The organism is Telluria sp. LT1R51-2 (assembly GCF_059685775.1).
In genome coordinates, this window is sequence record NZ_JCASIM010000001.1 from 113,184 (window position 1) to 225,122 (window position 111,939).

At 63.9% G+C, this 111,939-nt stretch carries 114 protein-coding genes (2 of these 114 running past the window's edge); 70 read left to right on the forward strand and 44 right to left on the reverse strand.

Annotated elements, in window-relative coordinates:
- The 7 genes in view from thiC to AC56LH_RS00560 are tightly spaced (at most 59 nt apart) and all read left to right on the forward strand, a layout consistent with a single transcriptional unit that may run on beyond the window.
- Positions 1–942 carry the 3' portion of a phosphomethylpyrimidine synthase ThiC gene (gene thiC / locus AC56LH_RS00530; protein WP_499643108.1) on the forward strand. It extends 984 nt beyond the left edge of the window, so only the last 942 of its 1,926 coding nucleotides appear in the window; its start codon lies beyond the left edge, outside the window; its stop codon occupies positions 940–942.
- Complete coding sequence (thiS, locus tag AC56LH_RS00535; RefSeq protein WP_183556875.1) at positions 943–1,146, forward strand: sulfur carrier protein ThiS; 204 nt, start codon at positions 943–945, stop codon at positions 1,144–1,146.
- Between the two features lie 20 nt (positions 1,147–1,166).
- Entirely contained in the window at positions 1,167–2,036 is an 870-nt protein-coding gene (locus AC56LH_RS00540; RefSeq protein ID WP_499643110.1) for a thiazole synthase, read from the forward strand.
- Complete coding sequence (locus AC56LH_RS00545) at positions 2,033–2,776, forward strand: bifunctional hydroxymethylpyrimidine kinase/phosphomethylpyrimidine kinase (protein ID WP_499643112.1); 744 nt, start codon at positions 2,033–2,035, stop codon at positions 2,774–2,776. Before AC56LH_RS00540 ends, AC56LH_RS00545 begins: the two co-directional genes overlap by 4 nt.
- Before the next feature lie 10 nt (positions 2,777–2,786).
- Positions 2,787–3,401 (forward strand): thiamine phosphate synthase, encoded by a 615-nt coding sequence (thiE, locus tag AC56LH_RS00550; protein WP_499643114.1) that lies wholly within the window; start codon positions 2,787–2,789, stop codon positions 3,399–3,401.
- A gap of 38 nt (positions 3,402–3,439) precedes the next feature.
- Positions 3,440–4,153 carry an ion channel gene (locus AC56LH_RS00555; protein WP_183556881.1) on the forward strand — a complete coding sequence of 238 codons (714 nt, stop codon included), beginning with the start codon at positions 3,440–3,442 and terminating at the stop codon, positions 4,151–4,153.
- Positions 4,154–4,212: 59 nt separating this feature from the next.
- Positions 4,213–4,737, forward strand: coding sequence for a GNAT family N-acetyltransferase (locus tag AC56LH_RS00560; protein WP_499643116.1), 525 nt, complete (start codon positions 4,213–4,215; stop codon positions 4,735–4,737).
- On the opposite strand, the gene AC56LH_RS00565 is transcribed toward AC56LH_RS00560, so the two are convergent.
- From AC56LH_RS00565 to AC56LH_RS00580, 4 genes are all read right to left on the reverse strand, one after another.
- Positions 4,732–5,859, reverse strand: a complete 1,128-nt coding sequence (locus AC56LH_RS00565) for a metallophosphoesterase (RefSeq protein ID WP_499643118.1) — start codon at positions 5,857–5,859, stop codon at positions 4,732–4,734. The genes AC56LH_RS00560 and AC56LH_RS00565 overlap by 6 nt on opposite strands.
- Positions 5,860–6,043: 184 nt before the next feature.
- Entirely contained in the window at positions 6,044–7,642 is a 1,599-nt protein-coding gene (locus AC56LH_RS00570; RefSeq protein WP_499643120.1) for a TonB C-terminal domain-containing protein, read from the reverse strand.
- A gap of 6 nt (positions 7,643–7,648) precedes the next feature.
- Positions 7,649–9,355 (reverse strand): Hsp70 family protein, encoded by a 1,707-nt coding sequence (locus tag AC56LH_RS00575; protein WP_499643122.1) that lies wholly within the window; start codon positions 9,353–9,355, stop codon positions 7,649–7,651.
- 106 nt (positions 9,356–9,461) lie between these two features.
- A complete protein-coding gene (locus AC56LH_RS00580) occupies positions 9,462–10,064 on the reverse strand; it encodes a hypothetical protein (protein ID WP_499643124.1) in 603 nt (200 codons plus the stop codon).
- A 151-nt stretch (positions 10,065–10,215) separates the two neighbouring features.
- Here AC56LH_RS00580 and AC56LH_RS00585 point away from each other — a divergent pair, with 151 nt between their 5' ends.
- The 6 genes from AC56LH_RS00585 to hpaR all read left to right on the forward strand — a co-directional run bounded on the left by AC56LH_RS00585 (position 10,216) and on the right by hpaR (position 17,071).
- Positions 10,216–10,614, forward strand: coding sequence for a hypothetical protein (locus AC56LH_RS00585; protein WP_499643126.1), 399 nt, complete (start codon positions 10,216–10,218; stop codon positions 10,612–10,614).
- Between the two features lie 405 nt (positions 10,615–11,019).
- Positions 11,020–12,795 (forward strand): ice-binding family protein, encoded by a 1,776-nt coding sequence (locus AC56LH_RS00590; protein WP_499643128.1) that lies wholly within the window; start codon positions 11,020–11,022, stop codon positions 12,793–12,795.
- A gap of 17 nt (positions 12,796–12,812) precedes the next feature.
- Positions 12,813–13,961, forward strand: coding sequence for an OmpA family protein (locus AC56LH_RS00595; RefSeq protein WP_499643129.1), 1,149 nt, complete (start codon positions 12,813–12,815; stop codon positions 13,959–13,961).
- Between the two features lie 212 nt (positions 13,962–14,173).
- Positions 14,174–15,280, forward strand: a complete 1,107-nt coding sequence (locus tag AC56LH_RS00600) for an S-(hydroxymethyl)glutathione dehydrogenase/class III alcohol dehydrogenase (RefSeq protein WP_499643130.1) — start codon at positions 14,174–14,176, stop codon at positions 15,278–15,280.
- 209 nt (positions 15,281–15,489) lie between these two features.
- The gene (locus AC56LH_RS00605; RefSeq protein WP_499643131.1) at positions 15,490–16,335 is read left to right on the forward strand and encodes a hypothetical protein; all 846 of its coding nucleotides are present in this window, start codon (positions 15,490–15,492) and stop codon (positions 16,333–16,335) included.
- A 247-nt stretch (positions 16,336–16,582) separates the two neighbouring features.
- Positions 16,583–17,071 (forward strand): homoprotocatechuate degradation operon regulator HpaR, encoded by a 489-nt coding sequence (gene hpaR / locus AC56LH_RS00610; protein ID WP_499575626.1) that lies wholly within the window; start codon positions 16,583–16,585, stop codon positions 17,069–17,071.
- Positions 17,072–17,107: 36 nt separating this feature from the next.
- On the opposite strand, the gene AC56LH_RS00615 is transcribed toward hpaR, so the two are convergent.
- On the reverse strand, positions 17,108–17,653 hold the full coding sequence (locus AC56LH_RS00615) for an SRPBCC family protein (protein ID WP_499643132.1): 546 nt from the start codon (positions 17,651–17,653) through the stop codon (positions 17,108–17,110).
- 167 nt (positions 17,654–17,820) lie between these two features.
- On the opposite strand from AC56LH_RS00615, the gene AC56LH_RS00620 reads away from it, so the two are divergent.
- Both AC56LH_RS00620 and AC56LH_RS00625 read left to right on the forward strand, forming a co-directional pair.
- Positions 17,821–18,222, forward strand: coding sequence for a GFA family protein (locus AC56LH_RS00620; protein WP_499643133.1), 402 nt, complete (start codon positions 17,821–17,823; stop codon positions 18,220–18,222).
- Between the two features lie 79 nt (positions 18,223–18,301).
- Complete coding sequence (locus AC56LH_RS00625; protein WP_499643135.1) at positions 18,302–20,614, forward strand: UvrD-helicase domain-containing protein; 2,313 nt, start codon at positions 18,302–18,304, stop codon at positions 20,612–20,614.
- 63 nt (positions 20,615–20,677) lie between these two features.
- Here AC56LH_RS00625 and AC56LH_RS00630 read toward each other — a convergent pair whose 3' ends face one another.
- Genes AC56LH_RS00630 through AC56LH_RS00640 form a run of 3 tightly spaced genes read right to left on the reverse strand, consistent with a single transcriptional unit; the run spans position 20,678 to position 23,074 of the window.
- The gene (locus tag AC56LH_RS00630; protein ID WP_499643137.1) at positions 20,678–21,463 is read right to left on the reverse strand and encodes a BPSS1780 family membrane protein; all 786 of its coding nucleotides are present in this window, start codon (positions 21,461–21,463) and stop codon (positions 20,678–20,680) included.
- Positions 21,460–22,479: a homoserine kinase gene (locus tag AC56LH_RS00635; RefSeq protein WP_499643139.1), complete on the reverse strand. Its 1,020-nt coding sequence runs from the start codon at positions 22,477–22,479 to the stop codon at positions 21,460–21,462. Before AC56LH_RS00635 ends, AC56LH_RS00630 begins: the two co-directional genes overlap by 4 nt.
- A 52-nt stretch (positions 22,480–22,531) precedes the next feature.
- Complete coding sequence (locus AC56LH_RS00640) at positions 22,532–23,074, reverse strand: hypothetical protein (RefSeq protein ID WP_499643141.1); 543 nt, start codon at positions 23,072–23,074, stop codon at positions 22,532–22,534.
- A gap of 194 nt (positions 23,075–23,268) precedes the next feature.
- On the opposite strand from AC56LH_RS00640, the gene polA reads away from it, so the two are divergent.
- The 4 genes from polA to AC56LH_RS00660 all read left to right on the forward strand — a co-directional run bounded on the left by polA (position 23,269) and on the right by AC56LH_RS00660 (position 31,105).
- Positions 23,269–26,043: a DNA polymerase I gene (gene polA / locus AC56LH_RS00645; RefSeq protein WP_499643143.1), complete on the forward strand. Its 2,775-nt coding sequence runs from the start codon at positions 23,269–23,271 to the stop codon at positions 26,041–26,043.
- 120 nt (positions 26,044–26,163) lie between these two features.
- Complete coding sequence (locus AC56LH_RS00650; protein ID WP_499643145.1) at positions 26,164–29,100, forward strand: hybrid sensor histidine kinase/response regulator; 2,937 nt, start codon at positions 26,164–26,166, stop codon at positions 29,098–29,100.
- 69 nt (positions 29,101–29,169) lie between these two features.
- Positions 29,170–30,054: a dienelactone hydrolase family protein gene (locus tag AC56LH_RS00655; protein WP_499643147.1), complete on the forward strand. Its 885-nt coding sequence runs from the start codon at positions 29,170–29,172 to the stop codon at positions 30,052–30,054.
- Positions 30,055–30,406: 352 nt separating this feature from the next.
- Positions 30,407–31,105 (forward strand): ZIP family metal transporter, encoded by a 699-nt coding sequence (locus AC56LH_RS00660; protein WP_370660872.1) that lies wholly within the window; start codon positions 30,407–30,409, stop codon positions 31,103–31,105.
- Between the two features lie 80 nt (positions 31,106–31,185).
- Here the strand turns inward: AC56LH_RS00660 and AC56LH_RS00665 are convergent, their stop codons facing one another.
- The 3 genes from AC56LH_RS00665 to AC56LH_RS00675 all read right to left on the reverse strand — a co-directional run bounded on the left by AC56LH_RS00665 (position 31,186) and on the right by AC56LH_RS00675 (position 34,144).
- The gene (locus tag AC56LH_RS00665; RefSeq protein ID WP_499643149.1) at positions 31,186–32,040 is read right to left on the reverse strand and encodes a sulfurtransferase; all 855 of its coding nucleotides are present in this window, start codon (positions 32,038–32,040) and stop codon (positions 31,186–31,188) included.
- Between the two features lie 10 nt (positions 32,041–32,050).
- Positions 32,051–32,971 (reverse strand): DMT family transporter, encoded by a 921-nt coding sequence (locus AC56LH_RS00670; RefSeq protein ID WP_499643151.1) that lies wholly within the window; start codon positions 32,969–32,971, stop codon positions 32,051–32,053.
- A gap of 72 nt (positions 32,972–33,043) precedes the next feature.
- Complete coding sequence (locus AC56LH_RS00675; RefSeq protein ID WP_499643153.1) at positions 33,044–34,144, reverse strand: aromatic ring-hydroxylating oxygenase subunit alpha; 1,101 nt, start codon at positions 34,142–34,144, stop codon at positions 33,044–33,046.
- A 331-nt stretch (positions 34,145–34,475) separates the two neighbouring features.
- On the opposite strand from AC56LH_RS00675, the gene AC56LH_RS00680 reads away from it, so the two are divergent.
- From AC56LH_RS00680 to dxs, 3 genes are read left to right on the forward strand one after another with little or no spacing between them, the layout of a single operon-like run.
- Positions 34,476–34,742 carry an exodeoxyribonuclease VII small subunit gene (locus tag AC56LH_RS00680; RefSeq protein ID WP_499453287.1) on the forward strand — a complete coding sequence of 89 codons (267 nt, stop codon included), beginning with the start codon at positions 34,476–34,478 and terminating at the stop codon, positions 34,740–34,742.
- Entirely contained in the window at positions 34,739–35,632 is an 894-nt protein-coding gene (locus tag AC56LH_RS00685) for a polyprenyl synthetase family protein (RefSeq protein WP_499643155.1), read from the forward strand. The genes AC56LH_RS00680 and AC56LH_RS00685 overlap by 4 nt, the downstream gene beginning before the upstream one ends.
- Positions 35,633–37,507 (forward strand): 1-deoxy-D-xylulose-5-phosphate synthase, encoded by a 1,875-nt coding sequence (gene dxs / locus AC56LH_RS00690; RefSeq protein WP_499643157.1) that lies wholly within the window; start codon positions 35,633–35,635, stop codon positions 37,505–37,507.
- 89 nt (positions 37,508–37,596) lie between these two features.
- On the opposite strand, the gene AC56LH_RS00695 is transcribed toward dxs, so the two are convergent.
- The 6 genes from AC56LH_RS00695 to AC56LH_RS00720 form a co-directional block, all read right to left on the reverse strand.
- Positions 37,597–38,520, reverse strand: a complete 924-nt coding sequence (locus tag AC56LH_RS00695) for a hypothetical protein (protein ID WP_499643159.1) — start codon at positions 38,518–38,520, stop codon at positions 37,597–37,599.
- A gap of 129 nt (positions 38,521–38,649) precedes the next feature.
- Complete coding sequence (locus AC56LH_RS00700) at positions 38,650–39,327, reverse strand: TorF family putative porin (RefSeq protein ID WP_499643161.1); 678 nt, start codon at positions 39,325–39,327, stop codon at positions 38,650–38,652.
- Positions 39,279–40,547 carry a S8 family peptidase gene (locus AC56LH_RS00705; protein ID WP_499643163.1) on the reverse strand — a complete coding sequence of 423 codons (1,269 nt, stop codon included), beginning with the start codon at positions 40,545–40,547 and terminating at the stop codon, positions 39,279–39,281. Before AC56LH_RS00705 ends, AC56LH_RS00700 begins: the two co-directional genes overlap by 49 nt.
- Entirely contained in the window at positions 40,544–41,203 is a 660-nt protein-coding gene (locus AC56LH_RS00710) for a zf-HC2 domain-containing protein (RefSeq protein ID WP_499643165.1), read from the reverse strand. The genes AC56LH_RS00705 and AC56LH_RS00710 overlap by 4 nt, the downstream gene beginning before the upstream one ends.
- Entirely contained in the window at positions 41,200–41,787 is a 588-nt protein-coding gene (locus AC56LH_RS00715) for an RNA polymerase sigma factor (RefSeq protein WP_499643167.1), read from the reverse strand. Before AC56LH_RS00715 ends, AC56LH_RS00710 begins: the two co-directional genes overlap by 4 nt.
- A gap of 126 nt (positions 41,788–41,913) precedes the next feature.
- Positions 41,914–42,816, reverse strand: coding sequence for a DMT family transporter (locus AC56LH_RS00720; RefSeq protein ID WP_499643169.1), 903 nt, complete (start codon positions 42,814–42,816; stop codon positions 41,914–41,916).
- Between the two features lie 94 nt (positions 42,817–42,910).
- Between AC56LH_RS00720 and AC56LH_RS00725 the strand changes: the two genes are divergently transcribed.
- Positions 42,911–43,864: a LysR family transcriptional regulator gene (locus AC56LH_RS00725; RefSeq protein WP_499643171.1), complete on the forward strand. Its 954-nt coding sequence runs from the start codon at positions 42,911–42,913 to the stop codon at positions 43,862–43,864.
- Here AC56LH_RS00725 and AC56LH_RS00730 read toward each other — a convergent pair.
- The 3 genes from AC56LH_RS00730 to AC56LH_RS00740 are packed head-to-tail and all read right to left on the reverse strand — an operon-like array spanning position 43,861 to position 45,885.
- Positions 43,861–44,607 (reverse strand): SDR family oxidoreductase, encoded by a 747-nt coding sequence (locus AC56LH_RS00730; protein ID WP_499643173.1) that lies wholly within the window; start codon positions 44,605–44,607, stop codon positions 43,861–43,863. The genes AC56LH_RS00725 and AC56LH_RS00730 overlap by 4 nt on opposite strands.
- Positions 44,608–44,634: 27 nt before the next feature.
- Positions 44,635–45,327, reverse strand: a complete 693-nt coding sequence (locus tag AC56LH_RS00735; protein ID WP_499643175.1) for a 2OG-Fe(II) oxygenase — start codon at positions 45,325–45,327, stop codon at positions 44,635–44,637.
- Positions 45,328–45,330: 3 nt separating this feature from the next.
- Positions 45,331–45,885: a cob(I)yrinic acid a,c-diamide adenosyltransferase gene (locus AC56LH_RS00740; RefSeq protein ID WP_499643177.1), complete on the reverse strand. Its 555-nt coding sequence runs from the start codon at positions 45,883–45,885 to the stop codon at positions 45,331–45,333.
- An 80-nt stretch (positions 45,886–45,965) separates the two neighbouring features.
- On the opposite strand from AC56LH_RS00740, the gene AC56LH_RS00745 reads away from it, so the two are divergent.
- From AC56LH_RS00745 to AC56LH_RS00780, 8 genes are all read left to right on the forward strand, one after another.
- Positions 45,966–47,447, forward strand: coding sequence for an FAD-linked oxidase C-terminal domain-containing protein (locus AC56LH_RS00745; protein WP_499643179.1), 1,482 nt, complete (start codon positions 45,966–45,968; stop codon positions 47,445–47,447).
- A complete protein-coding gene (glcE, locus tag AC56LH_RS00750; RefSeq protein WP_499643181.1) occupies positions 47,447–48,505 on the forward strand; it encodes a glycolate oxidase subunit GlcE in 1,059 nt (352 codons plus the stop codon). Before AC56LH_RS00745 ends, glcE begins: the two co-directional genes overlap by 1 nt.
- Before the next feature lie 12 nt (positions 48,506–48,517).
- Entirely contained in the window at positions 48,518–49,765 is a 1,248-nt protein-coding gene (glcF, locus tag AC56LH_RS00755; RefSeq protein ID WP_499643183.1) for a glycolate oxidase subunit GlcF, read from the forward strand.
- Positions 49,766–49,866: 101 nt separating this feature from the next.
- On the forward strand, positions 49,867–50,166 hold the full coding sequence (locus AC56LH_RS00760) for a type II toxin-antitoxin system Phd/YefM family antitoxin (RefSeq protein WP_258836609.1): 300 nt from the start codon (positions 49,867–49,869) through the stop codon (positions 50,164–50,166).
- The gene (locus AC56LH_RS00765; RefSeq protein WP_258836608.1) at positions 50,141–50,398 is read left to right on the forward strand and encodes a Txe/YoeB family addiction module toxin; all 258 of its coding nucleotides are present in this window, start codon (positions 50,141–50,143) and stop codon (positions 50,396–50,398) included. Before AC56LH_RS00760 ends, AC56LH_RS00765 begins: the two co-directional genes overlap by 26 nt.
- A 96-nt stretch (positions 50,399–50,494) precedes the next feature.
- The gene (locus AC56LH_RS00770) at positions 50,495–50,809 is read left to right on the forward strand and encodes a hypothetical protein (protein ID WP_332532633.1); all 315 of its coding nucleotides are present in this window, start codon (positions 50,495–50,497) and stop codon (positions 50,807–50,809) included.
- 72 nt (positions 50,810–50,881) lie between these two features.
- On the forward strand, positions 50,882–51,346 hold the full coding sequence (locus AC56LH_RS00775; protein WP_499643185.1) for a hypothetical protein: 465 nt from the start codon (positions 50,882–50,884) through the stop codon (positions 51,344–51,346).
- The gene (locus tag AC56LH_RS00780) at positions 51,346–52,245 is read left to right on the forward strand and encodes a DUF2145 domain-containing protein (protein WP_499643187.1); all 900 of its coding nucleotides are present in this window, start codon (positions 51,346–51,348) and stop codon (positions 52,243–52,245) included. The genes AC56LH_RS00775 and AC56LH_RS00780 overlap by 1 nt, the downstream gene beginning before the upstream one ends.
- Before the next feature lie 12 nt (positions 52,246–52,257).
- On the opposite strand, the gene AC56LH_RS00785 is transcribed toward AC56LH_RS00780, so the two are convergent.
- Positions 52,258–52,746, reverse strand: coding sequence for a glutathione peroxidase (locus AC56LH_RS00785; protein WP_499643189.1), 489 nt, complete (start codon positions 52,744–52,746; stop codon positions 52,258–52,260).
- 192 nt (positions 52,747–52,938) lie between these two features.
- Between AC56LH_RS00785 and AC56LH_RS00790 the strand changes: the two genes are divergently transcribed.
- Entirely contained in the window at positions 52,939–55,212 is a 2,274-nt protein-coding gene (locus AC56LH_RS00790) for a TonB-dependent receptor domain-containing protein (RefSeq protein WP_499643191.1), read from the forward strand.
- 106 nt (positions 55,213–55,318) lie between these two features.
- Positions 55,319–57,490 (forward strand): TonB-dependent receptor plug domain-containing protein, encoded by a 2,172-nt coding sequence (locus AC56LH_RS00795; protein WP_499643193.1) that lies wholly within the window; start codon positions 55,319–55,321, stop codon positions 57,488–57,490.
- A gap of 40 nt (positions 57,491–57,530) precedes the next feature.
- Here AC56LH_RS00795 and AC56LH_RS00800 read toward each other — a convergent pair whose 3' ends face one another.
- On the reverse strand, positions 57,531–58,667 hold the full coding sequence (locus tag AC56LH_RS00800) for a PilT/PilU family type 4a pilus ATPase (RefSeq protein WP_183556964.1): 1,137 nt from the start codon (positions 58,665–58,667) through the stop codon (positions 57,531–57,533).
- Between the two features lie 9 nt (positions 58,668–58,676).
- A complete protein-coding gene (locus tag AC56LH_RS00805) occupies positions 58,677–59,720 on the reverse strand; it encodes a type IV pilus twitching motility protein PilT (protein WP_183556967.1) in 1,044 nt (347 codons plus the stop codon).
- Positions 59,721–59,774: 54 nt separating this feature from the next.
- Between AC56LH_RS00805 and AC56LH_RS00810 the strand changes: the two genes are divergently transcribed.
- On the forward strand, positions 59,775–60,476 hold the full coding sequence (locus AC56LH_RS00810; RefSeq protein ID WP_499643195.1) for a YggS family pyridoxal phosphate-dependent enzyme: 702 nt from the start codon (positions 59,775–59,777) through the stop codon (positions 60,474–60,476).
- A 10-nt stretch (positions 60,477–60,486) separates the two neighbouring features.
- Positions 60,487–61,299, forward strand: coding sequence for a pyrroline-5-carboxylate reductase (gene proC / locus AC56LH_RS00815; protein ID WP_499643197.1), 813 nt, complete (start codon positions 60,487–60,489; stop codon positions 61,297–61,299).
- A gap of 63 nt (positions 61,300–61,362) precedes the next feature.
- On the opposite strand, the gene AC56LH_RS00820 is transcribed toward proC, so the two are convergent.
- From AC56LH_RS00820 to ubiA, 4 genes are all read right to left on the reverse strand, one after another.
- A complete protein-coding gene (locus AC56LH_RS00820) occupies positions 61,363–61,665 on the reverse strand; it encodes a hypothetical protein (RefSeq protein WP_183556973.1) in 303 nt (100 codons plus the stop codon).
- Positions 61,649–62,032 (reverse strand): phage holin family protein, encoded by a 384-nt coding sequence (locus AC56LH_RS00825; protein ID WP_482897411.1) that lies wholly within the window; start codon positions 62,030–62,032, stop codon positions 61,649–61,651. The genes AC56LH_RS00820 and AC56LH_RS00825 overlap by 17 nt, the downstream gene beginning before the upstream one ends.
- A 1-nt stretch (position 62,033) precedes the next feature.
- Positions 62,034–62,354, reverse strand: coding sequence for an ElaB/YgaM/YqjD family protein (locus tag AC56LH_RS00830; protein WP_332532988.1), 321 nt, complete (start codon positions 62,352–62,354; stop codon positions 62,034–62,036).
- A gap of 66 nt (positions 62,355–62,420) precedes the next feature.
- Entirely contained in the window at positions 62,421–63,275 is an 855-nt protein-coding gene (gene ubiA / locus AC56LH_RS00835; RefSeq protein ID WP_499643200.1) for a 4-hydroxybenzoate octaprenyltransferase, read from the reverse strand.
- 304 nt (positions 63,276–63,579) lie between these two features.
- Here ubiA and AC56LH_RS00840 point away from each other — a divergent pair, with 304 nt between their 5' ends.
- Together AC56LH_RS00840 and AC56LH_RS00845 are read left to right on the forward strand one after the other, a co-directional pair.
- Positions 63,580–65,082: a PhoX family protein gene (locus tag AC56LH_RS00840; RefSeq protein ID WP_499643202.1), complete on the forward strand. Its 1,503-nt coding sequence runs from the start codon at positions 63,580–63,582 to the stop codon at positions 65,080–65,082.
- A 31-nt stretch (positions 65,083–65,113) separates the two neighbouring features.
- Positions 65,114–65,686: a PEP-CTERM sorting domain-containing protein gene (locus AC56LH_RS00845; protein WP_499643204.1), complete on the forward strand. Its 573-nt coding sequence runs from the start codon at positions 65,114–65,116 to the stop codon at positions 65,684–65,686.
- Between the two features lie 54 nt (positions 65,687–65,740).
- Here the strand turns inward: AC56LH_RS00845 and AC56LH_RS00850 are convergent, their stop codons facing one another.
- Positions 65,741–66,583: a rhomboid family intramembrane serine protease gene (locus AC56LH_RS00850; RefSeq protein ID WP_499643206.1), complete on the reverse strand. Its 843-nt coding sequence runs from the start codon at positions 66,581–66,583 to the stop codon at positions 65,741–65,743.
- A gap of 86 nt (positions 66,584–66,669) precedes the next feature.
- Positions 66,670–67,413, reverse strand: a complete 744-nt coding sequence (locus AC56LH_RS00855) for an SDR family NAD(P)-dependent oxidoreductase (RefSeq protein ID WP_499643208.1) — start codon at positions 67,411–67,413, stop codon at positions 66,670–66,672.
- A gap of 86 nt (positions 67,414–67,499) precedes the next feature.
- Between AC56LH_RS00855 and AC56LH_RS00860 the strand changes: the two genes are divergently transcribed.
- Positions 67,500–68,063 carry a TetR/AcrR family transcriptional regulator gene (locus AC56LH_RS00860; RefSeq protein WP_499643210.1) on the forward strand — a complete coding sequence of 188 codons (564 nt, stop codon included), beginning with the start codon at positions 67,500–67,502 and terminating at the stop codon, positions 68,061–68,063.
- A 325-nt stretch (positions 68,064–68,388) separates the two neighbouring features.
- On the forward strand, positions 68,389–70,092 hold the full coding sequence (locus AC56LH_RS00865; protein ID WP_499643212.1) for a mechanosensitive ion channel family protein: 1,704 nt from the start codon (positions 68,389–68,391) through the stop codon (positions 70,090–70,092).
- Here AC56LH_RS00865 and AC56LH_RS00870 read toward each other — a convergent pair.
- Positions 70,070–71,017, reverse strand: coding sequence for a LysR substrate-binding domain-containing protein (locus AC56LH_RS00870; RefSeq protein WP_499581901.1), 948 nt, complete (start codon positions 71,015–71,017; stop codon positions 70,070–70,072). The genes AC56LH_RS00865 and AC56LH_RS00870 overlap by 23 nt on opposite strands.
- Before the next feature lie 138 nt (positions 71,018–71,155).
- Between AC56LH_RS00870 and AC56LH_RS00875 the strand changes: the two genes are divergently transcribed.
- The 4 genes from AC56LH_RS00875 to AC56LH_RS00890 are packed head-to-tail and all read left to right on the forward strand — an operon-like array spanning position 71,156 to position 75,194.
- A complete protein-coding gene (locus AC56LH_RS00875; RefSeq protein ID WP_499643214.1) occupies positions 71,156–72,346 on the forward strand; it encodes a PilT/PilU family type 4a pilus ATPase in 1,191 nt (396 codons plus the stop codon).
- A gap of 18 nt (positions 72,347–72,364) precedes the next feature.
- On the forward strand, positions 72,365–72,838 hold the full coding sequence (gene rfaE2 / locus AC56LH_RS00880; RefSeq protein ID WP_499643216.1) for a D-glycero-beta-D-manno-heptose 1-phosphate adenylyltransferase: 474 nt from the start codon (positions 72,365–72,367) through the stop codon (positions 72,836–72,838).
- Between the two features lie 5 nt (positions 72,839–72,843).
- Positions 72,844–74,013, forward strand: a complete 1,170-nt coding sequence (locus AC56LH_RS00885) for an aminotransferase class V-fold PLP-dependent enzyme (RefSeq protein WP_499643218.1) — start codon at positions 72,844–72,846, stop codon at positions 74,011–74,013.
- Positions 74,013–75,194, forward strand: a complete 1,182-nt coding sequence (locus tag AC56LH_RS00890; RefSeq protein ID WP_499643220.1) for an SGNH/GDSL hydrolase family protein — start codon at positions 74,013–74,015, stop codon at positions 75,192–75,194. The genes AC56LH_RS00885 and AC56LH_RS00890 overlap by 1 nt, the downstream gene beginning before the upstream one ends.
- 4 nt (positions 75,195–75,198) lie before the next feature.
- On the opposite strand, the gene AC56LH_RS00895 is transcribed toward AC56LH_RS00890, so the two are convergent.
- Together AC56LH_RS00895 and AC56LH_RS00900 are read right to left on the reverse strand one after the other, a co-directional pair.
- On the reverse strand, positions 75,199–76,353 hold the full coding sequence (locus AC56LH_RS00895; protein ID WP_499643222.1) for an epoxide hydrolase family protein: 1,155 nt from the start codon (positions 76,351–76,353) through the stop codon (positions 75,199–75,201).
- A gap of 60 nt (positions 76,354–76,413) precedes the next feature.
- Positions 76,414–76,845 carry a pyridoxamine 5'-phosphate oxidase family protein gene (locus AC56LH_RS00900; RefSeq protein ID WP_499643224.1) on the reverse strand — a complete coding sequence of 144 codons (432 nt, stop codon included), beginning with the start codon at positions 76,843–76,845 and terminating at the stop codon, positions 76,414–76,416.
- A 75-nt stretch (positions 76,846–76,920) separates the two neighbouring features.
- On the opposite strand from AC56LH_RS00900, the gene AC56LH_RS00905 reads away from it, so the two are divergent.
- Positions 76,921–77,628 carry a TetR/AcrR family transcriptional regulator gene (locus AC56LH_RS00905; protein ID WP_499643226.1) on the forward strand — a complete coding sequence of 236 codons (708 nt, stop codon included), beginning with the start codon at positions 76,921–76,923 and terminating at the stop codon, positions 77,626–77,628.
- A gap of 223 nt (positions 77,629–77,851) precedes the next feature.
- Here the strand turns inward: AC56LH_RS00905 and trmL are convergent, their stop codons facing one another.
- Both trmL and AC56LH_RS00915 read right to left on the reverse strand, forming a co-directional pair.
- On the reverse strand, positions 77,852–78,322 hold the full coding sequence (trmL, locus tag AC56LH_RS00910; RefSeq protein ID WP_499643228.1) for a tRNA (uridine(34)/cytosine(34)/5-carboxymethylaminomethyluridine(34)-2'-O)-methyltransferase TrmL: 471 nt from the start codon (positions 78,320–78,322) through the stop codon (positions 77,852–77,854).
- 24 nt (positions 78,323–78,346) lie between these two features.
- Positions 78,347–79,087: a ComF family protein gene (locus AC56LH_RS00915; RefSeq protein ID WP_499643230.1), complete on the reverse strand. Its 741-nt coding sequence runs from the start codon at positions 79,085–79,087 to the stop codon at positions 78,347–78,349.
- A gap of 60 nt (positions 79,088–79,147) precedes the next feature.
- Here AC56LH_RS00915 and AC56LH_RS00920 point away from each other — a divergent pair, with 60 nt between their 5' ends.
- The 7 genes from AC56LH_RS00920 (at position 79,148) to AC56LH_RS00950 (ending at position 85,040) form a co-directional block, all read left to right on the forward strand.
- Complete coding sequence (locus tag AC56LH_RS00920) at positions 79,148–80,062, forward strand: methyltransferase domain-containing protein (protein WP_499643232.1); 915 nt, start codon at positions 79,148–79,150, stop codon at positions 80,060–80,062.
- A 298-nt stretch (positions 80,063–80,360) separates the two neighbouring features.
- Positions 80,361–81,554 (forward strand): cytochrome c oxidase subunit II, encoded by a 1,194-nt coding sequence (gene coxB / locus AC56LH_RS00925; RefSeq protein ID WP_499643234.1) that lies wholly within the window; start codon positions 80,361–80,363, stop codon positions 81,552–81,554.
- Positions 81,555–81,593: 39 nt separating this feature from the next.
- Positions 81,594–83,219, forward strand: coding sequence for a cytochrome c oxidase subunit I (gene ctaD, locus AC56LH_RS00930; protein WP_183557012.1), 1,626 nt, complete (start codon positions 81,594–81,596; stop codon positions 83,217–83,219).
- Positions 83,220–83,229: 10 nt separating this feature from the next.
- Positions 83,230–83,337: a cytochrome oxidase small assembly protein gene (locus tag AC56LH_RS00935; RefSeq protein WP_221290780.1), complete on the forward strand. Its 108-nt coding sequence runs from the start codon at positions 83,230–83,232 to the stop codon at positions 83,335–83,337.
- A 1-nt stretch (position 83,338) separates the two neighbouring features.
- The gene (locus AC56LH_RS00940) at positions 83,339–83,920 is read left to right on the forward strand and encodes a cytochrome c oxidase assembly protein (protein ID WP_499643237.1); all 582 of its coding nucleotides are present in this window, start codon (positions 83,339–83,341) and stop codon (positions 83,918–83,920) included.
- Entirely contained in the window at positions 83,907–84,116 is a 210-nt protein-coding gene (locus AC56LH_RS00945; RefSeq protein WP_332533007.1) for a DUF2970 domain-containing protein, read from the forward strand. Before AC56LH_RS00940 ends, AC56LH_RS00945 begins: the two co-directional genes overlap by 14 nt.
- A gap of 48 nt (positions 84,117–84,164) precedes the next feature.
- A complete protein-coding gene (locus AC56LH_RS00950; RefSeq protein WP_499643239.1) occupies positions 84,165–85,040 on the forward strand; it encodes a cytochrome c oxidase subunit 3 in 876 nt (291 codons plus the stop codon).
- 11 nt (positions 85,041–85,051) lie between these two features.
- On the opposite strand, the gene AC56LH_RS00955 is transcribed toward AC56LH_RS00950, so the two are convergent.
- Positions 85,052–85,252 (reverse strand): twin transmembrane helix small protein, encoded by a 201-nt coding sequence (locus AC56LH_RS00955; RefSeq protein ID WP_499643241.1) that lies wholly within the window; start codon positions 85,250–85,252, stop codon positions 85,052–85,054.
- 33 nt (positions 85,253–85,285) lie between these two features.
- Here AC56LH_RS00955 and AC56LH_RS00960 point away from each other — a divergent pair, with 33 nt between their 5' ends.
- The 7 genes from AC56LH_RS00960 to budC all read left to right on the forward strand — a co-directional run bounded on the left by AC56LH_RS00960 (position 85,286) and on the right by budC (position 91,314).
- Positions 85,286–86,011, forward strand: a complete 726-nt coding sequence (locus tag AC56LH_RS00960; RefSeq protein ID WP_499643243.1) for an SURF1 family protein — start codon at positions 85,286–85,288, stop codon at positions 86,009–86,011.
- Entirely contained in the window at positions 85,989–86,597 is a 609-nt protein-coding gene (locus AC56LH_RS00965) for an SCO family protein (protein ID WP_370660865.1), read from the forward strand. The genes AC56LH_RS00960 and AC56LH_RS00965 overlap by 23 nt, the downstream gene beginning before the upstream one ends.
- A 24-nt stretch (positions 86,598–86,621) precedes the next feature.
- Positions 86,622–87,779: a COX15/CtaA family protein gene (locus AC56LH_RS00970; RefSeq protein WP_499643246.1), complete on the forward strand. Its 1,158-nt coding sequence runs from the start codon at positions 86,622–86,624 to the stop codon at positions 87,777–87,779.
- On the forward strand, positions 87,779–88,672 hold the full coding sequence (gene cyoE, locus AC56LH_RS00975; RefSeq protein WP_258836573.1) for a heme o synthase: 894 nt from the start codon (positions 87,779–87,781) through the stop codon (positions 88,670–88,672). Before AC56LH_RS00970 ends, cyoE begins: the two co-directional genes overlap by 1 nt.
- Positions 88,673–88,699: 27 nt before the next feature.
- Positions 88,700–89,290, forward strand: a complete 591-nt coding sequence (locus tag AC56LH_RS00980) for an SCO family protein (RefSeq protein ID WP_499643248.1) — start codon at positions 88,700–88,702, stop codon at positions 89,288–89,290.
- A gap of 29 nt (positions 89,291–89,319) precedes the next feature.
- Entirely contained in the window at positions 89,320–90,399 is a 1,080-nt protein-coding gene (locus AC56LH_RS00985) for an AI-2E family transporter (protein ID WP_499643250.1), read from the forward strand.
- Positions 90,400–90,552: 153 nt separating this feature from the next.
- Positions 90,553–91,314 carry a meso-2,3-butanediol dehydrogenase gene (budC, locus tag AC56LH_RS00990; RefSeq protein ID WP_499643252.1) on the forward strand — a complete coding sequence of 254 codons (762 nt, stop codon included), beginning with the start codon at positions 90,553–90,555 and terminating at the stop codon, positions 91,312–91,314.
- A gap of 67 nt (positions 91,315–91,381) precedes the next feature.
- Here the strand turns inward: budC and AC56LH_RS00995 are convergent, their stop codons facing one another.
- On the reverse strand, positions 91,382–91,558 hold the full coding sequence (locus tag AC56LH_RS00995; protein WP_183557033.1) for a hypothetical protein: 177 nt from the start codon (positions 91,556–91,558) through the stop codon (positions 91,382–91,384).
- 153 nt (positions 91,559–91,711) lie between these two features.
- Positions 91,712–92,812, reverse strand: a complete 1,101-nt coding sequence (locus tag AC56LH_RS01000) for an NADH:flavin oxidoreductase/NADH oxidase (RefSeq protein ID WP_499643254.1) — start codon at positions 92,810–92,812, stop codon at positions 91,712–91,714.
- Between the two features lie 245 nt (positions 92,813–93,057).
- Between AC56LH_RS01000 and AC56LH_RS01005 the strand changes: the two genes are divergently transcribed.
- Complete coding sequence (locus tag AC56LH_RS01005; RefSeq protein WP_499643256.1) at positions 93,058–93,357, forward strand: putative quinol monooxygenase; 300 nt, start codon at positions 93,058–93,060, stop codon at positions 93,355–93,357.
- Between the two features lie 290 nt (positions 93,358–93,647).
- The gene (locus AC56LH_RS01010; protein WP_499643258.1) at positions 93,648–94,091 is read left to right on the forward strand and encodes a hypothetical protein; all 444 of its coding nucleotides are present in this window, start codon (positions 93,648–93,650) and stop codon (positions 94,089–94,091) included.
- A gap of 209 nt (positions 94,092–94,300) precedes the next feature.
- Here AC56LH_RS01010 and pepA read toward each other — a convergent pair whose 3' ends face one another.
- A complete protein-coding gene (gene pepA, locus AC56LH_RS01015) occupies positions 94,301–95,089 on the reverse strand; it encodes a flocculation-associated PEP-CTERM protein PepA (RefSeq protein ID WP_499643260.1) in 789 nt (262 codons plus the stop codon).
- Between the two features lie 266 nt (positions 95,090–95,355).
- Between pepA and AC56LH_RS01020 the strand changes: the two genes are divergently transcribed.
- Together AC56LH_RS01020 and AC56LH_RS01025 are read left to right on the forward strand one after the other, a co-directional pair.
- Positions 95,356–95,574 carry a hypothetical protein gene (locus AC56LH_RS01020; protein ID WP_499643262.1) on the forward strand — a complete coding sequence of 73 codons (219 nt, stop codon included), beginning with the start codon at positions 95,356–95,358 and terminating at the stop codon, positions 95,572–95,574.
- Positions 95,575–95,729: 155 nt separating this feature from the next.
- The gene (locus AC56LH_RS01025) at positions 95,730–96,296 is read left to right on the forward strand and encodes a DUF3617 domain-containing protein (RefSeq protein ID WP_499643264.1); all 567 of its coding nucleotides are present in this window, start codon (positions 95,730–95,732) and stop codon (positions 96,294–96,296) included.
- Positions 96,297–96,376: 80 nt separating this feature from the next.
- On the opposite strand, the gene AC56LH_RS01030 is transcribed toward AC56LH_RS01025, so the two are convergent.
- Positions 96,377–97,657, reverse strand: a complete 1,281-nt coding sequence (locus AC56LH_RS01030) for an Nramp family divalent metal transporter (RefSeq protein WP_499643266.1) — start codon at positions 97,655–97,657, stop codon at positions 96,377–96,379.
- Positions 97,658–98,164: 507 nt separating this feature from the next.
- Between AC56LH_RS01030 and AC56LH_RS01035 the strand changes: the two genes are divergently transcribed.
- Positions 98,165–99,193 (forward strand): glycerophosphodiester phosphodiesterase family protein, encoded by a 1,029-nt coding sequence (locus AC56LH_RS01035; RefSeq protein WP_499643268.1) that lies wholly within the window; start codon positions 98,165–98,167, stop codon positions 99,191–99,193.
- A gap of 152 nt (positions 99,194–99,345) precedes the next feature.
- Positions 99,346–101,028: an alkaline phosphatase D family protein gene (locus AC56LH_RS01040; RefSeq protein ID WP_499643270.1), complete on the forward strand. Its 1,683-nt coding sequence runs from the start codon at positions 99,346–99,348 to the stop codon at positions 101,026–101,028.
- Positions 101,029–101,071: 43 nt separating this feature from the next.
- On the opposite strand, the gene AC56LH_RS01045 is transcribed toward AC56LH_RS01040, so the two are convergent.
- The 5 genes from AC56LH_RS01045 to nhaR form a co-directional block, all read right to left on the reverse strand.
- Positions 101,072–101,428: a hypothetical protein gene (locus AC56LH_RS01045; RefSeq protein ID WP_499643272.1), complete on the reverse strand. Its 357-nt coding sequence runs from the start codon at positions 101,426–101,428 to the stop codon at positions 101,072–101,074.
- 28 nt (positions 101,429–101,456) lie between these two features.
- Positions 101,457–103,007 (reverse strand): hybrid sensor histidine kinase/response regulator, encoded by a 1,551-nt coding sequence (locus tag AC56LH_RS01050; protein ID WP_499643274.1) that lies wholly within the window; start codon positions 103,005–103,007, stop codon positions 101,457–101,459.
- 6 nt (positions 103,008–103,013) lie between these two features.
- Positions 103,014–103,817, reverse strand: a complete 804-nt coding sequence (locus AC56LH_RS01055) for an alpha/beta fold hydrolase (protein WP_499643276.1) — start codon at positions 103,815–103,817, stop codon at positions 103,014–103,016.
- An 86-nt stretch (positions 103,818–103,903) separates the two neighbouring features.
- A complete protein-coding gene (locus AC56LH_RS01060; RefSeq protein WP_499643278.1) occupies positions 103,904–105,244 on the reverse strand; it encodes a hemolysin family protein in 1,341 nt (446 codons plus the stop codon).
- A gap of 59 nt (positions 105,245–105,303) precedes the next feature.
- Positions 105,304–106,212: a transcriptional activator NhaR gene (nhaR, locus tag AC56LH_RS01065; RefSeq protein WP_499643280.1), complete on the reverse strand. Its 909-nt coding sequence runs from the start codon at positions 106,210–106,212 to the stop codon at positions 105,304–105,306.
- 116 nt (positions 106,213–106,328) lie between these two features.
- Between nhaR and AC56LH_RS01070 the strand changes: the two genes are divergently transcribed.
- From AC56LH_RS01070 to AC56LH_RS01095, 6 genes are all read left to right on the forward strand, one after another.
- The gene (locus tag AC56LH_RS01070; protein WP_499643282.1) at positions 106,329–107,375 is read left to right on the forward strand and encodes a DUF475 domain-containing protein; all 1,047 of its coding nucleotides are present in this window, start codon (positions 106,329–106,331) and stop codon (positions 107,373–107,375) included.
- Between the two features lie 118 nt (positions 107,376–107,493).
- A complete protein-coding gene (locus tag AC56LH_RS01075) occupies positions 107,494–108,069 on the forward strand; it encodes a TerD family protein (RefSeq protein ID WP_183557061.1) in 576 nt (191 codons plus the stop codon).
- Between the two features lie 62 nt (positions 108,070–108,131).
- A complete protein-coding gene (locus AC56LH_RS01080; protein ID WP_183557064.1) occupies positions 108,132–108,827 on the forward strand; it encodes a TIGR00266 family protein in 696 nt (231 codons plus the stop codon).
- Between the two features lie 12 nt (positions 108,828–108,839).
- Positions 108,840–109,424, forward strand: coding sequence for a TerD family protein (locus AC56LH_RS01085; protein WP_183557066.1), 585 nt, complete (start codon positions 108,840–108,842; stop codon positions 109,422–109,424).
- A gap of 308 nt (positions 109,425–109,732) precedes the next feature.
- A complete protein-coding gene (locus AC56LH_RS01090) occupies positions 109,733–111,349 on the forward strand; it encodes a methyl-accepting chemotaxis protein (protein WP_499643284.1) in 1,617 nt (538 codons plus the stop codon).
- Between the two features lie 94 nt (positions 111,350–111,443).
- Positions 111,444–111,939, forward strand: partial view of a PAS domain-containing protein gene (locus tag AC56LH_RS01095; protein WP_499643286.1) — the beginning only. Its footprint extends 2,351 nt past the window's final position; the window shows 496 of its 2,847 coding nt (coding positions 1–496); the start codon lies at positions 111,444–111,446; its stop codon lies beyond the right edge, outside the window.

Here is a 111,939-nt window from a genome sequence, read left to right on the forward strand (position 1 = left end):
CAGGCCGAGCAGGGCGTCGACTACTTCACGATCCACGCCGGCGTGCTGCTGCGCTATGTGCCGATGACGGCCAATCGCCTGACGGGCATCGTCTCGCGTGGCGGCTCGATCATGGCCAAGTGGTGCCTGGCGCACCACCGCGAATCGTTCCTGTACACCCACTTCGAAGACATCTGCGCCATCATGAAGGCGTACGACGTGACGTTCAGCCTGGGCGATGGCCTGCGTCCCGGTTCGATCTACGACGCCAATGACGAAGCGCAGCTGGCCGAACTGAAAACGCTGGGCGAACTCACGCAGATCGCGTGGAAGCACGACGTGCAGACGATCATCGAAGGCCCCGGCCACGTGCCGCTGCACCTGATCAAAGAGAACATGGACCTGCAGCTCGAGCAGTGCCATGAAGCGCCGTTCTACACGCTCGGGCCGCTCACGACCGACATCGCACCCGGGTACGACCACATCACGTCCGGCATCGGCGCGGCCACCATTGGCTGGTACGGCACGGCAATGCTGTGCTACGTGACGCCCAAGGAGCACCTGGGCCTGCCCGACAAGCAGGATGTCAAGGACGGCATCATCACGTACAAGATCGCCGCCCATGCGGCCGACCTGGCCAAGGGCCATCCGGGCGCGCAGCTGCGCGACAACGCGCTGTCGAAGGCGCGCTTCGAATTCCGCTGGGACGACCAGTTCAACCTGGGCCTGGATCCCGACAAGGCGCGCGAATTCCACGACGAGACGCTGCCCAAGGATTCGGCCAAGGTGGCCCATTTCTGCTCGATGTGCGGCCCGCATTTCTGCTCGATGAAGATCACCCAGGAAGTGCGCGCCTATGCCGCCGCCAATGGCGTGCAGGGCGAAACAGCCCTGCAGCAGGGGATGCAGGAAAAAGCGATCGAGTTCGTGCGCGACGGCGCCCGGCTGTACCGGGAGGTCTGAATGACGTCCATCGAAGTCAATGGCGCGCCGTGCGGCGTGCCGCCGGGCCAGACACTCGCCGGCCTGCTCGAACAGCTGGACCTGAGCGGGCAGGGCATGGCGCTGGCCGTCAACCGCGAGGTGGTGCCGCGCCAGCAGTGGCCGACGCGCCGCCTGCAGGCGCAGGACCGGGTCGATATCGTGCGCGCCATCGGTGGCGGCTAAAGGAGAACAGGATGAATGTCATGAACCAACTCGTGCAGCAAAACATGCAACAAAACACGCAATCAGACGTACAGCAAGCGCTACAACCAGAAGCACAACCAGACGCACAACGCGACCTGCTCACCATCGCCGGGCGTGCCTACCACTCGCGCCTGCTGGTGGGCAGCGGCAAATACCGCGATCTGGCGCAAACGCGCGAGGCCACGCTGGCGGCCGGCGCCGAGATCATCACGGTGGCGATCCGCCGCGTCAACATCGGCCAGGATCCGAACGCGCCCAGCCTGCTCGACGTGCTGCCGCCGTCGGAGTTCACCATCCTGCCCAACACGGCCGGCTGCTTCAATGCGAAGGACGCGGTCTACACGCTGCAGATGGCGCGCGAGCTGCTGGGCGGGCGCAACCTCGTCAAGCTCGAAGTGCTGGGCGACGCCACCACGCTGTTCCCGCACATGCCCGAAACCCTCAAGGCGGCCGAAACGCTGGTGCGCGACGGCTTCGACGTGATGGTCTATTGCAGCGACGATCCGATCCAGGCCCGGATCCTGCAGGAGATCGGCTGCGTGGCCGTGATGCCGCTGGCGTCACTGATCGGCTCGGGGATGGGCATCCTCAATCCGTGGAACCTGTCGCTGATCATCGAGCAGGCCACGGTGCCGGTGCTGGTCGACGCTGGCGTGGGCACGGCGTCGGATGCGGCGATTGCGATGGAACTCGGCTGCGACGGCGTGCTGATGAACACCGCGATTGCCGGCGCGCGCGACCCGGTGCGCATGGCGCGCGCGATGAAGCATGCGGTGCTGGCCGGGCGCGATGCCTATCTGGCGGGGCGCATGCCCAAGCGTTTCGCGGCCTCGCCATCGTCGCCGGTCGAGGGCAAAGTCACCCCATGACACCCTGCGTGCTGGTCTTCGCCGGGCTGGACCCCTGCGGCGGCGCGGGCCTGGCGGCCGACATCCTGGCCATTGCCGCGCAGGGCGCCCACGCGCTCCCGGTGGCCACGGCGCTGACCTGCCAGGACAACAACCGCGTGTTCGACGCGCACCCGGTCGACGCCGGCCTGGTCACGCGCCAGGCCGCGCCGCTGGTTGCGGCTTTCGACATTCGCGCCGTCAAGCTGGGCATCCCCGGCAACGCGGCCAATGCGGCGGCAATCGCGGCCATCATCCGTGACCTGCGCATGCGGCAACCCGATCTGCCGGTGGTGCTCGATCCGGTGCTGGCCAGCGGCCATGGCGATGCGCTGGGGCGGGACAGTGCCAGCGCCGCCTTGGTCGATTTGCTGACGCTGGCGACGATCGTGCTCCCCAACCTGCCAGAGTGCGCTGCGCTGGACATGCCAGGCACGGTGCAGATGCTCGTCACGGGCGGCCATGCGCCGGGCGACACGGTGATCAACCGCTGGCTGCAGGACGGTCAAGTGTTGCGCGAGTGGCACTGGCCGCGCCTGCCAGACACCTACCACGGCAGCGGCTGCACGCTGGCCGCCGCACTGGCGGCGCGCGTGGCGCTGGGCGAGTCGATGGCCATCGCCCTCGAGCGCGCCCAGGCCTACACACACGCCACGCTGGCACAATCGTTCGCGATCGCGCCGGGCCAGCGCATCCCGCGCCGCCTGCCTCAACCACATTGAAGGAGCCACCATGCAAGGCCTGTATCTCGTCACACCGAACTGGAACGACACCGAGCGGCTGCTGGCCGCCACCGATGCCGCACTGAGCGCCGGCGCCGCGCTGGTGCAATACCGGCACAAGGAGGCAGACGCGCGCCTGCGCCTCGAACAGGCCACGGCGCTGCTGGCGTTGTGCCGCCGCCACGGCTGCCCGCTCGTCATCAATGACCATCTCGACCTGTGCCAGGCGATCGATGCCGATGGCGTGCACCTGGGCCATACCGATCAGGCGCTTGCCGCTGCCCGCGCGCTGCTGGGCCCGGACAAGATCGTCGGGGCCTCGTGCTATGGCGACCTGGCGCTGGCGCGCGCCGCGCGCAACGCCGGTGCCAGCTACCTTGCCTTTGGCGGCTTCTATCCGTCCCCGGTGAAAAAATACACGTTCGTGACGCCGCCGGCACTGCTCGACCAGGCGCGCGCCGAGTTCACGCTGCCGCTTGTCGTCATCGGCGGCATGACACCGGCCAATGCGGCGCCACTGGTCGCGCGGGGTGCCGACATGGTCGCGGCGATCACCAGCGTGTACGGCGCGGCTGACCCGCACACGGCCGCGCACGCATTCGGGAGCCTGTTTTCGGCCGGCTGAACCTACAATGGCAGTACTTACGACTTTGTCCTGCCGCCATGATCGCTCCACGCCTGTTCATCCACACCCGCCGCCATCCGTCCGCCATCCTGCTGCTGGTGCAGCTGCTCGGCATGCTGTCGTACCCGTTCATCGAAGGCACGCGCGCCGGCCAGGTGGCGTTCAACTGCTTCGGTATCGTGGTGCTGGCGTTTGCCATCCGCATGGTGCGGCGTACGCCCGGCGAGGTGCGCGTGAGCTGGGCGCTGGCGGTGCCGATCATCGCGCTGCTGCTGGCGCAGATTCTGCTCGGCTACAACCATCTGCTGGCCTGGTCGTCCGGGCTGGAGGCCCTGTTCTACTTTTACGCGGCCGGCAGTCTGATTGCCTACATGATGGAAGACGAACGGGCCACGACCGACGAGCTGTTCGCAGCCGGCGCCACGTTCACGCTGCTGGCCTGGGCCTTCACCCACATGTACATCCTGCTGCAGGAGGTCCAGCCCGGCACCTTTGCCGCCGCTGTCAACGCGGGCGCGCCGCGTACCTGGACCGAACTCAATTACCTGAGCTTTGCGCTGCTCTCGAGCACGGGCATTGGCGACGTGATTCCGCTGACCCCACCGGCGCGGGCGCTGGCCAGTGTCGAGATGCTGGTCGGTCTGATGTACCTGGCCGTGGTCGTGGCACGGCTGATCGCCTTCACGACACGCAACCGGATCGAAGTGGGCCGCGCACGCAAGCGCAAGCTGGAAGAGTGGGAGCAGGATTGAGCGACACGACAGAGATTGCTTGCTAGAATCGTTCTCCAACGACCAACAGGAGCACGTGCATGGCGCACCAACTGGCTGCTTTCACGATTCGCCATTGTTCACCCAACGAATGGCCGGCCTACCGCGCGCTCCGTCTGCGCGCGCTGGAAGACGCCCCCGACGCTTTTGGCAGCACCCTGGCCGACGAATCCCCGCGGCCGCCCGAAGAATGGGCGGCGCGCCTGACCCGTGCGGCCACGTCCGGCATCGACCATCCACTCGTGGCCCACGTCGCTGGCCAACCCGCCGGGCTAGCCTGGGCGAAGGTTGACGCGGACGACCCGGCCCTCGTGAACCTGTTTCAGATGTGGGTGGCGCCCGAGGCACGCGGGCAGGGTGTGGCCGCGGGCTTGCTGGCCGAAGCGGTGCACTGGGCGCAGGCGCGCGGTGCCACTGCGATGCAGCTTGGTGTCAATTGCGCCAACGATGGGGCAGTGCGCCTGTACACGCGCGCCGGGTTCGTCGCCACGGGATGGCAAGAGCCGATGCGGCCCGGGTCGGATCAGGTCGAGCAGCGCATGCGGCTGGTCATTGCAGGATCATGAACGGGCAGTCTGACGCCGCAGCGTGATCCGCGTCAGTTCGGACGGCACGCCCAGGCGCAGCGCGAACCCCGGCCACAATGCGGTGCCGTTGTTCAGGTACAGCGTCATTCCATCGACATCGTAGCGGCCCGACACGAAGCCGTTGTTGGCGCGCGCCACTACCCGATCGAGCCCGACGATCATCCCGCCGTGGGTGTGGCCGGATAGTTGCAGCGCCACGCCGCGGCTGGCGGCGTGGCGGGCATTGCGCGGCTGGTGGTCGAGCAGGATCACCGGTGCGCCGGCCGGCGCGCCGCGCAAGGCCGCGTCGACGTCGGGCGGCGCCGCGCCGGTCTGCGGTGCGGTCACGTCGTTGACACCGGCCAGCACCAGCTGACCGGCGCCGCGCTTGAGGACGGTATGGCTGTTGTCCAGCGGCCTCATGTTCAGGCCCGCGAAATACGCCATCCACGCCTTGTGGCCGAAAAAGTACTCGTGGTTGCCGGGAATGACCCAGACGCCATCGGGTGCGCGCAGGTCGCGCAGCGGCGCCACGTCGCGTTCGCGGTGCGCGATGTTGCCGTCGATGAGGTCGCCGGTAATGACGATCAGGTCGGCGTCCAGCGCATTGGCGTCGGCGACGACCTTGCGCGTCCACGGCGCGTCGAACAGGCGGCTGATGTGCAGGTCGGTCAGGTGCACGACCTGGTAGCCGTCGAATTCGTGCGGCAGGTTTTTTACTTCGATCAGCACGTCTTCGAGCGACGGCGACTTGATCGCCTGGTTCACGCCCAAAGCGGCCAGCAGCGCGGCGGCAACGGCAATCCCGTAGCGCACGCGCGGCGCAATCGCCACGCGCCGGCGCCGGATCGCCATCGCAATCAGCGCGCCGGCGTCGACCAGCAACTGGAACACGGCCAGCAGCAGGATCGCGCCGAAGCCCCAGTTGAACAGGATCACCAGCCCTTTCGGGAACTCGGGCGAAAACACGCTGCCTGACGACAGGCGCGACCACAGGTGGTACTGCGAGACCAGCACCAGCACGACGGCGCTGGCTACTTTGGATTTCGTGGACAACGGCAGCGGCCAGAGCCAGCGCACCAGGACCAGCAGGCAGGGAAGGCTGAACATCAGATGAAACATCAGCTACGCTCCGTTCGTGCCGGGAAGCGGCCTGCAGTTGCTGGAGTGCTACGCGGGCGCGTCATGACGCCCACGGAATGGGGAGAGTAAATATGCATCGTGCGGTCTGCCTGAACAATCGAACCGGCAAGCATAGCCTAGATTGGCGGCGCGCACAGGCGGCCGCTTACGCTTCGCGTGGAGGCTACTGCGTGCGATCGGCCTCGGTGCGCCGCGTTTGCGTGATCGTGGTGGACCATTCCACGTCAAAACTGCGCGCCGTGCTGGCCGGGAACGGCTTGGCTGTGCGCAGGGCATGTTCGAATGCGTGGTCCAGCCGCGGCTCGCCCGATCCCTTGATCTGCTTGAACCGCACGATCATCCCGTCAGCGTCGAGGTAGACGCGATAGTGCAGCGCCAGTTTGCCCGGTTGTGCGAAGCGGGTCGGCTGGTAGTCGACGGGGGGAATGTGCTGGCCCAGCAGTTTGGCACCCGGGGTTGTTCCGGCGCTGGCTTGCTGCGGTGCCGGCGCATTCGCGTTCGCCGCTTGCTGCGCCGTGATGGTCGCCGTATAGCTGACCTCGAACTCGGCCGGTGTTTTTGGCGGGAACGGCGTGGCGTTGCGCAGCGCCTCGGCCACTGCTTCGTCGAAGCCCGGCTCACCCGAGGTCGAGACATTGCGTGTCTGACTGACCCGCCTGTCCGCATCCAGGAAGACCCGCACCCGCGTATCGAGCACGCCGGGCTTCGTGCCGGGCGACGGCTGGTAGCGCAGTGGCGGGACGTGCGCGTCCAGTACCTGCTGGCTGATCGCCGGCGTCGCCGGTGTGGGGTCGGTTGCCTTGAACACTGCATACAGCAGCAGCGCCGTCACGACGGTCAGCGCCACATTGCGCGCGATGACCCACAGCCGGGTGGCCAGCGATCGGGGTTGCACCGGCACGGCAATCCCGTCGTCGATGTCGAATGCGGCCCCTGGTTGTGCGCCAAAGTGCGCCTGGTAAGCGCTGCGCCACTGCTCGACGTCATCGAAGCTGACCAGGATGCGCATCATGTGAGGGAACCGCGCCACCATCGTTTCGACAATGCGCATGTCGTTGCGCAGGCGCTGTACGGTGGGCGCGCCGGTGTCGCGCAGTGCGCGTGCGGCGCGGCGCATGGCGGCCTGCCGGGCCGGTGGCTGCGTGGCGAACAGGCGGCGCTCGGCCAGCGCCCGGTCGAGCACCAGGCCGGCATGGCCGAATACCAGCAGTCGCTGCGGGTCCGCATCCCAGCCGAATACCGTCAGCGCCGCCTCGAACAGGTTCTCGTGGCCGGGCCGCCAGCCATGCGCCAGCACGGTGGCGATGATCGCCTCGAACACGATCCGTGCGTCGATGTTGATCAGGTCATCGTCGTCCAGCCTGCGCCGCAGCAGCGCCTCGTACGGGTCGGGATTGTTCTGCGCCGGCTGCGCGAGCAAGTCTTGCATCTCCGTCGCCAGGCGTCCGAAGGCGGCTTCGCCCAGTGCGCGTGGATCGACCGCATCGACTGGCTCGGGCGCGGCAGGCGTCTCTGGCACAGTATCGGCAGCCGGTGGCGGCGTCATGGCCGTGGCTGCCTCCGGCGGGGCCCCGGCTTCACGTTTTTTCCACGCGGCCCAGGCCAGCGCCTCTTCGTACACCGCGCGCAGGTCCTGAAAGCCCTGTGCGTCGTGTTCCTGGTCGATGGTTTTCAGGCGCCGGGCGTAGGCGCTGCGGATGTCGCGCTCGCGCGCTTCCTGATCCAGTCCGAGCGCGTCGAGAAATGCAAACGTGGCGGCCATCGGCGGCTATGCCTCGGGCAGCAGGAAGCTCTGGTGGTCGAAATAATCGAGCACCTGGCGAAACACGTCGACGGCCGGTACGATCATGCGCCGCTCCTGCGTGCCCAGCGCCTGCTCGAAGCGCGCGATTTCGCGCCCCAGGCGTTCGCGCTCGTCGCCCCGCAGTTGCTGATACAGGCGTTCGCCGCGCGCGAGCAGCGTGCGGTTTTCCATGTGATCGCGCGGGTGGATCTTGAGTTCGGACAGCGCCTGCAAGCGTTGCGCGATTTCCGGCGCGCTGAGCAGCCCCGGATTGCCTTCGATGACAAGGGTGTGCACGTCGCGCGTACGCACCAGTGTCGCCTCCACCTGCAGCAGGCCGTTCACGTCGTAGGTAAAGCGCACGTCGACACCCTCGTCGCTGCCGGCGGCGAGCGGAATGGTCAGCGCGCCGAGCTTGATATTGTCGCTCGCCATGCGCGCTTCGCCCTGGTAGACCACCAGCTCGATGACGCGCTGCGTGTCCTGGAGCGGGAAGTAACGCTTGACGCGGCTGGCCGGGATGACCGTATTGCGTTCGATGACCGGATCGAAATGGCCGTGCGAGAAATGGTCGGCATCGACCTGCATTGTAGTGGCCACGCCCAGCGAATACGGGGCAACGTCGGTCATCACCACTTCGTCCAGCGCCGCATCCTTCATCTTGAGCCCGGCCTGTACGGCCGCGCCCAGCGCGACCACCTGGTCGGGATCGATGTCGCAGGCCGGGAAGCGGCCGAACATGCGCGCGGCCATCTTGCGCACCAGCGGCATGCGGGTGGCGCCGCCGGCCAGCACGATATTGTCCAGTTCGGCGATCGGCAGGCGCGCGTCGCGCAGCGCCCGTTCGACCGGCGCGCGCAGGCGTGCCAGCAGCAGTGCGCACAGCTTTTCAAAGCCCGCCTCGTCGAGCTCCAGTGCGTACTGCGCGTCGCCGTTGGCCACGCGGATGGTGGCGCGTGGCCCCTCGCTCAGGGCGCGCTTGGCCAGTTCGGCCTGCGCAGCCAGGCGCTGCATGAAATGCGCGTCCGCACGCAGCGTGGCCGGCACGCCGGCCGCAGCGAAGAAATGCCCGACCAGCGCGGTGACGAAATCCTCGCCGCCCAGGTAGTTGTCGCCAGCCGACGCGCGCACTTCCATCACGCTGTCGAACAGGTCGAGGACCGACACGTCGAAGGTGCCGCCGCCCAGGTCGAACACGAGGAATTTCGATTCGCCGTCGCGCAGGTGGATCCCGTAGGCGAGGGCGGCGGCGGTCGGTTCATTGAGCAGGCGCTCGACCTTCAGACCGGCCAGTTCGCCGGCGGTGCGGGTGGCCTTGCGCTGCGCGTCCGAAAAATACGCGGGCACCGTGATCACCGCTTCGGTGATTGGATGGCCAAGGGCGGCTTCGGCGTCTTCCTTCAGCGAGCGCAATACCAGCGCGGAGAGTTCTTCGGGACGAAACGCGCGCTTGCCAAGATAGAGGGTCTTGTCGCTGCCCATCAGGCGCTTGAAATTGGCAGCACTTGCCTGCGGATGGGTTTGCAGACGTTCGCGCGCAGCCTGGCCAATCAGGATCGCACCGTCGTCATCGACGCTCACGCAGGAAGGGGTCAGCATCTGCCCGAGACTGTTCGGGATCAGACGCGCCGCGCCGTTGTCCCATACCGCGATCAGACTGTTGGTGGTGCCAAGATCGATGCCGACAATCATTCCGTTTTGCTTTCCAAAAAAACCATTCTGGGGTGCAAATCATAGCGTAGCAGCACGGTCCCGGGATGACGCACGCAGCGTTTATCCACACAGCATGATGCAGGCATCACGCCGCATCGCGCTCCGCGCGCACCAGCTGACGCAGCCGCGCCACGGCGCGCGCGCCCGGATAATCGCGCGCGCGACCGGAGCGTCGGTCGTAGTCAGCGGGGCGGTAGCTGATCGTGCGCCGTTCGATCGTATCGATGTAGCGCGGATTGTCCCTGACAAAGCATGCAAATGCAGTCTGCATGCGCGGATCGAGCGTGGTCAGTGCCGCATCGATCAGCTCGATGATCTCGTGGACATATTCGCCGATCAATTGCACGACAAACGGCGCCATCCAGTCTTGCGGGTTGGCCAGCAGGTGGCGCAGGCATTCTTCACGGACATGGCCGTCATGGTGGCGCGTGCCCAGGCACCACAGCATGGCGTGTTGGCGTGCATTGAGATCGCCAGTCGCTGCGAGCAGGGAGGCGTCAAAATACAAGCGTGTCGGGAGGGCCAGCTTCTCACCGGCCAATGCCACGATGAAGTGCAGGTGAGCGGGATGTGGATGCCAGACGTCCGTGGCGCAAAGCGCCTGGGCGTCGACGCGCAAGGCGCGTGGAAATGCATCGGGAAGCTCAAGCGGGCATGGTGCAGTGTGCACCGGCAAAGGATCGGACATGGTGTTCTCCAGGTGACCCTGCGGATGGCGCAGGGAACGATGGTATCGCATCCTGTGCAAGAATGCCATGCACCGGGTACGGACCCGCATCTGGTAACGTGTCCGATCAGAGTGATGTGGGAATACGGCGCTTCGCCAGAATTGGATTGACATGCACTACATCGATTTCACCACACTGCGCCAGCTGGCGTTGGCGTCTTCAGCGATAACAAAGCCGTGCAGCTGCGCGGCCCTGCCATTGCAAGCCTGGACTGCGCAGCCACTGACCCTGGAGCTGGACTGCTTCGAAGAAGTCGGCTCGCTGTTCGCCGATCCGTACGACGAGCCGACCTTCGCCGAATACCACCCGGCGGGCACCCGTTACGAGAGCGCGGATGCGCCCATCGCGCCGCGGTTTTATCCGGCCAACCGCTGCAGCGTGGCACGCTGCACCAGGTGTAGCCGTCACTACCTGCGCTATAACGAGGCTGGCGGTTATTTCACCGAGTTGCGCATTCGCGCACTGCAGCCCGACCTGCTGGTGGATGCGCCAGCCCCGGATCGTCTGTAACACCCGCCAGTCACCTCGTCCACGCAACGGATGCTTCTGTGAGTGTAACCGCTTGTCGATCAAAAAATCGGCAGGCTCTGGTTGTTCCCTCCCCAAAGATAAGGTCGCCTGCGAACCTTTGTTCGCCCATTGCAGGGCTCGTCGCCCTCTGTCCTGAGACCTTTTCCCAGTGAACTAACACAAAATAGCGATTCAAAGTGGATATATCTTTTGGGAAACTATTACTGTGCATAAGCGCGCTACCGCACGGTTCTCACCATCTTTACAACAGATAGTCGGTTCCGGTTCGCGTATTTGCACTGCAGGCGCTGCCGCAGTTTCCGTCCTCGTGCATGAGCCCATGCAGAGCAGCTCCGGGAACTTTCTCCAACAGGAATACATATGATACAAACCGTGAGACGCTCCATGAAACGCCTCTTGTGCGGCCTCGGCCTGGTAAGCGCCGTGCTTGCTGCAGGTTGTGGCGGCGGTGACCAGGGTCGCGATCCGGTCCTGGGATTGCCGGCGACAAGTCTGGTCAGCGTGGCGGTGTCGCCAACGACCGCGTCGGTGGCAATCGGTGCAACCCAACAATTCACGGCCACGGCCGCCTATTCCGACGGTTCGGCGCGTGATATCACGCTGCTTTCGGCGTGGACCTCGGCCACGCCGGCCGCCGGCACGGTCGATGCCGCACGCGGTATCGCAGTCGGCGTTGCTGCCGGCACCTCGGTGATCACCGCTGCCTTTGAAGGCAAGAGCGGCTCGGCAACCCTGACGGTCCTGCCCGCGCGGCTGGTATCGCTTGCCGTCGCCCCGGTGAACCCGTCGATCAATATCGGCAATACCCAGCAGTTCGTCGCGCTTGGCACGTTCAGTGACAACACGACGCGCGACATCAGTGCGGTATCGACCTTCAGCTCGGCCTCCACGAATGTGGCGTCGGTCGTGGCCAGCACCGGTCTGGCACTGGGCAAGGCGCAGGGGACTTCGGTCATCAGCGCATCGTCCGGCGGCCTCACGGGCAACGCCACGCTGACGGTCTTGCCGGCGACACTGGTGTCGCTGGGGCTCACGCCTGCCGTGAACAGCCTCGCCGTTGGTGCCACTGCCCAGCTGACCGCATTGGCAGGCTATTCGGATGGCTCGGTCGTCGATGTCACGGGCGCGAGCACGTATGTGTCGGCCAGCACGGCGCAGGTCGCCGTCGCCGCCAGCGGCGTGATCACCGGCGTCGCGCCGGGTACGTCGGTCATTACCGCCAGCTTCGGCGGCAGGACGGCCACGGCGAGCGCCACCACGCTGAACGGCGCCGTGCTGCCTGGCGTGACCATCTCCCGACTCGTTGTCACACCGGAGATCGGCACCGTCCTCGTCAACGGCAGCATGCCATTCGCTGCCACGGCCTTCTACTCGAACAACACGAGCGCCATCGTTACCACGGCCGTCAGCTGGACATCGTCTTCGACGGCGATCGCTACTGTGCTGCCTACCGGCATCGCCACTGGCGTGTCCGCCGGCAATGTGGTCCTGACCGCAGCACTGGATGGCGCATCGGGCACGGCCAATCTGACCGTGTTGCCTGTTGTGCCCGCCACGCCGGTTGCTTCCGTCAACCTGCGCTCTGCAGCGACGTTCGGCGTGCTGGCCGGTACTGCGCTGACCAATAATTCGGGCGGCACCACGCTCATCACTGGCGACGTCGGTTCGCCGTCGCAAACCACCGCGCCGGTCGTGGCGCCCGGTTTCACCAACTACCAGTCGGGTGCAATTCTGCAGACCGCACTGAACGACCTGCAACTGGCCATCGTCGACGCCAACAGCCGACTGTGCACGATTACTTTCGCAGGCGACATCGACTTCGGCGGCCTGGTGCTCACGCCTGGTGTGTATTGCTATGCTGGCAAGATCAACATCACGGGGAAACTGACGCTGAATGGTGCTGGTGTGTATATCTTCCGCACCGCGCAGACGCTCGATACGGCGGCGAACTCGGAAGTGGAACTCATCAACGGCGCCACGGCCGACGACGTCACGTGGGTGCCTGTGGGCGCAACCACCGTGGCCGCGAACAGCACCTTCAAGGGAACGGTTCTGGGGCAGGCTGCCGCGATCACCGTGGGCGACAACGCCACGCTGCTCAATGGCCGCGTCCTCTCGGGCGTCGCCGTCACGCTGCTCAATAACCGCATCACCAAATAACCGGTCCGGAACCCACCATGAAAACCACACTCACACTGCTCGCCTGCGCCATCCTTGCCGGCGCCGGCATCAACGCCGCCAGCGCGGCGGGCCAGGACCGGAGCACCGTCAACAGCGATACCATCGATCCCGACTGGGCCGACAGCGCCTGGTATGCCGGCGCCGGCCTGGGTCAGGGCCGCGCCAAGATCGACGACGAGCGCATCGGGCGCAGCCTGACCGCCAACGGCGCCAGCCTCGAGTCGTTCACAACGGACCAGCGCGATCTCGGCTACAAGGTGTTCGTCGGCAAGAAGTTCAACCGCTACTTCGCGGTCGAGGCCGGGTACTTTGACATTGGCACCTTCGGCTTCCAGGCAACCACGTCCGGCAACGGCACCCTGCGCGGCGAAACGAGCTTTCGTGGCGTCAACCTCGACCTGATCGGCCATCTGCCATTGACTGCGCGCCTGTCGGCACTGGCACGCGTCGGCGGCCAGTACGGTCGCTCGACGGCGCATTTTTCGGGCAACCGGCTCAATGGCGTGACTGCCCCGAATCCCGAGAAAGAAGAAAAGTTCCAGGCCAAGGTCGGCCTCGGCCTGCAATACCAGATCAACGATGCCTGGGCCGTGCGCGGCGAGATCGAACGCTATCGTCTGCGTGACCCGCTGGGCAACCGCGGCGAGATGGACCTGGCGTCGATCAGCCTGATCCGTGCGTTCGGCCGGCCTGCAGCCCGCCCGATCCCGGCGCCGGAGCCGGTGGTCATGCAGCCGGAAGTGCAACCAGTGGCCCCAGTCGTGCAGCCGGCGCCGCAGCCCGTGTCGGAGAAGGTGTCGTTTGCGGCCGAAGCGCTGTTCGACTTCGACCGGGCCGTGGTCAAGCCTGAAGGCAAGACAGGGCTGGACGAGTTGATGAGCAAGCTGCAGGGCATGGATACCGAAGTCATGATTGCCGTGGGCCATACCGACTCGGTTGGCTCGGACGCGTACAACCAGACACTGTCGCTGCGCCGCGCCGATGCCGTCAAGGCGTACCTGGTCTCGAAAGGTCTGGACCAGGCGCGCCTGTACACCGAGGGCAAGGGCGAAACGCAGCCGGTCGCGGACAATGGCACAGCCGAAGGACGGGCGAAGAATCGCCGCGTCGTGATCGAAGTGGTGGGCACGCGTACCAGCCGCTGAGCCATTACCCTTCGGCGTCATCCAACCGCGCCGTCCCCGCTGGAAACAGCCGGGACGGCGTTGTTGCCTCTGCGGCACGGCCTCGTTGCAGGATCAACGGCGACAGGGCTGCATCCGCCGGCCTGCGCGGCCATGATGCGCCAGGCGCGTTATCATGGGGTCTTTGCAGCGCACGTGCGTGCGCGGATCACCTCAAGCGACGGGAAAACGACATGAAAACCAAGGCAGCAATTGCGTGGAAGGCGGGTCAGCCGCTGACGATCGAAGAAGTGGACCTCGAAGGCCCGAAGGCCGGTGAAGTGCTGGTCGAAATCAAGGCCACCGGCATTTGCCACACTGACTACTACACACTGTCGGGCGCCGACCCGGAAGGCATCTTCCCGTCAATCCTGGGCCATGAAGGCGCCGGCGTGGTGGTCGATGTCGGCCCGGGGGTGACCAGCCTGCGTAAAGACGATCACGTGATTCCGCTGTACACGCCGGAATGCCGGCAGTGCAAATTCTGCCTGTCGCAAAAGACCAACCTGTGCCAGGCGATCCGCACGACGCAGGGCCGTGGCCTGATGCCGGATGCAACGTCACGCTTCTCGATCGACGGCCAGCCGATCTATCACTACATGGGCACGTCGACCTTCTCGAACTACATCGTGGTGCCCGAGATCGCGCTGGCGAAGGTGCGCAACGACGCGCCGTTCGACAAGATCTGCTATATCGGTTGCGGCGTGACCACCGGCATTGGCGCGGTGATTTTCACTGCCAAGGTCGAGGCGGGCGCGAATGTGGTCGTGTTCGGCCTGGGCGGCATCGGTCTGAACGTGATTCAGGCAGCCCGGATGGTGGGCGCCGACAAGATCATCGGTGTCGACCTGAACCCGGAACGTGAAGCGATGGCGCGCAAGTTCGGTATGACCCATTTCATCAATCCGACCCAGGTCGAGAACGTGGTCGACGCCATTGTTCAATTGACTGATGGCGGCGCTGACTACAGCTTCGAGTGCATCGGCAACGTGAACACGATGCGCCAGGCGCTCGAGTGCTGCCACAAGGGCTGGGGCAAGTCGATCATCATCGGCGTTGCCGCTGCCGGTCAGGAAATTGCCACCCGTCCGTTCCAGCTGGTGACCGGCCGCGAATGGAAGGGCTCGGCCTTCGGCGGCGCGCGCGGTCGCACCGACGTGCCGAAGATCGTCGACTGGTACATGGAAAACAAGATCAATATCGACGATCTGATCACCCATCACCTGCCGCTCGACCGGATCAACGAGGGTTTCGACCTGATGAAGTCGGGCGAATCGATCCGCTCGGTGGTCGTCTATTGATCGCTGCAGGCCTTACAGCCTGCACCATCTGCATGTGATGCACGCGGCCTTCGGGCCGCGTTGTCGTTACGGGCCTTGATTGACGGTCTGCGCCGCGATTTCGACGGCCTGTCGCAGCGCGCTGGCTCGTGACGGAGGCGGCGGCTAGAGTGTTCTCATCGCCGGCGCGTCCGGTCCGTTGTCATCGTTCCTGGCCCAAGGAGAACCTCATGCCGCATTCCATACTGCTCACGCGCCGACTGGCGCTCCCTTTCATCGGCCTGACGCTGTGCGCCGCATCGCTGGCGCTGATCACGCCGGCGCAGGCCGTCGCGACAGACAGCATGCGCGCCGTCCGCCTGAACCAGGGTGAACCGTACGCCATCGTGCGCGGCAAGGAAGGCAGCTTCAATATCAGCGGCAGCAGCGACGACTGGCCGGCAGTCAAGGCGGCCCAGCGCGCCATTCCCGGCGAGTTCATCTGGTTCCGTGAAGACGGGCGCGATTACGTGATCCAGAATGCGGCAGTCATGGCCAAAGTGCATACGGCCTGGGCGCCGCTGGATCGGCTGAGTGCCCGCATGGACGTGCACAGCAAGCAAATGGATGTCCACAGCAAGAAAATGGACGCGCTGGGCCGTGAGATGGACCGCGTTGCCGTCAGCAAGGACAATGTGCCGAGCGAGCGCGACATGCGCGAGATCGATGGCGGCATGCAGGCGCTGAGCCAGCATATGGAACGCTTGAGCAGCCAGATGGAAACAGCGCGTGATCAGACCGAGCGCGAGCGCCTCAGCCGCGAAATGGCGGCGACCGGTGCGCGCATGAACGCGGCGGGCCGGCAGATCGGTCAGGCCTACGACTCACCGCAGATGCGCAAGTCGCACGCATCGATGGAGGCGATCGGTCGCCAGATGGAAGAGGCCGGCAAGCCGATGCACGTACTTGGCGAGCAAATGGGCATGCTGGGCAAGGAGATGGAGCGCGAAAGCAAGGTTGCCGACAAGACGGTGCGCGCGTTGATCCGCGAAGCACGCGCAAAGGGATTGGCGCGGCCGGCGCCGGCTGCAGGCTGATGATGGTGCCAGGTAGCGTGGGCGGGAGACCCGCCCACGCTACAGCATCAGGCCATCGAGCTGACCTTTTGTGCGTCGGAATGGCTGCGGTAATATCTGTTCACAAAAAATTCGCTTGGAATCGGCTTCGTGAAGCGAAATCCATCCGGCTGGCAAGTATATTAGTCAGCCAGGCACGATTGCCGCGCATCCGTGCGCAGCGGCCGATGCAGAACCAGAGACAGAATTACCTATTACGGAGCATTCCTTGGCCCGCCGGATTACCCACCGCAATCTTCCCCAGCTTTTTCTGAAGGCACGCGAATCGTTGTTGCTGCACTTCCGTCCCATCCTCAACCATTTCGGCGTGACCGAGCAGCAATGGCGCATCCTGCGCGTGCTGGACGAGCACGAGCAGCTGGAACCACGCGAGATGTGCGAACTGTGCCAGATCCTGAGTCCCAGCATGACGGGCGTGCTGTCGCGGATGGAAGAGCTGGGACTGATCGAGCGCCAGCGTGTGGCAGCCGACCAGCGCCGCATCTGGGTGCGCCTCGCTCCAAAAGGCGACCGCCTGATCGACGATATCGCCCCGCTCATCGAACGCCAGTACAAATTGATCGAAGCGGCCTATGGCCCGCAGGTCGTGGCCGATCTGTCGCTGGCGCTCGAAGGTTTTATTGCGGCGCAGACGACGCCGGTGGAACGGGTGGCGCTGCCGGCATCGATCAAACCGGTCAACAGCCGCCGGCCTTGACCGGCGTACCGGTGCCCGCGAGGGTGCACGGGTCGATCAGTGCTGATCGACCTTGCCGCGCCAGGCGCCGGTTTCGCTGCCGCGCTGCTCCAGCAACTCCTTGAAGTTGGCCAGGTTGGCGCGCGCTTCCATGCGCACGGCGCCCAGGGCGTCGCCCAGGGTTTCCAGCGTACCTTCCGGCTCGTAATCCATCTGCAGCGCAATGCGCGTGACGGTGTCCGAGATCTTGTGGAAGGTGACGACGCCGCCATTTTTCACGCCGGTGACGCTGCGCCATGTAATACGATTGTCCGGGATCTGTTCAGTGATCTCGGCATCCCATTCTTTCTCTTCGCCGGCGACATTGGCGCGCCAATGCAGGTGCTTGTCGTCGAGCTGGCGGATTTCCTTCACGCTCTTCATGAATTGCGGGAAGTCTTCGAACTGCGTGAACTGGTTGTAGGCAGTGCTCACGGGCACATTGATTTCGATGGTTTCAACGATGCCCGAGCTGGCGCCAAAGCCATTGTTTCCCTTGAATTTTTTCGACAGCATCACGCCGCCAACGGCCAGTGCGGCCATGGTCACTACGCGTCCTAGCATGATCATTCTCCTTATTAAGATTTTCACGGGCTTGTCGCAAAGCTGGTGTTAACATAAGCGAAACACTCGTCACACGGCGCGCGCTTGGGAAGCATGAGTTCCGACAATTGAGCACAGTTGATGAGATTTCCACGACGAAATGTACGAAGATAACGACAGGAGACGTGATGACGTTCATTGGTGGATGTTCCTGCGGCGCAGTCCGGTTCGAAACCGATGGCGACCCTTTCAACAGCACGTTGTGTCACTGCGCGGATTGCCGCAAGGCGTCCGGTGCGCCGGCGTTTGCGTGGTTCAGTGTGGCAAGCAATGCGCTGCGCTGGACTGCCGGCCAGCTGCAGGTACGCAGGTCGAGCAACCAGGCCGTGCGCGGTTTCTGCGCGGCGTGCGGCACGACGCTGACCTATCAGGACCACCGTTGGCCCGAGGAGATCGATGTCGCGACCGCCAGCCTGGATGACCCGAACCAGGTGCCGCCAGCGGATCACGTGTTTGTACGCAGCCGCCTGGGCTGGCTCAAACTCGATGACGGCCTGCCGCAATTCCAGACGACGCGCTCGAACGGTTAGTCAGTAGCATGCCCATGGGTCACGCGTACGCCACGAAACTGGATGGGCATACAGTATATCGCGGCGGTATAATGGCCAGATGCTGAAACTCGACACCCTGAATCCTGAACAATTTGCTGCCGTCACCTTGCCGGCGCAAAGCGCCCTGATCCTGGCCGGCGCCGGCTCGGGCAAGACGCGCGTCCTGACCACGCGCATTGCCTGGCTGATCCAGACCAATCAGGTCTCGCCTGCCGGCATCATGGCGGTGACATTCACGAACAAGGCCGCGAAAGAAATGCTCACGCGCCTGTCGTCGATGTTGCCGATCAACACGCGGGGCATGTGGATCGGCACCTTCCACGGCCTGTGCAACCGGTTGCTGCGCACGCATTACCGCGACGCCGCGCTGCCGCAGACGTTCCAGATTCTCGATTCGCAGGATCAGCTGTCGCTGATCAAGCGCATGCTCAAGGCGCACAACGTCGACGATGACAAGTACCCGGCCAAGGCGCTGATGTACTTCATCAACAACGCCAAAGACCAGGGCTTGCGCGCGTCGCAGGTCGAAGCCTACGACCCGATCGAGCGCCGCATGGTCGAACTGTATGAACTGTACGACCAGCAATGCCAGCGCGAAGGCGTCGTCGATTTCGCCGAACTGCTGCTGCGCTCCTACGAACTGCTGGCACGCAATACGCCGCTGCGTCACCACTACCAGATGCGCTTCCGTCACATCCTGGTCGACGAGTTCCAGGATACCAATGACCTGCAATACAACCTGCTGAAGCTGCTGGCGGGGCAGGGCGAGTCGGGCGGCGGTGCCATCTTTGCCGTCGGCGACGATGACCAGAGCATTTATGCCTTCCGCGGCGCCAACGTCGGCAATATGTCGGCGTTCGAACGCGACTACCAGGTCAAGAACCTGATCAAGCTCGAGCAGAACTACCGCTCGCATGGTCACATCCTCGACAGCGCCAACTTCCTGATCGCCAACAACGCCAAGCGCCTGGGCAAGAACCTGCGCACGGATGCCGGCCAGGGCGAACAGGTGCGCGTGTACGAAGCCTCGTCCGACCTTGAAGAAGCGCAGTGGATCATCGAAGAATCCAAGAGCCTGATGAACGAGGGCATGGGCCGCAACGAGATCGCGATCCTGTACCGCAGCAATGCACAAAGCCGCGTGATCGAGCATGCGCTGTTCGCGGCCGGCATTCCCTATACGGTGTACGGCGGCCTGCGCTACTTCCAGCGCGCCGAGGTCAAGCACGCGATTGCCTATCTGCAGCTGATGGACAATCCGCACAATGATTCGGCCTTCATGCGCGTGGTGAACTTCCCCACGCGCGGCATCGGCGCGCGCTCGATCGAGCAGTTGCAGATGGCCGCTGACAGCTACGGCATTTCGCTATACGCGGCGGTGCCGTACATGACGGGCAAGGCCGGCACCGTGCTGGGCAACTTCGTCAAGCTGATCGAAGGCGCGCGCTTCGAGACCCAGCAATTGCCGCTGCCTGAACTGGTGCGCGTGGTGCTCGAGCGCAGTACGCTGCTGGCGCACTACGGCAACGAAAAAGAAGGCGCCGACCGCATCGAAAACCTGGAGCAGATGGTCAGCGCTGCGACCCAGTTCGTGCAGGAAGAAGGGTTCGGCACGCAGGCGCCGGCCCATCTCGGCCCGCCGGCGCAGGCGCAGGCCGGCGAATCGGTTGTCTTCCAGGATGGTATCGAGATCCTCGATGCCGGCGCGCCACTGCCCACCGTGATGTCGCCGCTGTCGGCGTTCCTGTCGCACGCATCGCTCGAAGCGGGCGACGCCCAGGCGCAGGCCGGGCAAGAGGCGCTGCAACTGATGACGGTGCACTCGGCCAAGGGCCTCGAATTCGATGCCGTGTTCATCACGGGCCTCGAAGAAGGCCTGTTCCCTCATGAAAGCAGTGCGCGCGAAGCCGACGGTGTCGACGAAGAACGGCGCCTGATGTACGTGGCGATCACGCGCGCGCGCCGCCGTCTGTACATGAGCTTTACGCAGCAGCGCATGCTGCATGGCCAGACCCGCTTCAACATGAAATCGCGCTTCTTCGACGAACTGCCTGAAGAATCGATCAAGTGGCTGTCGCCACGCGTCCAGGGCAACTGGTTCGGCGGGCGCAAGTCGACGACGGCATGGGACGACGCCAAGTTTCGCGAAGGCGGTAGCGACAACAAGATCGCGCAGCAGATCACGCAAAAGGCGGGCAATGGCACCGGCTGGCGCGTGGGCGAGAGTGTGGTCCACGCCAAGTTCGGCGAAGGCGTGATCGTCAATATCGAGGGCGGCGCTGGCGCGGCGCGGGCCCAGATCAACTTTGGTTCGGCGGGGGTGAAGGTGCTGGATCTGTCGATCGCGAAGCTGGAGCGGGTGGGCCGCTAAGGGAATAGCAAACGCTGGCGGCATAGCCGCCAGCGTTGGGTGATTGCTGCTGATCGTTCCTGATTACCGCTGCTTGTCGAGGCTGACCTTGCTGCCTGGCTCTGCTGGCGGCTTGCCGAAGATCTCGCGGTAGCCCACATACAGCGCGCACTGCAGCAGCAGGATGAACAAGAAGATCACCCACATGATCACGACGCGGGCGATGCTGCTACCGCCCAGGATGACGGCGATCACCATGCATACGGTAAAGAAGATGCCGAACCACGCCAGCAGCATCACGATGAAAATACCGGCGCTGCGCTTGACGGCAAAGAAGCTGTAGAACACGGCCTTGAGCGGCGGCATTTTTTGCCAGTACGTCAGTGGCGCGGCGAAGCACAGCGAGATCAACGCCACCACGTCGAGCGCAAAGATCAGGAACATCGCCAGCACGTCCTGGCCTGCCAGCACGGCCGGCGTGCCACTGGTGCTCTGGGCCTGCACCTGTTCCCAGAAGTCGGGCTGCACGGCAAAGCGCGTGATCAGCGCCAGGATCAGCGATACGCCCAGATACACGATGCCGACCTTGCACAGTTCGCGCAGCACCGGCTTGCGAAAGCCCGTCAGCGCCACGGCCGGTGTGACGCGCTGGCCGTTCTCGATCATCGAGCACGCCATCATGAATGCCATCGAGAACGATGGAATCAGCACCACGGCCACCATCGCGCCCAGCAGCGGTACGGCACTGATCAGGATGCTGACCAGGATATTGGCGAACAGCAGCGTGGTCAGCGCGGCCGGTTGTTGACGAAACAGCAGGGCGCCATTCTTGAGCCAGGTCCAGCCGGTAGATGCAGGTAGTTTGTTCATGTAATGACAGTGGTGGGCAAGCCCGGCGCGGGCTGCGCGATGCGCTCGCGCAGAATACGTTCGAAATGGGTGGGGTCGTGCGGCGTCAACAGCTCGGCCGCGCGGGGAAGGTGCAGATCATACAGGCGTGACAGCCAGAAGCGTAGCGCGCCAGCGCGCAGCAGCGGTTGCCATGCGTCGCGCTCGTCGGCCGTGAATGGCCGCACCGCGTGGTAGGCATCGAGCAGGGCGCGCACGCGCGCCTCGTCCAGCGTGCCCGTGGCCAGATCGACGCACCAGTCGTTGACGGTCACGGCCACGTCGTACAGCCAGGTGTCGATGCCTGCAAAATAAAAGTCGAAGCAACCGCTCAGGCGCTCGCCCTCGAACATCACGTTGTTGCGAAACAGGTCGGCGTGCACCGGGCCGCGCGTCAGGTTGGCATAGGTAGCGCTCGCGGCGAATGCGGCCTGGAACGCGACTTCGTCCCGCAGCAGGGTAGCTTCGGCTTTGCTCAGGAGCGGCGCCACCTCGGGTGCGGTCGCCGTCCACCAGTCGATGCCGCGCAGGTTCGGCTGCTGCAGCGCAAAGTCGTGCGCCGCCAGGTGCATCCGCGCCAGCATGCGGCCCACTTCGGCGCAATGGACTGGCTGAGGATCAAGTTGCGAGCTGCCATTCAGGCGACTGACGATGATCGCCGGCTTGCCGTGCAGACTCACGACCAGTTCGCCGTCGTGATTGGGCACCGGCGCCGGCACGGGAATGCCGCGTTCGGCCAGGTGGCGCATCAGGTTGACATAGAAGGGGAGCTGATCGAAGCGCAGGTTCTCGAAGATCGTCAGCACGTAGTGACCAGACTGCGGACCGGACTGCGGACCGGACTGCGGACCGGACTGCGGACCGCGCTCGGTATTCAAGAAGAAATTGCTGTTGTCGATGCCGGAGGAAATGCCTTCGAGCCCGACGGCCTGGCCGAGGGGGAACTGCTTGATCCACTGGTGAAGGTCATCCAGTGAGACCGCGGTGAAAACTGCCATGAGCTAGCAAGAAAGAGAAGTGGACACTGCCGCGCGAACGCGGCAGGCGGGATCATTGTTTGGTGGTCGGCTCGAGCGCCGGTGGCGGCGGCACATCGGCGCGGGCCGGGACGGTCCCGGCGGCACCGGCACGGGCGGGCGCCGCGGCAGCTGGCTGCTCGTCGGTGTTCTGTTTCTTGGGATTGCCAAAATCAAATTCCATCACTTGCCATTGTGGGGCGCGGATGCTGCTGCCCGAGATATCGCCTGGTTGGGCATTTCCCGGTGCAACGTTGGGCTTCATGGTGTAGCGGCTTGGGCCAGCTTGCACTTCGACTTCGTTGACCTTGCCATCGTTGCCGCGTTTCTCGGTGATGACCGTGCCTTTGCGCGGCGGGATCGTCACGGCAGGCACATCGCTGCCCGGCTCGATGCGCTCGAGCTGCGGCGGTGCGTCGCTTGGGCGTTGTTGCTGGGCTGGCGTGGCTGGCGTCGTGGCGCGTGGCGCCGGCTGGGTCTGCGTTTGCGGTGGGGTGGTCGGCTGCGCCGAGGCCAGGCCCGCGTGGGCGAACAGGCACAGCGTCAGGAGGGCAAAGCGGGGTGTCGAGCGCAGCATGATGGTCACCTAATGTCGTTTAGTCCATTGTAGCAAACAGTACCGCCTCCCTGTGAAACGTGTGCCACATCCCATGATTGCCGCGAGGAATTGAGACGCTGGAGCGGGCGCTGCTCATCCTGCGGATTCTGCGATAATGGCAGCGACCCTGGCGCCACTCTCGACGCCGCATGCTTACCTGATTTTCGCCCCCTATGGACAATACCCTTCTGCTCGTCGACGGTTCCAGCTATCTCTACCGTGCCTTCCACGCATTGCCCGACCTGAGGAGCCCGGACGGCTTCCCGACCGGCGCGATGCACGGCATGGTCAACATGCTGCGCCGCCTGCGCGCCGACTTTCCTGCCGCCTACATTGCCTGCGTGTTCGATGCCAAGGGCAAGACCTTCCGCGACGACCTGTATCCCGAGTACAAGGCCACGCGTGCGTCGATGCCGGAAGACCTGGGCAAGCAGATCGAGCCGATCCACGAAGTGGTGCGGCTCATGGGCTGGCCGATCCTGATGGTCGAGGGTGTCGAGGCCGACGACGTGATCGGCACGCTCGCCGTGCAGGCGACCGCGCGCGGCATGAAGACGGTCGTGTCCACCGGCGACAAGGATCTGGCCCAGCTCGTCAACGACAAGGTCATGCTGATCAATACGATGAGCAACGAGCGCCTGGACGACGCCGGCGTGCTGGCCAAGTTCGGCGTGCCGCCAAACCGCATCATCGATTACCTGACCCTCGTCGGCGACACCGTCGACAACGTCCCGGGCGTGCCCAAGTGCGGTCCGAAAACAGCCGTCAAGTGGCTCACGCTGCACGGCTCGCTCGATGGCGTGATGGAAAACGCCGGCAGCATCGGTGGCGCCGTGGGTGAAAACCTGCGCGCCGCGCTCGACTGGCTGCCGAAAGGCCGCGAACTGATCACCGTGAAAACCGACTGCGACTTGGTCAAGCACGTGGTGTCGTTCGAAGAAACGCTCATTGGCCGACCGGAAGATGCCGACGCGCTGCGCGAATTTTTCAGCCGCTACGGCTTCAAGACGATGCTGCGCGACCTGGGCGGCGCCAAAGCCAGCGACGGCAGCGTGCGCCCGGCCGCCGGCAGCGCGCCGGGTGGCGGTCCGCTCAACTCACCGGAAGGCGCACAGGCCACGCTCGATGGCATGCCGGTCATCAAGGGCGAGTACGAGACGATTCTCACTGACGCCCAGCTGGACACCTGGCTGGCGCTGGTCGACGCGGCTTCCCTGACGTCGGTCGACACCGAAACCACCTCGCTCGATCCGATGACGGCGCAGATGGTGGGCATTTCGCTGTCGGTCGAACCGGGCAAGGGCGCCTACATCCCGCTGGCGCACCGTTATGCCGGCGCGCCTGACCAGCTCGAGCGCGAACACGTGCTGGAAAAGATGCGCGCCTGGCTGGAAAATCCGGCCAAGCCCAAGCTCGGCCAGAACCTCAAGTACGACATGCATATCTTCGCCAACCATGGCATCGCCCTGAAGGGCATCGTGCACGACACGCTGCTGCAGTCGTACGTATTCGAGTCGCACAAGCCGCACGACATGGACACGATGGCCATGCGTCACCTGGGTTACACGACGATTCCGTTCGTGGACGTGTGCGGCAAGGGCGTCAACCAGATCTGCTTCGACCAGGTCGAACTGGGCCGCGCCACCGAGTACGCGGCCGAGGATTCCGACATCACGCTGCGCCTGCACGGGTCGATGCTGCCGCACGTCGAAGCCGACAAGGGCCTCACCTACATCTACCGCGACATCGAGATGCCGACGATGGAAGTGCTGCACAAGATCGAGCGCAACGGCGTGCTGATCGACAGCGACCTGCTGGGCGTGCAATCGAACGAACTGGGCAAGCGCATGCTCGAACTCGAGCAGCAGGCCTACGAGCTGGCCGGTGGCCCGTTCAACCTGGGTTCACCGAAGCAGATCGGCGAAATCTTCTTTGTCAAACTCGGCCTGCCGGTGATCAAGAAGACCGCCACCGGCGCGGCGTCGACCGACGAAGAAGTGCTGCAAAAGCTGGCCGAGGATTACCCGCTGCCGAAGATCCTGCTGGAGCATCGCGGCATGTCCAAGCTCAAGTCGACCTATACCGACAAGCTGCCCAAGATGGTCAACGCCAGCACGGGCCGCGTGCACACCAACTACTCGCAGGCGGTGGCGATCACGGGCCGCCTGTCGTCCAATGAGCCGAACTTGCAGAACATCCCGGTGCGCAACGCCGAAGGGCGCCGCATCCGCGAAGCCTTCATCGCGCCGCCGGGGAGCGTGATCGTCTCGGCCGACTATTCGCAGATCGAGCTGCGCATCATGGCGCATATCTCGGGCGACACCGCGATGCTCAAGGCCTTTGCCGATGGCGAAGACATCCACCGCGCGACGGCTGCCGAAATCTTCGGCATCCCGCCCGCCGACGTGCAGAGCGAGCAGCGCCGCTATGCCAAGGTCATCAACTTCGGCCTGATCTACGGCATGAGCGCGTTCGGCCTGGCGGCCAACCTGAACATCGAGCGGGGCGCGGCAGCGAATTATATTGAACGCTATTTCGCGCGCTTCTCGGGCGTGAAGCAGTACATGGACGAGACGCGCCTGCAGGCCAAGGCACGCGGCTATGTCGAAACAGTGTTTGGCCGCCGCCTGTGGCTGCCCGAGATCAATTCGCCGAACGGCCCGCGCCGCGCCGGCGCCGAACGGGCCGCAATCAATGCGCCGATGCAGGGAACGGCGGCTGACCTGATCAAGCTGGCGATGATCGCCGTGCAGGGCTGGCTCGAAACCGAACAGCTGGCCACGCGCATGATCATGCAGGTGCACGATGAACTGGTGCTCGAGGTGCCGCAGGCCGAACTCGAACTGGTGCGTGTGAAGCTGCCTGAGCTGATGGCCGGCGTGGCAACGCTGAAGGTGCCGTTGGTGGCCGAAACGGGCGTGGGCGAGAACTGGGAAAAGGCGCACTAAGTAATCCATGTGCATTCGGGCCGGCGCGCTTCGCGTGCCGCCAGCCGGTAACCGGACCCCGATAACCACAATTCGGTACGCATCACGCGCTTGTTCAGCACTTGTATGTGAGAATAAGTCATGTTTACGCAACCCGACTATGCGGCGCTGTTTACGGCGTCGCCATACCCTTACCTGCTCATCAACCGCGACTTCATCATCATTGGTGCGAATCCCGCATATCTGCAGTCCACCGGGCGCACTGCAGAGCAGATTGTCGGCTTGCATATCTTCGAGGCCTTTCCGGCCGATCCGAACGACCCCGAGTCGACCAATCTGGCCGAAGTGCGCATCTCGATCGAACAAGCGTTCGCCACGAAGCAGCCGCACACCAGTGCACTGCTGCGGTACGCGGTGCCGCGCGAGACGCCGGAGGGCCGCGTGTTCGACGAGCGTTACTGGAGCGCAATCCACACGCCGGTATTCGACGCTGTGGGCGACGTGGTGTTCGTGTCGCAGAACGCCATCGACGTCACGGACCTGTACCGCTTCGATGTCGCCACCCGCAAGTACTACCTCAAGCAGGGTGTGAACGCGGTGCCGGACATGCCGCAGATGAACCGGCCGCAGATGCACGAGGCAATGACGCGCATCCTGAGCCTGGAGCGTAGCCAGTTGCAGAAAATGTTCAACCAGGCCCCGAGTTTCATTGCGGTGCTCACTGGTGAGCAGCATGTGTTCGAGATGGCCAACGAAGCGTATTACCAGCTGGTTGGGCACCGCGAACTGATTGGCAAGCCATTGCTCGAAGCGCTACCCGAGGTGATGGCGCAAGGCGTGCACCGCATGCTGGATGACGTCTTCGCGAGCGGTGAGCCGGTCGTGCTGCGCGATTCGAAGATCTCGCTGCAGCGTCATCCTGACGGCCCGCTCGAGGACCGGTACATCGACCTGCTGTACCAGCCGATCGTCGACCAGGACGGGCGGGTGACGGGCATCTTTGCCCAGGGCAGCGATGTTACCGGCGCTTATCGGGCAGCGCAGGCGCTGTCCGAAAAAGTCGGGCAGCTCGAAGAAATCAGGGCGAGCCAGGCATTCCAGCTGGCGCTGGCCGACCGCATCCGCCAGTTCGATGACCCCGATGACGTGATCGAGGCAGCATGCGCGCTGCTGGGGCACGCACTGGGCGTCACGCGCGTGCTGTACGCCCGGATCGACGACGCGGAGGGCACTGCCAGCATCCGCCACGACTGGACCGCGACGGGCAGCGCCAGCCTGGCCGGCCGGGTCATGACCATGAACGACTTCGGTCCCGGCCTGATCGCGGCGCTGCGCACCGGGCGGACGATCGCCAACGATGACGTCGCGCAGGATCGCTTCACCCTCGACCATACCGCGGCGTATGCCGACATCGGCATTCGCGCCGATCTGCTGGTGCCGTTCGTGAAGGCCGGCAAACTGATCGTCGTGCTGACCGTGCAGGATGCCGCGCCGCGCGTGTGGCGCGAGGCCGAATTGCGGATGGCGCAGGAAACCGCCGAGCGCACCTGGTCGGCTGTCGAAGCAGCCCGCGCCCGCGCCGCGCTGCGCAGCGAACGCGATCAGAGCCAGAGCATCTTCGACAGCATGGGCGAGGGCTTCGCGGTGCTGGACAAGGATTGGCGGATCCTGCGCATGAACGCCGAAGGATTGCGCCTGACCCAGCTCCGCGCCGAAGACGTCATCGGTCGCGACCACTGGGAAATCTGGCCCGAGTTGCTGGGGACGCACGTCGAAACGGTGTACCGGCGCGTGATGGAGACCGGGGTGACCGAAATCATCGAGCTGCCCGTGTCCATGCCGGATGGGCGGCAGATCTGGATGGAGGTGCGCACGCACCGTTCGATCGATGGCGGCATCGCGTTCTTCTTCCGCGACGTCACCGAGCGTCGCCAGGCGCAAGAGCAGCTGACCGTGGCCGACCGGCGCAAGGATGAATTCCTGGCGATGCTGGCGCACGAGCTGCGCAATCCACTGGCGCCCATCGGCGCGGCCGCCGACCTGCTGCAACGGGCGCGGCTCGATGAAGCGCAGGTGCGCCAGACCAGCCAGATCATCGGGCGCCAGGTGCGCCACATGACGAGTCTCGTCGACGACCTGCTGGACGTATCGCGCGTGACGCGCGGGCTGGTGGCGCTGCACCGCGAGCGCCTGGACATCCGGCATATCGTGAACGACGCGATCGAGCAGGTCACGCCATTGATCCACGCCCGGCGGCAGCACCTGACGCTGGCGCTGCCGCCGCAGTCGCCGCTGGTCGAGGGCGATCGCAAGCGCCTGGTGCAGGTGCTTGCTAATTTGCTCAACAATGCGGCAAAGTACACGCACGAGGGTGGTCAGATCACGCTGTCCACCGAAGTGCGCGACACGCACGTGCTGCTGCACGTGACCGACGATGGCATCGGCATGGCGCCCGAGCTGGTGACGCGGGCTTTCGAGCTGTTTTCGCAGGCCGAGCGCTCGTCGGACCGCTCGCTGGGCGGCCTGGGGCTGGGGCTGGCACTGGTAAAAAGCCTGATCGACCTGCATCACGGCAGCGTCACCTGCCAGAGCGCGGGGCAGGGCAAGGGCAGCACCTTCACGGTATGCCTGCCGCGCATGGCCAGCGAGGCGCCCGTCGCCGAGTCCCCGGCCACCGGCACCATGAACGCACCGGCGCCGTCCGACCAGCTGCGCATCATGGTCGTGGATGACAATGAGGACGCGGCGGCGATGCTCGCGCTGCTGCTCGAATCGAACGGGCACGAAGTGCACGTCGAGCATGCCGCGCTGCCGGCGCTGGCCGCGTCCGAGCACGCGGCGCCGCATGTGTTCCTGCTCGATATCGGGCTGCCCGACATCGACGGCGTCGAACTGGCCAGACGCCTGCGTGCCCGCGCCAACGCGCAGCAAGCGGTGCTGGTGGCGATCACCGGCTACGGTCAGGAGCAGGATCGCGCGCGCACGGCGGCCGCCGGCTTCAATCACCATCTGGTCAAACCGGTCGACATGCAGAAGCTGTATGCGATCCTTGGCGATGTGGCGCCCGCGCACACGTAGCACCGTGCGTACCCGGTGCAGGCGATGCTAAACTCGCAAGCCTGTCCACCACTGATCGAAGGGATGACCATGAAAGACCTCGTCAACGACGCCGGCAGCCTGCTCGGCGCGAGCGCATACACCGATGGCGTCGGCCGCCGCGACTTCATCCGGGCCGCCATCGGCACCGGCTTTGCCGCCAGCGCGCTGCCGGTCATGGCGCAGACCCAGATCCAGACCGATACCGACGGCCTCGACGCCGGCGACACGATCCTGGTCATCGACGGCCAGGACGTGCCGGTGTATCGCGCCCAGCCCAAGGGCAAGACGGGGGTGCCGGTGATCCTGGTGATCTCCGAGATCTTCGGTGTGCACGAATACATCAAGGATGTGGTGCGGCGCTTCGCCAAGCAGGGTTACATGGCGATCGCGCCCGACCTGTTCGTGCGCCAAGGCGATGCGACCAAGGCCCCGAGCACGGCCGAACTGATGAAGAACATCGTCTCAAAAACGCCCGATGCGCAGGTGATGTCGGACCTCGACCGCGTGGTCACGTGGGCCCAGCAGCGCGGCGGCGACATTGAAAAACTGGGCATCACCGGTTTTTGCTGGGGCGGCCGCATCACCTGGCTGTACGCGGCGCATAACCTCAAGGTCAAGGCGGGCGTGGCCTGGTATGGCCGCCTGGTGGGCGAAGCGACCGCCACGTCGCCCAAGCACCCGATCGACTTTGCCCAGAACCTGAAAGTGCCGGTGCTGGGCCTGTACGGCGCGAAGGACACCGGCATCCCGGTCGAATCGGTCCAGCGCATGCAGGCTGCACTCGACAAGGGCAACAGCCGCTCGACGATCCATGTGTACCCGGAGTCGGGCCACGCCTTCCACGCCGACTATCGCCCGATGTACAACGCGGCAGACGCGCAGGATGGCTGGAACCGCGCGCTGGCGTGGTTCGCCAAATACGGCGTCGCCTGATCTAGGGAAGCACTGATTAATTCATGGCGGCGGACTTGGCGTTGAAAAGAGCCATCCTGCGGCGTTGTAAATTCTCGCAATAGCTCGCTATTGCTTCGATTTTGCGCCTTGCAGGCTGACTTTTTCAACTGCCAATTCCATCCCCCAGAATAAATCAGTGCTTCCCTAGCAGGCGCCGCCTTGGACGAGGGCAGGCCGGGAGCGGTACAATGCCCGGTTTGCGGCTCGTCGCACGTACAGAACAAGAGGCCTTCAAATCGACCCGTTTTCAGCCCCCTTCATCGACCCGACCCTGCGCTCGATTCTGCTGGCGACGCTCGTCGCCGGCGTCGTCAGCATCTCCGGGGCTGCCATTTTCTCGTTTGCCCTGCTGTCGAAAGTGGTGGAAAAGATGGTCAGCCTGTCGGTGGGCATCATGCTGGCCACATCGCTGCTGCATGCGCTGCCGGAAGCATTCGATTCGGGCGCCGATACCCGGAGCCTGTTTGCCACGCTGCTGGGTGGCCTGCTGGCCTTCTTTTTGCTGGAAAAGGTGGCCCTGTTGCGCCACTCGCATCATCATGAAGGCGATGGCCATCACCACGCCCACGGGCACGATGCGCGTGAAGCGGGCAAGGCCGGCTGGATGATCCTGCTCGGTGACGGCATGCACAACTTCACCGATGGCATCCTGATTGCTGCGGCCTTCCTGGCCAACCCGGAGCTGGGCATCGTCACCGCGCTGGCGATCGTCGCGCATGAAATCCCGCAGGAGATCGGCGACTTCATCGTGCTGCTCAATGCCGGCTTTTCGCGCCTGCGCGCCTATGTGTTCAACCTGCTGTGCAGTCTGATGGCGGTGGCGGGGGGCTTGCTGGGGTACTACACGCTGGACCGGGCCAGCGGCCTGATTCCGTACGTGCTGGTGTTTGCGTCGTCAGGGTTCATCTATATCGCCGTGAGCGATCTGATGCCGCAGATGCAGCGGCGTTCGACGATGCGCGAGTCAATCCCGCAGGTGGTGCTGATCGGATTGGGCGTGGCGATCGTCGTCGCGTTGCACGCGTTTTGATGTCAGCATGATGCGCATGGCGTAGGGTGGACGGCGCTGCCGTCCACGTGTCCACGTGTCCACGCGTCGACGGTCGAGAATTACGCCGCGCCTTTGGCCACCGGCCGTGCAGGATCGGCAACCCACTCGCTCCACGATCCCGGATACAGCGCAGCGCCCGGCAAGCCTGCCACTTCCAGTGCCAGCAGATTGTGGCAGGCAGTCACGCCGGAGCCGCACTGCATGATGGCAGCTGCAGGATCGTCGATCAGTGCACCCAATTCCTCGCGCAGCTGCGCGGCATCCTTGAAGCGCCCGTCAGGTCCCAGATTGTCCTTGAAGAAGCGGTTCTTCGCGCCGGGAATATGCCCGCCCACCGGATCGATGGTCTCGTTTTCGCCGCGATAGCGATCAGCCGCGCGCGCATCGATCACGATCCGTTTGCCGCTTTCCAGATTGTCCAGCACCTCGCGCACCGTCACGGTCGGCACGAACGGCGCCCGGACGCTCAGGGCGCCGCGCGGCCTGGTGCGCACCTCGGTCGTCAACGGCTGCCCGGCGGCGTCCCAGGCAGCCATCCCGCCATCGAGCACCGCCACCGCTTCGTGCCCCAGCCAGCGCAGCAACCACCACAGGCGCGCCGCGAACATGCCGCCGTGCGCGTCATACGCCACCACCTGCGTGGTGTCGTCGATGCCGAAGTCGCGCAGGGCTTCGGCCAGCACTTCCCGGTCGGGCAGCGGATGCCGGCCCAGGAACACGCCATCGGCGCCGTTCTTGGCGCCCGACAGCACCGTCTCGATATCGGCAAATACCGCGCCCGGCAGGTGGCCGCTCGCGTAAGCGCCACGGCCGGCGGCCAGGTTCATCAGATCGTGGCGGCAATCGACGACGACCCAGGCCGGGTCGTCGATGTGCGCAGCCAGGTCGGCGGCAGAAATCAGGGTCTGGTGCATGACGGTTCCTTTACGTTTCGCTGGCGATCGGATCGGTGTCCTTGACGACGGCGCCGCGCGCCGTCTTGCGGGTATTGTAGAACGTCGCGGCTACGCCCGACACCAGGATCACGGCCACGCCCAGCCAGACGTGCCAGTCGAACGTGTCGCCCCACAGCAGCAAACCCCACAGGCACGAGAACACGATGCCGGTGTACTGCAGGTTGGCCACCACCAGCACCTTGCCGACGCGGTAGGCGCGGGTCATGGCCATCTGCGCCATCAGCGCCGCGCCGCCAATCCCGGCCAGCAGCAGCAGGCTGTATGGCGTGTGGGCGTGGAACACGGCGCCCTTTGGTCCGTCGCCGGCCAGCGTCGCGAGCAGGCCCACGACCGCGGTGGTGAGCGAAAAGAAGAACACGACGCGGTATTCGGGCTCGCCCAAGAGGCCCAGTTTGCGCACCTGCATATACGCCGCCGCCGACACCACCGACGAACATACGCCGGCCAGTGCGCCAAGCCATTGCCGGCTTTCGATCGCCGGCTGCAGCACCATCGTCACACCGAAGAAGCTCATGCCGATGGCGACGACCAGCGGCCACTCGGCGTGCTTGGTGCGGGTCCACCAGCCCAGCGCGAACATCCAGGCCGCGATCCAGATCGGGGCCATGTAATTGAGCGTCATGGCCGTGGCCAGCGGCAGGCGGCCGATGGCGAAGAACCACATCCACAGCGCCGTCACGCCGACGAAGCTGCGGATCAGGTGCGATCTGGCGAACGGCGTCCTGAACGTGCCGCCACGGTGGCGCACCATCGCCAGCAGGATGACGGTGCCGATCAGGCCCCGGTACATCAGCAGTTCGGACGTGGAGTAGAACTCGGAGGCGAGCTTGACGCCCGCGCCCATCGCGGCGAACGCGAAGCTGGCGAACAGCATCCAGAGTGAAGCCATGGTATTCCCAATAAAAAAAGGAGGGGCAGCCGACTGGCCACACCCTCCGCAGCGCTGCGTGTCACGACACGACTAGAGAGCCATTTTGCTGCGATACCACTCATGGAAGTGCTGCATGCCGTCCTCCATGGGCGACTGGTACGGACCCACTTCATTGACGCCGCGCGCCACCAGGATCTTGCGGCCGGCATCCATGCGCAGGCCGATTTCATCGTCCTCGACCGCCGTTTCCATGTACGCGGCGCGTTCTGCCTCGACGAACTCGCGCTCGAACAGCACGATCTCTTCGGGGTAGTAGAACTCGACCACGTTGCGCGTCTTGTCCGGGCCATCCGGCCACAGCGTCGACACCACCAGCACATGCGGATACCACTCGACCATGATGTTCGGGTAGAGCGTGAGCCAGATCGCGCCGTACTTCGGCGGCGTACCGTTGTTGAACTTGAGGATCTGCTCCTGCCAGCGTTTGTAGGCAGGCGAGCCGGCCTTTTGCAGCGCGCGGTTCACGCCCACGGTCTGCACGCTGTAATCCTGGCCGAATTCCCATTTCAGGTCATCGCACGAGACGAAGTTGCCCAGGCCCGGGTGGAACGGTTCGACGTGGTAATCCTCGAGGTAGACCTCGATGAAGGTCTTCCAGTTGTAGTCGCACTGGTGCACTTCGACGTGATCGAGCATATAGCCCGAAAAATCGAGGTCTTTCGTCACTGACAGCTGGCCGAGCTTGTCCATCACGTTGTAGCCGTTCTGCTCGAACAGCAGCCCGTTCCAGTTCTGGAGCGGCGTCTTGGACAGGTTCAGGCACGGGGTATCGGCAAAATGCGGCGCGCCGATCAGTTCACCCTTCAGGTCATAGGTCCAGCGATGCAGCGGGCAGACGATGTTGGTCGCATTGCCGCGCCCATTGAACATGAGCGCCTGGCGATGACGGCAGACGTTGGACAGCACCTCGATGCCGTTGGCATTACGCACCAGCATGCGGCCTTCGTGCTCGGCAGCGAGCGTGGCGAAGTCGCCCGTTTCGGGCACCATCAATTCATGGCCGACGTAACGCGGGCCATTCACGAACAGCTGCTGCATCTCTTGTTTGAGCAGCGCCTCGTCAAAATACACAGTTACCGGAAGCTGCGCGTTGGATCGCGCCAGCTTGGCGTGGGTAGCCAGATCGGACATCCCAACCCCCCTTAAATAAGCATCCAAAGAAGAGAAAGAATCCAAAGACCAGTATTTAAGTAAAGGAATACGGTATTTCGGACAGAACCGGCGATTATACTTCGTAACGAGCTCTACCGTCTTGGTCCCGCGCGCGGCTGTTGCGTGCGCTGGTGGGGAAATTGCCTTCGTGGCATGATTTTCATGATGAGGGAGGGGGTGGCCCAATCGATGGACGGGGCTGCATGTTGCGAATGGTGCAATGTGCGCCCCCCGTGGTGTGGGATTGATCTAAAATACGCGATTGGATTGACCCACGGCGCACAACTGGACGCCCTTACGATACCGACCTATGGCAAAGAATATGACAGCGGGCAGCGCAGCAGCAGCGGCGGCGCCACCCGAATCCTTCGAAGGGGCGATGGCCGAACTGGCCCAGCTCGTGACACAGATGGAGTCCGGCGCCTTGCCGCTGGACGCCTCGGTCGCGGCGTATGCGCGCGGCTCCGAACTCGTCAAGTATTGCGCAGGGCAGCTCGAGAAAGTCGAGTCGCAGGTCAAGGTACTTGAAGGCGACATGCTCAAGCCGTTCTCGGGCGACGACGAGGGCGGGCAATGAGCGCGCTGCCGTTCGCCGACTGGACCCGCCAGGTCCAGCACGACGTCGAGGGCGCGCTCGACGCGTTCCTGCCAGCGGCCACCCAGGTGCCGCACAAGCTGCACGAAGCGATGCGCTACACGACGCTGGGCGGCGGCAAGCGCGTGCGCCCGCTGCTGGCGTACGCCGCCGGCGCGCTGTTCGACGCCGACCCGGCCGCGCTTGCGCGGGTGGCAAGCGCCGTCGAAATGATCCACGTGTATTCGCTCGTGCACGACGACATGCCGTGCATGGACGACGACGCGCTGCGCCGTGGCAAGCCGACGGTGCACGTGGCGTATGACGAAGCGACCGCGCTGCTGGTGGGCGACACGCTGCAGGCGCAAGCCTTCACGGTCTTGTCCGAATGCGCCACCGTGCCACCGGCGCGCCTGTTGACGATGGTGCGCCTGCTGGCGCAGGCCGCTGGCTCGAACGGCATGTGCGGCGGCCAGGCGATCGATCTGGATAGCGTGGGCCTGGCCCTGACGCGCGACGAACTCGAACGCATGCACCAGTTGAAAACGGGCGCCATGCTGCGCGTGTCGGTGCTGCTCGGCGCGCTCGCCGGCCGCGACCTGACGCCACTTGAAATCGAAGCCCTGAATGCCTATTCGGCCGCGATTGGCCTGGCGTTCCAGGTGGTCGACGATGTACTTGATGCGACCGCCGACTCGGCCACGCTGGGCAAGACCGCCGGCAAGGATGCGGCCGACAACAAGCCGACCTATGTGTCGATCCTCGGCCTGGCGCCTTCGCGCGACCTGGCAGAGCAATTGCGGCGTGACGCGCATGACGCGCTGGCGCCATTCGGAGAACAAGCACAGCGGCTGCGTGAACTGGCAGACCTGATCGTGCAGCGGAAGGCCTAAATGAACCTGCTAGACAATATCAACGACCCGTCCGACCTGCGCAAGCTGCCGCGCACCCAGCTCACGCCACTGGCCAAGGAGCTGCGCCAGTTCCTGCTCGAGTCGGTTTCGAAAACAGGCGGCCACCTGTCGTCCAACCTGGGCACGGTCGAACTGACCATCGCGCTGCACTACGTGTACGACACGCCGCGCGACCGCATCGTCTGGGACGTCGGCCACCAGACCTATTCGCACAAGATCCTCACCGGCCGCCGCGGCCGCATGCCGTCGCTGCGCCAGTTGAATGGCCTGTCGGGCTTCCCGAAGCGCGACGAAAGCGAGTACGACACGTTCGGCACGGCCCACTCGTCGACCTCGATCTCGGCCGCGCTCGGCATGGCCGCAGCGGCCAAGATCAAGGGTGAAGACCGCCACGCCATCGCCGTCATCGGCGACGGCTCCATGACCGCCGGCATGGCGTTCGAGGCCCTGAACAATGCGGGCGTCGAAGACGACGTGAACCTCCTGGTCATCCTGAACGACAACGACATGTCGATCTCGCCGCCGGTCGGCGCGCTCAATCGCTACCTGGCGCGCCTGCTGTCGGGCCAGTTCTACGCCGCTGCCAAGAACGTGGGCAAGAGCGTGCTGCCGGCGCCCGTGCTCGACCTGGCGCGCAAGCTCGAAGAACATGCGAAGGGCATGGTGGTCCCGGCCACGATGTTCGAGGAATTCGGCTTCAATTACATCGGCCCGATCGACGGCCATGACCTGGAATCCCTGATCCCGACGCTGGAAAACATCAAGAAGCTCAAGGGCCCGCAGTTCCTGCACGTGGTGACCAAGAAGGGCCAGGGCTACAAGCTGGCCGAGGCCGAGCCGATCCTGTACCACGGCACCGGCAAGTTCAATCACCTCGAAGGCATCAAGCCGGCCACCGCGCCGGGCAAGATCACCTACACCGAAGTATTCGGCAACTGGCTGTGCGACATGGCTGCGGCCGATCAGCGCCTGGTCGGCATCACGCCGGCGATGCGCGAAGGCTCGGGCATGGTCCGCTTCCACCAGGAATACCCGCAGCGCTACTTCGACGTCGGCATCGCCGAGCAGCATTCGGTGACGTTCGCCGCCGGCATGGCCACTGAAGGGGTAAAACCTGTATTGGCGATCTACTCGACGTTCCTGCAGCGCGGCTACGACCAGCTGATCCACGACGTGGCGCTGCAGAACCTCGACGTCACCTTTGCGCTGGACCGCGCGGGCCTGGTCGGCGCCGATGGCGCGACCCACGCCGGCAACTACGACCTGGCCTACCTGCGCTGCATCCCGAACATGGTTGTCATGGCCGCGTCGGACGAAAACGAATGCCGCCAGATGCTCACGACGGCTTATCATTATCCGGGCCCTGCGGCCGTGCGCTATCCGCGCGGCGCCGGTGTCGGCACGCCAATCGTGGAGGCCTTGAACTCGATCGAGATCGGCAAGGGCGAAGTGCGCCGTACCGGCAAGAAGGTCGCCATCCTGGCGTTCGGCTCGATGGTCTCGCACAGCATCCTGGCCGGCGACGAACTCGATGCGACGGTTGCAAACATGCGCTTCGTGAAGCCGCTCGACGTCGACCTGGTCAAGCGCCTGGCGCAGGAGCACGACCTGATCGTGACGGTGGAAGAGGGCTGCATCATGGGCGGCGCGGGCGCGGCCGTGATGGAAGCGATGGCCGCTGCCGGCATCGCCAAGCCGGTGCTCAATCTGGGCTTGCCGGATACCTTCATCGACCAGGGCGATCCGGTGGCGCTGCTGTCGTCGGTGGGCCTGGACGCCAAGGGCATCGCGGCATCGATCCGCGCGCGCCTGTCGGCATCCGGTGAACCGCGCCTGGTGGTCAACAACGGCTGACGCGGCTTCTGCGCAGTTTCTGCGCGGCGTGACGCAAAAAAGGGCTGGCGATTCACGCCAGCCCTTTTTTTATCCCGTCTGTCTGACGGTTATTGCGCCTGGCGCGCCTTGAGGCGGTCGGCTTCGGCCACCGGGAACGGCGCACCGAGGACGACAGCGCCGCCGCGGGTGCGGTTCTGCGCCTGGCACTTGTGCGTGCAGGCGGTGGCTGGCGGCGCCACTTCGACGGCATCTTCGCCCATCACCTGACCCATGCGTCCGCCGCTGGCGACCGACCATTGCGACACGCCGCCGCAATGCTGGACCCTGGCCACGCCACCGGTGCGGGTAACGATATTGTTGGTGCACAGCGGTTCGGCGATGCGGTCGGCGAACTGCGGGCTGTCGCGGCCGACGAATTTCGCCGCGTAGTCGTTGCCGAAATTGATGCGCGGCGTGACGGTCAGCGTGGTGTCCTTGAACGGCACCGTATCGCCTTCGCGGTTGCGGAAATTGCGGTTGTCGAAGTAGAACGCGCTTTGCGCCAGCTTGTGCGTGAAGATGGTCTTGGTTTCGTCGCTGCGCTCGACTTCCATCTGGAACAGGCCGCCGGTGGCGCAATCCTTGGCCTGGATCTTCATCGTGACGCCCGGCCCGCTGCGGGTCAGCACGATGTCGGCCGAACTGCTCAGTTCAACGCTGACGGCGCCGTTCAGGACCAGGCCCCGGTGATCGGGCATCTTGCTGTCGAAGACGGGCGTTGCCTTGCCGCCCGTGATGTCTTCCTTGTTGGCGGCGCCGGTCAGCGTGTAATTGAGGATGCCGAACGAGGCGGCGTCGACATCGAACTGGACGTAGCGGCCCTGCACCCGAAACACCGATGTCACGGCGCCCGGCGCGACCGACACCGTCTGTGCGCCGCGTTTGCCCAGTACCGTGAAGCCGCCGCTCTCGCAGCCGGCCGAATCTGCTGCGTACGCAGCCTGCGCAGTCATCAACAGGCCCATGCTGCAAGCCGCCATCCAATTTTTCATGCTGTTCTCCGTTGTCGGAACGTGGCGCCCGATGCGCTGGTGTTCTGAACCGTTAATACCCTGGTGCACGGCCAGGGTTCAAAGAAGATCAACAAATTTTTCAACCCGATACGGGTACGCGGCGAGACGTCAGAAATGGTAGCTGGCGCTGGCCGTGAATGCACTTGGCTTCGGGAAGTCAGGCAGGTAAGTCCGCCAGCGCGCCTGCCAGCCGGCCTGCAGCGTGACGTCCCCAACGTCGGTCACGAGCGCGATGCGCACGTCGGCGCTGTCCTTGGCCGCGACGCCGTCATAGGCAAACGGATGCAGCACGCCGACGTGGGCGGCCAGGCGCACTGTGTCGGTCAGGGGATAGGCACCGCTCAGGTCAAGATAGACGCTGCGCCCCTCGCCATAGTAGGCAGGGGAGTAGAACACGCGCACGCTGGCGCGTTGCAGCGCCACGCCGGTATAGAACTCGTGGTAATTGCGGCCGCGATCGCGCAGGTAGGTATTGCGCGTGATGCCCGCATCCCATGACAGTGTCGACGTCAGTCTGCAGGCCCTGCCGGCATAGGCGGTCAGCTGGCCCTGCGTGCGGTTGTCGAGCGTGACGGGCGACGCAAACGCGCCGCCGTACCAGCCTGCGGCGGTGTCGTGTTCGAGCCGCAATTGCAGCGCGGGGCGCGTGTACAGCGCGACGCCGCGGCCGGCATATTCCGAGACCAGCGTCAGGTCGCCACTGGTCTGGGCCCGCGCGACCTTGTACAGCGGCAGGGTCAGCGCAAGCGCAAGGAAGATGGCGCCGTGGCGACGGTGGAAGGGCATAGGCAGACGCAGGTGTCAGCTGCCCGTGACAGGGCGGCACATGCGTCAATGTTACCACCCGTCCGCGCTGCCACGGCGCCGTCCGGCTGGCGCCGCAGGGTCTGTGCGACCGTACCCGGTTGGCGCTCGGCCAGCAGCGCCGCGAGGCCAGCCACGTGCGCCGCCGCGTACGACGAGCCGGACACCATGTGCCAACGCTTGCCCGGCGCGCAGGTCGGGATGTCGGTCCCTGGCGCGTACACCAGCGTCGACGGCGCCGGGTGGTGGTCGCCTGGCCGCGCGACCCCGATCACGCCCGGCAGCGCGGCCGGGAAGCCGCCGTCGGGCAGGCGCGGATCGGCCGCTGCCACCACGATGACGCCGCGCGCCAGCGCCGCCTGCAGCAATGCTTGCAGCAGGCGGTCGGCTGGCCCGGCCAGGCTCAGGTTGATGATGCGGGCGCCGTTTTCGAGGGCGTAGTTGATTGCCTTGCCCAGCGTGAGGCTGTTGCAGCGCGCGGGCCGCGCACCGGTTTCCCAGCAGGCGCGCAGGGCCATCAGTTTGACCCCCGGCGCCACGCCGGCGATGCCCGCGCCATTGCCGGCCAGTGCGCCGATGATGCCAGCGACCGCCGTGCCATGGACTTCGGCGACATCACCGCTGTCGTCAACGAAGTTGCGGCGCACCTTGATGCGGCCAACCAGATCGGGGTGGTCGGCATCGACACCGCTGTCGATCACGGCGACGCTCACGTTGCGTCCCGTGCTGACGCGGTGCAGGTCGGTCAGGTGCCAGTCGTGGCCCGCCGGCTGCAGCGGGTACAGCGGATCGCCACCATCCTGTGCCTGATAGTCGGCCAGCGGCTGGGCCCATGCCACGCGTGCGTCGTGCGACAGCGCGGCCACCACGGGCCCGATCGGCGCATCGTCAGGTTCTTCCATCACGAAGCAGTCGACGCCGATCGCCGGCATCGGCCAGCTGTCGAGGAGGCGCAAACCGTGGGCAGCGGCGATGTCCCCCGCCACGCGGCGGCGCGCGGCGCTGCCGCCATCCTTCAGGTAGCCGCCGCCGTACGATGCATCGGGGCGAAAGTGCTGGGCCGGCAAGCGCAGCATCACCAGCACCTGACGGCGCGCGGCCTGCGCCAATGGGTCGGCGTGGTCCTGTGCGTGCGCCGGCATGCCCAGGACCACGCCGAGCAGGGCGGCGATCAGGGTCACGCACGCGAGCAGGCGGTTCATGGGCTGGCCTGGACGCCGAGCGGCTCGGCCAGCGTGACAGCCGATTCGGTGCGCAGGCGCGCCGCGACATCGGCCGGCGCTTGCGCGCTGCCCAGCATCCACGAGCCCGTGACCGTCGGGCCACCGACGATGTGCGCGCCGCTGGCTGTCACGATGCGGCGCAGTTCATGTTCCGGCGTGGCCGGCTTGAAGGTCACGGCCACGATGCTGTCTGCCCCGGTCTCGGCGCCGAGCACGCGGTACGCGTCGTCCTGCACCGCCACCTGCGTGTCGCCGGACGGGCGCACCAGCAGCGCGCCCAGCACGACGATGGCGCAGAATTGCAGGCCCACGGCGACGCGTAGCCAGCGTCCGTCATTGGCGGCAAGGCGCGTGCGCCAGCCGGGGATGACCGGCGCTGCATCCGCCGGCGTCACCGCATCGAGCTGCGGCAGCAGGCGCGCGAACGCCTTGTCCACGTCCAGACCTGGCGCGGGCAGGTCGGCGACATCCTGCAGCGTGTACAGCGTATCGAGATCGGCGCGGCATGTGGCGCAGATAGCCAGGTGCGCCTGGACGCGCTGCAGCTCTGCGCCGTCGAGGCGACCGTTGGCCAGCCAGGGCAGCAAGTCCTGCGCCTCGCGGTGCGCGGCCTCGCGATCGGACAGTTCGGTCATGACCGCACCTCGATCTGGCCTTCCAGCAGCACGGCCAGGCGCTTGCGGGCATGGAACAGGCGGGTTTTGATGGTATTCACTGGGCACTCCATGATCTCGGCAATCTCTGTGTAACTCATGTCATGATAAAAAGTCAGCTGGAACGCAGTACGCTGCGCCAGCGGCAATTGGGCCAGCGCGGCGTGGACCGCACCGGTCAGCTGCACCTGCGCCAGTTGCCAGTCGGGCCGGTCGGCCTCGATACCCTCGCGTTCGTCGACGCCGGCGTCGACCGGCTCGTCCAGCGCCTGCAGGCTTTTGCAGGCACGCCGGTAGGCAATGGCAAAGATCCACGTCGAGACCTTGCTGCTGCCATTGAATGTCGCCGCCTTGCGCCAGACCACCAGCAGCGTGTCGTTGACGATTTCCTCGATCAGCGGCGCGCTGCGCGTCATGCGCTGCAGGAAGCGCGCCAGCCGTGGGTGGTAGACCCGGTACAGCGTTTCGAAGGCGCGCCGGTCGCCCGTTGCGACACGCTCGATGAGTTCCGCTTCGTCGTGCTCGGCGCGCGCCGTGGCCGGTCTGGCGTCAAATCGTCGTTCCACGCACGTCCTCTCGTTCTTCTACGGTAGATACCCCGCCACGCCGAAAAGGTTCATGGCGTCGTCACGATTGTCGAATGGGGGCACGCTGCATGCTAACTGACAGTCGCAGGGCAGCGTGCAGCTTTTTCAGGATTTGGCGGTGCGAGTGCACAGATACACGGCGCCGGCCGTAACGGCGAAACCGGCGATCGACAGGGCGTCAAGCCGCTCGCCGAGGATCGCGAATCCCATCAGCGCCGTCGTTCCCGGGATCAGGTAGAACAGGCTGGCGACCCGGCTCGCGTCGCCGCGCCGCATCATCAGGAACAACAGGCTGACGGCGCCAATGGAATTGACGACCGACAGCCAGCCGGACGCCAGGATCAGCGTCGGCGTCCATGCGACCTGCCAGCCTTCGAGACCCAGTGCCAGCGGCAACGCGACGGCGGTGGCCACCGCCAGCTGGATGCAGCCGCCGGTGCGCAGATCCAGGCCGGCGCAGTATTTCTTCTGGTACAGCGTGCCGAGCGTGATGCCGGCCAGGGCCAGCAACACGGCGCCGATCCCGGCGGCGCCCGTGTGCCAGGCGACGCCCTTGCCAAGCGCCACCAGCAGCACACCGGCGACGCCTGCGATGAGACCCATCCACTGGCGCACGCCAACGCGTTCCTGCAGGAACGCGCCCGCTCCGAATGCCGTACACAAGGGCATCGCGCCAATGATCAGGGCCGAGACGCCTGCGCTCACGCCCAGTTTCAGGCCCGTGTACAGGCCACCGAACTGCAGCGCCTGGACCAGCAGCCCGACGACGACGAGATGCACGTACTGCGCGCGCTGGCGCGGCCACGGCGCGCGGGTGACGATGGCCACGAGCAGCAGCGCCAGCGCCGCCAGGCCAAAGCGCAGCACCAGCAATGTGAACGGGCCGGCGAAGGGCAGGGCCAGCTTGCCGACAACGTAGCCGGAACTCCACATCAGGATGAACAGCATGGGCAGCACAAGCACGGGTGGCGCCAGGCTGACGGGAAGGGCAGTACGCAACGTGGTCATGATGGTCTCCGGTGGTGAGAAGACAGCATACGACCCCCTGTTTGCCGATACAATCCTCTGTAATTACAACACATTGTTTCCAACAGGGATACACATGCCCGGGTTAACGCCACGCGACTTTTCGGATATCTGGGCCTTCGTGCGGGTCGTCGATGCTGGCAGCTTTTCGGAAGCAGCGCGCCAGATGGGCACCACCAAAGCCAGCATCAGCAAGGCGGTCGCGCGGCTGGAGGCGGCGTTGCAGGTCAAGCTGCTGAACCGGTCGACACGTCGGATTGGCCTGAGCGAAGCGGGCCGAGACATCCATCAGCATGCGTTGCGAATGGTCGAGGAGGCCCGCGCCATCGAATCCACCGCTGCAGGTCAGCAGTCCGGGCCGGGCGGCACGCTGCGCGTGTCTACGTCGATGGCATTCGGGAATGCGCAGCTGGCAGCGCTGCTGCCGGCATTCATGGCGCGTTACCCGGATGTGCGCGTGGTCTTGCAACTGCAGGACCGGTATGTCGACCTGGTCGAAGAAAGCATCGATGTCGCCCTGCGGCTGAGTCCAAAGGTCGATCTGATGAGCGCCGTTGCGCGGCCGGTCGCGCCACTGAACTACGTGCTGGCCGCGTCACCGGGCTACCTCGAACAGTATGGTGTGCCCGCCGATCTCGCCGCGCTGCATGAGCACCGCTGCCTGACCTTCGGCGACAGCGGCCCGGCGGGCGGCTGGCAATTCGATGTGGCAGGCGCGCGCGTGCAGTTCAAGCCCGCCGCTGCGCTGGCCATCAACAGCAGCCAGGCCTTGCGCGAGGCGATGCTTGGCGGCGCCGGCATAGCGTTGTTGCCGACCTTTGTCGTGGGCGAGGATATGTGCGCCGGGCGCGCCTTCCATGTGCTGCCGGCGCTTGCGCCGGTGGGCATGTTCGGCACGCACGTGCTGGCGGTGTACCGTGAAAACCGCTTCCTGCCGCAGAAGGTCAGGGTGTTCATCGACTTCGTGCTCGAGCACTTCGGCGAGCATCCGCCCTGGGATGCGTTCCTTCGCCGCACTGCAAGCCGTTAGACGATCCCGCCATTGACCCGCAACGTCTGGCCATTGACCCAGGCGCCCTGCGGGCCGACCAGAAACGCCACCGTATCGGCAATATCGTCCGGTGTGCCGAGCCGTTCGAGCGGCGCCATCTTGCCCAGGCGCTCGACCAGCTCGGGTGTCTTGCCTTCCATGAACAGGTCGGTCGCCGTCGGCCCCGGGGCCACGGCCGTCACCGAGATTCCCTTGCCGCGCAATTCCTTGGCAAAGATATTGGTGAACGTCTCAACCGCTGCTTTCGAGCCGGCGTAAATGGCGTAGCCGGGCAGCGCCAGGCCGATCACGCTGCTGGAAAAATTGACGATGCGGCCGTTGGCGCGCATGCGTGTGGCGGCCAGGCGCAGCATGTTGAACGTGCCGCGCGTGTTGATGGCGAAGATGCGCTCGTACAGGGCGTCGTCGGTATCGGCCAGCATGGTCGTGCCGGGCTGGATGACGCCGGCGTTGTTGATCACGATGTCGACGCCGCCATACTCCGCCTCGGTCGCATCGAACAGCCGCGCGCAATCGCTAGCATTGGCCACATCGCCCTGCAGCGCAATGGCCCGCCCGCCGGCGGCCTCGATGGCCTGCACGACGTCGTCGGCATCGCTGGCGCGGTGGGCGTAGTTGACGACAACGGCGATACTGTCTTGCGCCAGGCGCAGCGCAATGGCCCGGCCGATGCCGCGCGAGGCGCCTGTGACGATGGCGACTTTACTTGTATTGGTGTCCATGCTTGCCTTCTTGGTGATCAAGGTGATTTATGCGAACAGCGTCTCGGCGCGCTGGTACAGGATCCACGACGTGGCGATGTACTTGTCGCCACTGGTCGTCACATTGCCACGGTGTGTGTGCGTGAAGCCCGCCGGTGCGATGACCAGGCGGCCTTGTTTGGGGGCGATCTTGCGGCCCTGGTACAGGAACTCGGTCTCGCCGCCCTCGGCCACATCGTTCAGGTAGACCATCCACAGCAGCACGCGATGAAGCGATTCGCAGCTTGCGTTTTGCGGATAGATCTCGGAATGCCAATGGTGATAGCCGCCGCTGCCGCGCAGGTATTTTTGCAGATTGATCGTGCCGGGCCGGTACAGCACGCGCAGCAACTCATCGATGTTGGGGCGCCCCAGTTCGTCGAAGTTGGCCATCGACAGCACGGTCGGCACGCCCGTCACGGGATGCTCGAGCGTGGGCGAGAGTGACCCCATCAGCAGCATCCGATAGCGTTCGGCGTAGGCAGCCAGGTGGCGCGCCATCGTGTCCACCAGCATGCCGGTGGCATCGGCCCACTCGGGATGCTGGTTGATCGTGATGTCGTAACTGTCCTTCTTGACGACATCGACGCCGTTGCCTGTCTGGCCGCGCACCACCTTGTCGCTGGCGTCGAAGCGCTCCATGAGCGCTTCGCACTGCTGCGCGGTGAGCGCGTCGTCATAGACGCCGATGAAGTCGTCCATGACTTATTTGGCCTTGCGCTCGTGATTCCATAGCACGTCACTGCCACCGGCGAAGCGGTTCAATACGCGCGCCAGCACGAACATCAGGTCGGACAGGCGATTGACGTACTGGCGCGGGTGCGCGTGAATCTCTTCTGCCTTCGACAGCGCGACGATCGCGCGTTCGGCGCGCCGGCACACCGTGCGGCACAGGTGCGCCGTGGACGCCGCGCGCGAACCGGCCGGGAGGATGAACTCCTTCAGCACCGGCAGGTCAGCGTTGTATTTCTCGAGCATGGTGTCAAGGCGCAGCACGTGTTCTTCCTTGATCATCTGGTAGCCCGGGATGCACAGCTCACCGCCCAGGTCGAACAGGTCGTGCTGGATGCCCACGAGCTCGTCGCGCAGATCCGCCGGCATGTCTTCGCACAGCAGCAGGCCGACAAAGGAATTGAGTTCGTCGACTTCGCCCAGCGCGTGGATGCGCGCGCTGTCCTTGCCGGTGCGGCTACCGTCGCCGAGGCCAGTGCTGCCGTCGTCGCCGGTGCGGGTTGCTATCTTTGAGAGGCGGTTGCCCATGATGTTCTCTTATGCAGTAGGGTGAAAATACGATGGCACGAGGATACGACAAAACCTGCCGATTTGCTTACAATCGACCCATGTCTTCGTCCACTCCAGCCTTGTCTGACCGACGTGCGCAGGTCGTCGCCGCGCTCCTGGCGCGCGTGCCTGCGGCGTGCGTCCTGTTTGCGCCCGAAGACACGCGGCCCTACGAATGCGATGGCCTGGCCGCCTACCGCCAGTTGCCCATGGTCGTGACGCTGCCGACCGACGAAGAACAGGTACTGGCCATCCTGGCGGTGTGCCGCGCACTGAACGTGCCGGTGGTTCCGCGCGGCGCCGGCACCGGCCTGTCGGGCGGCGCGTTGCCGATCCACGATGGCGTCGTGCTCTCGACCGCGCGCATGAACGCCATCAAGCGGGTCGACCATCTGGCCCGTACCGCCGTCGTGCAGCCTGGCGTGCGCAACCTGGCCATTTCCGAAGCCGCCGCCAGCCACGGCCTGTATTACGCGCCCGATCCGTCGTCGCAGATTGCCTGCACCATCGGCGGCAACGTGGCCGAAAATGCGGGCGGCGTGCATTGCCTCAAATACGGCCTGACGATCCACAACGTGCTGCGCGTGCGCGTAGCCACGATCGAGGGCGACATCGTCGAACTGGGCGGGGGCGCGCTCGATGCGCCGGGCCTGGATCTGCTGGCCGTGTTCATCGGTTCGGAAGGCATGCTCGGCATCGTGGTCGAGGTGACCGTGAAACTGGTGCCCAAGCCGGCGCTGGCGCAGGTCATCATGGCCTCGTTTGCCGACGTGGTCACGGCCGGCAATGCGGTGGCCGACGTCATTGCGGCCGGCATTATCCCGGCGGGCCTCGAGATGATGGACCGCACCTCGGTGCGCATGGTCGAACCGTTCGTCAAGGCCGGTTACGACCTGGACGCCGCTGCGATCCTGCTGTGCGAAGCCGATGGCACGGCGCTCGAAGTGGCCGAGGAAATCAGCCGCATGAGCGCGGTGCTGGCGCGCGCCGGCGCCACCGCGATTACCGTCTCGCAGAGCGAAGCGGAGCGCGGGCGCTTCTGGTCGGGCCGCAAGAATGCGTTCCCAGCGGCGGGGCGCATCTCACCCGATTACTACTGCATGGACGGCACCATCCCCCGCAAGCAGCTCGCGCGCGTGCTGGCCGGGATCGCGGCGATGGAAGTCACGTACGGCCTGCGCTGCTCGAACGTGTTTCATGCGGGCGACGGCAATATGCATCCGCTGATCCTGTTCGACGCCAGCGTGCCGGGCGAATTCGATCGCGCCGAAGCCTTCGGCGCGGCCATCCTGGCGCTGTGCGTCGAGGTGGGCGGCACCATCACGGGCGAGCACGGCGTGGGCATGGAAAAGATCGGGTCGATGTGCGTGCAGTTCGGACGCAAGGAGCTCGACGCCTTCTTCGCCGTCAAGCACGCGTTCGATCCGTGCGCGCTGCTCAACCCCGACAAGGCCATCCCCACGCCGCACCGCTGCGCCGAATTCGGCAAGCTGCACGTGCACCACGGCCAGGTGCCGTTTCCAGAATTGCCGCGCTTCTGATGAACACCATCGAACACTTCCAGCAGCAGGTCAGGGCGGCCGCCGCCAGCGGGCAGGCCCTGTGCATCCGTGGCGGAGGCACCAAGGACTGGTACGGTGGCGCGCCGGCAGGCGCCATCCTCGATACACGCGCCCATACCGGCATCGTCGACTACGAGCCGACCGAACTCGTGATCACGGCGCGCTGCGGCACGCCGCTGGCCGAGATCGAGGCCGCGCTGGCAGAACGCAACCAGATGCTGGCGTTCGAGCCGCCGCATTTTGGCCCGCATGCCACGCTGGGTGGCGTGATTGCGGGCGGCTTGTGCGGCCCGCGCCGCGCGACGGGTGGCGCCGCGCGCGACTTCGTGCTGGGCGCGACACTGCTCGATGGCCGCGGCGACGTGCTGGCCTTCGGCGGGCGCGTCATGAAAAACGTGGCCGGCTACGATGTCTCGCGCATGCTGGCTGGTTCGCTCGGCACGCTGGGCGTGCTGCTGGAAGTCTCGGTCAAGGTGCTGCCACGGCCTTTTGCCGAAACCACGCTGCGGTTTGCATTGAACGAGATCGACGCGCTGCGATTCCTGAACACGTGGGGCGGCCAGCCATTACCCATCTCCGCCAGTGCCTGGGCCGACGGCGAACTGGCGCTGCGCTTGTCGGGCGCCGAGGCAGCGGTCGATGCCGCCGTGCGAGGTCTGGGTGGCGAGGTGATGCCGGAGCCCGATGCGTTCTGGCACGCCGTGCGCGAACAACGCACGGCGTTCTTTGACGGCGACGGTGCGCTGTGGCGCCTGTCGGTGCCATCCACCACGGGCGCGCTGGTGCTGGGCGGCGCGCAGATGATCGAATGGGGCGGCGCCCAGCGCTGGTTGCTCGCCGATGGTGACGCAGATACTGCGCAGGCGATCCGGCGCACCGCGCAGGCCTGTGGCGGCCATGCGACGCTGTTCCGGGACGGCGACAAGTCGGCCGGCGTGTTCCAGCCGCTCGCGCCCGCGCTGGCGCGCATTCATGCGCGCATGAAAGACGCGTTCGACCCCGCGCATATCTTCAACCCCGGCCGCATGTATCCATAAGGCGCACAAGACATGCAAACCACGTTGGCCGATTTCATCAAGGGCACGCGCGAGGGCACCGAGGCCGAGGCGATCCTGCGATCCTGCGTGCACTGCGGCTTCTGCACCGCCACCTGTCCGACCTACCAGTTGCTGGGCGACGAACTCGATGGCCCGCGCGGGCGCATCTACCTGATCAAGAGCGTGCTCGAAGGTGCCGAACCAACCCGCAAGACCCAGTTGCACCTGGACCGCTGCCTGACATGCCTGAACTGCGAAACCACGTGCCCGTCGGGCGTGAAGTACGGGCGCCTGCTCGACATCGGCCGCAAGCTGGTCGACGAGCGCGTGGCGCGGCCCCTGGGCGAGCGGTTCACGCGCACGACGCTCAAGGCCTGCCTGCCGCATGCGGGCCTGGCCACGCCGGCATTCAAAGCGGGACGCCTGCTGCGGCCCCTGTTGCCGGAGAAGCTGCAAGCCAAGTTGCCGCCCGTGCGCGCGGCGGGCCGCTGGCCGACACGCGTCCACCCGCGCAAGATGCTGGTCCTCGATGGCTGCGTGCAGCCCGGGATGGCGCCCAACATCAATGCCGCTGCCGCGCGCGTGCTCGACGCGCTGGGCGTGCAACTGAGCGTGGCACCAAAGGCCGGCTGCTGCGGCGCGCTGCGCTATCACATGAACGACCAGGACGGCGGGCTGGACGACATGCGCCGCAATATCGATGCCTGGTGGCCAAGCGTGGAAAACGGCGCGGTCGAGGCGATCGTCATGACCGCGTCGGGCTGCGGCGTCACCGTCAAGGAATACGGCCATCTGCTGGCGCACGATCCGGCATACGCCGCGCGGGCAGAACGAATCAGCGCGATCACGCGCGACCTGTCGGAAGTCCTAGCGCTGTTCCAGGACCGCATCGCCGCACTGGCAAAAGGGAAGGGCGGCCCGCCCGTGGCGTACCACCCGCCGTGCACACTGCAGCATGGCCAGCAAATCCGGGGCAAGGTTGAAGGCGTGCTGCAGGCGGCCGGCGTGGCCGTGGTGCTGTGCGCCGACAACCACCTGTGCTGCGGTTCGGCCGGCACCTATTCGGTGCTCCAGCCGGCCATCTCGCTCGCGCTGCGCGAGCGCAAACTGGCCAGCCTGACCGCGACGGGAGCCGACCACATCGTGTCGGCCAATATCGGGTGCATCGCTCATCTGCAGGGAGGGACCGCGACGCCTGTGACGCACTGGATCGAGCTGCTTGAGCAGAAATTGACCTGCTCGATTGCCATTTCTCATTGACTGGCACTTGCTAATATCCATTCCTGCACTATACTTGTACGACATATGGGACAAGTTTAAGCAATGTCGCCGGTCCTTTAAGAACAGCATAGGAGGTGCGCATGAGAATCATCAATTTTTCTGAGGCCCGCAACAGCCTCAGGAATGTCATCGACCAGGTCGTCGATGATGCTGACGTGACTGTTATCTCCAGGCGCGATGCGCCCGATGCTGTCGTCATGTCGTTCGAGTATTACAGCAGCCTGATGGAGACGGTTCATTTGCTCAGCTCACCGGCAAATGCAGCGCATTTGGCCAAGTCGATTGCTCAAGCACGTGCAGGTGAAGCGAAGCAGCGGGAGTTGTTAGCGCCATCCAGCGCCGAGGAATCGAAAAATGCGCACGCTGAAGTTCACGGATGAGGGCTGGGACAGTTATGTATATTGGCAAACGCAAGACAGAAAGACGCTCAAACGCATCAACGATCTTGTGAAAGACGTGCAACGAGATCCATTTGCTGGCATTGGGAAACCAGAGCCCTTGAAGCATGGCTTGAGCGGATGCTGGTCGCGCCGCATCGATGAATCCAATCGGTTTGTCTACATGGTCAATGACGTGGAACTGATCGTCATCTCTTGTCGTTATCATTACTGATTCGGGAGCGTCCGCCGGACATCGGGCGACTGCAGCAACGTGGCGAGCGTGGTAGCATCGCCCCGACCCCAGCAACGAACACCAGCAGGAACGATCTTGAGCTTTACCTTTCAACTCGTGCGCGAGGACGAAGACAGTCCGCGCGCAATCGTCTTCGAAGACAGCAGTACCCCGGGCCTCGTCCCCGTATGGGAAGCAGCCGGCGTCTACGACGCGCTCTACAACAGCGATGGCCAGTTGGCGCGCGACGTGTCGCGCCGGCTGGCGTATGGCGTCGACCGGCTGAACGACGACCCCGGGCTTGCCAACCTGCTGCCGCCCGGCCTGTCGATGGATGTCGCAATCCGCTTCCTGGACAACGTCACCCGTGCCTGCATCACCCACGGCGCGGCCCGCATTCAGACGCGATAAAATTGCCCTATGGTCATTCGGCGCAAGGGCTTGTACCATAGGAGCGTTCTGCTCGCTAAATGAAAGAGTGCCATGACCTTGCCTATCCTCTCCCGCACGCTGTGCCTGACCCTGTTCGCCGCGGCCTGCACTGCGCCCGCGCAGGCTGACAGCTTCGCGTCGTCCGCGTCCAGCGCCGGCTCGGCGTCGTCGGCCAGCATTTCCGATTCGGTCAGCGGTTCCAGCAACAGCTCGAGCGACAACGACAAGGTCGCCGCTGGCCAGTACCGCGTGATCAATATCGCGCACGCCCCAAATAAACCCGATACCACCCGCCTGACCCTGCGTGCAACCGCCGCCGGCCAGGCGCGCTCGTTCGAGCTCGATGTGCCCAACCGCGCCCTCGCGACGCGCACCGTGATCGCGGGCGACGTGGTGCAGGTCAATGAGCGCGCCTACGGCTACGAATTCGCCTACGCCGACACCCAGCGGCCATTCTTCCTGGCGCTGCAGGACGAGTGGTACCGCGAACTGGGCTCGCGCAAAGTCACGATCTGATGCTCGTGCGCCGGGCGGCGCTGGCGCTGCTGTTGTGTGCGAGCGGCAGTGCCTGGGCCGGCTTTCCCACCTTCTGCGAACGCTCCCGTGAGCTCAACGCGACCGAGCAGGACCGCGTGCTGCGCTTTGCCGGCGTCGTCAAGCAGGAGCTGGCGCGCTCGAACCGCAAGGTCGCACTGATTGCGCGCGCCGGCACGGACCTGAGCCGCTTCGATCTGGTGTATTCACACGCCGGCGTCGCACTGCGCGACACGCCGGGCGGCCCATGGGCCGTGCGCCAGCTGTATTACGAATGCGACGAGGCGCGCCCGTACATCTTCGACCAGGGCATCGCCGGCTTCGCGCTCGGCGCCGACGCACCGGGCAAGGGCCATATTGCCTTGTTGTTCCTGCCGGATGACGACAGCGCATCGCTCGAACGCGCCGCCCGCGACAAGGCATTGGCGCTGGCGCTGCTGGCCGGTCAATACAGTGCCAACGCCTATGCCTACGGCACCAAGTACCAGAACTGCAACCAGTGGGTGGCCGAGCTGATGGCCAGCGCCTGGGGCAGGGCGGCAGGTGACGGCAACGCGCGCAAAGATGCGCAGGCCTGGCTGCGCGCGAACGATTACGTCCCCGGCCCCGTCAAGGTCCCGTCGCACTTTACGATGTTCGCCGGGCAGTTCGTGCCGCTCGTGCACGTGGACGACCACCCGGTGGAAGACCTGCACGCGTTGTCGCTGCAGGTCAGCGTGCCGGCCTCGATCGAGGCGTTCGTGCAGCGCCGCGCGCCCGAGACGCAGCGCGTGGAAATCTGCCACGACGAACGCCGCATCGTCGTGCGGCGCGGCTGGACGCCGCTGGGCGCAAGCTGCGAGCCGCAGTCCGGCGATGAAGTGATCGCCATTGCGCCTTGAGCGCTGGCGCAATCAGACCCCGTTCGCCAGCACCTTCTCGATATCGCCGCTCAGATCTTCCGGCTTGGTGGTCGGTGCGTAACGCGTGACGACCGCGCCTTCGCGGTTGACGAGAAATTTGGTGAAGTTCCATTTGACCGCTTCGGTGCCCAGCACGCCGGGCGCTTCGCCCTTCAGGAAGCGAAACAGCGGATGCGCGTCGTCGCCGTTGACGTCGACCTTGGCGAACATCGGGAACGTCACGCCGTAGTTCTTTTCGCAGAAGGCACCGATCGCTGCTTCGTCGCCTGGTTCCTGGTGCCCGAACTGGTTGCACGGAAAGCCCAGCACCACGAGGCCTTCGTCCGCATAACGGCGCTGCAGCGCTTCCAGGCCCTGGTATTGCGGCGTGAAGCCACAGGCGCTGGCTGTATTGACGATCAGGAGCGCCTTGCCGCGGTAGCGCTGCAAGTCGACCGGCTGGCCGCCGAGGGCGGTGGCGTTGAAATCGTAGGCATTCATTGGGGTCTCCTTGTTGTAAACAGTGCAGTTTACGCTACTGCTGGCAGGCGCGTACCAGAGCGTTGGCCCCGGCGGTGTCGGTTCGCCGATCAATGCAGTGACATTTCGTCCGTCTTAGCATTTCTTAACAAATTCCGGGCATGACGCGTGCGACAATCACGCTCGTCCAAACGTCTCGTCACCCAGGTATTCATGTCACGTCATCGTTCTTCCGCCCTGTTGTTCGCGCTGCTTGCGCCTGTCTGTGCATTTGCCCAGGAAACCGCCGTCCGGCCGGCCGATCCCGTTACCGGCGCCGTGACCCCAACCGCGCCGGCGCTGCAGGCGGCTGACGTTCCCGTCGCCTCTACCGTCGCCGTGACGGCCGCGCGTTCGTCGAACCGGATCGACCGCCAGGCGTATGACGTCAAGAGCGACGCCGCGTCGACCAACGACACGGTGGCCGACACGCTCAACAAGGTGCCGTCGGTGGCGGTGGACGCGGACGGCAACGTGACGCTGCGCGGGCGCAGCAATGTGCAGATTCTCGTCGATGGCAAGCCGTCGGCGATGATGCAGGGCGAGAACCGCGCCGCGGCGCTGGGCGCGATTCCGGCGGCCGATCTCGATTCGGTCGAAGTGATCAACAACCCCGGCGCGCAGTTCGGCAACGAAGGCGGGGGCGGCCCGATCATCAACCTGGTGATGCGGCGCGAGCGCACGCCGGGCGGCTTCGGCGCCGTCAATGCGAACGTCGGCCCGGAAGGGCGCGCCAATGCGTCGAGCTTCGGCAGCTACACGACGGGGCGCATGAGCGTGCAGGGCGGCGTGTATGTCCGACGCGACACGCGTGGCTCCGACGGCGAAACGAACCGCGACCGGATCGATCCGCGCACCGGCGCCGTGGCCAGCAGCACGCAGCGCTCGACCAGCGAGACCGACACCGAGGCCGTGGGCATGAACAGCTCGCTGACCTACAACCTGGGCGACAAGGACGTGCTGTCGGCCAAGGCCAGCTTCTCGGCCAACGGCAGCGACGGGCAATCGCAGGAACGCTATCGCGGCCTGAACGCCGACGGCAGCGTCGACGGCGACTATCTGCGTTCGAGCGTGCGTGACAACGACAACCGCAGCTACAGCCTGAGTGGCGGCCTGGATCACAAGGGCGCGCGGCCCGGTGAAATCCTTAAGGTCGACCTGCGCCTGTCGGGCAACAAGGGCGAGGCCGACACCCGCTTTGCCAGCGATTACACGGTGCGCCCCGCCAATTCGACCGCGCCACGCACGCATCAGAACAACCTGACCGAGACGCGCGTGATCGACTTCACGGGCGACTATGAACTGCCGGGCGAGAAGGGCGTGTTCAAGGCGGGCTACAAGGTCGCGCAGAACAGCAATGTGTTCGACACGCGCTTTTTCAATGTCGATGAGGCGACGCTGGCCGAGAGCCTCAGCAACCAGCGCACCAACCGCTTCGAGCTCGATGAAACGACGGTGGCGTTGTACGGTACCTACCAGCTGCGCCTGGCCGAGAAGTGGGGCTTGCTGGGCGGGCTGCGCACCGAATACACCGACCTCGATCTGAATCAGGTCACCACGAACGTCAAGGCCAACAACCATTACTTTGACGCGATCCCGAGCGCCTTCCTGACCTACGACCTGTCGGACGACACGGCGCTGCGCCTGAGTTACGCGCACCGCATCCGCCGGCCGGGCGCGGGCGACCTCAATCCCTTCGTCGTCTACCGCGACGAAACCAACGTCTCGTCGGGCAATCCAGACCTGATGCCCACCAAGACTGACTCGATCGAATTGGGGCTGGAAACCAAACTGGGCAAGGTCGAGACCAATGTACGCCTGTACGCACGGCGCGACTCGGACCTGATCCAGGAACGGCGCACCTTCATCTCCGACACGGTGCTGCTGACCACGCGCGAGAACGCCGGCAGCAGCAACTCGGGCGGCCTCGAATTCACGTTCAGCGGCCGCGTCACGCCCAGCCTGACGCTCAACGCCAGCGGCAACCTGGGCTACTCCGAACAGTCGGTGCTGGGCAACAGCCAGGACGACAAGCGCAGCGCCACGTCGCTCAGCGGCCGCGCGCGCGTGAGCTACCAGATCAATCCGACCAACAGCCTGCAACTGGTACTCAATGCGCAGGGCAAGACGCTGTTCGGTGAAGGCTACCGCCAGCCGACGCGCAGCGCTGACCTGAGCTACCGCCGCAACCTGAGCCAGGCCCTGAGCCTGGTCGTGAACGTCAACGACGTCTTTGACTCGCAAAAGACCGAATCGATCACCGAGACCGACCGCCTGCGCGAATACAGCATCCGCCGCCAGGAAGGGCGCCTCGTGTATGTCGGGTTGTCGTACCGCTTCGGCAGCTTTGGCGGCGCGGGCGGGCGCCGACCGGATGGTCCGCGGGGCGGGCCCAGCGGTGGACCAGGGTTCGGGCCACCGGGCGGCGGCATGGGGCCAGGCCTCTGACCGATCGGCCCGTATGCGGGTCGGGTAATTTGACGACGTGCTGTTCGGAGCAGCAGGGGCATGACAGAATACGGCACCTTTGAATCTGCCATGACTGTCCCTCCAGATGCTTCGCCCCACGCTCGTCGCGCTTTCCCTGTCTGCCTTGCCTGCTTACGCCCAGAACACCGCGGCACCGGCACTCTCCACGGACACCGTCCAGAAGGTCGAAGTCAAGGCCGACGCCAACGGCTATGATCCGCGCCGCGACGATACCGCCAGCAAGATCGTCGTGTCGAACGAGGAAATCCGGCGCTACGGCGACACCTCGGTGCTCGATGTGTTCAAGCGCCTCCCGGGGATCACCGTCAGCGGCGGCGCCGGACGTGGCGGTGGTGAGATCCGCATGCGTGGCCTGGGCAGCGGCTACACGCAGATCCTGCTCAATGGCGAGCGCGCGCCGGCCGGCTTCGACATCGACCAGCTCTCGCCCGAGTCGATCGAGCGCATCGAAATCCTGCGCGCAGCCAGCGCCGAATTCTCGACCCAGTCGATTGCCGGCACCATCAATATCGTCCTCAAGCGCGCGGTAAAAAAGGCGCAGCGCGAGCTGCGCGTGGGCTACGGCAAAAGCGGGGAGGTGAACAATCCTGCGGCCAGCCTCACCATGTCGGACCGCGTCGGCAAAATGTCGTATTCGCTTGCCGCAAGCGCCTGGCGCTACGAGTTCGATCGCCCGTCGCCATTCGAAGAATCGCAGATCGATGCGGCCGGACGCCCCATCTTCGCGCGGCGCACCTTGCAGACCGATCGTGGCAAACCGCAAGGCATCAACCTCACGCCGCGACTGAACTGGAGCCTGGAGAACGGCGATACAGTCAGCTGGCAGTCGCTCGTGACGCACCAGCGCACCGATTACCAGGGTAGCGCCATGGTCGACACTGTCCTTGGGCTGCCCCCGCGTTACGACGTGCGTGGCATGACCAGCGATGGAAACAGCACCGTGGTGCGCTCGGACCTGAACTGGATGCATAACCTGGACGAGGGCGCGAAGCTGGATCTGAAGCTGGGCGTGAACGGCATGCGCAGCGATGGCAACTATCATGAAGAAGACGCCCGCACGATGGACGGCGCCGCCCGGCTCGCGCGTGACTCGGTCGTACTCAGCGACACCGACGAAGCTGGCATCACGGCGGTAGGAAAATATTCGCGGCCGTGGAAAAAAGACCATGCGCTGTCGATGGGCTGGGATGCCGGCTACGCGGTGCGCGACGATGCGCGCGGCGAGGTGGAACTGTTCCCGCTCGCGGGCACGACGCTGCGCCGCAATGAAGAATACGAGGCGACCATCAAGCGCCTGGCGCTGTTCGTGCAGGACGAGTGGAACGTGACCAAGCAATGGTCGATGTACGCCGGCCTGCGCTGGGAAGGGCTGGAGACGCGCAGCAGCGGCAATACGTTCGAGACCAGCACCAACCGTACCAGCGTCTGGAGTCCACTCGCCCAGACCCTGTACAAGCTCCCCGACAGCCGCGATCAGGTACGCGTGGCGCTGACCCGTACCTTCAAGGCACCCCTCACGGGCAGCCTGATCCCGCGGCGTTTCACGACCCCGAACAACAGCCAGACCGACCCTGACTACCGCGGCAATCCTGACCTGAAGCCCGAACTGGCGACCGGCATCGACGCATCGTACGAACATTACTGGGCTGAGAAGGCGCTGCTCAGTGCCAGCGTATCGGTGCGGCGCATCAGTGACTACACGCGCCAGGGCCTGCTTTTTGAAGACGGTCGCTGGATCCAGACGCCTGTGAATGATGGCGATGCGCTCACGCGCAGCCTGGAGTTAGAAGCGAAGTTTCCGCTCTCGGCCGTACTGCAGGACGTGCCGGACATCGACCTGCGCGCGAGCCTGGCGCGCAATTGGTCGCGCGTCGATGCGGTGCCGGGACCGGACAACCGGCTCGATCAGCAGGTGCCGGTGTCGGGTACGCTGGGTGTGGACTACAAGACGCCGGGTGGCAAGCTCACGACGGGCGCGAGCTTCGCTTTCAAGAACGGCGGCAACGTGCGCGTGAACGTGGAGCAGTCACGCTACCAGAGCGTGCGGCGCGAGCTGGATGTGTATGCGCTGTGGAAGCTCAATCCGACCTACCAGCTGAGGCTGGCGGCAACCAATCTGCTGGCGCAGGATACGGTGTCCGAGTCGCGCTACGTGGATGACAACGGCGTGCAGCGCAGGACGACGTTTTCGGATGGGCAGGCGATGGCGCGGGTGACGCTGGAGTCGCGGTTTTGAAGGACGGCGGTGGGCCGATGCGGCCCGTCACACCAACTCATCACACTAACCCCAGCGCCTCCGTCCCGCTCGAAAAATCGCGGTTCTTCGCATGCTTGCTATTGAGCTTGATGTTCAAGCGCAGGTCATTGACCGAGTCCGCATTGCGCAGCGCGTCCTCGTAGGTGATCTTGTCGGCCTCGTACAGGTCGAACAGCGCCTGGTCGAACGTCTGCATCCCCAGTTCGCGCGACTTCTTCATGATTTCCTTGATCTCATGGACTTCGCCCTTGAAGATCAGATCCGAAATCAGCGGTGAGTTCAGCAGGATCTCGATCGCCACCACGCGCCCCTTCGATTCCTTCTTCGGGATCAGCCGCTGTGACACCAGGCCTTTCAGGTTCAGCGAGAGGTCCATCAGCAGTTGCTGGCGGCGCTCTTCGGGGAAGAAGTTGATGATGCGATCCAGCGCCTGGTTGGCGCTGTTGGCGTGCAGCGTGGCCAGGCACAGGTGGCCCGTTTCGGCAAACGCGATGGCGTGTTCCATCGTCTCGCGGTCGCGGATCTCGCCGATCTGGATCACGTCCGGCGCCTGGCGCAGCGAGTTTTTCAGCGCTGCTTCGAAGCTGTCGGTGTCCACGCCCACTTCGCGCTGCGTGATCACGCAGTTCCGGTGCGGGTGGACGAATTCGACCGGGTCTTCGACCGTGATGATGTGGCCGTAGCTGTTCTCGTTGCGGTAGCCGACCATCGCCGCCAGCGTCGTCGACTTGCCCGAGCCCGTTGCGCCGACCATGATCACCAGCCCGCGCTTGGTCATCACGACGTCCTTGAGCGTGTCGGGCAGGCTCAGTTCCTCGAACTTCGGGATCGCCGTGGTGATCACGCGCAGCACCATGCCCACGCAGCCCATCTGCATGAAGGCCGAGACACGAAAGCGTCCCAAATCGCCCGGGGTGATCGCGAAATTGGCTTCGCGCGTGAGCTCGAAGCCGGCCCCCTGCTTGTCGTTCATGATGGCGCGCGCCAGGTCGCCCGTGTGGCCGCTGGTGAGCGGCTGGCTCGAGACGGGCGTCATGCGCCCGTCGATCTTGATCGCCGGCGGAAAGCCCGCCGTGATGAACAGGTCCGAGCCGCCCTTGGTCACCATCAGGCGCAGCAGGTCGAACATGAATTTGGTAGCCTGGTCGCGTTCCATCAATGGCCCTTAGCCGAGGAAGTTTTCGGGGATCTTGGCGGCGCTGCGCGCCGCCACCGACGAGATCATGTTGCGGCGTACGAGGTCAGTCAGGTTCTGGTCGAGCGTCTGCATGCCGACATTGCTGCCGGTCTGGATTGCCGAGTACATCTGGGCGATCTTCGCTTCGCGGATCAGGTTACGGATGGCCGGCGTGCCGATCATGATTTCGTGCGCCGCCACGCGGCCGGAGCCGTCCTTGGTCTTGAGCAGCGTTTGCGAGATCACGGCCTGCAGCGATTCGGACAGCATCGCGCGCACCATCTCTTTTTCTTCGGCGGGGAACACATCGACGATACGGTCGATGGTCTTGGCGGCCGATGACGTGTGCAGCGTGCCGAACACGAGGTGACCCGTTTCGGCGGCCGACAGGGCCAGGCGGATCGTTTCCAGATCGCGCAACTCGCCGACCAGGATTGCGTCAGGGTCTTCGCGCAGCGCCGAGCGCAGCGCGTTGCTGAACGAGAGCGTGTGCGGGCCGACTTCGCGCTGGTTGATCAGGCATTTCTTGGAGTCGTGGACGAATTCGATCGGGTCTTCGATCGTCAGGATGTGGCCATATTCCTGTTCGTTGAGGTGATTCACCATCGCCGCCAGCGTGGTCGACTTGCCCGAACCGGTGGGGCCCGTGACCAGCACCAGACCGCGCGGTTTCAACGCCAGTTCGCCGAAGATCTTCGGCGCGTTCAGGTCTTCGAGCGACAGGATCTTGGACGGAATCGTACGCAGCACGGCGGCCGCGCCCCGTTCCTGGTTGAACGCATTGACGCGAAAGCGCGCCAGACCCGGAATCGCGAACGAGAAGTCGCACTCGAGCACTTCTTCGTACTGCTTGCGCTGGCCGTCGTTCATGATGTCATAGATCATGCCGTGCACGTCCTTGTGCTCCAGCGGCGGCAGGTTAATCCGGCGCACGTCGCCATGGACGCGGATCATCGGCGGCAGGCCGGCCGACAGGTGCAGGTCCGAGGCCTTGTTCTTGACCGAGAAAGCGAGTAATTCCGATATGTCCATTTATAATCCCAGTGCCGCAAACGGCCTCAAAAATATTTCCTATAGAAAATCATTATGTCCATAATCGCCGGGAACTTGCAAGCTGTCGAAGCGACAATCACCGATGCTGTAAAGGCATCGGAACGCGCCAGAAACGACGTCCAGTTGCTGGCGGTATCGAAGACCTTCCCTGCGCAGACGGTGCTGGATGCAATGGCCGCCGGCCAGCTGGCGTTCGGTGAAAACTATTTGCAGGAAGCGCTCGACAAGATCGCAAGCGTCGCGCAGGCGCAACCAGATGCAGCCGTCGAGTGGCATTTCATCGGCCCGATCCAGAGCAACAAGACGCGGCCCATCGCCGCCAGCTTCGCCTGGGTCCATACGGTCGAGCGGCTCAAGATCGCGCAGCGCCTGTCGGAGCAGCGCCCGCCCGAACTGGGCCCGCTGAATATCTGCCTGCAAGTGAATATCAGCGGTGAGGCCAGCAAGAGCGGCGCATCGCCCGAAGAATTACCGGCGCTCGCGCGCGAGGTCGCGCAACTGCCCAACCTGCGCCTGCGCGGCCTGATGGCGATCCCCGAGCCCACCACCGATGTCGCAGAACAGCGCGCCGCCTTTGCCCGCGTGCGCGCCCTGTTCGACGCGCTGCGCGCTGAAGGCCTGGAAATGGATACGCTGTCGATGGGGATGTCGGGCGACCTGGCGCCCGCGATTGCCGAAGGCGCGACGATCGTGCGTGTCGGCAGCGCCATCTTTGGCAAACGCGATTACACCTGACAGGATCACCATGAACATCGTCTTTATCGGCGGCGGCAATATGGCCGCAGCCCTGATTTCCGGGCTCGTGAAGGTCGCGGGTTCCGGCGCCCAGATCCATGTGGTGGACCGCAATCCCGAAGCACTGGAGCGCCTGGCGCGCGAGTATGGCGTGCGCACCGCGACGGACATCGACGAGCGTGTGCAGCATGCTGAAGTCGTGGTGCTGGCCGTGAAGCCGCAGCAGATGCGCGACGTGGCCACAGCACTGGCGCCGCACCTGACGCGCCAGCTGGTGCTGTCGATCGCGGCGGGCATCCGCAGCAGCGACCTGGCGCGCTGGCTCGGTGGCTACGACGCCATCGTGCGCACGATGCCGAATACACCGGCGCTGATCGGCATGGGCGTGACGGGCATGGCCGCGCAGGCGGGCGTGAACGCCGCGCAGCGCGAGCAGGCCGACGCTGTCATGCGCGCGGTCGGCAAGACCGTGTGGCTGGACGACGAAGCGCAGATCGATGCGGTAACGGCGGTGTCGGGCAGCGGACCGGCCTACGTGTTTTACTTCCTCGAAGCGATGCAGGAAGCCGCCCGCGCCATGGGCCTGAACGCGGAGCAGGGCAGGGAACTGGCGCTGGCCACGTTCACGGGCGCGGCGCAACTGGCGGCGCAGTCCGATGAAGCAGTCGATGTATTGCGCGCGCGCGTGACGTCAAAGGGCGGCACGACGCACGCGGCAATCGAGAGCATGGAAGCGGCTGGCGTGAAAGGCGCGATCGTCGCAGCGATGCAGGCCGCAGCGGCGCGTGGCAAGGCGCTCGGGGACGAGCTGGGTCAGGACTGAGCGCATGAAAAAAGGGGCGCCGCGAATGCGGACGCCCCTTCGTGTCATGCAGGAGTGCGGGATTCAATGCACCTCGAACTTCCGCCACCCCAGCACCGGCAGCACCTTCTGCGCCAGCTTGTAGGCCGACAAGGCTGCCGTGATCGCGCCGACCACCCAGGTCGGCTTGGTCAGCAGGATACCCACCCCGACGCCGGCGGCGGTCAGGATGGCTTTCTTGTGCTGCACCACATACCCCGTGGTGCCGCCCATCGCCGACGGCGTGCGCAGCAGCGTCACGTCGGCCGACATCTGGGCGCGCTGTTCGGCGCATTGCGCAGCCAGCAGGCGGCGGCGCACCGCCAGTGGTTCAGATTTTGACGTCATCGATCGGCTCTCCTTTGACAGCTTGCGCATCCTTGCGCAGTTCGGCCAGCGTGGCCGCCATGATCGGCCCACGGGTCGTCAGGTCTCCACGGACCTTGAAGAACGCCAGCACACTTCCCAGCGCGAACAGCAGCGTCATGCCGCCAACGGCGAGCAGGCGGTGCGTATCCCAGAACAGGACCAGCACGAACAGAATCAGCAGCAGCACCGCGACCACGCCGAAGAAGGCAGCAGCGATGCCCCAGGCTACATAGCCGAACACGCGTTGCGTTTCTTCCTGCAGTTCGAGCGCGGCCAGTTCCAGCCGCGTGCGCAGCATGGCAAGCAGCGTGGCTCCGATGCGCGAAATGGTCGCGGGGATCGTCATCTTATTTACGGACGATCAGCATGCCGATGACGACACCGATGGCAGCGCCCAGGCCAACCGACTTCCATGGGTTGTCCTTGACGTATTCGTCGGTGGCCTTGGCGGCGACCTTGGTGCGCTCGACCACGGTTTCTTCGGCGTTGATCAGGCCGACCTTGGCCGAGGCCAGCGTCTGCTCGAACTTGGCCTTGGCCGACTTGAGTTCTTCGCCGGTCAGCTGGCTGCCGTTGCGCAGCCACGATTCCGCGTCGCCGATGACGCTTTTCAGGTCGTTGACCAGCTGGTCGCGGGTATTGGTCTGGGTCGGGATTTTTTCGATCATATGAGGCCTCTTGATGTGGTGGTCGATCACACTGCCGCAGCAGCGATGAATGCATTTCGGACAATATTAACCTAATGCATAATCTAGTGCGACACCAATGAACAATGCAGCCCCCAGCCAGTTGTTATGGCGGAAGGCCTTGAAGCAGTTCATCCGGTCGCGGTGGCGGATCAGTGTGTAGTGATATAGCGCGAGCGCGCCCGCCACGGCCACCCCGGCCACGAACCACCAGCGCAGCCCAATCGACCAGCCGCACAGCAAAAAGATCGCCAGCGACGCGCCGTAGCACAGCATGATCGCGGCCACGTCGAAGCGCCCGAACGTGATGGCCGACGTGCGCATGCCCAGCTTGATGTCGTCGTCGCGGTCGACCATCGCATACGCGGTGTCGTAGGCCACGGCCCAGAACACGTTCGCCACCAGCAGCCACCAGGCCACGCCAGGTACCGCACCCTGCACGGCGGCAAATGCCATCGGGATGCCGAAGCCGAACGCGATGCCCAGGTAAGCCTGCGGAATGGCGAAGAAGCGCTTGAAGTACGGGTAGGTGCCGGCCACCACCACGGCCACCACCGACAACTGCTTGGTCAGCGCATTGAGCGGCAGGATCAACAGGAACGACGCGATCGCTAACACGGCCGCGACCATCACCGCTTCCCGGCCCCGGATCTTGCCGCTCGTGAGGGGCCGGTCGACCGTGCGCTTGACGTGGCGGTCGAAGTCGCGGTCGGCGTAGTCATTGATGGCGCAGCCGGCGGAGCGCATCAGCGCCGTGCCGATCACGAAGATCGCCAGCACATCGAGCGCGGGCACGCCGCCGGAGGCCATCCACAGCGCCCACAGGGTAGGCCACAACAGCAACAGGATGCCGATCGGCTTGTCGGCCCGGATCAGGCGAAAGTAGAGCGCCAGCTTGTTCATGTGTTCGCTTTTTTGTCGCAAAAAATATTGATCGGAAGACAGCAATTCTAGCCGGTTTGGGGACGCTGCGCGGCGCACCCGTGCCCCAGCAGGCCGCATGCAGTGTGCATGACAGGCATGTGTCACGACCAACGGTGTAAGGCAAAAAATTGTCTTTTTGTTGTCATTAACTTGACATGATCGTTTGCTTTAATGCATCGGTCCAAGCCGGGGTGGTAAGGACAGGCGGGCCGCCGCTCAGGCGCTGCCAACATTCGAGATGCCGGTCCACCGGCTCGCACGTCCAATCAATGGAGAAGCACACATGAACAACCACGACACGTCGCCGTCGCGCCGCAATCTGCTCAAGGGCATCGCCGGCGCCAGCGCGCTGCCATTCGTCGGCGCTTTCGCCGCGCTGCACGCGCGTGAAGCAGCCGCCGCCAATGGCGTCACTGCCCTCATCGACAGCCCGTACGGCCCGATCGCGCCAGCCAATGACCTGAGCACCGGCCTGCCGCTGCTGCAACTGCCGCCCGGCTTCACGTACAAGAGCTATGGCTGGCGCGGCGACATGATGGCCGATGGCCGGCCATGCCCGGCGGGCCACGACGGCATGGGCGTGATCGCCACCCGCAAGGTCGGCCGCAGCACCGAGCAAGTGTTGGTGCGCAATCATGAAATCACCAGCAGTGCAGCTGGCAACTTCATCAACGCCTACAGCTTTTACGACGGTGGCACGATCAACACCACCACGACCAACCGCTCGTGCGGCGGCACCACCAACCTGGTGTTCCGCGACGGCGACTGGGTCAGCATGACGCCAAGCCTGGGTGGCACCCAGCAGAACTGCGCCGGCGGCGTCACGCCATGGGGCACGTGGCTGACCTGCGAAGAAGTCGGTTCCGACGCGATCACCGCCGGCGGCAAGAAGCATGGCTATGTGTTCGAAGTGACGGTCGATCCGCGCCAGACGACCGGCCAGCCGATCGTGAACATGGGCCGCTTTTCGCACGAAGCCGCCGCGGTCGACCCGACCAACTCCAATGTCTACCTGACCGAGGATTCGTCGGGCAAGTCGGGCTTCTACCGCTACGTGCCGGACATCAAAACCGGCGCGGCCGGTTCGCTGGCGCGCGGCGGCGTGCTCGAGATGGCCAAGGTCAAGGGCGTCAACAACGTCAACCTGGCCACCGCGTCGGTCGACCTGACGTACGAACTGGAATGGGTGTCGATCCCGAACCCGGACGCCAACCGCGGCAACAGCGTGGGCCTGAATGGTCAGGCGATCAGCAATGCCGCCGGTCCGTTCAACCAGGGCTGGGCCAAGGGCGCGCTGCGCATGAACCGCGGCGAAGGCATCTTCTACACCAAGGGCAAGCTGTACGTGATGGACACGTCGGGTGGCCCGGTCAACCGTGGCGCGATCTGGGAACTGGACCTGGCCAGCCAGACGCTCAAGTGCATCTACTCAAGCCCGAGCCCGCTGATCGGCAATATGGGCGACAACCTGGCCGTCAGCCCGCGCGATGGCCTGCTGATCTGCGAAGACTCGTCCAGCCCGATCACCGATACCTTCGGTTTCGGCCAGCGCCTGATGGGCCTGACGGGCACCGGTGACGCCTACATCTTCGCCAAGAACAACGTGAACCTGACGACGGCCGAGCTGACCGCCGCCGGCAAGTCAACGGCGCTGGCCGGCGATGGCCGCGGCAATGAATTTGCCGGCGCCTGCTTCGATCCGACCGGCCGCTACCTGTTCGTCAATATCCAGACGCCGGGCATCACGTTCGCGATCTCGGGTCCGTGGGCCAAGGGTCCGCTGTAATTCTCACTGCATTCATTCAAGGATATTCACCATGACCATCAACAAATTCATTACTGCCGGCCTGGTTGCGCTGGCGTTCTCGACGTCGAGCCACGCGGCGCTGCTGGTGAGCTCGGACAGTGCGGCCGGCAATGCCGTGACCGACTACAGCGCCGCTGGCGCCGTGTCGTTCGACCTGGAACTGGGCAATTTCACCGGCACGACGCTCAACTTCGTGCTGCAGGAAGCCGATATCGGCGGCCCGCTGAGCCTGAGCGCAATGGTGTTCAACCTGAGCGGCATGTCGTTCCCGCAGTTTAACTTTGGCCTGCAGGGCATCCGTTTCGCGGCGCCGGGCACCGTGTCTGCATTCTCGCAAGACCTCAGCGTGAACAGCGCGTTCTACAACGCGGCGATCACGTTTGCCAATGGCGAACCGGCCGAGTTCCAGTTCGGGAACCCGACGCTCGTCGATGGCCGCAGCGACTGGCTGCTGGATACCAGCGGCATGCGTGCCGGCGACACGTTCTCGATCGTGGCCGAAGTGCCGGAACCGTCGACGATTGCGCTGATGCTGCCGTTGCTGCTGGGTGGTTTGATGGTGGCGCGTCGCCGTCAGGGCTGATCGGGATTCGCTTGAAAACAAGCCGGCGCCAGCCGGCTTGTTGTCGAGCGCGCGCTAGCGTTCCGGGTTCACGGCCCGCGCCGCGTCGCGCTGCGCGGCGAGCACCTCCGATGCGCGCAGGATCTGCGCGATCCGGCTGACCTGGTCGGACGGCGGCTGCCTGACCAGCGTCACCAGCACGCCCAGGCTCACGGCGAATACGACCGCCGACTGGACCGCAGGGCCGATCCGCAACACGCGCCCCGGCAGCATCAGCATGGCGCCGATGGCGATCCCGGCCAGCGCGCCACCGACGTGGGCCGCGTTATCGGTGCCGGTCATCAAGAAGCCCATGCCGATATTCAACGCCACCACCTGGAAGATCACTTTCAATTCGATTTTTGCCGCGTTGCCTGCGCACAGCGCATGCACGAGCAGGGCGCCGGACGCGCCGAGCAGCGCGCCGGATGCGCCGATGCTGACCGTGGTCGCGAAGTGTGGCGTGAAGCCCATCGCCGACGGCACCAGGTCGTAGCCCGTATTGCGCACGGCCACGCTCGCATACCACCAGGCGCTGGCCAGCCCGCCGAACAGGCCGGACAACAGATAGAGCAGTGTGAAGCGGGTCCGGCCCCAGACCGCCTCGGACAACGGCCCGATCTGCGACAGCATGAACATGTTCAGGCCCAGGTGCAGCGCGCCGCCGTGCAGGAACATCGATGTCACGAGCCGGGTCCAGTCGCCGGTGAGGGTGTACGGGCCAAGGTTGCCGCCCCAGGCAGTGAGGTCGGCCGGGCTGGGCGACATCCAGTCGACGCCGTTCATGCCCAGATACACCCAGGCGCCAATGTTCAGCAGGATGAGCCAGAAGGTGGGTGTGGTGAAAAGGCTCGGACGCGTGCCCGGTGTTGTCAGCATGGTTGTTACCGAAAATAAATTATCGGTGAAAATAGCATCTTTCAGACAAGCCGTCGATTCGCCGTCGCAGATCGCTTGCTCTTCGCCTAAACCGCCGCGACACCGCCATCGACGAAGAGTTCATGTCCAGCGACAAAGCTGCTGTCGCTGGATGCCAGGAAAAGCACTGCCCGTGCGACTTCGTTCGGTTCCGCCAGCCGCCCAAGCGGAACGCTTTTATTCAGCGCATCTTCAACAGCCGGCTGCGCGTCGAGGTAGCTGCGTATCAGGCGGGTTTCCGTGCCTCCGGGCGAGACCACATTCACGCGGATACCCTGCTGCTTGAGGTCATTCGTCCAGCTTCGGGCAAAGGAGCGCACCGCCGCCTTGCTCGCGTTATACAGAGATTGACCTGGCAAGCCTTTACTGCCAGCGATGGAACCATTGAGGACGACAGTACTTCCAGCCGTCATCAAAGGCAGTGCCTTCTGCACAGTCAACACCACACCTTTCACATTGATGTCGAAGATCGAATCGAAATGGGCATCGTCGATCGCATCGAGTGGTTTGACCTCGTACATACCCGCATTGGCAAACACGACATCGACCCGTTGATGGTCGCGTTGAATCCGTTCGTACAGCCGGGTCATGTCGGCAGCGTTGGTGACGTCGCCTTGCACGCCGACCGCCCCGTGGCCGATCTCGTTCACGGCATCGTCCAGCAATGCTTGTCGGCGCCCTGTGATGTACACGTGCGCACCTTCGATGGCGAACAGTTTCGCCGTTGCGAGACCAATGCCGTCGCTTCCGCCCGTAATTACCACAACCTTGTTTTCAAAACGCTTCGTCATTTTCTGGTACCCTTTTCTAAAAGTGGAGGATCGCCCCACTTATAATACGGAGGGTTCCTCCACTTAACAAGCGAAAGAACGAAATAGTGATTGATGAACCTGTGCTCAGGGCTGATGCGCAAAAAAACCGCGAACTGATTCTCGCTGCCGCCGAGGCGCTATTCCTGGAAAAAGGCGCGAATGTGCCACTGGAAGAAGTGGCCAAGCGCGCAGGCGTCGGGATCGGAACGCTGTATCGTCGCTTTCCCACGCGTGAGGCGCTGCTGGCCGCTACCAGCAACGAGCGTTTCCTGTCGCTGGCCCAGACCAGCCTTGCGCGCGACGCGGACCTCACACCAGGCGACGCGGTACGCGCTTATCTTGAAGAGCTTGCCAGTAACACCAGCATTTATCAGAGCCTTGCTGCGTCGATCGGAACGGTGATCCAATGCGGGACGCCAGGATGCAATGCGATCACGGCAGAAGGACACCGGTTGCTTCAGCGCGGACAAGAAGCGGGCGCCATCCGCAGCGATGTCACTTACGAGGATTTGATTTATGTGGTCACTGCCATTTCGATCGCGATCGACGCGGACCGTTCAACCGCATCGCGTATCGGCCACATGGTGGACTTGTTCCTGAATGGCATCAGCGTTAAGAATCCGGATTAGCCACCGATATCGTTCTCTGGCACCGGCTGCCGCGCACCCCGCCAATCGCCTGCGACACCCTTGAGCTGCCAGCAATAGTGCGGGTGCGACACCGTCAGGATGCTAGACTTTGGTTCCCGGGCGCCACTGTCCGGGCATCAGACCGATCGCATCGCAGGTCCGGGCCAGCGTGTTTGCCCCGCCACGGCGTGCCCATCGCTGCGCATCCGCAGGCATGCCATCTCGCCGGAAGGCGCGGTGACCGCACCGTCACTCCCGCCCGGCTGGCGCCATGCGCCATGCGATCACACACGTGCAAGGAGTCGTTTTGAATAGAATATTTTCCATGAGATTACTGGTCTCGCTGTCCCTGGCCTTGCTGCTGGGGCTTACCCAACCGCCGGCGTTTGCCGCCGGCCAGGACGCCGAGGCAACTGCCGCCGCTGAACCCGCTGTTCCCGATCCGCTCAAGCGCGAGACGCCGCGCTCCATGGTCTCCGGCCTGCTTGGCGCCCTTGGCGAGTCCGACTACGATCGCACCGCGCTGTACTTCGATCTGCCGCCCGCGACCAGCTCGCGCCAGCGCACCAACGCGGTGGAGCAGGCGCGCGCGTTCCATGCGGTGCTGGACGATGGCGGCACGCTCGACACCTTCATCACGCTCTCCAACGATCCCAATGGCAAGGTGAGTGACGACCTGCCGGTCGAGCAGGAGCGCGTCGGCGAGATCGCCATCCAGGACAAAAAAATCCCGGTGCTGCTCACGAAAGGGCAGGACGGCGAGCATCAGGTGTGGCGCGTTTCGCGCGAAACGCTGGCCCAGATCGCGGCAGCCACCAAGCGCGCGCCCGTGGTCACCGAACCTGCGGCCGACGAGGTCGTCGTCGCCGGCGCACCGCTGAAGGATTGGGCGCTGCTGCTGGGGATTGGCGTGCTGGTGTTCGGCGGCTTGTGGATGGTGTCGGCGCTGATCGTGTTCTGCATGCGCAAACTCGTGCCCGACCCGGAAGCCAATGGTCTGTACCGGTTCTTCGAGGCGGCCCTGCCGCCGGTGAGCCTGTTGATCGCTGTCGGGGTCTTCTACAACTGGGCCGAGCAGGTGCCGGTGTCGATCGTGGCGCGCCAGACCTTGCTGCGCTACACCGGCATCGTCTCCGTCATTGCCTTTGTCTGGTTCGGCCTGCGGCTGGTCGATGCGATTTCGGAGCTGGCGATTGCCCGCATGCAGCGCAGCCAGCGGCGTCAGGTCATTTCGGTCATCACGCTGGCGCGCCGCGCCGCCAAGGTCATCCTGCTGGCGTTTTCGTGCATTGCGATCCTGAGCACCTTCGGCATCGACGTCACGACGGGGATCGCGGCGCTGGGTATCGGTGGTATCGCGCTGGCGCTGGGCGCCCAGAAGACCGTTGAAAACCTGGTCGGCAGCGTGACCGTGATTGCCGACCGCCCGATGCAGGTGGGCGACTTCATCAAGGTCGGCGACGTGGTGGGCACTGTGGAAGACGTCGGCATCCGCTCGACCCGCATCCGCACCAACGAGCGCACGGTGGTGACGATCCCGAATGGCGACCTGTCGGCGCGCCAGATCGAAAACTATGCCGCGCGCGACCGGTTCCTGTTCAATCCCGTGATCGCGATCGCTTATGGCAATTCGTCGGCCAAGCTGAAGGAAGCGATTACCATCGTCCAGCAAGTCCTGGCCGAAGAAAAGAACATGGCAGAAGGGCACCGCGCGCGCCTGGGCAGCATTAGCGAGCGCGCCTTCAACATCGAGGTGTTTTCCCACATCGACGTGCACGAGTTCGACACGCAGGTGATCATTCGCGAAAAGCTGCTGCTGACGATCTTCGAGAGGCTGGAAGCAGCTGACATCAGCCTGGCGTTCCCGACCCAGACCATCGTGTTCTCGCCGTCGCAGCTTGACGCGGTCAGGGGCGGGCCGGCGGCCGCTGGCGACGCCAGCGAGACGGACAAGCCGGCCGACGCCGTCGCTGTCGCTCCCGCACCGCCAGCCGTCTGGACCGGTACTACGCCGCCGCCTCGTACGTGATCATTTCCACACCAGCCAGATGACATTCACTCACCGCCCGCATCACCGCATCGATGGCGGCGCGGCGGGTGAAGCTCTTGCGCCAGGCAATCACCACCCGGCGCGACGGCGTGGGCTTGGTGAACGGCACATACGCCAGCAAGCCGTTCGATTCGCTCAGGTCGGTCACCGACGCGCGCGGCAGCACCGTCAGGCCGATGCCGCTGGCGACCATGTGGCGGATCGTTTCCAGCGACGAGCCTTCGAACGTGCGCTGCATGCCCGTACCACCGCCCGGCGCCGAAAAGCGTGCCATTTCCGGACACACTTCGAGCACCTGGTCGCGGAAGCAGTGCCCCGCGCCCAGCAGCAGCATCGTTTCGCTTTTCAGGTCTTCGGCCGAAATGGCCGTGCGCTTGGCCCACGGATGGTGTTTGGGCATCGCCACGATGAACGGCTCGTCGTACAGCGGCTGCACTGCCATCCCGTGGTCGGGCAGCGGCAGCGCCATGATGGCGGCATCGAGCTCGCCCTGGCGCAGCAATTCCAGCAGCTTGTGCGTGAAATTCTCTTGCAGCACCAGCGGCATCTGCGGCACCGTGTCGATCAGATTTTTGACCAGTGGCGGCAGCAGGTAGGGGCCGATCGTGTAGATCACGCCCAGGCGCAGCGGGCCGGCCAGCGGGTCCTTGTTCTGCTTGGCCAGTTCCTTGATGGCTGCGGTCTGCTCCAGCACGCGCTCGGCCTGCGCGACGATCTGCGCGCCCAGCGGCGTGACGGACACTTCCGAGCCACCGCGTTCGAACAGCAGCACGCCCAGTTCGTCTTCCAGCTTCTTGATGGCGACCGACAGCGTGGGCTGGGCGACAAAACAGGCTTCGGCCGCATGCCCGAAGTGCTTGGCGCGGGCGACGGCGACAATGTATTTCAACTCGGTCAGGGTCATGTTGGGTGTCTCGACTAGGCTCGTTGCCGGTGCCGCGGGGCAGCCGGGTGCGCGCCATGAAATAATGGTGTAGCAAGAATGATAGTCGATATAATCTCTTGATAGGCTCCGCCTATGCATCTTTTCTGAAAGGCCCGCATGTCCACCACGTTTGGCCCGGCGGAAGCCCAGGTCTATATCCATAAACTGCTCACGGTGATGCATCACCAGGGCGGTTCCGACCTCTTCATCTCGGCTGATTTCCCGCCGAGCATGAAATACCAGGGCGCCATGAAAGCCCTGAGCCAGCAGCGCCTGAGCGGCGAAGTCACGCGCGCACTCGCGATCTCGCTGATGAACGAGCGCCAGCGCGCCGAGTTCGAAACAGAGATGGAGTGCAATTTCGCGATCTCGCTGCCCAATGTCTGCCGCTTCCGCGTGAACGTCTACGTGCAGCAGCAAAGCGTCGGCATGGTGGTGCGGACCATCTCGTCCGAGATCCCCAACTTCGAAAAGCTCGACCTGCCCGAGGTGCTCAAGGATGTCGTGATGACCAAGCGCGGCCTGGTGCTGGTCGTGGGCGGCACGGGGTCGGGCAAGTCGACGACGCTGGCGGCGATGATCGACTACCGCAACAACAATTCGGCCGGTCACATCATCACGGTGGAAGACCCGGTCGAATACGTCCACAAGAACAAGAACTGCCTGATCACGCACCGCGAAGTGGGCGTCGATACGCTGTCGTGGCACAACGCGCTGAAGAACACGCTGCGCCAGGCGCCGGACGTGATCCTGATCGGCGAGATCCGCGACACCGAAACGATGGAGCACGCGATCGCGTTCGCCGAAACGGGCCACCTGTGCCTGGGCACGCTGCACGCGAACAATGCCAACCAGACGATGGACCGGATCATCAACTTCTTCCCCGAAGAACGGCGCAACCAGCTGCTGATGGACCTGTCGTCGAACCTGCGCGCGATTGTCTCGCAGCGCCTGGTGCGTACCGAGGACGGCAAGGGCCGCAAGGCCGCCATCGAAATCCTGCTCAACACGCCGACGATTGCCGAGATGATCCTGAAAGGGAACTTCCAGAGCATCAAGGAGATCATGCACAAGTCGCGCGAGCTGGGCATGTGCACGTTCGACCAGGCCTTGTTCGAGCTGTACAACAAGGGCTTCATCAGCTACGACGAAGCGATCCGCAATGCCGACTCGGCCAACGGCCTGCGCCTGCAGGTCAAGCTGTCGGGCGAGCGCAAGGAGCCGGGGCTGCCGGCCGGCGCGGCGCGGCCATCCGAATTGTCGATGGCGCTCGATGAAGAGCCTGACGACGAACCTCCCAAGTATTGACTTGCTCTTTATTTATCTATGCCTTCATTTGAAAACAAGCTCTGCACGCGCGCCGACCTGGCTGCGCGGATCGCCGCACTGCCAAAGCCGGTGGTGCTGACCAACGGCGTATTCGACATCCTGCACCGCGGCCACGTGACCTATCTGGCGCAGGCGCGCGACCTGGGCGCTTCGCTTGTGGTGGCGGTCAACACCGATGCGTCCGTCAAGCGGCTGGGCAAGGGCGACGACCGCCCGCACAACACGCTGGCCGATCGCATGGCGGTGCTGGCCTCGCTGGAATCGGTCAGCCTGGTGGTCGAGTTCGACGAACAGACGGCGCTCGAAGTCGTCCAGGAAGGCCGGCCCGACATCTATGCCAAGGGCGGCGACTACGTGATGGACCAGATTCCCGAAGGGCAGGCCGTGTTGGCCTATGGCGGGCGCGCGGTGGCGATCGACTTCGAGCATGACCGCTCGACCACGAAATTAGTGGCGCGGATCCGGGGCTGACCGGCATGGCCAAGCTCCTTGGGATGCCGGCACTGGCCGGCCTGTATCCGCCAGCGCCCGACGGCATCGTCAATCTCGAGCATGGCTACTTTGGCGCGATGGCGCAGCCGGTGCAGGCGGCGCTGGTCGAATCGGTCGACTATCTGAATCGTCATCTGAGCCCGTTCCTGCGCAGTGAACTCGCTGTCCAGCATGGTGCGGAACTGTGCGCGCGTTTGGCCAAACTGATCAACGCCGAACCGCACGAGATCCTGCTCACGCGCAGCGCGAGTGAATCGATGCAGGTGCTGATCGGCCAGTACCACCGGCTGGCACCGGGCGACGGCGTCCTGTGGAGCAACCTCGATTATCCGGCGATGCGCTATGCGATGGCGTGGCTGGAAGGGCGGCGCGGCGTGGTGCCGACCGAACTGCAATTGACGCTGCCGTTGTCCGGCGACGCACTGTTGGAACAGTATGCGACGGCGATCCGCGATACGCCGGGCCTGAAACTGCTTTTGCTCTCGCAGGTGTTCCCGGCCAATGGCCAGTCGGTCCCGGTACGCGAGATCGCTGCACTGGCGCGGGCGCGCGGCGTCGACGTGCTGGTCGACAGCGCGCATGCGCTGGGCCAGCTGCCCGTCGACGTGCAGGCGATGGGCATCGACTTCGCCGGCTTCAATCTGCACAAGTGGATCGGCGCGCCGCCGGGGCTCGGCTTTGCGTACATCCGGTCTTCACGTCTGGACCGGATCGAGCCGCATTTCGGCGACCGCGATTATCCGGCGAACGATATCCGGGGGCGCCTGCATGCCGGGATGCCGCCGATGAGCGCGATCATGGCTGCGCCGGTGGCGCTCGACGTGCATGCGCAGCTGGGCGGTTCGGCAGCCAAAGGCGCGCGGCTGGCGTGGCTGAGAAATTACTGGGTGCAGCGCGTGGCCGACCTGCCGGGCCTGCAGTTGATGAGCCCGCTGGTGGGCGACACGGCGCTGGCGGCGTTCACGATCAACGGCATGCGCGCGCGTGACGTGCAGGCGGCGCTGCTGGAGCGCTTCGGCGTCTTCACGGTGGAGCGGCCGGTGGGCGACGCCAGCCTCGTGCGCGCCACGGTGGCGCTGACCACCACGGTGGAAGAACTCGATCGCCTGGTGGAGGGCTTGACGGTGCTGACCCGCGAAGCGGCAGGTGTCTGATGCCGGGTACGTCGATGTACACGTTCTCGCCCATTCCCGCAGACCTGATCCATGGCGCGGTCGAGCTCGAGCGCACCGATGCCGGCCTGTTGCCGCAGCGTTTGCCGGCGTGGGCGCTCGCGCAGTGTCCGGATGTGCAACTGGCGCTTGCCGCTGCACAGCCATCCGGCGTGCGGCTGGCGTTCCGGACGACGGCCCGTGTCGTCGAGGTGCTGGTGCTGCCAACCAAGCGCCGCTACGGCAAGATGGCGCCACGGCCCGACGGTATCTTTGATCTGGTGGTCGATGGGAAGCTGCTCCAGCAAGCGAGTGCGCCCGGCGGCAAACGCCTCGACATCGACATGATCAGCGGTGCCACCAGGGTGCATCCGGGCGAACCGCACTGGCTGCGCTTTGCCGACCTGCCGGCGGGCGACAAGACCGTCGAACTCTGGTTGCCGCATGACGAGACGACCGAGCTGGTGAGCTTGCGCGCGGATGCGCCGGTGTCGGCCCTTTTGACAGGCGGCCAGCGCCGCTGGCTTCATCACGGCAGTTCGATCAGCCAGGGCTCGAATGCGACCCACCCGACCGGCATCTGGCCTGCGGTGGCGGCCGGTCTGGCCGGTGTCGACCTGTTCAATCTTGGCTTCGGCGGCAATGCCTTGCTCGACCCGTTCACGGCGCGCACGATCCGCGACCTGCCGGCGGACCTGATCAGCCTGAAGCTCGGCATCAATCTCGTCAACACCGACCTGATGCGCGTGCGCGCATTCGGGCCGGCCGTGCACGGGTTTCTCGACACGATCCGCGAAGGACGGCACCGTTCCACGCCGCTGCTGGTGATATCGCCGACCTGGTGTCCGATCCACGAAACGACGCCGGGGCCGACCATGTTCGATGGCAAGGCCATGGAACAGGGCAGGCTGCTGTTCCGGGCGATGGGCAACGACGCCGAGCGGCGCCAGGGCAAGCTGACGCTGGGCGTGATTCGCGAGCAGTTGCAGAGGATCGTCGCGCAACGTGCCGGCACCGATGCACACATCCATTACCTCGATGGCAGCGCGCTGTATGGCGCCGACGACAACGCGCACCTGCCGCTGCCCGATGCGCTGCATCCGGACGCCGCCACGCACCGGCTGATCGGCGAACGGTTTCATGCGCAGGTGTTTGCCGATGGCGTATTCCGCAAGCAGGGCTGACGGCTCAGCGCATCGTGCGGAACGTCGCGCGCAGATGTTCGACGAGAGTGGCCGGGTTTTCCATCGCCGCGAAATGGCCGCCGCGCTCGGCTTCGCCAAAGAAGCGCAGATCGGCAAAGCGTGCTGCGGCCCAGCGCTGTGACAGCCGCATCTGCTCGCCTGGAAACATGCTGATCCCGGCGGGCAGGGGCAGCGGGGTGGTGGACATGCCTTTGGCCATCTCGCGCGCGCCTTCCCAGTAAAAACGTGCCGAGCTCGGTCCGGTATTGGTCAGCCAATACATCATCACGTCGTCGATCAGGCGGTCCGGCGCGATCGTGCGCTCTGGTTGGCCGTCGGTATCGGACACGTCCTGGAACAACGCGTACAGCCAGCTGGCCAGGCCCACCGGCGAGTCTGCCAGCGCGAACGCGACCGATTGCGGACGCGTGCACTGCAGCTTCATATAGCCCGAATATTCTTTCTCGTAGCGCGCGGCATCGTCGAGCATTCTCTGCTCTTCTGGCGTCGCGTCGGCGATTTCCTGTTCGGTCGGATGGAACATCACCATGTTCAGGTGGATGCCTGCCAGGCCCGGCACGCGCATGTGCGCCATGGCGCTCGTGACGGCCGCGCCCCAGTCGCCGCCTTGCGCTACCCAGCGCTCGCCATAGCCAAGGCGGCGCATCAGTTCTGCAAACGCCTGCGCCGTGCGGCCCACGCCCCAGCCCGGTTCGGTGGGCTTGTCGGAAAAGCCAAAGCCGGGCAGGGCCGGAATCACCAGGTGGAAGGCATCGGATGCCAGGCCGCCATGCGCCTGTGGCTGCGTCAGCGGACCGATCAGCTCGCGAAATTCGAGCACGGAGCCCGGCCAGCCATGCGTCAGCAGCAGTGGCGTCGCGTTCGGTTCCGGTGAGCGGATATGCAGGAAGTGAATGCCCAGTCCATCGATGACCGTGCGGCTGCTGCCCCATTCGTTGAGCGCGGCTTCGGTGCTGCGCCAGTCGTAGCCGTTCTGCCACCGTTCTACCAGTGCGCGGATGCGGGCCAGTTGCGGGCCTTGCGAGGTGTCGTTCACGGTCTCGGCATCGGGCCAGCGCGTGCGCGCCAGGCGGTCGGCGAGGTCGGTCAGGTCGGCTTCCGGGATATGGATGGGAAATGCGTCGATTGCAGTGTGCATGGCGGGCCTGTCAAGTCGGTGATGGGGCAGGGGCCGGCGTGACCCGTGCGTGTTCGGGTTTTACAGAACGATCTCGCCCTGATCGGCGCCATTCCAGTAGTGGATTCGTGCGGCGCGAACGCGTATCATGACCAATCCCGGCGTGTCGACGCCTTGCTCGAACCAATGATCGAGCCCGGCCGTCCAGTGCGCTGCGAACATGGCTTTGTCGCGAATCAGTTCTGCATTGCCTTGCACCGCGATGAACAGCGGTGGTTGCCCGTGGGGTCCCGGGGCACCGGTGAAGGTCAGGCCAACCGATTCGTCGCCCTCGATGTCAGCCACGGTACGGGCCTGGTCGTAGGTGAAGAAATAGCTGTCCCCGTCATAATCGACCTCGCCGTTGTTGCTCATGGGCCGGCTGGCGAAGGCACCGCCTTCTGTGCGGGTCGAGAGCATGCCAAAATCAATTGCCCTCATATTTTCAGATAGAAATTTCAAACGCATGTCCATCGCTTCACCTTTGATTGAGAGTTTTGAAACTGAACTATACCATTCAGTTCAGTTTATTATGATGACTATTTTGCCATGCGCGTGACATCCAACCTGCCCGAGCTGGAACCAGCGCCAACCACGCGCAAGCGGGGTGGCCGGCCATCTGCCGAGCATGCCGGCGAAGTGGACCGCCGCATCCTCGATGCAGCGACAACGCTGTTTCTGCGCGCGGGTTTCGATGCGACGAGCTGCGACCAGGTCGTCGCCATGGCAGGCGCTGGCAAGGCGACGCTGTACGCACGTTATGCCAACAAGGATGCGTTGTTCAGCGCGGTCGTGCACCGGGCGCTCGAGCGCGCAGCGCTGGCTGCGCCCGATTTGCCGAATGCCATGCCGGTGCGGGATCGCCTGCACAAAGTGGGACTGCATCTGCTGGAGCAGGCGCTCACGGAAGAGTCGGTGGCGCTGCTGCGGGTCTGTTTGACAACCGCGCAGCGGCTACCCGAATTGTCGCGGATGGTGGATCAGTCTGGGCGCGACAGTGGCGTGGCGAGTATCGTGGCCGCGCTGGCCGGACCGTCGCCCGATCAGGTCGAAGCGGCCACGGCCATCGCGCAGCGTTTCATCGACCTGGTGATCGTACCGCAGCAAATGCGGGCCCTGGTTGGCGACGACCGCAATCAACTCGACGCCGCCGCGCCGCGCCGGGTCGATGAGGCGATCGACCTGCTGGCCCGCGCCGGTCTGCTCGATGCATTCGAACGAGTGGCACAAGCTGGCACAAGCCGGGGTCAGGTCTGACATTCGGACACAAGCTCTACTGTGGCACAAGCCGGGGTCAGGTCTGACATTCGGACACAAGCTCTGCTGTAATCCACCTCTTTATTATCGGTATGGCCTCGGTTTTGAGGCCAGCTTTTCATATGTGCCTCTCAACAGTCGAGGCCGTGTCCGAATGTCAGACCTGACCCCGGCTTTTGACGCGGGCTTTTGACGCGACGGCTGGTCGAAATGTAGCGCCGGTTCAGGCGCCGCCGGCGTAGCCGTTCTGGCGCCAGGCTTCGTAGACGACGACCGCCACCGTGTTCGACAGGTTCAGGCTGCGGTTGTCGGGGCGCATCGGCAGGCGGATGCGCTGGGCGGGTGGGAAGGTCTCGCGCAGGGCGGGGGGCAGACCGCGCGATTCCGGGCCGAATACGAATACGTCGCCTGGCTGGAAGTGGGCCTCGGCAAAGGGCGCCGAACCGTGCGTGGTCAGTGCGAACATGCGCGCCGGATCGGGCTGGGCATCAAGCAGGAACGCATCCCAGTCCTTGTGCACCTTCATCGTCGCGTAGTCGTGGTAATCGAGGCCGGCGCGGCGCATCTTGGCGTCGTCCAGCGGAAAGCCGAGCGGCTCGATCAGGTGCAGTTGCACGCCGGTGTTGGCGCACAGGCGGATCACATTGCCGGTATTCGGCGGGATTTCTGGTTCGACCAGGACGACGTGGAACAACGTGCTTCTCCTTGATGATGGGACTTATCCATGCGGCGGGGTGCGCGCGAAGACGATGTTCGTCACGCGCGCGGCGCCCGCCTGTTTCAGTACGGCGGCGACTTCTTCCAGTGTGTGGCCGCTCGACATGACATCGTCGACCACGCCCACATGCCGGCCGCGCAGGTCGAACATGCCGCTCACGCCAAACGCGCCCCGCACGTTCCTGCGCCGTTCGCCCGGCGCGGCGCCCGATTGCGGCGCCGTGTCGCGCAGCCGTTCCAATAATCGTGGCGTCAACGGCACGCCCAGTGCGCGGGCCAGCGGACGCGCGACTTCGAGCGCCTGGTTGTAGCCGCGCTCGATCAGACGGGCGGGCCCCAGCGGCACCGGGCACAGCACGTCGGGAAATACCGGCGCTGACTGCACAGTGCGCACGATGGCCGCATGCAGCACGCGCGCCATCCACGGTGCCAGCGCCAGTTGCCCGCCAAATTTCAGCTGCAGCACCAGGCTGTCGAGCGGCGCTGCGTAATCGCAGGCCGTCCAGGTGGCGTCGAATGACGGTGCATCCGCCAGGCAGGCACCGCAATGCCGCGCGGCGTCCAGCGTACCGGCCGGATTGGCGCAGCAGGGACAACGCGGCACAGCCAGCACATATGCATGCTCGCATTCAGCGCACACCGCCGCCCGCGCCTGCCCGCCGCACAGTGCGCAGCACGAGGGCAAGAGCGCATCCAGCAGCGCGTGCACGAGGCGCATCGGCAGCGGGCGAAGGTCCGGCATCGGCTCGGCGTCCCACAAACGGTTAAACTGCCCACATTATCTCATCACGCATCCGATCCCATGGCATCTCCTCAATCCCCGTCCACGCTGAGCGCGCCCATTGACTTGTCGCGGGTGCGCAACCTGTTCGCGCGGCCCGAACGCATTGCATCGTCGGATTTCCTGCGCCGCGAAATCGCCGCGCGCATGCACGAGCGCCTGGCCCTGGTGAAAATCATCCCGAAGCAGGTGCTTGACGCCGGTTGCGGTCCCGGGGGCGACCTGGCCCTGCTGCAAAAGACCTATCCCTCGGCGCAGATCGTCGGCCTGGACGGTGCTGGCGCCATGGCGCGCGCGGCGAAAAAGCCGGGCGCCTCGGGTTCGCTCAATCAGTTATTGAGCCGGCTGATGCCGGCCAAGGCGGGCGTCGACATTCTGTGCGGTGACTACGGCAACCTGCCGCTCGGCCCGAACTCGGTCGATTTGTTGTGGTCGAACCTGGCATTGCACTGGCATCCGCTGCCCGACCGCGTGTTTGCCGAATGGCGTCGGGTGCTGCGCGTCGAGGGCTTGCTGATGTTTTCCAGCTTCGGTCCCGACACCTTCACCGAACTGCGCACGGCATTTGCGGCGCTGGATGCGTACCCGCACACGTTGCCGTTCGTTGACATGCACGATTTCGGCGATCAGCTGGTCGAGGCGGGTTTTTCGACACCGGTGATGGACATGGAGCGCATCACGGTCACCTACGATACGCCACAGGCGCTGCTGCGCGACGTGCGCGCACTGGGCGGCAATCCGCTCGAATCGCGCCGGCGCGGCTTGATCGGCCGCGCGGCTTGGCAGCGTGTGCTCGCTGCGCTCGAGGCGCAGCGCCTCCCCGATGGCAAGCTGGGCCTGACCTTCGAAGTGATCTACGGGCACGCGTTTCGTCCGGCGCCGCGCCAGACGGCAGCTGGTGAATCGATCGTCCGCTTCCAGCCACGCAAGCCGTAACGTCATCACCGTACACGGGCAGATTGGCGGACCCCCCGATATTCCTTGAATAAAAATTAGTGCTTTAGATATAATCAATTGCTATTTTTCACATCTAACCGATAGAATCGCTTGAAAAAGCGGCATCGCAAGCCGCGAAACATAGTCAAAACAGAAACAGAAAAAGAATTGCAGCAGCCGCAGAGATGCCCCGGCACGGCATCGTTGTTCTGCGGCCAGCACGGAGCGGCGTCGTTCGTTCGTGGAATGGCTGACCGTTTAAAAATAATTCTTATTTTTTGGGTGGTTGGGGACATACATGACATATGCAACGCGACTTCGGGCCGTGCTGTACGGCTGTGCCGTACTCGGCGCCGCCGCTGGTTCTGTGCCGGCTTGGGCGCAGCAACTGACGGGCCGGCCTCAGGAGCACCAGCTCAATCTGCAGGCCCCGGTCACCGCCGTCGGCGCCGACATCTATGGCTTGCACATCTGGATGATGATCGTCTGCCTGGTGATCTTCGTCGCCGTGTTCGGCGTCATGTTCTACTCGGTGTTCAAACACCGCAAATCCCTCGGCCACAAGCCGGCCACCTTCCACGAATCCACCGCCGTGGAGATCGCCTGGACGATCGTGCCGTTCCTGATCGTCATCGGGATGGCGCTGCCGGCCACCAAGACCGTCGTCGCGTTGAAAGACACGTCGAACGCTGACCTGACCATCAAGGCCACCGGGATGCAGTGGAAATGGGGCTACGACTACCTGAAAGGCGAGGGCGAAGGCATCTCGTTCCTGTCGAACCTGTCGACGCCGCGTTCGCAGATCGGCGAGCCCGGCGTGGCGCCGACCCAAGCGCGTACCGCCAACTACCTGCTCGAAGTCGATAACGAGATGGTCGTGCCGGTCAACAAGAAGATCCGCATGGTCTTCACCGCCAACGACGTGATTCACGCCTGGACCGTGCCGGCGTTCGCGATCAAGCAGGATGCGATCCCCGGCTTCGTGCGCGACGGCTGGTTCAAGGCCGAGCAGATCGGCGTGTACCGCGGCAACTGCGTCGAGCTGTGCGGCAAGGACCATGCGTTCATGCCGATCGTCGTGCGCGTCGTGTCCGATGCCGACTACACGGCCTGGGTCGCAGGCAAGAAAAAAGAGATGGCGGCGCTGGCCGACGATCCGACCAAGGTCTGGACCATCGACGAACTGAAAACCCGTGGCGAAGCCGTCTACACCGCCAACTGCGTGGCCTGCCACCAGGTCAATGGCAAGGGCATCCCGGCCGCGTTCGCGGCGCTGGATGGCTCGCCGAATGTGCTGGGCAGCAAGGCGCACCAGATCGACATCCTGCTGCATGGCCAGAAGAGCGGCAAGTTCCCTACCGCAATGCCGGCCTGGCCGCAATTGTCCGACACCGAGATCGCCGCCGTGATCACCTATACCCGCAATTCCTGGTCGAACAAGGCTGCGGAAAATATCGTCCAGCCGGCCGAAGTCCTGGCCGCCCGCAAATAATGTCCGCCACCAACGCACGTAACGAGCAGGGGTAACGCCATGAGCACCACGACGATCGACCACGCACCGGGTCACGGCAATGAGCACGGCAATGAGCACGGCCACGCACACGACGAACACCACGACCATCCGCACGGCTGGCGGCGCTGGGTGTATGCCACCAACCACAAGGACATCGGCAGCCTGTACCTGTGGTTCTCGTTCATCATGCTGCTCTCGGGCGGCGTGCTGGCGCTGATGATCCGGGCCGAGCTGTTCCAGCCGGGCCTGCAGTTCGTGCGCCCCGAATTCTTCAACCAGCTCACCACCATGCACGGGCTGATCATGGTATTCGGCGCGATCATGCCGGCCTTCGTCGGCTTTGCCAACTGGATGCTGCCGCTGCAGGTCGGCGCATCCGACATGGCGTTTGCGCGCATGAACAACTTCTCGTTCTGGCTGCTGCCACCGGCGGCGATCCTGCTGGCCACGTCGTTCCTGGTGCCGGGCGGGGCCACCGCTGCCGGCTGGACGCTGTATGCGCCGCTCTCGACGCAGATGGGCCTGGGCATGGACATGGCGATCTTCGCGATGCACATCATGGGCGCCTCGTCGATCATGGGTTCGATCAACATCATCGTCACCATCCTGAACATGCGCGCGCCCGGCATGACGCTGATGAAGATGCCGATGTTCTGCTGGACCTGGCTGATCACCGCCTACCTGCTCATCGCCGTGATGCCGGTGCTGGCCGGCGCGATCACGATGACGCTGACCGACCGCCACTTCGGCACCTCGTTCTTCAATGCCGCCGGCGGGGGCGATCCGGTGATGTACCAGCACATCTTCTGGTTCTTCGGCCACCCCGAGGTCTACATCATGATCCTGCCGGCATTCGGCATCGTCTCGCAGATCATTCCGGCATTCGCCCGCAAACCGCTGTTCGGCTACGCGTCGATGGTCTACGCGACGGCCTCGATCGCGATCCTGTCGTTCGTCGTCTGGGCGCACCACATGTTCACGACCGGCATGCCGGTGACGTCGCAGCTGTTCTTCATGTACGCGACGATGCTGATTGCCGTGCCGACCGGCGTCAAAATCTTCAACTGGGTCGCCACGATGTGGAAGGGCTCGATGACGTTCGAGACGCCGATGCTATTTGCGGTCGGCTTCATTTTCGTGTTCACCATCGGCGGCTTCACCGGCCTGATCCTGGCGGTCACGCCGATCGACATCCAGGTGCACGACACCTATTACGTCGTGGCCCACTTCCACTACGTGCTGGTGGCCGGCTCGCTGTTCGCGCTGTTCGCGGGCTTCTATTACTGGGCGCCAAAGTGGACCGGGCACATGTACCCGGAAGCGCGCGGCAAGATGCACTTCTGGCTCTCGCTGATCACGTTCAACGTCACGTTCTTCCCGATGCACTTCCTGGGCCTGGCCGGCATGCCGCGCCGCTATGCTGATTACGCGGTGCAGTTCACCGACTTCAACATGATCGTCTCGATCGGCGCATTCGGCTTCGGCTTCAGCCAGGTGTATTTCCTGTTTGCAGTCGTGCTGCCGACGATCCGCGGCGGCGCCAAGGCGCCCGCGAAACCGTGGGAAGGCGCCGAAGGCCTGGAGTGGACCGTGCCGAGCCCGGCGCCGTTCCACACCTTCGAAACCCCGCCGCTGGTGAAGTAAGGACAATCCGATGACCGCGCCACGCAAACCCAATAACCTGAGAACCGCGCTGTGGCTGGCCGGCCTGGCGCTGTTCTTCTTCATCAGCGTGTTCGTCAAGTTCACGCTGCTGCGCTGAGATGGCCACCGGCGTCAAATTGCTGCGCCTGAACCGCCGCACCTTCGGCAAGCTGGTGGTGGTGGCGGTGGCGATGTTCGGCTTCGGTTATGCGCTCGTGCCTGTGTACCGGCAGATTTGCGAAGTCCTGGGCATCAACGTGCTCACGCAACCCGATGGGTTTGTCGCGGCGCCGACCAACAGCCAGGTCGACAAGTCGCGCACGATCACGATCGAGCTCGACGGCAATTCGCAGGGCCCGTGGCGGTTCCGGCCGACCACGCGCAGCATCGACGTGCATCCGGGCGAACTGGCCACCGTCATGTACGAGGTCGTCAACACGCAGGGCAGGGCGGTGAAAGCGCAGGCGATTCCGAGCTATGCGCCGCAGTCGGCCACGCCGCATTTCATGAAGGTCGAGTGCTTCTGCTTCCGCGAGCAGACGCTGGCCCCGAACGAAGCGCGCCAGATGCCGGTGGTGTTCTTCATCGATCCCAAGTTGCCGCGCGAAGTGAAGAACATCACGCTGTCGTACACGTTCTTTGAAATTGGCGGGGCGTTCAAGGCCGCTGCCGCGCCGAAAGAGGGCGATGCAAACGGATAAGCCCCATCAGCGCAAGGGGAGTTTTCTGGCCAGCATGAAGGCCGTGCTGTGGTCGTTCTTCGGGGTGCGCAAGCGCGCCGATTACGAGAGCGATGCGGCCAGCCTGAACCCGGTCCACGTGATCGTCGCCGGCCTGATCGGGGTGGCGATCTTCATTGGCCTGATCATGCTGGCCGTGAGTTTTGCAGTGGCCTAGTTTTTCAGTTTGACGCAACAATCAACAGTATCGCCCGAGGAGATAAAGATGAGTTCGTCACAACCAGTATCGCCAACGACCGCCGCGCCGTATTACTTCGTTCCCGGCCCCTCGCGCTGGCCGCTGCTGGCCGGCCTGTCGATGCTGGTGACGATGGCCGGTGCGTCCGGCTGGGTCAACGGGCTGCCGTTCGCGATGCCCGTGTGCCTGACGGGCATCGTCGCGATGCTCGTCGTGCTGTACTTCTGGTTCGGCGAAGCGATCGGTGAATCCGAATCTGGGCTGTACGGCAAGCGCATCGATTTGTCGTTCCGCTGGTCGATGAGCTGGTTCATTTTCTCGGAAGTGATGTTCTTCGGCGCGTTCTTTGGCGCGTTGTTCTATGCACGCGTGATTTCGATGCCGTGGCTGGGCGACCTGGATCACCAGATCCTGTGGCCCGATTTTTCGGCGCACTGGGGCAATACCGGACCGGCCGGCATCGTCGAAGGCTTCCGCACGATGGGGCCGTTCCCGATCCCGACCATCAACACGGCGCTGCTGCTGACGTCGGGCGTGACGCTGACGATCTCGCACCACGCCCTGCGCGCCGGCCACCGCGCCAAGACGGCGTTCTGGCTGGCCGCGACCATTTTGCTGGGCGCCGTGTTCATGGGCTTCCAGGTGTATGAATACATGCACGCCTACCAGGACCTGAACCTCAAGCTCACGTCGGGTATCTACGGTTCGACCTTCTTCATGCTGACCGGGTTCCACGGTTTTCACGTGACAATGGGCGCGATCATGCTGTCGGTAATTTTGTACCGCGTGCTGCGCGGGCACTTCACGGCCGAACACCACTTTGGCTTTGAAGGGGCCGCATGGTACTGGCACTTCGTCGACGTGGTGTGGCTCGGGTTGTACGTGGTGGTGTACTGGCTATAAACACAACCCGGTCAGCGCAAACCCGTCGGCGCAATCCACCCCATCTGGTGCGCCGCCAGCAGGCACAGGAACAGCAAGATCGACAAGCCCACCCGCAGCGCCAGCGCATTGACGGTGCGGTTGGTACGCCCCTTGTCGCGCATCATGAAGAACAGGGCCGACGCCAGGCTGGCCAGGATCAGGACGAAGGCGATGGCAACGAAGATTTTCATGATGGACCCGCGAAAGGTTGAGAATTCATTGTAATGCGCTTCGCCTTCCGATTTCGCCCCGTCGCCCTGATTGCAGCACTGATTGTGGCCCTCACCGGCATCCTGCTCGGCAACTGGCAACAGGACCGGGCCGCCTACAAGACCGACCTGCAGGCGCGCCAGTTGGCGCGCGCCGCCCAGCCGCCGTTCACCCTCGGTTCCACCACCGCCGCCGCCCCGGATCTTGAATTTCGCCGCGTGCGCGTGCACGGCGAATTCGTCGCCGGCTGGCCCGTCCTGCTCGCGAACCGCCCACGCGGGAGCCAGTCCGGGTTCTATCTCGCAATGCCGTTTAAAATAGCGGGTGCCGACGAGCACGTGCTGGTGCTGCGTGGCTGGTTGCCGCGCCAGGCCGAGTTTGACAAGCTGCCAACGTTTGCGACGCCAGCCGGGCCGGTTACGCTCGAAGGACGGCTCGTCCTGTCTGCCGGCAAGGTGATGGAACTGGGCGACGGCCCGCCGCTGGCGCCGGGCGCGGCGGTGCAGAACCTGACGCCGCAGGCACTGGCGCAGGCAAGCGGCCTGCGCTTGCTGCCGTTTCTCGTGCAGCAGACGCTGCCAGCGACGCCGGCCGACCTGATGGCGCGAGACTGGCCGCTGCCCGAGGCAGGCATCGACAAACACCGCGGCTATGCCTTCCAGTGGTATGCACTGGCGGCGCTGGCCCTTCTTTTTTATGTGATGACGGGATTTCGACGTGGCTCAAGAACAACTCGCTGACCCTGACACCGCGCGCCGCCGCGGCCGCCTCAAGCTGCTGCTGGTGCTGCTGATCTGCGCCGCGCCGCTGATCGTGTCGTACATTACCTTCTACATCGTCAAGCCGACCGACCGCACCAATTACGGCACGATCCTCGATGCGCGCACGTTGCCAATTCCGCAGATGGCCACGACCACGCTCGACGGCCAGCCGCGCACGCTCGCCGACCTGAAAGGCAAATGGGTCATGCTGCGCGTGGGCGGGGGCAAGTGCAACGATGAATGCATGCGCCAGCTGTACGCGATGCGCCAGTGGCGCACGATGCAGGGCAAGAACATGGAACGCATGGAACGCGTGTGGCTGATCACCGACAGCGAACCGCTCGACACCGTCATGATGCGCGAATACGACGGCATGGAATTGCTGCGCGCACCGGCTGCGACGGTGGCCAAGTGGCTGCCGACCGAAGCAGGCCACCCTCCGAGCGACCATATCTACCTGATCGACCCGCTGGGCAACCTCATGATGCGCTTCCCGTTCCAGCCCGAACCGGGCCGCGTCTACAAGGACATCGCCAAACTGCTCAAGGCATCGGCCATCGGCTGAATCACGTTACCGGTAAAGAATCACATGGACCTGTCTTCTCTCATACATCTCGGCCTGATGGGCCTGCTCGTGGCCAGCCTGCCGCTGGCGATCGTCTGGATGTCGTCCGACGCCCACAAATACCGCAAGCTGGTCTGGGTAATGGTGTTTCTGACGTTTGACCTGATCGTGTTCGGCGGCTTCACGCGCCTGACCGATTCGGGCCTGGGTTGCCCGGACTGGCCGGGCTGCTACGGCGAAGCCAATCCGTTCCTGGCGCACGAGCAGATCGCCGCGGCCGAAGCAGCGATGCCGACCGGTCCGGTCACGGTGGCCAAGGCCTGGATCGAGATGATCCACCGCTACCTGGCGATGGGCATCGGTGCACTGATCCTGGCGCTGCTGTTCACGTCGGTCAAGCAATGGCGCCGTACGCACGACGCCGTGTTCCAGCCGGCCATGCCGATCGCCTTGCTGGCCTCGGTGCTGGTGCAGGGCGCATTCGGCGCCTGGACCGTCACGCTCAAGCTGCAACCGGTGATCGTCACCATCCATCTGTTGCTGGGCATGACGCTGCTGGCAATGCTGGTCTGGATGGGCTGCCGCGAAGACGCGCTGCTCAAGCCGCCGGTGGCGCTGAAGGGTCCTGAAATGATCGCCCGGCTGCGTGGTCTGCGCTGGCTGTCGCTCCTCGCCGCCGTCGTGCTCACCATCCAGATCGCGCTGGGCGGGTGGGTAAGCACTAACTATGCAACCATGGCCTGTGACACGTTCCCGCTGTGCCAGGGCGCGATCGTGCCGGAACTGGACTTCGAGCATGGCTTCCACCTGTGGCGTGAGCTGGGCAAGACGATGGAAGGGCATTATTTGCCGTTCTCGGCCCTGGTGGCGATCCACTGGGTGCACCGCGCCTTTGCGCTGGCCGTTGTGCTGGTATTGGGCCTGGCCGCGTGGCGCGCCTGGCGTCTGCCGGCGCTGGGCAAGACGGCGCGCCTGCTGGTGCTGGTCATGGTGGCGCAGCTGTTCACCGGCATCGCGACCGTGTATTTCAGCTTCCCGCTGGCGATTGCCGTCATGCATAACGCCGGGGCCGCGCTGCTGGTGATTTTGGTGACCATGTTAAACTACCGGGTGAAGTTCCAACTCGACGCGGCCCGCGCTGTCCCAGCGCCCGGACTCGCCGCGTCCGCAAGCACCCATTGATGACAACCCAGACAGCCATCCCCAAGCCCCAGAGCCGTTTCTCGCAGTATTGGACCCTGACCAAGCCGCGCGTGACGAAGCTGGCGGTATTTTGCGCCGTGATCGGGATGTTTCTCGCCACGGACGGCTTCCCGGGCTGGCAAACGCTGATCGCCGGCACGGCCGGTATCTGGCTGCTGGCGGCGGCCGCATTCGCTGTCAATTGTCTGGTCGAGGCGCGCGTCGATGCGCGCATGACGCGCACTGCGCGCCGCGCTACCGCCTCGGGCGAACTGAGCACGACGCAGACCGTGGTCTTCTCGTCGATCATCGGCGGCCTGGGCATGCTGGTGCTGTACACGCTCGTCAATCCGCTGACCATGTGGCTGACTTTCGTCACGTTCGTCGGCTACGCCTTCATCTACACGCTGCTGCTCAAGCCGAACACGTCGCAGAACATCGTCATCGGCGGCCTGTCGGGCGCGATGCCGCCCGCGCTGGGCTGGGCGGCGGTGGCCAACGAGGTGCCGATGGAAGCGTGGCTGCTGGTCTTGATCATTTTCATGTGGACCCCGCCGCATTTCTGGGTGCTGGCGATGTACCGCCGCGAAGACTACGCGCGCTCGGGTCTGCCGATGCTGCCGATCACGCACGGCATGAAGTTCACCGGCCTGCAGGTGTGGCTGTACACGATCGGCCTGGCCGCCACCACCTTGCTGCCGTTCGCGGTCGGCATGAGCGGCCTGATCTACCTGGCGGCCGCGGTGCCGCTCAACGCGGTCTTCCTGCGTCACTCGTGGCGCGTGCACCGCAACTACAGCGATGCGCAGGCGCGCAAGACATTTACCTGGTCGATCGTCTACCTGTCGCTGCTGTTCGCGGCGCTGCTGGTTGACCATTACTTTAAGTTTTAATTCGCAAGTTTTGATAACGGGTTCAAGATGAAACGACTGCTGACCATCGCGGCGTTCTCGGCCGTGGCACTGTTTGCCACCGGCTGCGACAAGCTGCGCGACAAAGCCCCGGCCTTCCACAACACGGACGTGACGGGCGTCGACTATGCCAAGGGCTTCACGCTGACCGACCACACCGGCAAGGTGCGCACGCTGCAAGATTTCCGCGGCAAGATCGTCGTGATGTTCTTCGGCTATACCCAATGCCCGGACGTCTGCCCGACCACGATGGCTGAAATGGCGACCGTGCTCAAAGAACTGGGTCCGTCGGCCGACGAGGTCCAGGTGCTGTTCGTCACGGTCGACCCCGAGCGCGACACGCAGGAACTGCTGTCGCACTATGTGCCCGCGTTCGACAAGCGCTTCATCGGCCTGTACGGCGACGCCGCCGCGACCGCGAAAGTGGCCAAGGAATTCAAGGTGTTCTACGCCAAGAAGCCGGGCGCCGATGCGAGCAGCTACACGGTCGATCACACGGCTGGCAGCTTCGTGTTCGACAAGCAGGGCCAGCTGCGCCTGTTCGTGCGCCATGGCCAGGGTCCGGGCCTGATCGCCCACGACCTGCGTCAACTGCTATGATGCCGTAAATACCACATCCCTGAGGCAGCATGGAGCAGCAACGACCCGGCAGAAATTACACCCGCATCGCCATGGTCATCCTGCTCACGCTGGGCTGCCTCTATGTGCTGCGGCCGTTTTTGCCGGCGATCCTGTTCGCCGCCGCCGTCGCCATCTCGAGCTGGCCGCTGTACCTGCGGCTGCTCACGCGCCTGAACGGTCAGCGCACGATTGCGGCGCTGACCATGACGCTTTCGCTCACGCTGCTGTTCATCATTCCGCTGTCGATGGTCGCCTACAACCTGGGCGACGACGTCGCGCGCGGCTTCGGCGAACTGCGCCTCTTGATCGAGCATCGCGAACTGGCGCCGCCCACCTGGCTGCGCGACATCCCGCTGGTCGGCCCGTCGGTCGAGACCTATCTGAACGGCCTGATCGCCAGCCGCGAGCAGATGCTGGCGCTGGCCCAGCGCATGCTCGAACCGGCGCGTCACTGGCTCGTCAAGGGCGGCCTGATGCTGGGCACCGGCGTCGTGCAAATGAGCCTGGCCGCGTTCGTGAGCTTCTTCCTGTACCGCGACGGCAACGGCCTGCTATCGATCATCGAAGTGACGATGCGCAAGGTGATGGGCGAGGGCGCCGAATCGATCCAGGCCACTGTCAGCCAGACCGTGCGCGGCGTGATGTACGGCCTGCTCGGCACTGCGCTGGCGCAGGCGATCGTCGCCGCCATCGGCTTTGCGATTGCTGGCGTGCCGGCCGTGCCGCTGCTGTCGGTGCTGATTTTCCTGACGTCGCTAATCCCGTTCGGCCCGCCGCTGGTCTGGGGCGGCGCCGCGCTCTGGCTGTTTGCGCAGGGCGAGACCGGCTGGTCGATCTTCATGGCGGTCTGGGGCGCGGTCTTGATCAGCGGCGTCGACAACGTCGTGCGGCCGATGCTGATCAGCCGTGGCAGCAGCCTGCCGTTTTTGCTCACGCTGCTCGGCGTGCTGGGCGGCCTGATCGCGTTCGGCTTCATCGGGATGTTCATCGGGCCGGTCCTGCTGGCGGTCGGTTACTCGTTGATGAGCGAGTGGACCGGCACCGAAGATCCCATCGTCAAGCACGACGAAGAGCGCATCGTCGAATAGCGTTCACTGGAGTTTTCCTGCTGGAACCGTAAGAGGGGTGCGCGAACCCATGTGCTATCGTCGCCTGCACATTCTCGTGAACCAACAAGGCGTGATGAATGGCCCGCTTGCCGCGCGCAACCGGGCTGCCCCCGCCTGCCCGAAAGGAATTCAATGAACCGTTTCAACGATAAAACCGTCCTCGTGACCGGCGCCGCATCCGGCATCGGCCTGTCGGCTGCCCGCCGTTTTCTGGATGAGGGCGCCCGTGTCGTCATGCTCGATATCGATGGCGCCAAACTCGACAAGGTTGCTGCCGACCTGCCGCAAGACCGCATTCTGGTGCAGGTGGGCGACACCGCCGACAAGGCCACCGCAACGGCAACCGTCAAGGCAACGGTCGAGCGCTTCGGCGGCCTGGATATCCTAATCAACAATGCCGGTATCGCGACGGACGGCGACATCATGGCCACCAGCGAAGAAGATTTCGCGCGCGTCATGGCCGTCAATGTCACCGGCTACTATCACATGGCCAAGGCAGCAATGCCCGAGCTCGTCAAGACCCGCGGATCGATCGTCATGACGTCGTCAGTGTCGGGGCTGGGTGGTGACTGGGAAATGTTCGCCTACAACACGTCGAAAGGCGCGGTCAGCAATATGGTGCGCGCGATGGCGATGGATGCGGCCAAGGATGGGGTGCGCGTGAACGCGGTCAATCCAAGCTTTACCGACACCGGGTTGACGAAGGATATGGTCAGCAAGCCCGAGCTGGTCGCGAAATTCAATGAGCGCATGCCGCTGGGCGCGCCGGAAGATCCGGATGGTGTTGCAGCCGCGATGGCGTTCCTGGCGAGCGACGATGCGCGCCTCATTACTGGCGTGAACCTGCCGGTGGATGCGGGCTTGATGGCGTCGAACGGTCAGCCGCCGCAGTAAAACACTGGCAGCACGGGGCGATGCGTCTGGCACGCCCCGCGCTGTAAGGGAATGTCAGGCGAGGCGATTAGCCCCCGCCAATACCCACAATCACATGCCCGCTGCCGCCGCATTGCGGGCAGGCCTTGCCGTCCGGGAGTGTGCCTTTGCCTGCGCAGGCATCGCAGACGTCTTCGCCGGTACCGGGCGTGCCGGGTTCGGCGTCGTCGCCGGGATTGAGGTCGTGTTCGGGATGAATGCTCATGATGGTCCTCGTTGCTGATCGGTCAACCGATTGTAGTGAGGTTTTCGAGCGGGTGGCGCGAGGCAGGCGCTGCAGGAAATGCGAGCGCCCCAATCGCTGGCCGGACAACGGTTCGGCAGTCAGGGCAATCATCCCTTCCTGCCGAAACACGGTTTACTTCTGCATGCTGTAACGCTCGAGCCAGTGCGCATACGGCGCCGGCAACACCCAGGTCGGGCTCTCAACGCCCAGCTCTTTGGCCGCTTCCAGAGGGTAGTGCGGATTGGCCAGGTGGGCACGACCTACCATGACCAGGTCCAGCTGTTCGTCAGCCACGGCGCGTTCTGCCAAGTGCGGGCCGTCGAAGCCCCACGCCGACGCGACCGGAATGCCGGCTTCGTCACGCACGCGCTTGGCCACCGGACCCAGGAAGGCCGGACCCCACGGGATATTCACATCCGGAATCGTGAAGTTGACGCTGACGCTCAGCATGTCCAGGCCGCGCTGGCGCATCATGCGCACCAGTTCGATCGACTCATTCACCGTTTGTTCATCGTTGCCATCGTATTCGATGACGCCAAGACGCGCGGTCAGCGGCAGGTTGGCCGGCCAGACTTCGCGCACGGCCTCCAGCGTCTCGAGCAAAAAGCGGCTGCGACCGGCGAAATCACCGCCGTACTGGTCGGTGCGCTTGTTCGAGTGCGGCGAAAAGAAGCTCTGCCCCAGGTAACCGTGCGCAAAGTGCAGCTCGAGCCATTCGAAACCGGCAGCCAGTGCGCGACGGGCAGCATCGACAAAATTGGCTTTCACGCGCGCGATGTCATCCAGCGTCATTTCCTTCGGCACTTTTGGCAGGTTCTTGCCAAAGGCAATCGCCGACGGTGCGATGGTGTCCCACCCATACGCATCTTCCGACGGGATATGGTCGTCGCCTTCCCACGGACGGTTGGCGCTGGCCTTGCGGCCGGCATGGCCGATCTGGATGCCTGCAACCGCACCGGCGGCCTTGATACGGGCGGCGATGTGGGCCATGCCTTCAACCTGTGCATCGTTCCACAGACCGGTGCAGCCTGGGGTGATCCGGCCTTCCGGCGAAACAGCGGTTGCTTCCACGATCACCAAGCCAGCGCCGCCGCGGGCAATGCTGGCGTAGTGCGTCTGATGCCAATCGTTGACGAAGCCGTCGTTGGCGGTGTACTGGCACATTGGCGGCACCGCGATGCGGTTGCGCAAGGTGACGTCTTTGAGGGTGAACGGTGTGAATAAGGCGGCCATGGATTTTTCGTTTTCTTAACGTAGGGGTCAAGCCGCGGTCTGCGCCGCGGCGGTCGGCCAGTATAGAAGGAAGGCGGAAAACGTGCTGGCGAGGTCAGCTTTTTGCGGTTGTACCGGTAGATCCGGGCTGAGCGCGCGTTACGGAAACGCCGATCCGTCGCTGCTTGCTGACAACGCAAATCTGCCGACGGGCCTGTGCAGACCGGTGTGATAATCTTGTCAGTCGCTCACTCTCAGGGACCATCATGACATTGCCCGTTGTTGCTATTTTTTTTGCCAAGCCTGGTTTTGAAGAGAAACTGGAAACACTGTTACGCAGCGTTGTCGAGCCGACGTTGCGCGAGGAAGGCTGCATCAGCTACCAGGTGAACCGCGACATTGCCAATCCACGTCGCTTCGTGTTCACCGAGGAGTGGCGCAGCAGGGCTGACCTTGATCGGCATCTTGCAGCACCGCATCTGCGGATGCTGTCGAAGCAGGTTCCGGAGCTCATCGAATCGAGCGATGTGTTCCTGCTGGCGAAGGTTGAAGGCGGTTCGGCATAAGCTTGCTTTCCACTCTGCGCGCTTTGGAGAATCCAGGGACTGTGAAGCAACCGACTTGGCGCTGTCATCTGTCAGCAGGAACTGACGGTAATCGTCTGTTGTACCGGTGGGAAGGAATTCAGCTTTAAATATTTGGCTTCTTGAGCGACAGAGAGTGCGTTTGCGGATTATAGTAAGAGTCACTGTTTCGATTTAAATGAAAATGCAATCATCTGGTGTTTTTTCACGCATTTGATGTTGCTTTGCATTACAAACGGTTCAGTTACTCTTATAAATTACCGGAGAATCGCGTGAAAATCGCTGGATGCCTGCTGACCGCCATTATGGGATTGTCGTTTCCTTTGTCTACACAAGCTCAGCAACTCACGCCAGCGCCTGCTATCACGGAGGCGCTGGAGTCAGCCCAGAACGTGGTCGTCACAGCGCGCCGCTTTCATCTGGAGCCCACAGAGTTTTTAAACTACGAATACGCATATACACTAAACAACGGGAAAACAGTGCGATTCAGTCGGCGCGTAGGACGTTTTTATGTCGCCATCAAAGGCTATGAGCCGGTAGAAATCCTCTCCCTCAGCTCCGACCAGTTCGTGAGCAGAGGTGGCGCTACGCTGATGTTCACCGAAGCCGGCGATGCGCTGACCATCGATAACTTTGAACTGCTCCAGGAAGAATCCGGCAGCCCGATCCTGTATATGTTCGGTACCGTGAAACAAATTCTTCACCAGGTCAAATAGCCAGCAATAGCCAGGGTCAGGTCTGACATTCGGACACGGACTCTGCATTAACTAGTCAGCTTGCATCTCACAGAAATACGCATGGTGTTGAGCTTGTGTCCAAATGTCAGACCTGACACCAAAGTCCCATGTAAAAGAAAAAACCACTGCCAGGTGACAGTGGTTTTTATCTTTCTGAAACAAGGGCCTGAACCACAAGCCCCATGCCCTTAGGCAGCTTTCTTGTTACGGCGACGTGCTGCATACAGACCCAGCATACCCAGACCCAGCAGGCCAACCGATGCTGGCTCTGGGACGTCCGTAGGCTCACCGCTGAATACAACGTCGAGGGAACCGTTGATCGTCTGCGTTCCGACTGGATTGAAGTTGTTCAGATGGCCCGACTGGAACGACAGCGAGTAGAACGGGTTAGGCAGGATGAAGAATGCGCTGCCAGCGTCGGTGAGCGCGAACGAGCTCGATGCACCGAAGCTACCGCAGTTGATGCCCCTGCCGCCAGGATTGCCTGGGCTCTCGCAGGTGCTGAGCATCGGGTCGAGTGTGCCTTGGCCAGCAATTGGATTGCCGCTGCCCAGCAAGACCTCTCCGCCAGCTACGCCGAGGGTGTTGTCCAGGAACAGGCTGAGATTACCGCTGCCAGGGGAGAAATCGAACGTCGTAGTCGAGCCGTTGACCGAGTAAGTGCCGCCTGCAGTGTAGGTAGCGAACAGGCCATAAGTTGCGCCCAGGCCAGTCTGGTACGACTCGTACGCCGTATTGCCTTTGTTACCGACGAACTGACCAGCAGTCCAGACCAGTGAGACGTTGAACGTGCCATCAGCATTGAAGGTGGCTTGCTCGGTGTAGTTACCGGTGATTTTGTCAGCAACGAAATTTGCATACGCTCCGTTGACTGGATCAACGGTGAATTCGTTGAACGGTGCAGCAGCAGCAGTGCCGCTGAAGGTGAACGCAGCGGCGATGGATGCGGCGACAATTGATTTCGAGAGAGCGTTCATTTCGTTATTTCCTGAGTGTAGGGGAGCAGACTATGATCTTGAACAAGCAAACTTTATGCCAGTAAAATTTTCCTTTATGAAACAAGGTATTAGAAGAGGTACGCGCGGCGCCAATGTCATCACTGTAAAGAAATCCGACAGCGTTCGATGCAACGCTACCCGTCGGCTGTGTCAAACTGGTAAAAAGCCAGCGTGCCGGACGGCTGGCATCAGCCAGCAACGTACTTGTCCTTATCCTCGATTTTTTTAAGGCTTTAATGATGACAATGCGCGCGTCAATCTGCGCTTCGGTCGATGCAGCAGGTGAAGTTGAAGAAGCTGAATGGTGGCTCGAACACAATCAGGAAAACTTGTCATACGTTTCCGAGATGAACGGTTGCGGTTGCTGTATTTTTGCCTGGGACGTGGAAGGTCCGCAGCACGTAATCGCCACGCTGCCTTTGCACTTGCGGGCAGACAGTGCGTGGGTTTCTGACGGCTCGTGAGAGCAGGTCTGATAACACTGGATCGCTGCTGCTTTTGGCAAATGCACCGAGTGTCGGCTGACACGCAGCACTTGCGGCGCATGGACTGCACGACCTCAGAAATCATTCCCTGATCGAATCGCATACACTGACACACCAACCTATCAGGAGCCAGTATGCGAACGAAACACGCCGCGCAGATCATCTTTACCCTTGCCAGCTTCTGGGCAGGGCAGGCATTCGCGCAGCAACCGGCCATCAGACCTGGGTTGTGGCAGATCGACATGACGCTGTCGGACACGGCGGCGGGCAATCCGCTGGGGGGTTATCTCGAGCTGATGAAAAGCCAAATGGCCCTGATGACGCCCGAGCAGCGCGCGCAGATCGACAAGATGCTGGCTGGTAGCGGTACTGAGCTGAAAGGTGATGGCGTGCGCACCAGGCAGTGCATTACCCAGCAAAACATCAACGACTTCGATTTGTTCGGCAAAAAAGGCGCGGATTCCTGCACCAAGAAGATGACACCCATCGCTGGCGGCATGAATGTGAACATGGTCTGCACCCAGCCCCGAATGAAGGTCGACGCCGTCTTGAAGGCCGAGAGTGAGACATCGTATCGGTTCGAATCGGTCGCTACCTTACCGGGGCCGGGCGGCGGAGACATCAGCCAGAAATCAAACGGCACCGGCAAATGGCTGGGAAGCGATTGCGGAAACACCGGCGCAGCAGCGGCTGGCCGATAACCAGCACGGTGCGGATTGATGCAGCAACGGGCGGCCGTGTGACGTGCTGTTCGAGGGCAAGGTCTGGTCGAATCACTGCTTCAGACAAGGATAAACATGCACGCCACAGCAAGCGCCATCACCGACGTGCATAGCCACCCAAGGATGTTCAAACGGCGAGAGATTGTCAACGCGCCCATGATGTCGTGCCGTGCTGCCATCAGCATCATCACGGCCATGATCGGGATCGATACGATGCCATTGATGACTGCGCTCCAGTAAAGTGCCTTGATCGGGTCGATGGGCGCGTAGATCAGGATAACGCCGAGCAGCGTCGCCAGGACGATAATCGCATAGAAGCGCGGTGCTACCGCAGGCTTGTCTTGCAGGCTGTTTTTCCATTCAAATGTGCCAGCCATCGCATAGGCAGCAGATCCCGCAAGCACGGGAATCGCCAACAGGCCGGTGCCGATGATGCCAAGGCTGAAAAGAATGAACGCGAATTCGCCGGCAATCGGCCGCAGCGCTTGGGCTGCCTGCGCTGAAGAAGAAATATCGGTGACGCCGTGCAGGTGCAACGTCACGGCAAAGGTCAGCATGATGGCAAATGCCACGATATTTGAAAAACCCATGCCAATATAGGTGTCGACCTTGATCCGGTCGAGGCTTGCCTTCGCTTCGGCCGGCGCATATTTCAGCGCCCGGGCATCGGGTAGCGCACGCAGGTTTTCGACTTCTTGCGATGACTGCCAAAAAAACAGATACGGGCTGATCGTGGTGCCGAATACTGCAACAATGGTCGTGATATAGGCCGCCTTCCAGGGCAGCTGCGGGAACGTGATCAGGCCGACCGCCACCGTGGCCCACGGCACTCTGACAACGAACACGGTCGCGACGTAGGCCAGCAGTGCGAGGGTCATCCATTTCAGGATGCGCACGTAGCGGGTGTAGGGAATCATCACCTGCAGCACTGCGGACAGTGCGCCGAAGCCGATCGCATACAGGTGCGCAGGCCCTCCCAATACCAGCCGCAGGGCGTCGCCCATTGCCGCGATATCGGCGGCGATATTGATGATGTTTGCCATCAGCAAAAGCATGACGATCGCATACAACAACGCCTTCGAATAGTGCCGCCGGATGTTGGTGGCCAAACCATGGCCCGTTACTACACCGATTCGAGCGCTGACAACCTGAATCCCCACCATCAGCGGATAGGTAAATAACAGCGTCCACAGCAACCCGAAACCGAACTGTGCACCGGCCTGCGAGTAGGTCGCGATACCGCTTGGATCGTCGTCTGCCGCGCCGGTGATCAGGCCAGGTCCCAATTTGGATAGCCATGTGTCGGATTTTGCTGCGAACGTGGGCAAGGACTGCTCCATGAGAGATGCTTTCCTGTTGCTGCCAGCCCTTGCGCAGAAGGTCCTGTAACAAACGTGTGTGTGATGAAAAGGAGATGGGCGGTCAGTCAACCCCGGGGCTTGGCGCTATTGCCTGCATCAATCGAGCAATCACGCCGGCAAGAACCGTCTGCAGGGAGCACCATCGCTCACGAGTCTAACGCGTAAAGATGCCTTGTAGGATATTTCTTACAAGGTGGCAGTATCGCTATGGCGTCGGTGCGTCATTGGCAAATCAACCCAATGATCGATACCCACCGGTCATTCCCGGAATATGGCTGCATGAACAACACATTGGTGCCCGAATTCATGCCACTGTCATCATGCCGAATTAGCATCCCCCCGTCAGCGCCGCCAGGATGGCTTTGACAACTTCTGATGCGCCCGCCTGTAGCGCGAGGCAGTGGAGCCAGGCAGTCCGGCTGCTCCCGCCCTGCGGCCTCTTGCTTGCGCAAAATAACTCATAACATTTGAAGAGGGTTTGCTTTTATGAAAACGTCGCATCTCGGACTGTTGCCGCTCGCGGCCTTGCTGTTCGCGCCGGTCGCCGGCCATACCATGCCCGTGTCGACTCTCACGGGAGAACGTCCGCTGGTCATTTCTCACCGCGGCGCCAGCGGGTATCTGCCGGAAGAGTCGGTGCAGTCGTACCAGCTCGCCATGCGGATGGGCGCTGACTATATCGAGGGCGATGTATACCTGACCGCCGACAACAAGGCGGTGATGCTGCATGACGGCACGTTGAATGCCACGACCAATGTCGTCGCGTTTGCGGCGACGCACCCGGAGATCGCGGCGCTGCGTTCCAGCAACGGGACCTACGACGTGCGCAAATTCACGCTGGCGCAGCTGGAGCAGTTGTCCGTGACGTGCCGCAACGCCAACGGCTACTGCACCGACAAGACCTATTTTGACCCGGCCATTTCGTACAGCTTCACGTCTTACGATGCGTTCCTCGACCTGGCCTATAACTACTTCATCGAGACCGGCGTCGCCATCGGCGTCTTCCCGGAAGCCAAGCAGAGCGGGCTGGACGTGGCCGAGGCCATCCTGGCGGGCCTGAGCAATGCGAAGTACAACGGCTACTTCACGACGGCGGGCCGCGCCCTGACGCAGTCCTTCAACGCGGCGCAGGTAGAGTATCTGAACGCCAACTCGTCCATTCCGGTCAGCTATCTGGGCGTCTGTCCCACCACCGCGGCAGGAGCGGCAGCGGTCGCCGCCATCGCCGACGGCATCGGCCCGTCGTCGGGCCAGCTCAGCGCAGCCTGCGTACAGGCCGCGCATGATGCCGGCATGACGGTCACGCCGTACACCTTCCTGAACAACCCCGCCAGTTATGAGGCTGCCTACAACCTCGGTGTGGACGGCGTCTTCACAAACTACCCGGACATTGCCGTCACTGCGCGCGACGCCGTATTCGGGCCGGCGACGCCGGTGCCCGAACCGCATTCGCTGGCGCTGCTGGGCCTGGGTCTGGCCGGCATCATCGGACTGAAAAAGCGCAAGCAGGCCTGATCACACGCGCACCATCGACGCCCGGTCGGCATGTCCGACCGGGCGTTCTTTCATGCCTGGCACTTCCATGCCCGTTGCATCGATGACGTCATCAGAGCGTCATCGGCGCTGGCTAAGATTTGCCGTCTTTCACCTTTGCCAATTGTCATCCCATGAACCAATCGCATTCACGTCGCAATTTCATTCGTACCTTTTCGCTCGGCACCGTCGCCGTGTCCACGCTCCCGCTCGCGGCCTGCGGCGGTGATGGCGACGACCGCGTCGTCAGCTTCGCGCATGGCGTGGCCAGCGGCGATCCGCTGGCCGACCGCGTCATCCTGTGGACGCGCATTACGGCCACCGGTGCCGGCGACATCGACGTCGGCTGGGAGATCTCCGAGACCAGCGACTTTTCGCGCACAGTGGCCTCGGGCAGCCTGCGCACTGGCAGCGCCAGCGACTTCACGGTCAAAGTGGATGCGACCGGCCTGACGGCCAACCGCAGCTATTTCTACCGCTTCGGTTGCTACGGCCAGCTCTCGCCGGTGGGCCGTACCAAGACGCTGCCGACCGGCAGCGTGTCACGCGTGCGCTTTGCCGTGTTCAGCTGCTCGAACTACCCGGCCGGCTACTTCAACGTGTATGCCGATGCCGCCAGGTTCGACGACATCGATGTCGGCCTGCACCTGGGCGACTACATCTATGAATACGCCGCCGGCGGCTATGCGTCGCAGAACGCAGGCACGCTTGGGCGCGTATCGAAGCCGGCCACCGAGATCATCACGCTGACCGATTACCGGATCCGCTTCCAGCAATACCGCACCGACCCTGACCTGCAGGCGGTGCATGCGCGCATGCCCTTCATCGCCGTCTGGGATGACCATGAACTGACCAACGACACCTGGAGCGGCGGCGCCGAGAACCACGACCCGGCCACGGAAGGTCTGTGGTCGGCGCGGCGCCAGATGGCGATCCAGGCGTATCACGAGTGGATGCCGATCCGCGTGCCGAACGCGGCGCAGCCGGACAAGATCTATCGCTCGTTCGATTTCGGCAACCTGATTTCGCTGCACATGCTCGACACGCGCGTGATCGGTCGCGACAAGCAGCTGGCCCTGGCCAGCTATGTCGGCGCGGACCGCAGCTTCAACAGCGCCGCATTCACTGCCGACGTCACGAACCCCGCGCGCCAGCTGATGGGTACGGAGCAGACCACCTGGCTGCGCAACCAGATGAGCAAGTCGACGGCCACCTGGCAGATCCTGGGCCAGCAGGTCCTGATGGCGCGCATGCTGCTGCCGGCGCCGATGGTGCTGGGCACCACGGGCTATCCGGCGTACTTCGCGATTGCCGCCAAGGTCAAGGCCGGTGTCGCGCTGAGCGCCGCCGAACAGCAGCTGCTCACGGCCACGCCAGTGCCGTATAACCTCGATGCCTGGGATGGTTACCATGCCGCGCGCGAGACGGTGCTGAACATGGCGCAGACGCTGAACAAGAACATGGTGGTGCTGGCGGGCGACACGCACAATGCCTGGGCCAGCGATCTGGCCGACCAGCAGGGGCGGGCAGTGGGTGTTGAATTTGGCGTGCCTGCCGTGACCTCGCCCGGTTTCGAGACCTATTTCCCGACGATCGCACCGGCCACTGTGGCAGGCGGCATGGAGCAGCTGATCGGGCCGCTGCAATACGCCGAGACGGCCTCGCGCGGTTTCGTCGTGCTGACGGTCACGCCGACCGAAGCCAGGGCCGAGTACCGCTACGTCGATACGGTCACGTCCAAGACCTACAAGGCGGTCGTCGGCAAGACGCTGCGCATGCTGCCGGGCGTGGCGAACCGCAAGATCGTGGCTGTATAACGGATGCACGGAGCGAGGCGCCAGGCTTCGCCCCGTGCACAGTTCAGCACGCTCCCAGCTGCCAGACGAGCTTCTCACGATCCTTTTCCAGCAGCTGCACCTCGACGCCTTTGGCCGAACGCGTGATCACGACCGTCTTGTGAAAGTACGTGTACTGGACGCTGACCGTGCCCGAACTCTCGCTGCGTCTGACGTCGGCCCGGTCGAGATTGAGCTTGAGGTTCTGCAGGATCTGCGCATCGGGCCAGCTGGCCGACAGGCGCACGTGGCGCGTGCGGTCGTCGCCATTGGCCTGCGGGTAGACGCGCTCGCAGGCATGGGCGGGGGCGGGAACCGCGACCAGTGTGGCCAGTGACAGCAAGCCTGCTGCGAGAAGGTTCGGGGACAAGGCGCGGGTCATGGTGTCGATGCCGGTGAGGAACAGGTGCTTACTGTAGCAGCAAGCGCAGCCGCTCGATATCGATCGGCTTGGTCAGATGGTGGTCGAACCCCGCATCGCGCGCCAGTTGCCGGTCACGCTCCTGGCCCCAACCGGTGGCCGCAATCAGTTTGATACTGGCGCAGGCATCCAGCCCGCGCAGGCGCCGCGCCAGTTCGTAGCCATTGAAGTCGGGCAGGCCGATATCGAGCAGCGCGACCTCGGGCAAGAAATCCGGCGCCAGCGCCAGTGCGCCGGCGGCCGTATGCGCCAGCAGCGTCGTGCAGCCGAACAGCTCGAGCATCGTCGCCATTGTCTCGGCCGCATCGACATTGTCATCCACCACCAGCACCCGCAGTGGCGCCGGCTGGCCAGGCGCCGTTGCTATTTCTTCCACCACCGCGCAACCCGCGATCAGCGGCAGGCGCAGCGTGAACTGGCTGCCGCGACCCGGCCCGTCGCTCTCGACCAGGATCTCGCCGCCATGCAGCAGCGCGATACCGCGCGCCAGCGCCAGGCCGATGCCCAGGCCGCCGCAGGCGCGTTCGCGCCCTGGTTCGAGCTGCGTGAACAACTGAAAGATCGTCCCCAGGGCATCCGCCGGGATGCCGATGCCGTTGTCGCGCACGCGCAGTTCGGCGTGGCCATCCGAACCGGCCAGTTCAACATCGATTAGCCCGCCATCCGGTGTGTACTTGGCTGCGTTGCCCAGCAGGTTGATCACCACCTGCGCCAGGCGCGTGGCGTCGCCGTCGACGGTCAGCGGTACCTCTGGCAGCGTCAGGCGCAGCGCATGGCGCGCGGCCGTCATCACCGGCGCCATGTCGTGCACCGCGCCGCGCGTCAGCGCCGCCATGTCGACCGGGGCGCGCCGCAGCTGCATGCGGTTCTGGGTAATGCGCGAGACCTCCATCAGGTCGTCCACCAGGCGCGTCAGATGGCGCAACTGGCGGTCGAACGCGCCGATCACGCGCGCATCCTCGTCGTTGCCGTGCTTGATCTTGAGCACGTCGAGCGCGCTGCGCATCGGCGCGAGTGGATTGCGCAGCTCGTGCGACAGCGTGGCCAGAAATTCATCCTTGCGCAGGTCGGCCGCCGACAACTGCGTGTTCACCGCCTGCAGTTGCAGGTCGCGCTGGCGCTGCACCTCGCGGACGCCGTCGGCGGTCTCCGACTTGCACAGCAGTGCGTTTTCGTAGGCATGCCTGCCACCGGCTTGAAACAGCGCCCAGTGGTCGATCTCGCGGTCGCCATCACGCTGGCGCACGAGTTGAAGCAGCACCGGCAGCCGCGCGCCACCTGGCTTCAACAGGTCGATCTGGATGTCATGCGCCGCGCCTTCGTTCTGCAAGCGTGGGACGCAGCACGTGTAGTGAAACAGGCGGGCGCTGGCCGGCAGCAGGTCGTGCAGGGGCGTGCCGACCAGCGCCCCGGGTGCCATGCCGAGCCACGCATGCAGGCTGGCGTTGGCCGTGAGGATCATGCCGTGTGCATCGGTTGCCATCAGGCCGCAAGCAGCCTGGTCGAAGAACAGGTCGGTCGCGGTGAGGGTGGCGGTCATGGACGGTCAGCGTAACTGCTGTGCGAGGAAGGCGTCGATGGCGGCCGAGACGTTGGTCGGGGCGCTCATGTGCGGGCAGTGGCCGACGTTCGGTACCATCGCGAACGTGCTGCGCTGCAGGTTCTGGTGCAGCCATTGGCCAGCCGTGCGCGGCGCGATCAGGTCATCGCTGCATTGCAGGATCAGCGCGGGCGTCGTGGACCTGGGCACATCAAGACGGTGGTCGGAGCGGAACGTGACGCTGGCAAAGTGATGGGCGATCTCGGGATCGTTGCGGCAAAAACTGGCCGTCAGCCCGGAGGCCAGGTGAGGCTGGTTGGGCGCGCCCATGATGGTGGGTGCAAGGCTGTGCGACCAGGTGATGAAATTCGTCTCCATCGTCTCGAGGAGTTCGTCGATGTCGTCGCGCGTGAAGCCGCCGGTATAGTCGCCGTCGTTGATGTAGCAGGGCGACGGACTGACCATGATCTGCGCGGCAAAGCGCTCGGGCGCGGCGATCGTGGCCAGCATGCCGATCGTCGCGCCGACCGAGTGCCCGACAAACACGACCGGGCCGCTGGCATGGGCGTCGATCAGGGCGAGCAGATCGTCGGCATGACCCTGCAGCGTCGCATGGCGGGCGCGGTTATAGGCCGACAGGTCCGAGCCGCCGGAGCCGACGAGATCGTAGGTGAGAACGCGATACCGGTGCTGGTAAGCGGGGGCGAGGTGACGCCACATCGTCTGGTCGCACCCGAAACCATGGGCAAACACCATGGTGGCGGCGCCCTGGCCGGCGAGGTGAACGTTATGGCGGAGCTGGGCGGACATTGAATGCCTCTCGTCGGTTCACGCAGATATACACAAAAAATAGCATCATTCTTGTGTAATGTCAGCAAGGCCGATGTAAAAGGCGGTTAGTCGTGGTCGTCGTTCTCGCCAGCGCGGGTCAATTGCGGGATCACCTTGACCAGCAGGATGCGTGGGCCATTCATTTTCTTGACCACGACATCGAACTGCGGGAAGCCGATACGCTGGCCCTGCTTGGGGATGTCGCCCAGCTTGGCCATCAACAGGCCGCCGACCGATTCGACATCGTCCAGCCCCATTTGTTCGTTATCGATGTCGATGCCCAGCAGCCGTTCGAGCGAGAAGATCGGCAGGCTGGCCTTGCCGATCCAGGTGCCGTCAGCCTGCTTGAGCCAATCGTTTTCGTTCATCCGGAACTCGTCGCGGATCTCGCCGACCATTGCGCCCAGCAGATTGTCGAGCGTGACGAAGCCGACCGGGCGCTTGCCTTTTTCGCCGATCAGCGCGAAGTGGGGGGCGCCGCCGCGGAAGCGCCGGAAGATGTCCTGCGCCGGCGTGCGCGCCGAAATCGATTCGACCGGCCGCAGGAACTGGGTCAGATCGCCGATGGGCCGGCCCGACTGCAGCGCGAAATACAGGTCTTTCAGGTGGACGATGCCGATGACTTCTTCACCGTCCTTGTCGAAATACGGGTAGCGCGAAAAGCGGTTGCGGCGCACGGTTTCCAGGTTCTGCTCGAGCGAGCGGCTGGCATACAGGGCACTGACTTCGTTGATCGGGCGCATCAGCTCGGACACGGCCAGCTGGCTGAAGTCGAGCGACTGGGCCAGGATATTGCGGTCGTCCTGCGTGATTTTTTCGGCCGGGTTGCTGGTGCGCAGGATGAGTTTGAGTTCTTCCAGCGAATAGTGATGGTCGTGCCCGCCCTTGCCGGCCAGGCCCGCCACGCGCAGCAGCGTATTCGCGCTGGCATTGAGCAGGGCAATCGCCGGGTACATCGCCCAGTAAAACGCGTACAGCGGGATGGCGCACCACAGCGCCACCGATTCCGGCAGCCGGATCGCCAGCGTCTTTGGTGCCAGCTCGCCGACCACGATGTGCAGGAACGAAATGACCGAGAACGCCACGATGAACGAAATGCTGTGGATCAGTTCTTCGGACGTGACGCCGACAAACGCGAACACCGGTTCGAGCAGGCTGGCAAAGGCCGGCTCGCCGACCCAGCCCAGACCCAGCGACGCCAGCGTGATGCCGAGCTGGCAGGCCGACAGATAAGCGTCGAGCTTGCCGTGAACTTTTTCCAGGATGCGTCCACGCAGGCCGGTGGTCTTGGCGATGGCGTTCACGCGGGTCTTGCGCAGCGTGACGATACTGAATTCGGCGGCGACGAACAGGCCGTTCAGCGCGACCAGAAACAGGGCGAGAACGAGGAAGAGGATATTTTCCATGCTGGAGATGTATTAACAAAAGGCAAAGCAAGAGGGCATTGTACAACCCAACACGGCCCTTATCCGTCTGCTAACGCGCCTTTGTGCACGGCTGACAGGATTGCCTCGACCGCCGGATGCTTGATCTTGCGTTCATTCGAGATCGCATAGAAGTGTTCGCGCACCTCCGGCACCCGGCCGACCAGCTCGGCGCCGAGCTGGTAGTCGATGTCGGCGGCGGGCGCGGCCGGCGTGAAGAACAGCCCCAGGCCGCGCCGCCCGAAGGTATTCAATAACGCGTTGTCCTCGAACTCGCCAACCACGTCGGGCCGGATCGCATGACGCTCGAACCAGTCGTCGATCTTGCCACGCAGGGCGTTATTGCGCGTGGGTAGCAAAAAGGGCGCGCCGTGCAGCGATGAAGGAAAATCGTCGCGGTACGCGTGCGCCAGCGCCGGGGCGCCGACGACGAACATCTCGCTTTCTGACAGCAGGTGGCTGAACACGCGCAGCGTGGTGCCGGTGGGCACGGCGCGGTCGGTCAGCACGACATCGAGCTTGTGCAGCGCCAGGTCGCCCAGCAGCGCCTCGTACTGGTCTTCGTGGCAGACCAGGCGCACCGGCGTGGCGAGCTGGGTCGTGACCTCGAGCAGGCGGTAGGCGGTGAACTTGGGCAGCGAATCGGAAATACCCACCGCCAGGCGGATGCGCGTGCTGTCGGAAGCATCGAGCGCTTCCTGCATCTGCTCGCCCAGCAGGAATATCTGATCGGCATACGACAGCGCCAAACGACCCGCTTCGGTCAGATTGAGGCGCCGGCCTTGCTGCGTGAACAGTGCCTTGCCGAACGCCTGTTCAAGTAAGGTAAGCTGCGTACTCACTGTCTGGATGGCCAGGCCAAGGCGCTCGGCAGCACGTGTAATGCTGCCTTCCTTGGCAACCACCCAGAAGTAATAGAGGTGACGGAAATTGGGGAGTGCGTGGCTCATGGCTTCTGTTTTTCGGAAGTAATCTTCCAATTATCTTCGCTTTTTCAATCGCTTGGCAACCTTTACAATTGTTCGTCAGCACCGTTTTTCATAAATCTATAAGAGGGGAAATATTAATGAAGTACTTTACCTGGTCACTCATCGTGACCGCGGTCTGCCTTGCCCTTGCGGCCTGGTGGGGATTCGATCATGGTGGCACGTCGGGCATGATTACTGCGCTGGGCGTGGCGGCCATTCTGGCGGTCATGGAAGTGTCGCTGTCGTTTGATAACGCGGTGGTCAACGCCTCGGTCCTCAAGACCTGGGACGAGTTCTGGATCAAGCTGTTCCTGGGCGTCGGCATCATCATCGCCGTGTTCGGCATGCGTCTGGTGTTCCCGCTGGTCATCGTGGCCGTGGCTGCCGACCTGGGTGCGGCGGAAGTCTGGAACCTGGCACTGACCAATCCAAAAGCCTTCTCGATGCACCTGACCAACCACCACGCTGAAGTGGCGGCATTCGGCGGCATGTTCCTGCTGCTCGTGTTCCTGAACTTCATGCTGGACGATGAAAAAGAAACCCACTGGCTGGGCAACTTCGAAGCAAAACTGGGTTCGCTCGGCAAGGTGTCGTCGATCGCCGTCATGATCGCCATCGCCGCGCTGCTGTTCAGCCTGACGTATGTTGATGAAGCGCAGAAGATGGTCGTTGCGATCGCCGGTATGTGGGGCATCCTGGTCTATGTTGCTGTCGATATGCTTAGCAGCCTGCTGGAAAAGAGCGAATCGGGCGAGGGTGCTGTCGGTGACGCGGTCAAAAAAGGCGGTATCGGTGGTTTCCTGTACCTCGAAGTGCTGGATGCGTCGTTCTCGTTCGACGGCGTGATCGGCGCGTTTGCGATCACCAGCGACGTCGTGATCATCATGCTGGGCCTGGCAATCGGCGCGATGTTCGTGCGTTCGATGACCGTGTTCCTGGTGCGCAAGGGCACGCTCGATGAATACGTCTACCTGGAGCACGGCGCGCACTACGCGATCGGTATCCTGGCCGTAATCATGCTGGCCAGTATGAAGTGGCATGTACCAGAGCTGATCACCGGCGGTGTGGGCGTGGCCTTCATCCTGGCGTCGCTGTGGAGCTCGATTCAGTACAAGAAGAAGCACGCCGCACTCGCCGGCGCGTAAGCGGTAACCGGGCCGGCGGCATGCATGCCGGCCCTGCAGTACAGAATTCGCCGCGAGTGGCAGAACACCAGCTCGCGGCGCTTGCAACCCGGTGTTCACTATTTAGGAGATTCTCACCATGGCAATCAGTCTGCAAAAAGGCGGCAACGTCAACCTTTCCAAAGAAGCGCCAGGCCTGACTTCACTGAAAGTCGCTCTCGGCTGGGACATCCGCGCCACCGACGGCGCAGCCTTCGACCTCGACGGCGCCGTGTTCCTGCTCAATTCGTCCGGCAAGGTCCGTTCGGATGGCGACTTCATCTTCTATAACAACCTGAAGTCGAGCGACGGTTCGATCGTCCACTCGGGCGACAACACCACTGGCGCCGGCGACGGCGACGATGAATTCGTCACCATCGACCTGACCAAGGTTCCGGCCGACGTCGACAAGGTCGTCCTGGGCGTGACCATTCACGATGCCGAAACCCGTCGCCAGAACTTCGGCATGGTCGGCAAGGCGTTCATCCGCTGCGTCAACAACGCCACCAACGCCGAAGTCGCGCGCTACGACCTGTCGGAAGACGGTTCGACCGAAGCTGCGATGATCTTCGGTGAGGTCTACCGCAATGGCGCGGACTGGAAATTCCGCGCGATCGGCCAGGGCTTTGCCGGCGGTCTGGGGCCCCTGGCCCGCAACTACGGCGTCAACGTTTAATCATTCAAGCCAGGGCGCTTCTGCGGGGGCGCCCTGCGTGGAACCCATTCTAAGGAAGCCAAATGCCAGTATTTACCGTGACCGGGGACGTCGATCCTTTCCTTCATGTGTCGATGAAGCAGGGCGAGACCATCTATTGCGAATCCGACGCGATGGTGATGATGGAATCGACCCTCGACCTCAAAGGCAAGATGAAGGGCGGGCTCGGTAGTGCGCTGATGCGCACCTTTGCCAACGGCGAGTCGTTCTTCCAGCAGCACATCGAAGCCACGCGCGGCGATGGCGACTGCCTGCTGTCGCCAACCCTGCCGGGTGCGATGCAAACGGTCGATGTCGGTCCGAACCACTACATCATCAGCGATGGCGCGTTCGTTGCGGCCACGTCCGGCGTCGACCTCAAGGTCCGTACGCAAAGCCTGGGCAATGCGCTGTTCGCCAACAGTGGCGGCTTCTTCGTCACCGAAACGGGTGGCCAGGGCCAGGTGGTGGTGTCGGGCTTTGGGTCGATGTCGGTGCTGGATGTCGAGCCGGGCAAGGATGCAATCATCGACAACTCCCACGTGGTGTGCTGGGACAGCACGCTGCGCTACGAAATTTCGATCACGACCGGCACCAGCGGTGGCTTCCTGGGTAACCTGATCAACAGCCAGACCAGCGGCGAGGGCATGGTCCTGCGCTTCTCGGGTCGTGGCAAGGTGTATGTATGTTCGCGCAACCGCACTGCATTCAAAGCCTGGATGCAGCAGCCAGCGAAATAACGGAGGAACACAATGTCAGTCAATCTGCAAAAAGGCCAGAAGATCTCTCTGGACAAGGAAGCCGGTGGCGGCCTGTCCCGCGTGACCATGGGTCTGGGTTGGGATGCGATCAAGTCGAAGGGTTTCTTCGGCTTCGGCGGCGGCAAGTCGGACGCCGTCGACCTGGACGCATCGGTGGTCATGTTCGACGAGTCGAACAAGCCGGTGGACGTGATCTGGTTCCGCCAGCTCAAGAGCAAGGACGGCAGCATCGTCCACACGGGCGACAACCGCACCGGCGCCGGTGATGGCGACGACGAGCAGATCACCGTCGACCTGAACGCCGTGCCAGCATCGGTCAAGGCACTGGTCTTCACGGTCAACAGCTTCACCGGGCAGACTTTCGCCACGGTGGAGAACGCCTACTGCCGCCTGATCAATGCAGCCAACCAGCAGGAAGTCGCGCGCTTCAACCTGTCGGTGACGGGTTCGCATTCGGCGCAGATCATGGCCAAGCTGTACCGCCATGGCGGCGAGTGGAAGATGCACGCGATCGGCGAGAACGGCAACGGCCGTACGTTTGACGATCTGATGCCGCAGATTTCAGTGCATTTGTGATCGATCGCGTCGATTGATATCGAAAACCGGGGCCGCGTGCCCCGGTTTTTTTATGGCTGCCTGGCAGGGATATGCCCGGACATCGGCGCTGGCGAAAACTGACGGGCATATCCCCCGACAGGGCGTGGTGTTCTCACCAAGATTGCCAAAGAAGCCGATCAGGATATTACCCAACCGTTGCTGAAAGACAACTAATTATTGGTATATTGAACGGCAGACTCTATTTTCTACCAAGAAGTAATCACTTCGGGCTATCGTCCGTTTGTTCCCGAATTTACTTCGCGCAAGAAAACTTACCCAGGGTCTTTATGCTTTCCAAATTAACATTGCGTTTCCGATTGATCGCCACGCTCGCGGTCCTCGGCCTTCTGATTGCGGCAATCGGCGTGCTCGGCATCTATGGCATGCGCTCCAATCATGCCGCGCTTGAGCAGGTGTACAGCAACCAGCTCGCTTCGAGCATTGCGATCAACAATTCCAAGAACTTCCTGAACCGCGCACGTTTCGGCCTGGATCGTGGCGTGTTCCACCCGGATGCGCCCGACGTCGCCAAGACCATCGCGCGCGCCAAGGGCTTCATCGACGACGCCAACAAATCGTGGCAAACCTACCTTGCCTTGTCGCGCAGTGGTGAAGAGGCGGACCTGGCCAAAACGCTGGAAACCGAACGGACACGCTACATCAACGACGGCATGCTGGCACTGGCCACCGCCCTCGAACAGGGTAACGTCGAGCGCATCGAAGCGCTGTCGATGAAAGAGATGACCGCGTTGTACGGTGTCTTTGACAAGGCGTCGGTTGCGCTGGACGACTACCAGCTGGCCACGGCCCGCCATGAGTTCGAGTCCAGCCTGGCGCTGTTTACGACCTTGATGTGGGCTGCGGGTCTGAGCGTGGTCTTTGGCCTTCTGTTGGCGATCGTGTCGTCGGTGCTGTTGCTGCGCGCAATCATGCGGCCGCTCGAACAAGCGATCACTCACTTTGACGCGATGGCACACGGTGATTTGTCGACGACGGTCGTCGTCGATCGCCAGGATGAAATGGGCGCGCTGCTTAGCGGTCTGGCCACGATGCAGGAGCAATTGTCCGGCACCGTGCGCAGTGTGCGTGACAGCAGCATGTCGATCGCCACCGCCAGCGCCGAAATCGCCGCAGGCAACATGAACCTGTCGGGCCGCACCGAGCAGCAGGCCAGCAGCCTGGAAGAAACTGCATCCTCGCTCGAAGAACTGACCAGCACCGTGCAGCACAATGCCGACAACGTTCGTCAGGCCAACAATGTGGCGCGCTCGGCATCCGAAGTGGCGGTACGTGGCGGCAAGCTGGTGTCGGACGTGGTCGAGACCATGAGCGCGATCAATGCGTCCTCGAAGCGCATCGTCGACATCATTTCAGTCATCGACGGCATCGCGTTCCAGACCAATATCCTGGCGCTCAATGCGGCCGTGGAAGCAGCGCGTGCCGGCGAACAGGGCCGCGGTTTCGCGGTCGTGGCCAGCGAAGTGCGCAACCTGGCGCAGCGTTCGGCGGCGGCGGCGAAAGAGATCAAGGAATTGATCGGCACGTCGGTGACCAATGTTGAGGCAGGTACGGTCCTGGTCGACAGCACCGGCACCACGATGAACGAAATCGTCTCGAGCGTGAAGCGGGTCTCCGACATCATGGCCGAGATCCTGGCTGCAGGCGAAGAGCAGACGTCGGGCATCGGTCAGATCAACGAAGCGGTCAGCCTGATGGACCAGGCAACCCAGCAGAACGCGGCGCTGGTCGAAGAAGCGGCGGCGGCCACCGGCGCGCTGCAAGAGCAGGCCCACGCGCTGCAGCAGATGGTCAGCGTGTTCAAGGTCGATGCGCAGCCAGCCGGGCACGGGCACGGGCGCGCGCTCGGGCACAAGGCACAGCAGCGCATCGCCATCGCAGCGTAGCGTAAGCGGGCGCGCTGCCCATGCCATAATGCCGGCATCATGAGCGTGCGCACCCCATTTCCGCTGACAGCCGGCCCCGCAGCCTGTCGATCCCATGCGTGATCCGATCGCATTTCCTGTCGATGGCGGGGCGCTCGGCGCTGCGATTCGCGATTACGACTGGGCGGCCACGCCGCTCGGCCCCATTGCCGGTTGGCCGGCCACGCTGCGCACCGGTGTGAGCATCGTGCTCGGTTCGGCGTTCCCCAGTTTTCTGGTCTGGGGCGCCGAACAAACCCTCCTGTACAACGATTCCTACGCCGAGATCCTGTGCGACAAGCACCCGCATGCACTGGGCGGCAGCTTCCAGGCCGCCTGGCCCGAAATCTGGGACGTGCTCGCCCCGCTGGTCGACCGCACGCTGGTCGGGGGCGAATCGTACAAGATGCACGACCTGCCGCTGGTCATGCAGCGCAAGGGCTATGCCGAGCATACCTGGTTCACGTTTTCGTACGGCCCGGTGCGCGGCGACGGCGGCGAGATCCTCGGTCTGTTATGCACCTGCATCGACACCACCGACACCATCCTCGCCCGGCGCCGCCAGGTCGCCG

Bases quoted from the DNA above. Each gene is read 5' to 3' on its own strand.
- thiS (WP_183556875.1), top strand. From the start codon at position 943: ATGACGTCCATCGAAGTCAATGGCGCGCCGTGCGGCGTGCCGCCGGGC.
- AC56LH_RS00540 (WP_499643110.1), top strand. From the start codon at position 1,167: ATGAACCAACTCGTGCAGCAAAACATGCAACAAAACACGCAATCAGAC.
- AC56LH_RS00545 (WP_499643112.1), top strand. From the start codon at position 2,033: ATGACACCCTGCGTGCTGGTCTTCGCCGGGCTGGACCCCTGCGGCGGC.
- thiE (WP_499643114.1), top strand. From the start codon at position 2,787: ATGCAAGGCCTGTATCTCGTCACACCGAACTGGAACGACACCGAGCGG.
- AC56LH_RS00555 (WP_183556881.1), top strand. From the start codon at position 3,440: ATGATCGCTCCACGCCTGTTCATCCACACCCGCCGCCATCCGTCCGCC.
- AC56LH_RS00560 (WP_499643116.1), top strand. From the start codon at position 4,213: ATGGCGCACCAACTGGCTGCTTTCACGATTCGCCATTGTTCACCCAAC.
- AC56LH_RS00565 (WP_499643118.1), bottom strand. From the start codon at position 5,859: ATGTTTCATCTGATGTTCAGCCTTCCCTGCCTGCTGGTCCTGGTGCGC.
- AC56LH_RS00570 (WP_499643120.1), bottom strand. From the start codon at position 7,642: ATGGCCGCCACGTTTGCATTTCTCGACGCGCTCGGACTGGATCAGGAA.
- AC56LH_RS00575 (WP_499643122.1), bottom strand. From the start codon at position 9,355: ATGATTGTCGGCATCGATCTTGGCACCACCAACAGTCTGATCGCGGTA.
- AC56LH_RS00580 (WP_499643124.1), bottom strand. From the start codon at position 10,064: ATGTCCGATCCTTTGCCGGTGCACACTGCACCATGCCCGCTTGAGCTT.
- AC56LH_RS00585 (WP_499643126.1), top strand. From the start codon at position 10,216: ATGCACTACATCGATTTCACCACACTGCGCCAGCTGGCGTTGGCGTCT.
- AC56LH_RS00590 (WP_499643128.1), top strand. From the start codon at position 11,020: ATGAAACGCCTCTTGTGCGGCCTCGGCCTGGTAAGCGCCGTGCTTGCT.
- AC56LH_RS00595 (WP_499643129.1), top strand. From the start codon at position 12,813: ATGAAAACCACACTCACACTGCTCGCCTGCGCCATCCTTGCCGGCGCC.
- AC56LH_RS00600 (WP_499643130.1), top strand. From the start codon at position 14,174: ATGAAAACCAAGGCAGCAATTGCGTGGAAGGCGGGTCAGCCGCTGACG.
- AC56LH_RS00605 (WP_499643131.1), top strand. From the start codon at position 15,490: ATGCCGCATTCCATACTGCTCACGCGCCGACTGGCGCTCCCTTTCATC.
- AC56LH_RS00615 (WP_499643132.1), bottom strand. From the start codon at position 17,653: ATGCTAGGACGCGTAGTGACCATGGCCGCACTGGCCGTTGGCGGCGTG.
- AC56LH_RS00620 (WP_499643133.1), top strand. From the start codon at position 17,821: ATGACGTTCATTGGTGGATGTTCCTGCGGCGCAGTCCGGTTCGAAACC.
- AC56LH_RS00625 (WP_499643135.1), top strand. From the start codon at position 18,302: ATGCTGAAACTCGACACCCTGAATCCTGAACAATTTGCTGCCGTCACC.
- AC56LH_RS00630 (WP_499643137.1), bottom strand. From the start codon at position 21,463: ATGAACAAACTACCTGCATCTACCGGCTGGACCTGGCTCAAGAATGGC.
- AC56LH_RS00635 (WP_499643139.1), bottom strand. From the start codon at position 22,479: ATGGCAGTTTTCACCGCGGTCTCACTGGATGACCTTCACCAGTGGATC.
- AC56LH_RS00640 (WP_499643141.1), bottom strand. From the start codon at position 23,074: ATGCTGCGCTCGACACCCCGCTTTGCCCTCCTGACGCTGTGCCTGTTC.
- polA (WP_499643143.1), top strand. From the start codon at position 23,269: ATGGACAATACCCTTCTGCTCGTCGACGGTTCCAGCTATCTCTACCGT.
- AC56LH_RS00650 (WP_499643145.1), top strand. From the start codon at position 26,164: ATGTTTACGCAACCCGACTATGCGGCGCTGTTTACGGCGTCGCCATAC.
- AC56LH_RS00655 (WP_499643147.1), top strand. From the start codon at position 29,170: ATGAAAGACCTCGTCAACGACGCCGGCAGCCTGCTCGGCGCGAGCGCA.
- AC56LH_RS00665 (WP_499643149.1), bottom strand. From the start codon at position 32,040: ATGCACCAGACCCTGATTTCTGCCGCCGACCTGGCTGCGCACATCGAC.
- AC56LH_RS00670 (WP_499643151.1), bottom strand. From the start codon at position 32,971: ATGGCTTCACTCTGGATGCTGTTCGCCAGCTTCGCGTTCGCCGCGATG.
- AC56LH_RS00675 (WP_499643153.1), bottom strand. From the start codon at position 34,144: ATGTCCGATCTGGCTACCCACGCCAAGCTGGCGCGATCCAACGCGCAG.
- AC56LH_RS00680 (WP_499453287.1), top strand. From the start codon at position 34,476: ATGGCAAAGAATATGACAGCGGGCAGCGCAGCAGCAGCGGCGGCGCCA.
- AC56LH_RS00685 (WP_499643155.1), top strand. From the start codon at position 34,739: ATGAGCGCGCTGCCGTTCGCCGACTGGACCCGCCAGGTCCAGCACGAC.
- dxs (WP_499643157.1), top strand. From the start codon at position 35,633: ATGAACCTGCTAGACAATATCAACGACCCGTCCGACCTGCGCAAGCTG.
- AC56LH_RS00695 (WP_499643159.1), bottom strand. From the start codon at position 38,520: ATGAAAAATTGGATGGCGGCTTGCAGCATGGGCCTGTTGATGACTGCG.
- AC56LH_RS00700 (WP_499643161.1), bottom strand. From the start codon at position 39,327: ATGCCCTTCCACCGTCGCCACGGCGCCATCTTCCTTGCGCTTGCGCTG.
- AC56LH_RS00705 (WP_499643163.1), bottom strand. From the start codon at position 40,547: ATGAACCGCCTGCTCGCGTGCGTGACCCTGATCGCCGCCCTGCTCGGC.
- AC56LH_RS00710 (WP_499643165.1), bottom strand. From the start codon at position 41,203: ATGACCGAACTGTCCGATCGCGAGGCCGCGCACCGCGAGGCGCAGGAC.
- AC56LH_RS00720 (WP_499643169.1), bottom strand. From the start codon at position 42,816: ATGACCACGTTGCGTACTGCCCTTCCCGTCAGCCTGGCGCCACCCGTG.
- AC56LH_RS00725 (WP_499643171.1), top strand. From the start codon at position 42,911: ATGCCCGGGTTAACGCCACGCGACTTTTCGGATATCTGGGCCTTCGTG.
- AC56LH_RS00730 (WP_499643173.1), bottom strand. From the start codon at position 44,607: ATGGACACCAATACAAGTAAAGTCGCCATCGTCACAGGCGCCTCGCGC.
- AC56LH_RS00735 (WP_499643175.1), bottom strand. From the start codon at position 45,327: ATGGACGACTTCATCGGCGTCTATGACGACGCGCTCACCGCGCAGCAG.
- AC56LH_RS00740 (WP_499643177.1), bottom strand. From the start codon at position 45,885: ATGGGCAACCGCCTCTCAAAGATAGCAACCCGCACCGGCGACGACGGC.
- AC56LH_RS00745 (WP_499643179.1), top strand. From the start codon at position 45,966: ATGTCTTCGTCCACTCCAGCCTTGTCTGACCGACGTGCGCAGGTCGTC.
- glcE (WP_499643181.1), top strand. From the start codon at position 47,447: ATGAACACCATCGAACACTTCCAGCAGCAGGTCAGGGCGGCCGCCGCC.
- glcF (WP_499643183.1), top strand. From the start codon at position 48,518: ATGCAAACCACGTTGGCCGATTTCATCAAGGGCACGCGCGAGGGCACC.
- AC56LH_RS00760 (WP_258836609.1), top strand. From the start codon at position 49,867: ATGAGAATCATCAATTTTTCTGAGGCCCGCAACAGCCTCAGGAATGTC.
- AC56LH_RS00765 (WP_258836608.1), top strand. From the start codon at position 50,141: ATGCGCACGCTGAAGTTCACGGATGAGGGCTGGGACAGTTATGTATAT.
- AC56LH_RS00775 (WP_499643185.1), top strand. From the start codon at position 50,882: ATGACCTTGCCTATCCTCTCCCGCACGCTGTGCCTGACCCTGTTCGCC.
- AC56LH_RS00780 (WP_499643187.1), top strand. From the start codon at position 51,346: ATGCTCGTGCGCCGGGCGGCGCTGGCGCTGCTGTTGTGTGCGAGCGGC.
- AC56LH_RS00785 (WP_499643189.1), bottom strand. From the start codon at position 52,746: ATGAATGCCTACGATTTCAACGCCACCGCCCTCGGCGGCCAGCCGGTC.
- AC56LH_RS00790 (WP_499643191.1), top strand. From the start codon at position 52,939: ATGTCACGTCATCGTTCTTCCGCCCTGTTGTTCGCGCTGCTTGCGCCT.
- AC56LH_RS00795 (WP_499643193.1), top strand. From the start codon at position 55,319: ATGCTTCGCCCCACGCTCGTCGCGCTTTCCCTGTCTGCCTTGCCTGCT.
- AC56LH_RS00800 (WP_183556964.1), bottom strand. From the start codon at position 58,667: ATGGAACGCGACCAGGCTACCAAATTCATGTTCGACCTGCTGCGCCTG.
- AC56LH_RS00805 (WP_183556967.1), bottom strand. From the start codon at position 59,720: ATGGACATATCGGAATTACTCGCTTTCTCGGTCAAGAACAAGGCCTCG.
- AC56LH_RS00810 (WP_499643195.1), top strand. From the start codon at position 59,775: ATGTCCATAATCGCCGGGAACTTGCAAGCTGTCGAAGCGACAATCACC.
- proC (WP_499643197.1), top strand. From the start codon at position 60,487: ATGAACATCGTCTTTATCGGCGGCGGCAATATGGCCGCAGCCCTGATT.
- AC56LH_RS00820 (WP_183556973.1), bottom strand. From the start codon at position 61,665: ATGACGTCAAAATCTGAACCACTGGCGGTGCGCCGCCGCCTGCTGGCT.
- AC56LH_RS00825 (WP_482897411.1), bottom strand. From the start codon at position 62,032: ATGACGATCCCCGCGACCATTTCGCGCATCGGAGCCACGCTGCTTGCC.
- AC56LH_RS00830 (WP_332532988.1), bottom strand. From the start codon at position 62,354: ATGATCGAAAAAATCCCGACCCAGACCAATACCCGCGACCAGCTGGTC.
- ubiA (WP_499643200.1), bottom strand. From the start codon at position 63,275: ATGAACAAGCTGGCGCTCTACTTTCGCCTGATCCGGGCCGACAAGCCG.
- AC56LH_RS00840 (WP_499643202.1), top strand. From the start codon at position 63,580: ATGAACAACCACGACACGTCGCCGTCGCGCCGCAATCTGCTCAAGGGC.
- AC56LH_RS00845 (WP_499643204.1), top strand. From the start codon at position 65,114: ATGACCATCAACAAATTCATTACTGCCGGCCTGGTTGCGCTGGCGTTC.
- AC56LH_RS00850 (WP_499643206.1), bottom strand. From the start codon at position 66,583: ATGCTGACAACACCGGGCACGCGTCCGAGCCTTTTCACCACACCCACC.
- AC56LH_RS00855 (WP_499643208.1), bottom strand. From the start codon at position 67,413: ATGACGAAGCGTTTTGAAAACAAGGTTGTGGTAATTACGGGCGGAAGC.
- AC56LH_RS00865 (WP_499643212.1), top strand. From the start codon at position 68,389: ATGAGATTACTGGTCTCGCTGTCCCTGGCCTTGCTGCTGGGGCTTACC.
- AC56LH_RS00870 (WP_499581901.1), bottom strand. From the start codon at position 71,017: ATGACCCTGACCGAGTTGAAATACATTGTCGCCGTCGCCCGCGCCAAG.
- AC56LH_RS00875 (WP_499643214.1), top strand. From the start codon at position 71,156: ATGTCCACCACGTTTGGCCCGGCGGAAGCCCAGGTCTATATCCATAAA.
- rfaE2 (WP_499643216.1), top strand. From the start codon at position 72,365: ATGCCTTCATTTGAAAACAAGCTCTGCACGCGCGCCGACCTGGCTGCG.
- AC56LH_RS00885 (WP_499643218.1), top strand. From the start codon at position 72,844: ATGGCCAAGCTCCTTGGGATGCCGGCACTGGCCGGCCTGTATCCGCCA.
- AC56LH_RS00890 (WP_499643220.1), top strand. From the start codon at position 74,013: ATGCCGGGTACGTCGATGTACACGTTCTCGCCCATTCCCGCAGACCTG.
- AC56LH_RS00895 (WP_499643222.1), bottom strand. From the start codon at position 76,353: ATGCACACTGCAATCGACGCATTTCCCATCCATATCCCGGAAGCCGAC.
- AC56LH_RS00900 (WP_499643224.1), bottom strand. From the start codon at position 76,845: ATGGACATGCGTTTGAAATTTCTATCTGAAAATATGAGGGCAATTGAT.
- AC56LH_RS00905 (WP_499643226.1), top strand. From the start codon at position 76,921: ATGCGCGTGACATCCAACCTGCCCGAGCTGGAACCAGCGCCAACCACG.
- AC56LH_RS00915 (WP_499643230.1), bottom strand. From the start codon at position 79,087: ATGCCGGACCTTCGCCCGCTGCCGATGCGCCTCGTGCACGCGCTGCTG.
- AC56LH_RS00920 (WP_499643232.1), top strand. From the start codon at position 79,148: ATGGCATCTCCTCAATCCCCGTCCACGCTGAGCGCGCCCATTGACTTG.
- coxB (WP_499643234.1), top strand. From the start codon at position 80,361: ATGACATATGCAACGCGACTTCGGGCCGTGCTGTACGGCTGTGCCGTA.
- ctaD (WP_183557012.1), top strand. From the start codon at position 81,594: ATGAGCACCACGACGATCGACCACGCACCGGGTCACGGCAATGAGCAC.
- AC56LH_RS00935 (WP_221290780.1), top strand. From the start codon at position 83,230: ATGACCGCGCCACGCAAACCCAATAACCTGAGAACCGCGCTGTGGCTG.
- AC56LH_RS00940 (WP_499643237.1), top strand. From the start codon at position 83,339: ATGGCCACCGGCGTCAAATTGCTGCGCCTGAACCGCCGCACCTTCGGC.
- AC56LH_RS00945 (WP_332533007.1), top strand. From the start codon at position 83,907: ATGCAAACGGATAAGCCCCATCAGCGCAAGGGGAGTTTTCTGGCCAGC.
- AC56LH_RS00950 (WP_499643239.1), top strand. From the start codon at position 84,165: ATGAGTTCGTCACAACCAGTATCGCCAACGACCGCCGCGCCGTATTAC.
- AC56LH_RS00955 (WP_499643241.1), bottom strand. From the start codon at position 85,252: ATGAAAATCTTCGTTGCCATCGCCTTCGTCCTGATCCTGGCCAGCCTG.
- AC56LH_RS00960 (WP_499643243.1), top strand. From the start codon at position 85,286: ATGCGCTTCGCCTTCCGATTTCGCCCCGTCGCCCTGATTGCAGCACTG.
- AC56LH_RS00970 (WP_499643246.1), top strand. From the start codon at position 86,622: ATGGACCTGTCTTCTCTCATACATCTCGGCCTGATGGGCCTGCTCGTG.
- cyoE (WP_258836573.1), top strand. From the start codon at position 87,779: ATGACAACCCAGACAGCCATCCCCAAGCCCCAGAGCCGTTTCTCGCAG.
- AC56LH_RS00980 (WP_499643248.1), top strand. From the start codon at position 88,700: ATGAAACGACTGCTGACCATCGCGGCGTTCTCGGCCGTGGCACTGTTT.
- AC56LH_RS00985 (WP_499643250.1), top strand. From the start codon at position 89,320: ATGGAGCAGCAACGACCCGGCAGAAATTACACCCGCATCGCCATGGTC.
- budC (WP_499643252.1), top strand. From the start codon at position 90,553: ATGAACCGTTTCAACGATAAAACCGTCCTCGTGACCGGCGCCGCATCC.
- AC56LH_RS00995 (WP_183557033.1), bottom strand. From the start codon at position 91,558: ATGAGCATTCATCCCGAACACGACCTCAATCCCGGCGACGACGCCGAA.
- AC56LH_RS01000 (WP_499643254.1), bottom strand. From the start codon at position 92,812: ATGGCCGCCTTATTCACACCGTTCACCCTCAAAGACGTCACCTTGCGC.
- AC56LH_RS01005 (WP_499643256.1), top strand. From the start codon at position 93,058: ATGACATTGCCCGTTGTTGCTATTTTTTTTGCCAAGCCTGGTTTTGAA.
- pepA (WP_499643260.1), bottom strand. From the start codon at position 95,089: ATGAACGCTCTCTCGAAATCAATTGTCGCCGCATCCATCGCCGCTGCG.
- AC56LH_RS01020 (WP_499643262.1), top strand. From the start codon at position 95,356: ATGCGCGCGTCAATCTGCGCTTCGGTCGATGCAGCAGGTGAAGTTGAA.
- AC56LH_RS01025 (WP_499643264.1), top strand. From the start codon at position 95,730: ATGCGAACGAAACACGCCGCGCAGATCATCTTTACCCTTGCCAGCTTC.
- AC56LH_RS01030 (WP_499643266.1), bottom strand. From the start codon at position 97,657: ATGGAGCAGTCCTTGCCCACGTTCGCAGCAAAATCCGACACATGGCTA.
- AC56LH_RS01035 (WP_499643268.1), top strand. From the start codon at position 98,165: ATGAAAACGTCGCATCTCGGACTGTTGCCGCTCGCGGCCTTGCTGTTC.
- AC56LH_RS01040 (WP_499643270.1), top strand. From the start codon at position 99,346: ATGAACCAATCGCATTCACGTCGCAATTTCATTCGTACCTTTTCGCTC.
- AC56LH_RS01045 (WP_499643272.1), bottom strand. From the start codon at position 101,428: ATGACCCGCGCCTTGTCCCCGAACCTTCTCGCAGCAGGCTTGCTGTCA.
- AC56LH_RS01050 (WP_499643274.1), bottom strand. From the start codon at position 103,007: ATGACCGCCACCCTCACCGCGACCGACCTGTTCTTCGACCAGGCTGCT.
- AC56LH_RS01055 (WP_499643276.1), bottom strand. From the start codon at position 103,817: ATGTCCGCCCAGCTCCGCCATAACGTTCACCTCGCCGGCCAGGGCGCC.
- AC56LH_RS01060 (WP_499643278.1), bottom strand. From the start codon at position 105,244: ATGGAAAATATCCTCTTCCTCGTTCTCGCCCTGTTTCTGGTCGCGCTG.
- nhaR (WP_499643280.1), bottom strand. From the start codon at position 106,212: ATGAGCCACGCACTCCCCAATTTCCGTCACCTCTATTACTTCTGGGTG.
- AC56LH_RS01070 (WP_499643282.1), top strand. From the start codon at position 106,329: ATGAAGTACTTTACCTGGTCACTCATCGTGACCGCGGTCTGCCTTGCC.
- AC56LH_RS01075 (WP_183557061.1), top strand. From the start codon at position 107,494: ATGGCAATCAGTCTGCAAAAAGGCGGCAACGTCAACCTTTCCAAAGAA.
- AC56LH_RS01080 (WP_183557064.1), top strand. From the start codon at position 108,132: ATGCCAGTATTTACCGTGACCGGGGACGTCGATCCTTTCCTTCATGTG.
- AC56LH_RS01085 (WP_183557066.1), top strand. From the start codon at position 108,840: ATGTCAGTCAATCTGCAAAAAGGCCAGAAGATCTCTCTGGACAAGGAA.
- AC56LH_RS01090 (WP_499643284.1), top strand. From the start codon at position 109,733: ATGCTTTCCAAATTAACATTGCGTTTCCGATTGATCGCCACGCTCGCG.